The organism is Streptomyces sp. NPDC033229 (genome assembly GCF_055576875.1).
The window spans coordinates 72,218-183,331 of record NZ_JBVIQR010000010.1 but is presented as its reverse complement, the minus strand read 5'-3'; the positions used below and the strand labels follow the sequence as shown (position 1 = coordinate 183,331).

The window sequence follows — 111,114 nt, the reverse complement described above, 5'->3', positions numbered from 1 at the left end:
GCTTTTCTTGCCACCTGTGGGGAGAAAAACTGCGTGGGTGGGGCTGGGGGCATGGGGCGGGCGGAAAAAAGCAGCCCGTCCGGCGCTTGAGGACGCAGGCACGGCTAGCGCTTGCGCGCCACGCGCCCCTCGTCCCACACCGGCTCGGAGACCTCGCGCACGACCCCGTCCGCCCCGAAGACCAGGAAGCGGTCGAAGGAGCGGGCGAACCAGCGGTCGTGCGTGACGGAGAGCACGGTGCCGTCGTACGACTCCAGGCCCTCCTGGAGGGCCTCCGCGCTCTCCAGGTCGAGGTTGTCGGTCGGCTCGTCGAGGAGCAGGGCCGTGGTGCCGGACAGTTCCAGCAGCAGGATCTGGAAGCGGGCCTGCTGGCCGCCGGAGAGCCGCTCGAAGAGCTGGTCGCCCTGCTTCTCCAGCTCGTACCGGCGCAGCACGGACATCGCGGCGCCGCGGTCCTTGGCGTGCTCCGTCCACAGGATGTCGACCAGCGTGCGGCCGAGCAGCTCGGGGTGGGCGTGGGTCTGGGCGAAGTGGCCGGCCACGACGCGGGCGCCCAGCTTCCAGGTGCCGGTGTGCTGCACGTGCTCCCCGGCCAGCAGCCGCAGGAAGTGCGACTTGCCGGAGCCGTTGGAACCGAGGACCGCGACCCGCTCGCCGTAGAAGATCTCCAGGTCGAACGGCTTCATGAGGCCGGTCAGCTCCAGCTGCTCGCAGGTCACCGCGCGCACACCGGTGCGGCCGCCGCGCAGCCGCATCCGGATGTCCTGCTCGCGCGGCGGCTCCGGCGGGGGCCCCGCCTCCTCGAACTTCCGCAGCCGGGTCTGCGCGGCGGCGTAGCGGGAGGCCAGCTCATGGCTGATGGAGGCGGCCTGGCGAAGGCTGAGCACCAGCTTCTTCAGCTGCGCGTGCTTCTCGTCCCAGCGCCGACGCAGCTCCTCGAAGCGCGCGAAGCGCTCCTTGCGGGCCTCGTGGTACGTGCCGAATCCTCCGCCGTGCACCCATACGTCCGACCCGGCCGGGCCCGGCTCGACGCTGATGATCTTCTCGGCGGAGCGGGCCAGCAGCTCCCGGTCGTGGCTGACGAAGAGCACGGTCTTCTTCGTCTCGCGGAGCTTCTCCTCCAGCCAGCGCTTGCCGGGCACGTCCAGATAGTTGTCCGGCTCGTCCAGCAGCAGCACCTCGTCGGTGCCGCGCAGCAGCGACTCCAGCACCAGCCGCTTCTGCTCGCCGCCGGAGAGGGTGCGCACCTGGCGCCACTGCGCCTGGTCGTAGGGGACGCCGAGGGCGGCCATGGTGCACATGTCCCAGGTGGTCTCGGCCTCGTAGCCCCGCACCTCGGCCCAGTCGGAGAGGGCCTGGGCGTAGGCCATCTGCGCGGCCTCGTCGTCGCGCGTCATGATCGCGTGCTCGGCCTCGTCGACGGCCGCGGCGGCCTGCCGGATGCTCGGCCCGGCCACGGAGACCAGCAGGTCACGGACGGTCCGCTCGTCCCGCACGGACCCCACGAACTGCGGCATCACACCCAGTCCGCCGGTGACCGACACCGACCCGCCGTGCGGCTGCAGCTCGCCCGCGATCAGCCGCAGCAGCGTCGTCTTGCCCGCGCCGTTCGCCCCGACGAGGGCGACCGCCGCGCCTTCCCCGACCCGGAACGACACATCCCCGAGCAGCACCCTGCCGTCCGGAAGGTAGTACTCCAGATGTCCCGCTTCCACATGTCCCATGCCCGAATTCTCGCCGCTCCCGGGGCGGTGACCAACCGGTTTACGATGCACGCCATGAGCTTTGGGCAGGGAGGGCCGCAAGAGGCCCCCGGGGGATCTCAGCCGCCGACTCCTGGATGGGGTCCGCCGCCGCCGAACTTCACCCCGGAACCGCAAGGGCCACCGGGCGGGCAGCTGCCGCCGGGCGGGCAGATACCGGGCCCGTACGGCGCGCCGCCCCCGCTCGGTGACGCGTCGACGCCGGACTGGGCGGCGCTCGCCGCCACCACGGAGGCCCGCGGGCGGCGCCGCAAGTGGCTGCTGGTCGGCGGTGGCGTGCTGGCCGCCGGCGCGGTGGCCGGGATCGTGGCGACGGCCGTGGCGAGCTCCGGCAAGGGATCGGACAAGAAGCTGCCGTCCGCCGAGAAGCTCCCCAGCGCCGGTGCCTCGCCGGAGCCGTCCTTCTCCCCCGTGGCGCCGCCGCCCCCGCCCAACCCGCGGGAGTTCATCGCCAGCGCCGAGAAGGACAGGGCGCCGCTCACCACGAAGTCCCTCTTCCCGCACTCCAAGCCGTCGCTGAACAAGCGCACGTACAAGAAGGTGGCCACCGACACCACCAGCGACTGCGCCTCCGCCGCCCAGGGCGGGCTGGGCTCCGTGCTCAGCGACAACGGCTGCCGCAAGGTGCTGCGCGCCACCTACGTGCGGGACGGGGTCGCGGTCACCGTCGGCGTCGCCGTCTTCGACACCAAGGAAGCGGCCGACAAGGCGAAGTCGCAGTCCACCGGCAACATCGCCGCACTGCCCGACGACGACGGCCCGAGCTTCTGCAAGGGCACCGCCTGTCGGCTGACGGCCAACGCCGAGGGCCGCTACGCCTACTTCACCGTCGCCGGGTACACCAGCGGCAAGGCCGTCGACTCGGACGACACGAAGGCGCGCACCGCCGGGCGTGACGTGTCGGGCTACACCTTCCGGCGCATCATGGCCCGCGCCAACGCCCAGGCCGCGGCCTCGGTGAAGTCGCCGTCACCCAAGTCGTCCAAGACGGCCAAGGCCGAATCGGGCGACTCGAACAAGAGCGCCTGACGCCGGGCGCCGCGGCCGGCGGATCAGGTGCGGGCGCCGCGGGCCACGTCGTCCGCACCACCGCTGCGCGGCGGTGTCCTCAATCGCCGGACGGGCTGTCATCGGCTGAGCCCAGCCGTCCAGCCGGTCCGGCGGTTGAGGACGCAGCACAGCAGGCCCGTCCGACGTCGAGGACCGCACGCAGCCGGGGATCCGCCGGCCCTCGCGGGTCTATTCGACGCTGTCCCCCGCCTCGCCGCCCTCCGGCGCCACGAGGGTGGAGGGCGAGGGCGGCGCGGTGGGCACCCGCTCCGCGTTCGCCAGCTTCTCCACCTTCCCGACCTGCGCCTCCACCAGTTCCCGGGGGATCTCCACGCCCTCCGGGTCGGACAGGCTCGTCGCGAAGAACAGCGAGAGATTGCTGCCGGTCCGCACGACGGTGACGAGGCTGGGTGCCTTCTCCGCCGCGTTCGCCAGGCGGTAGGCGACCGCCTCGTCGCCCAGTGACGGCGGCGCCAGCGTCTGAACCGCCTTGAAGGTCTGCGCCTCGCCTTCGCCGGTCGTCATCCCGAAGCCGTCCGCGCAGGCCGTGGCAGCCCGGCGCAGCTGCTTGAGCGTGGCGGCGGCGCCGTCCCGGTCGTAGGCCGAGACGCGGATCGTGCCCAGCAGGCCGTCGAAGTGGTGGCCATCGCCCGCCTTGGCGAAGGTGTTGACCACCGAGGCGGCGGGGGCGGGCTGCGGCCTGGAGCCGAGGAGAGCCACCAGCGGCCGGCAGGGCGCGCTGTCCGTTCCGGGCCTGCCGTGCCCGGCCGTCCCTATCGACGCGCGCTCGATCTGGAAGCCGGGGACCTCCCTGGGCCCCAGCTCGGCGTGTTTGAGCTGATCGGCGCTGAGCACCCGCCCGGTGTCCCGCCGGTCCTTGGCCTCTTTGTCGTCGGCGCGGTCGGCCGCGCCGTCGGTGCACCCGGTCGTCAGGGCCAGCGCCGACAGGGCCGCCACCGCGGCCACGGAGGCCGCCACCTTCGCTTTCACATCACCCAGCCTCCCAGCGCCCGCCGGGCCCGCGACGACGCCACGCCCGGTGCTCGATTACCCGCCGCGAGACGGTCTCACGCACGGATGGCGCGGACGGACCGCGAAGCGGTGCGGGGCAGGGGCGCGGCGCGGCCGGACGCGCGGCGCCCCTGCGGGTTCAGTCCGTCGCCTTGGCGGTCTTCTCCACCTTGGCGACCTGCGCCTTCACCAGATTCGGGTCCATCGTGGCCTTGGCCGGGTCCATCATGTTCGCGGCGAAGATCATCGAAACGTTGGCCCCGCTGCGCACCACTGTGTAGAAGCTCGGCGCGCCGGAGGCCTTGTCCACCGCGCGGTAGGCGACTGCCTCGTCGCCCAGCTTCGGCGCGTCGAGGGACTCGACCGCGCTGAACGTCTGCTCGGTGCCCGCACCCGTGGTCATCCGGAAGCCGTCCTTACAGTCCTGGACGGCTTTGCCGAGGTTCGCGAGCGTTCTCTCGGCGCCGTCCCCCTCGTACGAGGACACTTCCAGCATGCCCATTGCGCCCATGGCCCCGGCCTTGGAGTCCTGCACGCCGAAGGTGCTGACGGCCCAGGCGGCGGGCGCCGGATCCGGGGAGGAGCCGAGGAGTGCCGCGAGCGGCTGGCACTCGGCCTGCTTGGCCTTGGGGGCCTTCGCGCTGGTGAACTCCTCCTTCGACATCCTGGTGACGGCGTATCCCTTGGCGTCGGCCGATTCCAGGACGGCCGACGCCACCCGTTCCTTGCCGAGTGCCTTGGCCCCCGAGCCGGGGCCCTTGGTGGTGGCGCGGTCGTCGCCCATGGTCCTGGCGGTCCTGTCGCCGCCGCCCCCGCCGTCGTCCGAACCGCCGCACGCGGTCGTCATTCCCAGCGCGGCCACCGCCGCGATCGCCCCCACCAGACGCACCACAGTCCGCATCACAGTTTCCCCAACCCTTTGCGTTCGCGGCGAAAAGCGCCGTATGTCCCCTATCTGCGCTTGCAGGTCCTTTACCTATACATCTACAGTTCGGTCACTCGTACTAACGGGCGTACTCATCGCGCACCGTACCGAGCGGTAGACCAGTTCCGCAGGGATCGCCAGGGAGAGGGGCCCGCGCGGCGCCCGGGGGGTGGCGCGCTTCCGTACGCTCATGAAGATCGCGTTTCTGATTCACAACGCCTACGGCATCGGCGGCACCATCCGCGCGACCGCCAATCTCGCCGGCGCGCTCGCCGCCCGCCACGACGTCGAGATCGTCTCGGTCTACCGCGGCGCCGACACGCCCCAGCTGCCCGTCAGCGGCAAGGTCAGGCTGACCTCGCTGATCGACATCCGCAAGGACGCGGCGGGCTGCGAGAGCGACAACGAGCTCCAGCAGGAGCCGAGCGCGCTGCTGCCGCACCCCGAGGGCTCGGTCAAGGCGTTCACCCGCCTCGCCGATCTGCGCGTCTCCCAGTACCTGGAAGCCACCGACGCGGATGTCGTGATCGCCACCCGGCCGGGGCTGCTGGTCTACCTCACCGAGTGCGCCACCGACCGGGGCTTCCTGCGCATCGGCCAGGAACACCTGATCCACGGCTCCCACGCGCCGAGCATCCGCGCCGCCCAGGACCGCGCCATTCCGCGGCTCGACGCGCACACCACCGTCTCCGAGGCCGACGCCGTCACCCACCGGGAGCACTTCCCGGACGCCCGCACGCACATCGTCGCGCTGCCCAACGGCGTGCCCGCCGGCGCGGTCGAGCCCTCCGAAAGCGACACCAAGCTGGTCGTCGCCGCCGGGCGGCTCATCCCCGTCAAGCGCTACAGCCTGCTCGTCGAGGCCTTCGCCAAGGTGGCCGCCGAGCGCCCCGACTGGACCCTGCGCATCTACGGCCGCGGCCCCGAGCGCGCCGCACTGCGCGCACAGATCGACGAGCTCGGCCTGAACGAGCACATCCAGCTCATGGGCCCCCACTCCCCCATCGAGACCGAGTGGGCCAAGGGCTCCATCGCCGCCGTCACCTCGGACTACGAATCGTTCGGCATGACGATCGTCGAGGCCATGCACTGCGGCGTCCCCGTCGTCGCCACCGACTGCCCGCACGGCCCCGGCGAGATCATCGACGACGGCACCGACGGCCTCCTCGTCCCCGTCGGCGACGCCGACGGCATCGCCAAGGGCCTCCTCAAACTCATCGAGGACGACGAACTGCGCCGCGCCATGGGCCGCGCCGCCCGCGAGTCCGCCCAGCGGTACGCGCCCGCGCGCATCGCCGAGCGGTTCGAGGAGATCGTCCGTACGCTCCGCCCCGAGCTGCTGCCCCAGGCGTCCGCACCCGCGGCCAAGGCGGCCGAGCCGGCCCCGGCCGCGACCCCGGCGAGCAGCCTGCGCCGCACCGCCGCCCGGCTCGTCCGCCCGCTGCGCCGCAAGCCCGCCCCCGCGGCCCCCGCCCCGGTCGTCGCGCCCACGCCCGCGCCGCTCAAGGCGCTGCGGCCCAAGGCGTCCGCCCGCGCCACCGCGGACGGTGGCCTCGCCGTGCGGCTGCCCCGCGCCGGGGTCACCGGCGAGTGGCTGACCCTCGTCGGCCGGCTGCGCGGCACCGACGGCACCGGGGCCGGTGAGCGCGTCGTGCTTCCGCTCGCCCACCCCGGCTACGGCAAGGGCCCGCTGACGGCCGTCCTCGACCGGGCCGGCACCCGGCTCGCCGAGGGACGCTGGGACTTCCACGTCGAGCGGGCCGACGACGGCAAGCGCGCCCGCGTCGCCGCCGCCCTCGTCGAAACGGCCCGGCTGCTGACCCTGCCGCTGACCGACGACGGCCAGGTCTCCGCCTGGGTCCCGTACACCACCGCCGCGGGCTCCCTGACCCTGCGCACCTGGCTGCGCCCGGCCCACGCCGAACTGGAGCGGATCGCCGTCGGCGAGGACTCCCTCACCGTGACGGCCCTCCTGTACGGCGACGCGGCCGTCCTCGACGCGCAGGCCACCACCCTGGTCGCCGTGTCGCCGGAGGACAGCGCGTACGACGTCGAGGTCCCGGTCACCGCCCTCGACGGCCGGCGGCTGCGCTGCACCCTGCCCTACGAGCGGCTGCTCACCCGGCGCGGCACCGCGCGGGACGTATGGCAGCTGCGGCTGCGCCCCGCCCCGGGCGCCCCGCTCGTGCCCGTCGGACGGCTCGTCGGCGACAGCGTGGACCGCAAGCGCACCGACGTCCACCCGGCCCGCACCCTCACCCACCCCGAGCGCGGCCCGGTCGCCGTTCGACCGTTGTTCGATCCCGAGAACGACCTCACCCTTGACGTACGGGATGTGACGCAAGCCACAATGTAGGCTGCGCAGGCAACCGATACCCCTCCCAACGGTCTTAACCGGCGGATCGGACCGCAGCTACCAAGCGATCCGATCAAGAGGGGACGACTCGGACACCCAGGCCAGGGGGAAGGACGGACGCGACGCCGCGACGCGTCGCGCACACACCGCCATGAAGATCTCTTTCCTTTTGCAGAACGCCTACGGCATCGGCGGCACCATCCGCTCCACGTTCAACGTCGCCGGCGCGCTCGCCGCCCGGCACGACGTGGAGATCGTGTCGATCCACAGAACCGGTGGCACGCCCAAGCTCCCCCTGCACGGCAAGGTCAAGCTCGTCCACCTCGTCGACACCCGGGCCGAGACCGGCGCCGACCGGGACAACCCGCTGCTCCAGCAGGACAGCGCGCACGTCCCGCCCGTCGAGGCCAAGGGCGCCCACTTCAGCGCCCTCACCGACAAGCGCGTCGCCGAGCACCTCGCCCGCACCGACGCCGACGTCGTGATCGCCACCCGGCCCGGCCTGGTGATGTACCTCGCCGAGTTCGGGCAGGACCGCTATCTGCGGATCGGCCAGGAGCACCGGATCTACGGCACCCACGAGCCGAACATCCGCGCCGCCCAGGACCGCGCCATCCCCCACCTCGACGCGCACACCGCCGTCTCCGAGGCCGACGCCACCACCCATCGCGAGCAGTTCCCGGGGATCAGGACCAAGCTGATCGCCCTGCCGAACGGCGTCCCGGCGTCCGAGGTCGAGCCCTCCGACGGCAGCGCCAAGCTGGTCGTCGCCGCGGGCCGCCTCATCCCCGTCAAGCGCTACGACCTGCTGGTCAAGGCCTGGGCCACCGTCGCCGCCGCCCACCCCGACTGGCGCCTGCGCATCTACGGCCGCGGCCCCCAGCAGGCCAAGCTGCGCGAGCAGATCGACACGCTCGGTCTGAACGAGCACATCACGCTCATGGGCGCCCACTCCCCCATCGAGACCGAGTGGGCCAAGGGCGCCATCGCCGCCGTCACCTCCCGCGAGGAGTCCTTCGGCATGACGATCGTCGAGGCGATGAACTGCGGCGTCCCCGTCGTCGCCACCGACTGCCCGCACGGCCCCGGCGAGATCATCAACGACGGCACCGACGGCCTCCTCGTCCCCGTCGGCGACGCCGACGGCATCGCCAAGGGCCTCCTCAAACTCATCGAGGACGACGAACTGCGCCGCGCCATGGGCCGCGCCGCCCGCGTCTCCGCCGAGCGCTACCACCCGGACTCCATCGCCCGGCAGTACGAGGAACTGATCGCGAGCCTGGGCGGCGACACCGCCACCACCCCGTCGGCCGCCACCTCCACGGACGAGACCGAGCCCGCGCCCGTACCGCTGGCGAAGATGCTGCGCCGCACCGCCGGAAAGATCATCCGACCGCTGCGCCGCACAGTGGCCAAGCCCGCCAAGCCCACGGTGAAGGCGGCCCTCAAGGAGATCGTCCGCAAGCCGCTGCGCTGCACCGCCTCCTGCCGCGTCGACGCCGACGGCAACATCCACGTCTCCGTCGACCGCAAGGGCCTGTCCGGCGACAACCTCTCCCTGACGGTCACCCGCCGCAAGGAGGGCAAGCCCGTCAGCGTCCCCCTCCGGCAGCCGACCACCGCCACCGGCCCCTGGACGGCCGTCCTCGACCGCCGCGAACTCCGCCTCGGAGAAGGCCGTTGGGATCTGCACGTCGTCCGGGGCGAGGACGGCGCACGCCGCCGGGTCGTCTCCCACCTCGCCGAAGGACGCGGCCTGGTGGAGCTGGAGCCGCTGCCCGGCACCCCGTTCACCTGGTGGATCCCCTACCCGACCGTCGACGGCTACCTCGCGCTGCGCGCCTGGCACCGCACCCGGCACGCGGAGGCCCGCTCGGTGCGCCAGAGCGGCGCAGCGCTGATGGTCGAAGGAACCCTGCACGGCGTCGAGTTCACCTCGGAGAGCAACCCGGTCGTCGTCGGCACCCCGCGCGTCGAGGGCGCCGAGCCGGTGACGGCGGAGGTGATCGTCGTGGACAAGGCGGCCTTCACCGTCGCCGTGCCCTACGAGCGGCTGCGCGCCGCCCGCGCGGTCGGCGAGAACACCGTCTGGGACCTGGCCCTGCGGCTGACCCCGGACGGCGAACCCATCAAGATCGCCCGGCTCGTCGGCGACATCGTCGACCGCAACAAGACCGACCTCTACCCGACGGTGGACGGCGTCCGCCCGTACTTCACGGTCAACAGCGACCTGGCGGTCAACTGCCCGGCGCCGGACGGGTCCTGACGCCGCCTCAGCGACATCGGCCGGACGGGCGCAGCAATTGAGCCCGTCCGGCGATTGAGGACCGGGGCCCGGGGCGGAGCCCCGAATCCCTAGCAGCAACCCCCACCAGGCAGCGTCCGCTTATTGCGCGCTTCCCGGTTACGCGCGGCAAGCGCGGAGTCGGCCGGATACCCGACCTCCTCCAGCGTCAACCCGTGCGGCCGCACCACATGCACCGCCGAATCCCGCACCCGCGCGGCCAGCACCTTGCCGGGCCACTCCACCGGCCGGTGCCCGTCGCCGACGAACAGCAGCGCGCCCACCAGCGAACGCACCATGTTGTGGCAGAAGGCGTCCGCGCGCACGGTCGCGGTGACGACACCGGACGCGTCACGCTCCCAACTCAGCTGCTGGAGCGTGCGGATGGTCGTCGCCCCCTCGCGCTTCCTGCAGTACGCGGCGAAGTCGTGCTCACCGAGCAGCGCCTGCGACGCGGCGTTCATCGCCTCGACGTCCAACGGCCAGTCGTGCCACAGGACATGACCGCGCAACAGCGGATCGACGCCACCGATGTGGTCGACCACCCGGTAGGCGTACCGCCGCCAGACCGCCGAGAACCGAGCGTTGAAACCGGCCGGTGCCTCCGCGACCTTCCACACCCGCACATCGTGCGGCAGTCGGCCGGCGAGCCGGCGCAGCAGCTTCTCCTCGTGCTCGGCCCACACCTCGACCGGCAGATCGACGTGCGCGACCTGGCCGCGCGCGTGCACGCCCGAGTCCGTGCGGCCGGCGACCGTCAGCTCATAGGTGCGGTCGGACCGGGTCACCGTCCGGAGCGCGTTCTCGATCTCGCCCTGCACCGTGCGCTGTCCCGCACGCTGCTTGGCCCAGCCGGAGAAGTCCTTGCCGTCGTACGACAGGTCCAGCCGCACCCGGACGAAACCGGGCTCCGCCTCGTCACTCACCAGAGTTCCTCTCAGAAATGCGGGACGGGCCCGCCCCCTGGCAAGAGGGAGCGGACCCGTCCGTACACACGCATCAAATGCGTCAGGCGTCCTTGGACTCCTCGGCCGGAGCCTCGGCAGCAGCCTCGGACTCCTTGACCGCACGCTTGGTGGCGGCCTCGGCCTCGGCGACGGTCGCCTTCTTGGCGATCTCGCCCTCGACGAGCTCGATCACGGCCATCGGGGCGTTGTCGCCACGACGGTTGCCGATCTTCGTGATACGGGTGTAACCACCCGGACGCTCGGCGAAGCGCGGGGCGATCTCGGTGAAGAGCACGTGGACGATGCTCTTGTCCGTGATCGTCTGCAGCACCTGGCGACGGTTGTGGATGTCGCCCTTCTTCGCCTTGGTGATCAGACGCTCGGCGACCGGACGAAGGCGACGGGCCTTGGCCTCGGTGGTGGTGATGCGGCCGTGCTCGAAGAGCGACTTGGCGAGGTTCGCCAGGAGCAGCTTCTCGTGCGCGGCGCTGCCGCCCAGACGGGCACCCTTTGCGGGACGCGGCATGGTGTTTCTCCTTGTTCTCTGCACCGGCCGTATCAGGTACCGATGTCAGGTCCGGTGGACGGTTGCCCACCAGAAGTCTTGGTGCGCCGGGGCAGGCGTACCTGCCCCGGCCGAATCAAGCCCGTCCGGCGATTGAGGACAAAGCCTCAGCCCGGACGGCGCGGGACTCAGTACTGCTCGGTCTCCACGAACCCGGCATCCGCGTCGTCGTCGGCGCCAAAGGCGTCGGCCGCAGCAGTCGGGTCGAATCCGGGCGGGCTGTCCTTGAGGGCCAGGCCCATGCCGGCCAGCTTCGCCTTGACCTCGTCGATCGACTTCGCACCGAAGTTGCGGATGTCGAGCAGGTCGGCCTCGGAGCGGGCGACGAGCTCACCCACGGAGTGGATGCCCTCGCGCTTGAGGCAGTTGTACGAGCGGACCGTGAGCTCGAGCTCCTCGATCGGCAGCGCCAGGTCGGCGGCAAGGGCGGCGTCCGTGGGGGACGGGCCCATGTCGATGCCCTCGGCGTCGATGTTGAGCTCGCGGGCCAGACCGAACAGCTCGACCAGGGTCTTACCGGCGGACGCCATGGCGTCACGCGGGCGCATGGCCTGCTTGGTCTCGACGTCGACGATCAGCTTGTCGAAGTCGGTGCGCTGCTCGACACGGGTCGCCTCGACCTTGTAGGTGACCTTGAGAACCGGCGAGTAGATGGAGTCGACCGGGATACGGCCGATCTCCTGGCCCACCTGCTTGTTCTGGACGGCGGAGACGTAGCCGCGACCGCGCTCGACGGTCAGCTCCATCTCCAGCTTGCCCTTGGCGTTCAGGGTCGCCAGGACCAGGTCGGGGTTGTGCACCTCGACGCCGGCCGGGGGGGCGATGTCAGCAGCGGTGACCAGGCCGGGGCCCTGCTTGCGCAGGTACATCACGACCGGCTCGTCGTGCTCCGAGGAGACGACCAGCTGCTTGATGTTGAGGATGAGGTCGGTGACGTCTTCCTTGACGCCCGGCACGGTGGTGAACTCGTGCAGGACACCGTCGATGCGGATGGACGTGACCGCCGCACCCGGGATCGAGGAGAGGAGCGTACGACGCAGGGAGTTGCCGAGGGTGTAGCCGAAGCCCGGCTCCAGCGGCTCGATCACGAACCGGGAGCGGAACTCGTCGACGACCTCTTCGGTCAGCGAGGGGCGCTGAGCGATCAGCATGAGATGTTGCCTTCCAGTCTTAGGCACCCACTATTTGATGCCTAGGTCCAAGGGTACGGGCGGCACGGCTCGAAGGAGCCGTACCGCCCGTGTGCCGTGTCAAGCGGCGCGAAGATGATCAGCGGGCCTCGCGGCCCGTTGGATCAGACGCGGCGACGCTTGGGCGGACGGCAGCCGTTGTGCGGGGTCGGGGTGACGTCCTGGATGGAGCCAACCTCGAGGCCGGTCGCCTGCAGCGAACGGATGGCGGTCTCACGACCGGAACCCGGACCCTTGACGAAGACGTCGACCTTGCGCATGCCGTGCTCCTGCGCGCGACGGGCAGCCGACTCGGCGGCCATCTGCGCGGCGAACGGAGTGGACTTGCGCGAGCCCTTGAAGCCGACGTGGCCGGCGGAGGCCCAGGAGATCACGTTGCCCGTGGGGTCCGTGATCGAGACGATCGTGTTGTTGAACGTGCTCTTGATGTGGGCGTGCCCGTGAGCGACGTTCTTCTTTTCCTTGCGGCGCACCTTCTTGGCTGCACCCTGACGGCCCTTAGGAGGCATGTCTTACTCCTGTGGAGTGGAGGTGATCGGTCCTACAGCGAAGACCGCTGATGAGCGTCCGCTGAGGACTACTTCTTGCCCGGCTTCTTCTTGCCGGCGATCGCGCGACGCGGGCCCTTGCGGGTACGAGCGTTCGTGCTGGTGCGCTGACCGTGGACGGGCAGGCCACGACGGTGGCGCAGACCCTGGTAGCAGCCGATCTCAACCTTGCGGCGGATGTCGGCCTGGATCTCGCGACGGAGGTCACCCTCGGTCTTGAGGTTCGCGTCCACGTACTCGCGGAGCTTGACCAGGTCCTCTTCGGCCAGGTCACGAACGCGGGTGTTGGGGTTGACGCCGGTCGCTTCCAGCGCCTTCTGCGACTGGGTGCGCCCGATGCCGAAGACGTAGGTGAGGGCGACCTCAACGCGCTTGTCGCGCGGAAGGTCAACGCCGGAAAGGCGTGCCATTGATTGGCTCCTGTGTGTCGGAGGTCTTCCGCAGCACCGTTCCCGTAAGAATTACGAGCCGGGTCCCCGGCCTCCGCCGGGGGTGTCGTCCCCTCGCGTGATCACGCGGGGGTCGGGTGTCTGCGTATGTACAAAAATTCGCTTGCGTCGCGCGAAGTACTGCGAGGTGCAGGTACTGCGTCAGCCCTGGCGCTGCTTGTGGCGCAGGTTGTCGCAGATGACCATGACCCGGCCGTGACGGCGGATCACCTTGCACTTGTCGCAGATCTTCTTGACGCTCGGCTTGACCTTCATGGGATGTGAGGTTCTCCGGGTCAGTGCCGTCACCCCACCCGAAGGGGGGCGTCGACAAGATCTACTTGTAGCGGTAGACGATCCGGCCACGCGTCAGGTCGTAGGGAGACAGCTCCACCACAACCCGGTCATCCGGGAGGATGCGGATGTAGTGCATCCGCATCTTGCCGCTGATGTGCGCGAGGACCTTGTGACCGTTCTGGAGCTCTACCTTGAACATCGCGTTCGGCAGAGACTCGATCACGGTGCCCTCGATCTCGATGGCACCTTGCTTCTTGGCCACGCTTCGCCTTTCGAATCGGCTACCTTGATCGACTCTCCTGAGCCCATACCTATACGGACGCAGGCATGGGGATACACGAGAGCCGACGCATCAGTCTACGTCAGGGCAACCGGAAAAGACTAATCCAGGTCCATTGCCCCGCCGCAAAGATCCTTAAGCTGGCTCAGGCGTCGCTCACCAGAGCGAGTACGCCCCCGCGGGACCGGCTTCACGCCGGCGGGACCGCTCCCCTGATGCCGCTCTCGCGGGATCGGCGCCGGGGGCGCCTCACAAGCTTCGAGCGGCCGCACCGGACTCCGTCCGGTGGGCCCGGCTCAGGCCAGCGGGTCGGGTGCCGCCACGACGCCGTACTCCGCGAGCTTCGCCTTGCCGCCGTCGACCGCCGTGAGGACCAGCGGGCCCTCCTCGGTGAGCGCGACCGAGTGCTCCCAGTGCGAGGACCAGGTGCCGTCGTTCGTCAGGACCGTCCAGTCGTCCTCGAGGACGTGCGTACGGGCCGTACCGAGGCTGACCATGGGCTCGATGGCGATGCAGAAGCCGGGGACCAGCTTCGGGCCCTTGCCGCGCTTGCGGGAGACGTAGTTCAGCAGGTGCGGGTCCATGTGCATCTCGCTGCCGATGCCGTGCCCGCCGTAGTCCTCGATGATCCCGTACTTCCCCGAGGCCGGGCGGGGCTGGCGGCGGATGTAGCCCTCGATGGCCCGGGAGATGTCCACCAGGCGGTTGCCGTTCTTCACGGCGGCGATGCCGGCCCACATGGACTCCTCGGTCACCCGGGAGAGCTCCAGCAGCTCCGGGGCGTGTCCGGTGCCCACGAAGGCCGTGAAGGCGGCGTCGCCGTGCCAGCCGTCGATGATGGCGCCGGCGTCGATGGAGATGATGTCGCCGTCCTTGAGGACGGTCCTGGAGTCCGGGATGCCGTGCACGACGACCTCGTTCACCGAGGTGCAGATCGTGGCGGGGAAGCCGCCGTAGCCCAGGAAGTTCGACTTCGCACCGTGCTCGGCGATCACCTTGCGGGCCACCTCGTCCAGGTCCTTGGTCGTGGCGCCGGGTACGGCGGCCTCCCGGGTGGCGGCGTGGATGGCGGCGACGACCAGCCCCGCCTCGCGCATCTTCGCGATCTGGTCCGGGGTCTTGATCTCGACCATGACGGCTGGCGCCTTTCTGAACGACGGATGGAACCTCGGCGGCCGCTGCCGCCACGCACCGCTGACGGTGGGCGCGGGGCCATCGTCAGGCTCCGCCCCGAGGGCGTGAGCGCGTCGGAGGAGGTCCGGCGGACCCGGGGCGTCCTCGGCCCTGCGCGGGGCGTGACCGCCCCATACACCATACGGCCGCGATGCCCGGGCGGGCATCGCGGCCGTAGGAGACTGCTGGTGTGACCGGCGGGGTCAGGCGCGGTCCAGCGCGGCCATGGCCCGCTGGGTGACCTCGGCGACCTTGCCGAGCGCCGAGATCGTCACCACGAGGCCCTGGGCCTTGTAGTAGTCGATGATCGGCTCGGTCTCGCTGTGGTAGACCTCAAGGCGCTTGCGGACGGTCTCTTCGCTGTCGTCCTCGCGCTGGTACAGCTCGCCGCCGCAGGCGTCGCAGACACCCTCGGTCTTCGGCGGGTTGTAGATCGCGTGGAAGACGTGGCTGCTCTCGTTGCGGCAGATCCGGCGACCGGCGATCCGCTTGACGACCTCGTCCTCCGGGACCTCCAGGTCCAGGACGGCGTCGAGCTTCAGTCCGTCGGCCTTCAGGATCCCGTCCAGCGCCTCGGCCTGGGCCAGGTTGCGCGGGAAGCCGTCCAGCAGGAAGCCGCCGGCGGCGTCGGCCTGGTCCATGCGGTCCTTGGCCATGCCGATGGTGACCTCGTCCGGCACGAGCTGGCCGGCGCGCATGTACTCCTGGGCCTTCTGCCCGAGGGGTGTGCCCTGGCTGATGTTCGCCCGGAAGAGGTCGCCCGTCGAGATGTGCGGGATCGCGAGGTTCTTGGCAAGGTACGCGGCCTGCGTTCCCTTGCCGGCGCCGGGCGGCCCGACGAGGACGATTCGCATCAGCGGAGGAACCCTTCGTAATTGCGCTGCTGAAGCTGGCTCTCGATCTGCTTCACAGTCTCCAGGCCAACACCGACGATGATCAGGATGCTGGTTCCACCGAACGGGAAGTTCTGGTCCGCGTTAAGTGTGACCAGAGCCACGGTCGGCACGAGGGCGATCAGGCCCAGGTAGAGAGAGCCGGGCCACGTGATGCGATTCAGCACGTAGCTCAGGTACTCCGCGGTGGGACGTCCCGCCCGGATACCCGGGATGAAGCCACCATACTTCTTCATATTGTCGGCAACTTCTTCGGGGTTGAAGGAGATGGCGACATAGAAGAACGCGAAGAAGACGATCAGCAGGAAGTACGTGGCCATGTAGATCGGGTGGTCACCCTTGACCAGGTTGGCCTGGACCCAGTTCGCCCAGCCCGCCTTGGAGTTGGTGAACTGCACCAGCAGGGCCGGGATGTAGAGCAGCGACGAGGCGAAGATGACCGGAATCACGCCCGCCTGGTTGACCTTGAGCGGAATGTAGGTGGACGTGCCGCCGTAGGAACGGCGGCCGATCATGCGCTTGGCGTACTGCACGGGGATCCTGCGCTGAGCCTGCTCGACGAAGACGACGAGGCCGACCATCGCCAGACCACACAGGATGACCAGGCCGAACTCCAGCCAGCCGCCCATCAGGTTGCCCTGCATCTTGATCGCCCAGAGGGCGCCCGGGAAGCCGGCGGCGATGGACGTGAACATCAGGATCGACATGCCGTTGCCGATGCCGCGGTCGGTGATGAGCTCACCGAGCCACATGATCAGCGCGGTGCCCGCGGTCATGGTGATGACCATGACGGCCGTGGCGAAGATCGACTTGTCCGGGACGATCTGGTTGCCGACGGTGCAGTTGCCGAAGAGCGCGCCATTGCTGGCGGTGGCCACCAGGCCGGTGCCCTGCAGGATCGCGAGGGCGACGGTCAGATAACGCGTGTACTGCGTGATCTTGGCCTGGCCGGTCTGGCCCTCCTTCTTGAGGGCTTCCAGACGCGGAATGACGACGGTGAGCAACTGCAGGATGATGCTCGCCGTGATGTACGGCATGATCCCGAGCGCGAAGATCGTGATTTGCAGCAGCGCGCCACCGCTGAACATGTTCACGAGGCCGAAGAGGCCCTGACCGCTCTTGGCCTGGTCCATGCACGTCTGAACGTTCTGGTAGTCGACGCCGGGAACGGGTACGTGCGCCCCGAGCCGGAAGAGCACCATGATGCCCAGCGTGAACAGCAGCTTCTTGCGCAGGTCGGGCGTCTTGAACGCCCGGGCGAACGCGGTGAGCACGGTGCCTCCTGCGCCCCTCACGCAGCCGCGCGAGAGGTGACGGTCTTGAGGATCGACGAATACATATCAGTCAAAATCCGCACGGACTCATGCCGCGCGGACTGTAACAGTTGCACGCCACCTTACCGGCGACCGTGCCCCCCTTGGAACGACCAACCGGGGATGCCCCTTTTGGGACATCCCCGGTTGTCAGATCAACGAGCTCAGACGAGCTCGGTGACGGTGCCGCCAGCGGCGACAATCTTCTCCTGGGCGGAGCCGGAGACGGCGTCAACCGTCACCTGCAGCGCCACGGAGATCTCGCCGGTGCCGAGCACCTTGACGAGCTGGTTCTTACGAACCGCGCCCTTCGCGACCAGATCGGCCACCGTGACCTCGCCACCCTGCGGGTAGAGCGCGGCCAGCTTGTCCAGGTTCACGACCTGGAACTCGACGCGGAACGGGTTCTTGAAGCCCTTGAGCTTCGGCAGACGCATGTGGAGGGGCATCTGCCCGCCCTCGAAGCGCTGCGGAACCTGGTAACGGGCCTTGGTGCCCTTGGTACCACGACCTGCGGTCTTACCCTTGGACGCCTCACCACGACCCACACGGGTCTTGGCGGTCTTGGCGCCCGGGGCGGGCCGGAGGTTGTGGACCTTCAGCGGGTTCTGCTCCGCCATGTCAGTCGACCTCCTCAACCGTCACGAGGTGGCGGACGGTCTGCACCATGCCGCGGATCTCGGGACGGTCCTCCTTGACAACCACGTCGTTCAGGCGCTTGAGCCCGAGCGAACGCAGCGTGTCGCGGTGGTTCTGCTTGCTACCGATGTAGGACTTAACCTGCGTGACCTTGAGGCGAGCCATTACGCACCCGCCCCGGCACGCGCCCGCAGCAGTGCGGCGGGGGCGACGTCTTCCAGCGGCAGGCCACGACGGGCCGCGATCTCCTCGGGGCGCTGAAGGCCCTGAAGCGCGGTCACCGTGGCGTGCACGATGTTGATCGGGTTCGAAGAACCGAGCGACTTCGACAGGATGTCGTGGACGCCGGCGCACTCGAGCACCGCACGCACCGGGCCACCGGCGATAACACCGGTACCGGGGGAAGCAGGCTTGAGCAGGACGACGCCCGCGGCCTTCTCGCCCTGGATGGGGTGCGGGATGGTGCCCTGGATGCGCGGGACCTTGAAGAAGTTCTTCTTGGCCTCTTCCACGCCCTTGGCGATGGCCGCGGGAACTTCCTTGGCCTTGCCGTATCCGACACCTACGGTGCCGTCACCGTCGCCCACCACGACCAGCGCGGTGAAGCTGAAGCGGCGACCACCCTTGACAACCTTGGCGACGCGGTTGATCGCGACAACGCGCTCAACGTACGCGGTCTTCTCGGCGGCAGCGCCACCGTCGCGACCCTTCCGGTCCCGCCGCTCGCCGCCACCGGCACCGCTTCCGCGGCGCTGGGGTCCAGCCATTGGATTTACCTCTCTCTGTTACGTCCGCTAGCTCCGGAACCGGGGCTTAGAACTTCAGCCCGGCTTCGCGGGCGGCGTCCGCCAGAGCGGCAATGCGCCCGGCGTACTGGTTGCCACCGCGGTCGAACACGACGGCCTCGACGCCGGCGGCCTTCGCACGCTCGGCGACAAGCGCGCCGACCTGCTTGGCCAGGGCGCTCTTGTCACCCTCGCCGCCACGGATGGACGAGTCCAGGGTCGACGCCGACGCGAGCGTGTGGCCCGCGATGTCGTCGATGACCTGGGCCACCATGTGGCGGTTCGAGCGCGTCACCACGAGGCGGGGACGCTCAGGCGTGCCGGAAATCCGCTTACGAACGCGGATGTGGCGACGCTTAATGGCGGCACGCTTGTAGGCGTCGCCCTTAGCGATCTTCACACCGTATGCCATGGCTTACTTACCAGCCTTTCCGACCTTGCGGCGGATGACCTCACCCGCATACTTCACGCCCTTGGCCTTGTAAGGGTCAGGCTTGCGAAGCTTGCGGATGTTGGCGGCGACCTCGCCGACCTTCTGCTTGTCGATGCCCTCGACGCTGAGCTTGGTCGGGGACTCCACCTTGAAGGTGATGCCCTCGGGGGCCTCGATCAGGATCGGGTGGCTGTAGCCCAGGGCGAACTCCAGGTTGGAGCCCTTCGCCTGGACGCGGTAACCGACACCGCTGATCTCAAGAGCCTTGCTGTAGCCCTGGGTCACGCCGGTGATCATGTTCGCCACCAGCGTGCGGGACAGGCCGTGCAGGGCCTTGTTCTGACGCTCGTCGTTCGGACGAGTGACGACAAGAGTGCCGTCCTCGGCCTTAGCGATCTCGATGGGCGCGGACACGGCGTGCGCGAGGGAACCCTTGGGGCCCTTCACATGCACCGTACGGCCATCGATGGTGACGTCCACACCAGCGGGAACCTGGATGGGCAGCCGTCCAATACGCGACATTGGCTTTTCCTCCGTTCCCGATTACCAGACGTAGGCGAGGACTTCCCCACCCACGCCCTTCTTGCTGGCCTGCTGGCCGGTCAGGAGACCGTGGGACGTGGAGATGATCGCCACGCCCAGGCCGCCGAGGACCTTCGGCAGGTTGGTGGACTTTGCGTAGACCCGCAGGCCCGGCTTCGAGATGCGCTTGATGCCGGCGATCGAGCGCTCGCGGTTCGGGCCGAACTTCAGCTCGAGGGTCAGGGACTTGCCGACCTCGGCGTCCTCGACCTTCCAGCCGGTGATGTAGCCCTCCTGCTGGAGGATCTCCGCGATGTGCGACTTGATCTTGCTGTGCGGCATCGACACGGAGTCGTGGTATGCCGAGTTAGCGTTTCGCAGACGCGTCAGCATGTCTGCGATCGGATCGGTCATGGTCATGTTTGGCCTTCGGCCTCTCTCGCCGTGGTTTCCTATCTGCGCCATCCCTCTCCCCGAGCAGAGTCGGGACGGGTGCGGCGCGGGGACCTACGGCGTAGTAAGACGGTCATGGGCGGCGGGCGCCCAACCCTTCTACTGTACGCGAGCGAAAACGCAACGCGACAAGATCAGGTCGGGCGACCGCCATCCAGGATGCTTACCGAGAGCCCTGGACACCCCAAGTGGGGTGTTACCAGGAGCTCTTGGTCACGCCCGGCAGCTCGCCACGGTGAGCCATCTCACGAAGGCACACGCGGCAGAGGCCGAACTTGCGGTAAACGGAGTGCGGGCGGCCGCAGCGCTGGCAGCGGGTGTACGCGCGCACACCGAACTTCGGCTTGCGGGCAGCCTTGGCAATAAGAGACTTCTTCGCCATCTCGCTTACGCCTCCTTGAAGGGGAAGCCGAGGTGACGAAGGAGGGCACGGCCCTCGTCGTCGTTGGTCGCCGTGGTGACCACGGTGATGTCCATACCCCGGACGCGGTCGATCTTGTCCTGGTCGATCTCGTGGAACATGACCTGCTCCGTGAGACCGAAGGTGTAGTTGCCCCGACCGTCGAACTGCTTCGGGGACAGACCACGGAAGTCGCGGATGCGCGGCAGCGCGAGCGACAGCGTACGGTCCAGGAACTCCCACATGCGGTCACCGCGGAGGGTGACGTGGCAGCCGATCGGCTGCCCCTCGCGCAGCTTGAACTGCGCGATCGACTTGCGGGCCTTGGTCACGGCCGGCTTCTGGCCCGTGATCGTGGTGAGGTCGCGAATCGCGCCGTCGATCAGCTTGGAGTCGCGGGCGGCGTCGCCCACACCCATGTTGACCACGATCTTGGTCAGGCCGGGGACCTGCATGACGTTCTCGTACGAGAACTCCTCACGGAGCTTCGCGGAGATCTCGTCGCGGTAGCGCTGCTTGAGACGCGGTGCGTTGGTGGTGGCAGTCATCAGATGTCCTCACCGGTGCGCTTGGCAACGCGGATCTTGTTGCCCTCGTCGTCGAAGCGGTAACCGACACGAGTGACGACCTTCTTGCCGTCCTTCTCCACGACGAGCTGAACGTTGCTCACGTGGATGGGGGCTTCGGTCGTCACGATGCCGCCGGTCTGCGAACCACGAGCGGTCTGGCCGGCCTTGGTGTGCTTCTTGACCCGGTTGACACCCTCGACGAGGACGCGGTTCTCGCGGGGCATGGCCACGATGACCTTGCCCTGCTTGCCCTTGTCCTTACCGGTGATGACCTGAACCAGGTCGCCCTTCTTGATCTTCATCGGTTACAGCACCTCCGGCGCGAGCGAGACGATCTTCATGAACTTCTTCTCGCGCAGCTCTCGGCCCACCGGGCCGAAGATACGGGTGCCGCGGGGGTCACCGTCGTTCTTGAGAACGACAGCGGCGTTCTCGTCGAAACGGATGTACGAGCCGTCGGGACGGCGGCGCTCCTTGACGGTGCGAACGATGACGGCCTTGACGACGTCACCCTTCTTCACGTTGCCACCGGGGATCGCATCCTTGACGGTGGCGACGATGACGTCACCGATGCCCGCGTAGCGGCGACCCGAGCCACCGAGAACACGGATGCAAAGGATCTCCTTGGCACCAGTGTTGTCGGCGACGCGAAGTCGCGACTCCTGCTGGATCACGTCTATCTCCTGATCGTCTGCCGGTTCCCGGCGGGGGCTTCAGTTGCCCGAAGCCCCACGCCGAGCCTGGCGGAACTTATCCGAGGGAAACCCCTCGGACGGTTTCTTTGGAATTCCCTTGCGGGAATTTCCTTACTTGGCCTTCTCGAGGATCTCGACGATGCGCCAGCGCTTGCTCGCCGACAGCGGACGCGTCTCCATGATGAGGACGCGGTCGCCGACACCGGCAGCGTTCTGCTCGTCGTGCGCCTTGAGCTTGTTCGTACGGCGGATGACCTTGCCGTACAGCGCGTGCTTGACGCGGTCTTCGACGGCGACGACGACGGTCTTGTCCATCTTGTCGCTGACGACGAGACCCTCACGGGTCTTGCGGAAGCCGCGCTCGTTCGTCTCAGTCACATTCTTCTCGCTCATCAGGCGCTCTCCACCGTCTCGATGCCCAGCTCGCGCTCGCGCATCAGGGTGTAGATCCGGGCGATGTCCTTACGGACGGACTTGAGCCGACCGTGGTTCTCGAGCTGCCCGGTCGCCGCCTGGAAGCGGAGGTTGAACAGCTCTTCCTTGGCCTCACGGAGCTTCGCGACGAGGTCCTCGTCGTTCAGCTCACGCAGCTCGGTCGCCTTGATACCAGCGGCCATCACGACTCACCTGCCTCGCGCCGAACAATCCGGCACTTCATCGGAAGCTTGTGAGCAGCGCGGGTGAGCGCCTCACGAGCAGTCTTCTCGTTCGGGTAGGACAGTTCGAACATCACCCGACCGGGCTTGACGTTCGCGATCCACCACTCCGGCGAACCCTTACCGGAACCCATGCGGGTCTCGGCAGGCTTCTTCGTCAGCGGACGGTCCGGGTAGATGTTGATCCACACCTTGCCGCCACGCTTGATGTGACGGGTCATGGCGATACGAGCGGACTCGATCTGGCGGTTGGTGACGTACGCCGGCGTGACGGCCTGGATGCCGTACTCGCCGAACGCCAGCTCCGTGCCGCCCTTGGCCATACCCGACCGCTTCGGGTGGTGCTGCTTGCGGTGCTTGACCCTGCGAGGGATCAGCATGTCGGTCAGGCCTCCGTTCCGGTGGTCTCTGCCGGAGCAGCGGCGGTCGCGTCGGCCTTGGGGGCCTCGGCGGCAGCGCTCTGCTGCGGCTTGCGGCCGCGGCCGCCACGCTCGCCGCCACGGCCACCACGGGCCGGACGGTCCTGGGCGCCACCACGCGACGGGCGGTTGCCCGCACGGGCGGCGGCGTTCTCGGCGCGGACCTCGGCGATGTTCTTGACGTCGCCCTTGTAGATCCAGACCTTCACGCCAATACGACCGAAGGTCGTCTTGGCCTCGAAGAAGCCGTAGTCCACGTTCGCGCGGAGCGTGTGCAGGGGCACACGGCCCTCGCGGTAGAACTCCGAGCGGGACATCTCGGCGCCGCCGAGACGGCCACCGCACTGGATCTTGATGCCCTTGGCGCCGGCCTTCATGGTCGACTGCATGCTCTTACGCATGGCGCGACGGAAGGAGACGCGGGAGGAGAGCTGCTCGGCGACGGCCTGGGCCACCAGCTGAGCGTCCACCTCGGGGTTCTTGACCTCGAGGATGTTCAGCTGGACCTGCTTGCCGGTCAGCTTCTCCAGCTCGCCGCGGATGCGGTCGGCCTCGGCGCCGCGGCGGCCGATGACGATGCCCGGACGAGCGGTGTGGATGTCGACGCGGACGCGGTCGCGGGTGCGCTCGATCTCAACCTTCGAGATACCGGCGCGCTCCATGCCCTTCGTCATCATGCGACGAATGGCAACGTCTTCCTTGACGTAGTCCTTGTACAGCTTGTCGGCGTACCAGCGCGACTTGAAGTCGGTGGTGATGCCGAGCCGGAACCCGTGCGGGTTTACCTTCTGGCCCATTACCGGGTTCCTTCCTTGCTGCTGACGACCACGGTGATGTGGCTGGTCCGCTTGCGGATCCGGTAGGCACGGCCCTGGGCACGCGGACGGAACCGCTTCAGGGTCGGGCCCTCGTCGACGTACGCCTCGCTGATGACCAGCGAGGAGGCGTCCGTGTGGTCGTAGTTGTGCGCGGCGTTGGCAATGGCGCTGTCAAGCACCTTGCCGACCGGCACGCTGGCGGCCTGCGGGGCGAAACGCAGGACCGCCTGAGCCTCCGTGGCATCCATGCCACGGATAAGGTCCACCACGCGGCGGGCCTTCATGGGCGTGACGCGGATGTACCGCGCCTGGGCCCTGGCTTCCATGGTTGTCCCTTCGGTGTCGTTCATAGTCTTCGCACCCCGCCTTAGCGGCGCTTCGACTTGCGGTCGTCCTTGACGTGGCCGCGGAAGGTGCGGGTCGGCGCAAACTCGCCGAGCTTGTGGCCGACCATGGACTCGGTGACGAACACCGGGACATGCGTCTTGCCGTTGTGCACCGCGAGCGTGTGGCCGAGCATGGCCGGCACGATCATGGAGCGACGGGACCAGGTCTTGATGACGTTGTGGGTACCTGCTTCGTTCTGTGCGTCCACCTTCTTGATGAGGTGGTCGTCGACGAAGGGCCCCTTCTTGAGACTACGCGGCATCTAAACCCGCTCCTAGCGCTTCTTGTTCGTCTTGCGGCGGCGGACGATGTACTTGTTGGACGCCTTCTTCGGCGAACGAGTACGACCCTCCTTCTGACCCCACGGCGAGACCGGGTGGCGACCACCGGAAGTCTTGCCTTCACCACCACCGTGCGGGTGGTCAACCGGGTTCATCGCGACACCGCGGACGGTCGGGCGAACGCCCTTCCAGCGCATACGGCCGGCCTTGCCCCAGTTGATGTTCGACTGCTCGGCGTTGCCGACCTCGCCAACCGTGGCGCGGCAGCGGACGTCGACCAGGCGGACCTCGCCGGACGGCATGCGCAGGTGGGCGTAAGCGCCCTCCTTCGCCAGCAGCTGCACGGACGAACCGGCGGAGCGGGCGAACTTGGCGCCACCACCGGGACGGAGCTCGATCGCGTGGATCGTGGTACCGACCGGGATGTTGCGCAGCGGGAGGTTGTTGCCCGGCTTGATGTCGGCGCCGGGGCCGTTCTCAATCCGGTCACCCTGGCTCAGCTTGGCCGGGGCGATGATGTAGCGCTTCTCGCCGTCTGCGTAGTGCAGGAGCGCGATGCGCGCGGTGCGGTTGGGGTCGTACTCGATGTGCGCGACCTTGGCCGGCACGCCGTCCTTGTCGTGACGACGGAAGTCGATCACTCGGTAGGCGCGCTTGTGGCCACCGCCCTGGTGGCGAACGGTCACACGACCGGCGTTGTTACGGCCGCCCTTGCTGTGCAGGGGGCGGACCAGCGACTTCTCCGGCGTGGACCGCGTGATCTCGACAAAGTCGGCGACGCTGGAGCCACGACGGCCCGGGGTCGTCGGCTTGTACTTGCGGATACCCATTTCTCAGTCCTCGTCCGATTCCGGACGACTCGGACTCCGTTAGGAGACCGGGCCGCCGAAGATGTCGATACGGTCGCCCTCGGCAAGGGTCACGATGGCGCGCTTGGTGTTGGCGCGCTTGCCGAAACCGGTGCGGGTGCGCTTGCGCTTGCCCTGGCGGTTGATCGTGTTGACCCCGGTGACCTTGACCGAGAAGACCGCCTCGACGGCCTGCTTGATCTGGGTCTTGTTGGCGCGCGGGTCGACGATGAACGTGTACTTGTTCTCGTCCAGCAGCGCGTAGCTCTTCTCGGAGACCACCGGCTTGACCAGGATGTCACGGGGGTCCGTGTAGGTCTTGCTGGTGATGACCGCTGCAGTCTGCTCGCTCATCAGGCGTCGCTCCCTTCGAGCTCAGCCTCGGAAGCGGTGGCCTTGGCGGCCGCGGCGGGGCCCGCCACGAAGCGCTCGAAGGCAGCCTGCGTGAAGACCACGTCGTCGGAGACGAGCACGTCGTACGTGTTCAGCTGGCCCGGCTCCAGGATGTGCACCTGGGGCAGGTTGCGGGCGGACAGCCACGCGGCCTCGTCGGCGCGGTCGACGACCAGGAGCAGGTTCTTGCGCTCCGAGATCTTGCCGAACAGCGTCTTGGCGGCCTTGGTGGAGACCTCGCCCTCGACCACGCCGGTGACGACGTGGATGCGGCTGTTGCGGGCCCGGTCGGTGAGGGCACCGCGCAGGGCGGCGGCCTTCATCTTCTTCGGGGTCCGCTGCGAGTAGTCACGCGGCACGGGACCGTGCACGACGCCACCACCGGCGAACTGCGGGGCGCGGGTCGAGCCCTGGCGCGCGCGGCCGGTGCCCTTCTGGCGGTAAGGCTTCTTGCCACCGCCGCGGACCTCGCCACGAGTCTTCGTCTTGTGCGTGCCCTGTCGGGCAGCGGCCAGCTGGGCGACGACGACCTGGTGGATCAGCGGAACGCTGACCTTCGCGTCGAAGATCTCCGTGGGGAGCTCGACGGTCCCGGCCTTGTCGCCTGCCGGCGAAAGGATGTCAATGGTGCTCATCGTTACCTCAGGCCCCCTTGGCCGCGGTACGGACCAGGACGAGGCCGCCGTTCGGACCAGGAACCGCGCCCTTGATGAGGAGCAGGCCCTTCTCCGCGTCAACGGCGTGGACGGTCAGGTTCTGGGTGGTGACCCGCTCGTTGCCCATACGGCCTGCCATGCGCAGACCCTTGAAGACACGGCCCGGGGTGGCGCAGCCACCGATGGAACCGGGGGAGCGGTGCTTGCGCTGGGTGCCGTGACCGGCGCCGAGGCCCTTGAAGTTGTGACGCTTCATGACACCGGCGAAGCCCTTGCCCTTGCTCTTGCCGGTGACGTCGACCTTGACGCCCGACTCGAACACGGCAGCGGTGATCTCCTGGCCGAGCGTGTACTCGCTGGCGTCAGCGGTACGCAGCTCCACCAGGTGGCGGCGCGGGGTGACGTCGGCCTTGGCGAAGTGACCCTTGAGGGGCTTGTTCACCTTGCGCGGGTCGATCTCGCCGAAGGCGATCTGGACCGACTCGTAGCCGTCGCTGTCGTTGGTGCGGACCTGGGTGACGACGCAGGGCCCGGCCTTGACGACGGTCACCGGGACAACCCGGTTGTTCTCGTCCCAGACCTGGGTCATGCCGAGCTTCTCGCCCAGGACGCCCTTAATGTTCTTAGCCATCTCGCGCGTCACCTCAGAGCTTGATCTCGATGTCGACGCCTGCCGGCAGGTCGAGGCGCATGAGCGAGTCAACCGTCTTCGGCGTGGGGTCGAGGATGTCGATGAGGCGCTTGTGCGTGCGCATCTCGAAGTGCTCGCGCGAGTCCTTGTACTTGTGCGGCGACTTGATGACGCAGTACACGTTCTTCTCAGTGGGCAGCGGCACCGGGCCCGCGACCGACGCACCAGTACGCGTCACCGTCTCGACGATCTTCTTCGCCGAGCTGTCGATGACCTCGTGGTCGTAGGCCTTGAGCCGGATGCGGATCTTCTGTCCCGCCATGGCTACTTCGTAGTCCTGTCTCTCGTAACGCTCTGGGACTCGGTGTGCTGCGCCTCTGCTGAAGCGCCACCCTTCTCCGACCCACGCGGTCGGGCGTGTCGCGCCCCTTCCAGTAAAATCTCCCGAAGGAAATTCCCTGATGAAGGGGGCTGTGGGGGAAGGGCACCCACCGAGCGCCTGGCCGGGGCCACGCTGACACTTCCCGGAAGATTCCCGTACTTCCACCCCGTGCCCCTACTGAAACAGCAGGAGCGTGCGGTGACGAGTACTGCGGGACTCGCTTCCAGTCCTCCCGGCGGGAGGCGCGCAGCATTGGCACTCAACCGAGCAACCTGAACAGTGTGCCATACGTGCGGGAAGGTGCGCCAATCGCAGCCGAAGAAGGTACCCCGACCGGCTCAGTTGTCAAACCACCCCGCCGACATACGGGACACTATGGGCCTTGAGTTTCCCGTCGCCCCGACTGCCTCGTCCGGGCTCGTCCGGCTCGTCCGTATCTTCCGGCACCGGCCGCTCGACCCGAATCTTGCCCAATCCGTTAACAGGCATTGTCGGGCCTTGGGCAACCGACGCGATTCCCTCGCCGTCCCCTAACACGCTGGGGCAGCCGGGGACCAGGCGCTGCACGACGGGACGGAGTCACGGACTTGAACATCTCACCGCGCTGGGCCATCTCCCGCAGGGCCGCGCTCGCCGGTGTGGCGGCCACCACACTGGTCACCGCGGTGGGCTGCAGCGGCGGCGACTCCGGGAAGACCAGGCCCGGCGGCGCGAAGCCCACCCGGGCCGTCGACCCCAGGGCAACACAATCGTTCGACGACGGCAAGCATGCCCTGCTCCTGCAGATCATGGCGCACCCCGACGACGACCTGTACTTCATGAACCCCGACGCGGAGAACATCGCCAGAGCCGGGGTTCCCGTCGTCTCCGTGTACGTGACGGCCGGCGAGGCGGTCGGGCGGAACTGGATCGAGGGGATGCCGAAGACCAAGCCGGACAAGGCCGCGTACGCCTCCGCCCGGCACCAGGGGCTGCGCCAGGCGTACGCCGAGATGATCGGCATGGACAAGTTCTCGCCCTGGAAGAAGTCCGTCATGGACCTCCCCGGGGGCGTGAAGGCCGAGACCAACGAGCTGGGCGACGGAAAGCACACCGTCCGGCTGATCTTCCTGAACATCGCCATGCAGTCCGCGAACAACGTGCGCATCCCGCATCTGTGGGAGGACCCGCGCGCCGCCATGCAGAGCCTGGTCTCCACCGGCTCGCCCTGCACCACGACCAGCACCTACCGGCACGACACGCTGGTGGACGCGCTGGCCGCGATCATGGACCGGTTCAAGCCGACGGTGATCCACACCCTGGACCCGGACCCCGACTACCAGGTCCACGACGCCACCCACCCCAAGGACAACGACTACGGGGCGTGCTCGGACCACCGCGACCACACGCCGACCGCGCTGTTCTCCTGGAAGGCCATGTCCCAGTGGACGGCCGACGCCACCAAGCGCGACGGCCGGGCCCCCCGGTTCACCACCACCGCCTTCCGCGGCTACTACAACCAGCGCTGGCCGCACAATCTGCCGCAGGACGTCGTGGACACCAAGCACCGCCTGGTCCAGGCGTACGGCGGGGACCCGTCCTGGGACTGCTCCAACGCCGCCGGCTGCGGTGACTACGGCCAGGGCGGCGACCGCCCGCTGAAGAACCGCAAGGGCTGGATCCGCTCCACCCACTACCGCTACCCCGGTGCGATGCCCGTGGCCGACACCGACCGGGCCGGGCGCCTGGAGGCATACGGCGTGCTGGGCACCCAGGCCGTGCGCTGGGTGGAGTCCGCCCCCGGCAGCGGCCGCTGGGGCGCGCCGCAGAACCTCGGCGGCGGCCCCCTCGCCCCCGCCCTGGCCTCGGTCAAGGACACCGCCGGCCGTCGGCTGCTGTTCGGCTTGCGCTTCTCCGCCCTCGACAGCCGGGCCAACACCCGCGAGATCGCCGTCCTGGAGCAGCGCGAGCCCGGCGGGGCCTTCAAGGCCTGGACGGGCCTCGGCAACCCCGAGCGCAAGCCCGACCGGGGCCGCCGCGTCGGCATGCCGGCCGCGATCGCCACCCCCGACGGACGGGTCCACCTCTTCGTCCGCAACGCCGGCAAGGGCCTCTCCAGCCGGGTCCGCGAGGCCGACGGCCGGTGGGGGAAGTGGCAGAGCCTGCACGGCCAGGAGATCCAGGACGGCCTGACCGTCGTGCTGGACCGGGACAAGCGTGTGCACGTCTTCGGCGCGGGCCGCGACACCGTGCACCACTGGGCTCAGGACGACCCGTCCGGGCCGGTCCGCCACCAGCCGCTCACGGGCCTGCCGCAGCCCGGTGACCAGCCCGCCGCGGCCGTCGGCCCCGACGGCGGGCTGAACGTCGTCTACCGCACCCCGGCGGCCCGGGAACCGGTGATCTACCGCTTCGTCCCCGGCGGCGGGGGCGGGCAGCAGGTCTCGGCCGTCGAGCAGGTCAGCGGCACCGGCCTGGAGAACTTCGCGGGCTACGGGCCGATCGTCGCGCAGTCCGTGGCCGCCCGCGGCAAGGACACCGTCATGGTGCTGGGCCGGGCCGTGAGCGGCGAGATACAGCTCCAGGACGCGGCGGACCCGGGCTCCGAGCCGCGGCGCCCGACGAGCGGCCTCGTCCCCGTGGGCACGCCCTCGCTGCTCACGGACGCGGGACAGCAGCTGTGCGCGGTGGCCCTCGGCCCGGACGCCACCCCCTGGGTCTGGCGCGCGGGCCCCGCCGCGGGCGCCTGACCACCACCTCCACACGGCCGCGCCCCGGGGGGTGACCTCCGGGGGCCGGTGGGGGTTCTCGTCCGTGTTCCCGCTGCCTGACGCGGCGGGCGGGCCCGGCCTGCCGGGCACACAGACGGGAGGTGTCCGGAGGTGACGATGTCGCTCGATCCGGTGGCCGTGGGTGCACGCGAGGAAACCGGGAAGGGTGACGGCGGGCGGGCCGATGGCGGGAAGCTCGTTTTCGCCTTCGCCGGGCAGGGGCACCAGTGGGCCGGCATGGGCCGGGTCCTGCTGCGCGCGGAGGCGGTGTTCCGGGCGGCCGTGGAGCGCTGTGACGCCGCGATCGCCCCGCACACCGGCTGGTCGGTCGTGGACCGGCTCACCCGCGACGACGCCGGACCCCTGCTGCGCCGCACCGACGTCCTCCAGCCCATGCTGTTCACCGTGCAGGTGGCGCTCGCCGCGCTCTGGCGGTCCTGGGGCGTGGTGCCCGACGCCGTGGTGGGCCAGAGCATGGGCGAGGTCGCCGCGGCCCACGTCGCGGGCGCCCTGACCTTGGCGGACGCCGCGACCGTCCAGTGCCGGCGCAGCGCGCTGCTCCAGCGGATCAGCGCCAGGGGCACGATGGCCGTGGTGGAGCTGCCCGCCGCGGCGGCCACGGCACTGATCGCGGACACCGGCGGGAAGGCCGTCGTCGCCGGGTACGGCAGCCCGACGACGACGGTCCTGGCCGGCGACCACGACTCCATCGACGCGGTCCTCGCCCGGCTGGAGGCCACCGACGTCCATGCCCGGCGGATCCCGGACACCGCGCCCTCCCACAGCCCCTACGTCGACGAGCTGCGTGACGACCTGCGGACGGCGCTGTCGGCCGTCCGGCCCCGCCGGGCGGCCGTCCCCATGTACTCCACGGTGACCCTCCGCAGGATCGAGGGCCCGGAGCTGACGGCCGCGTACTGGATCGACAACCTGCGCGAGCCGGTGCGGTTCGCCCCGGCGGTCCGGCAGCTGAGCTGCGCCGGGCACGGCGTCTTCCTGGAGATCAGCGCGCACCCCGTGCTGACCGAGCCGGTCCGGCAGTGTCTGGAGCACTCCGGCCACCGGGGCCTGGCCCTGCCTTCCATGCGCCGCAACGCGGAACTCGACGCGCTGCGCGCCTCGCGTGACGTGCTGCGCACCCTGGGACGCACGGGCCCCGCCCGCGCCCGTCGGCATGACCTCACGCCTTATCAGGCGGCGGTGCTGCCCGCGCTGTTTGCCGCCTGCGGCGACGAGCGCCCTGCGGGCGCGTCCTCAAACGCCGGACGGGCTGGTTTCGGCTGACCTCAGCCGATACAGCCCGCTGGGGGCACCCCCCAGCGGTAGCTGGGGGAGTTTGAGGGCACCGCCGCGCAGCGGTGGCGCCCCCTGGGGTCCGCCGGACAAGCCCTAGCCGTCGTGCGGCCTTCGCCGGAAGGCGTACGTGGGCAGGTCGAGATACCGCCGGAGGCACCCGTACAGCGCGTCCCAGTTCAGCGGCAGTCCCCGCACGTACGCCCGGGCGAGGGTCTCGGCGAGCGCGCGTGTCTGGGACGCGCCGTCCACGGGCCCGTTCGGGCCGACGTGCGGGCCGTACGGGCCGAGTTGCAGCACGTCGGACGCGGGCGGGGTGGCCTCGCCGGTCCGGCGGAGCCAGTATGCGGGCGAGGCCGGCTCCTCGTCGGGCACGACCCGGCCCGTGGCCGACAGCAGGGGGATCGTCGGCGCCCGGTAGGTCAGGCGCCCGGCCACCCGCTCGAACTCCTCCCGTGGCGTACCGGCCACCAGCCTCCCGTGCGCCACGGCCAGCGCGGCCGCGTCGGGCAGGTCGAGCACGCCCGCGGCATGGGCGGCGGCCACGGCGCCGACCGCGCTGCCGGTGAGCCGGTCCGGCCGCAGTCCCAGGTGTTCCAGCAGCCGGAACGTCGCGACCTGGACGGCGAAGAGCGCCGGGTGACCGTACTCGGGCTTTTCCAGCAGCACCGGCTCGTACCAGACGACGTCCCGCATCGGGCGTCCCAGGGAGACGCCCAGCAGCTCGGCCGTCGCGTCGAACGCCTCGGCGTACGTGCCGAAGGCTCGGTAGAGGCCCCGGCCGAACACGGGCCTGCGGCCGTCGTGTGCGGCGAAGCGCATGGTCAGCGGGGTGGGAGCGGTCGCCTCCCCGCGTACGAGGGCGGCGCTGTGTTCGTCGTCGGCCAAGGCGGTGAGCGCGTCGAGGAGTTCCGCGCGGCCCTCGGTGACGAGGGCCGCGCGATGGGCGAAGGCCGTGCGAGTCGTGGCCAGGGCGTGGGCGACCGTCGCCGGGGCGAGGCCGGGGCGTTCCCTCAGGTGCGCCCGGAGCCTGCGGGCCTGGGCGCGCAGCGCGTCGGGCGACTTGGCCGACACCACACAGACGGTCGCCGCCATCCCGGGGCGCCCGCCGGGGGTGAGGGTGGCGGGAGCGGCATCGGCCGGGGGCTCGTCGAGGACCACGTGGGCGTGCGTCCCGTCCGCGCCGGACGCGGAAACGCGTGTGCCCTGCCGCAAGGCCCGCACCGCCGCGATCAGCCCGGCCAGGCCGGGGTCGCGGGGTGAATGCGCTTCGGCCGGCGCGCCCCGGCCGGCCGCGCTGTCCGTCACGAGGGCCAGTACGGGGTGGCCGTGGCGGCGGGCGTCGGAGAGACGTTGCAGGACGAGCACCGCGCAGCCCGCGTCGGTGATCTCGGCCGCCAGAGCGAGCCCGCTCTCGCGGCGGCGCAGGGACTGGACCGCCAGGTGCGGCACCGTCAGGGCGGGTGCGTCCGTCGTGTCGAGGGTGACCGCCGGGCCCTGGAAGCCGTAGGCGGTGGAGACCTGGCCCGCGGTGGTGCCGGGGGCACGGTGGGTGCGGCCGACGAAGACGCTCGCGTGGTCGCCCGCGTGGTCGCCCGCGTTCGACCAGTCCGCCGGGAGGATTCCCGCGGACTCGAACGCCTCCCAGGCGGTCTCCGCCAGGCGACCGGCGGCCGGGCCCTCGAAGAACTCCGGGTCGCAGGCGGGCGTGTCGGCCGTCGCCACCGCCACGATCGCGACGGGGTCCTCGGAAGGGGCGGGGGCCGGGGTCGGGGTCCGGTCCGGTTCGGGGAGGAGGGAGAGCAGGTGGCGGCTCAGTTCCTGGGGTGTCGGGTGGTCGAAGACCAGCGTCGCGGGCAGCCGCAGGCCGGTGTCGGTGGCGAGGCGGTTGCGCAGTTCGACCGAGTTGAGCGAGCCGACGCCCAGTTCCTGGAAGGTACGCGCGACCTCGACCGCATCGGGCGAGGCGAAGCCGAGGACCGTGGCCGTGCGGTCGCGGACGAGGTCCAGGACCGCCCGTTCACGCTCGCCGCCGCCGGACAGTGCGGCCGGCCGGTCCGCCCGTGCGGGACCGTCGTCAGCCCTTGCGGGCGGCTTGACCAGCCCGCGCAGCAGGGGCGGCACGTCGTGCGCGGCGAGGGCGCGGAGGGGGCCGAGGTCCAGCCGTACGGGCACGAGCGCGGCGTCTTTGGCCGCCTGCGCGGTGTCGAACAGCGCGAGCCCGTCCTCCGTGGCCAGCGGCAGGAACCCGGTACGGGCCATCCGGTCGCGGGCGCCCCTGTCCAGGCCGCCGGTCATGCCGCTGCTCTCCTCCCACAGCCCCCAGGCGAGGGCGGAGGCGGCGAGCCCCTGGGCGTGCCGGTGGCGGGCCAGGGCGTCGAGGAAGGCGTTCGCGGCCGCGTAGCCGGCCTGGGCGGGCCCGCCCAGCACGCCGGACACGGAGGAGAACAGCACGAAGGCGGACAGCTCGATGCCGAGTTCGCGCGTCAGCTCGTGCAGGTGCACGGCGGCGTCGACCTTCGGCCGCAGGACGCGGTCGAGCCGGGCCGGGGTGAGCGAGGCGAACACGCCGTCGTCGAGGACCCCGGCCGCGTGCACGACCCCGGTCAGCGGGTGCGCCTCGGGCACCCCCGCGAGGAGCTCCCGCAACGCGGCCCGGTCGGCGACGTCACAGGCGACGACCGACACGTCCGCGCCGAGCCGGGTCAGTTCCTCCACCAGATCCGTGACGCCGGGCGCGCCCGGCCCCCGGCGCCCGGCCAGGAGAAGGTGTCGCACGCCGTGCGCACGGACGAGATGCCGGGCGACGAGCCCCCCGAGGGTGCCGGTGCCGCCGGTGATCAGCACGGTGCCGGCAGCCACGCCGGGCCCTTCCGGCCGATCCGACCGCGCGGCGCCGGCCTCATCGGGCAGCGCGCCCGCGCCACCCGGGGCCCGGGCGGCAGCCGCGTGTTGGACAACGGCGACGCCTGGCCGAGCCGCACCCGCCCCGTCCGCCGTGGTGGATCCGGTGACGGGCCTCGTGCCGGAGGGTGTGGCGTTCACCCGCACCAGGCGCGGTACCCGCAGCACGCCGTCGGCCGTCAGGGACAGTTGAGGCTCGTCGGACGCCAGGGCCGCCGGGAGGCCGGTCAAGGGGGCTGCCGTGTCCGGGAGGTCCAGGAGGACGAAGCGGTCGGGGTGTTCGGACTGGGCGGAGCGGATCAGGCCCCAGAGGGCAGCGTGTGCCGGGTCGCCGGGCGGTTCGGCGCCCGCCGCGCCTCGGGTGACCAGCACGAGCCTCGACCGCGCGAAGCGGTCGTCGGCCAGCCAGCCCTGGGCCAGGGACAGGGCCCGGTGCGCCGCTGTGCGGGCGGTGGCCGCGAGGTCCTCGTCGGGGCGGGGGAAGAAGGGGACGAGCACCGGCCCGGGCGGTGGCCCGGCGGTCAGTGAGGCGAGGTCGTCGTGGACCCGTGCCCGTAGACCGCCCGCTTCCAACACCTCGGCCAGCGCCGGGCCGTCCGGGCCGAGGACGGCCCACGGAACACTCCGCGCCGCCACCGGTTCCGCCGGAAGCGGGACCGGGAGAGGGACCGGCGATGGCGTCCAGTCGACACGGAAAAGTGGAGTCTCCCGCCCCCCGGCGGTGCCCGTGGTGAGGGCTCCTTCCGGTAGGGGGCGTACGACGAGGGAGTCCACCGTCGCCACCGGCCCGCCGACCGCGTCGTGGAGGTACAGGCGCACCCCGCCCGCCCCGGACGTCAGCCGGACCCGCAGGGCACCCGCACCCGAGGTGTGCAGGGTGATGCCGCGCCAGGCGAAGGGCAGCCGGGGCCTCCCCCCGGCCTCGTCGCCCGTTCCGGGCAGGCCCAGGGCCAGCGGGTGCAGCGCGGCGTCGAGCAGAGCCGGGTGCAGGCGGTACGCGGTGGCGTCCGGTTCCGTGCCGGACGGCAGGGCGACCTCCGCGAGCAGGTCGGCGCCGTGCCGCCACACGGCCCGTACGCCGCGGAACACCGGCCCGTACTCCAGGCCGGCCGCGGACATGGCGGCGTAGACGTCCTCGGGGCGCAGGGCCTCCGCGCCCCGCGGCGGCCACTCCCCCACCGCGGGCGGGGCCGTCGGGACGCCGACGGCGAGCATTCCGGTGGCGTGCCGGACCCAGCCACCCGGATCGCCCGCGTCCTCCGCCTGGGAGTGCACGGCCAGCGGGCGGCGGCCGTCCGCGTCGGGTTCGCCGACCGTCACCTGGAGCCGCACCCCGCCGCCGGTGGGGAGGGCCAGCGGGGTCCGGAGCGTCAGTTCCTCCAGGACGTCGCAGCCCGCCTCGCCCCCGGCCCGGAGGGCCAGTTCGGCGAAGGCCGTGCCGGGCAGCAGGACCGTGCCGTCCACGGTGTGGTCGGCGAGCCAGGGGTGGGTGCGCGGCGAGACGCTGCCGGTCAGCAGTAGCCCGCCGGTCTCGGCGAGCGTGACGGCCGCGCCCAGCAGGGGGTGGGCGGCGTCGGTGCCGGGGGCCGGATGCGTGGCCCAGTACCGCTCGCGCTGGAAGGCGTACGTGGGCAGTTCCACCGTCCGCGCGCCCGTACCGGCGAAGGCGGCGGACCGGTCCGGGGCCGGGCCGCCATCGACGTGCGCCCGCGCGAGCGCGGTCAGGGGGGTGTCCGGCACGGCCGTGCCGATGACGGCCCCGGCGCCTGCCGCCCCCGTTGCCAATGCGTCCAGCCCGGCCAGCAGTTCCTCGCGGCCGGACCCCAGCACCACCGCCCGGTACTCGAAGACGGAACGGGTCGTCGCCAGCGCGTACGCCACATCGAGCGGGCGCAGCGCGGGGCGGTCCCGGGCCCAGGCGCGCAGCCGGGCGGCCTGGTCGCGGAGGGCCTCGCGGGTACGGGCGGAGAGGACCCAGGGCAGGGGTCCGGGCCGGATGTCCGACGCCGGTTCCCCCTCCGGCTCCTCTTCCGCCTCCTCTTCCGCCTCTTCGAGGATCACGTGGGCGTTCGTGCCGCTCAGCCCGAACGCCGAGACGGCGGCCCGCCGCACCTGAGAGGCCGTGCCCGGCCACGGCACGGGTTCCGTCAGCAGCCGTACGTCGCCCGCCGACCAGTCGACGTGCGGGGTGGGCTCGTCGACGTGCAGGGTGCGCGGCAGCAGCCCGTTGCGCAGGGCCATGACTGTCTTGATGACGCCCGCGACCCCGGCGGCCGCCTGGCTGTGGCCGAGGTTCGACTTGACCGACCCGAGCCACAACGGCCGCCCCGGCGCCCGGCCTTGTCCGTAGGTCGCCAGCAGGGCCTGTGCCTCGATCGGGTCACCGAGCCGGGTGCCGGTGCCGTGCGCCTCGACCGCGTCGACCCGGTCGGCCGACAGGCCCGCGTCGGCCAGCGCGTCGCGGATGACGCGCTGCTGGGACGGGCCGCTGGGCGCGGTCAGACCGTTGCTCGCGCCGTCCTGGTTGACCGCGCTGCCGCGGACGACCGCGAGGACCCGGTGGCCGTTGCGGCGCGCGTCAAAGAGCCGCTCGACGAGGAGCACCCCGACGCCCTCGGCCCAGCCCGTGCCGTCGGCCGCGGCCGCGAAGGGCTTGCAGCGCCCGTCCGCCGCGAGCCCCCGCTGCCTGCCGAACGCGACGAACGTGTCCGGCGTCGCCATGACCGTGACCCCGCCCGCCAGCGCGAGCGCGCACTCGCCGCGGCGCAGCGCCTGCACGGCCAGGTGCAGCGCCACCAGCGACGACGAGCACGCCGTGTCCACGGTGAGGGCCGGGCCCGCAAGGCCCAGGGCGTACGAGACCCGGCCGGAGACGACGCTGCCGGCCGCGCCGGCGCCGGGGTAGTCGTGGTACATCACGCCCGCGTAGACGCCGGTGCGGCTGCCGCGCAGGGTGTGCGGGTCGATGCCCGCGCGTTCGACGGCCTCCCAGGCGGTCTCCAGGAAGAGCCGCTGCTGCGGGTCGGTGGCGCGGGCCTCGCGCGGCGACATGGCGAAGAACCCGGCGTCGAACCCGGCCGCGTCGTGCAGGAACCCGCCCTCGCGGGTGGGGATGACGCCCTCGCTCCCGGGGCCCGGGCCGCTCCCGGCTTCCGGTCCGTACAGCGCGTCGATGTCCCAGCCCCGGTCCTCGGGGAAGCCGGTGACGGCGTCGGTGCCGGTGGCGACGAGCCGCCAGAGGTCGTCGGGCGTGGCGACGCCTCCGGGGTAGCGGCACGCCATGCCGACGATGGCGATGGGCTCCCGGCCGGGCTCGGCGGTCTCCCAGCCCGACTCGGCGGCGTCCGGCACCGTTGCCCCGCTCCCGAGCTCGCCGCACAAGTACTCCACCAGCGCGTCGGGGGTGGGGTGGTCGAAGGTCAGCGTGGCCGAAAGGCGCGGGCAGTCGCCGCCCAGTGCGCCCTCCAGCCGGTTGCGGAACTCCACCGAGGTGAGCGAGTCGAAGCCCAGCTCGACGAACGGCCGGTCCGACGCGACCGCACCGGTGTCCGCGTAGCCGAGCACGCCGGCGACCTGGGCCCGCACGCACCGCGTCAGCCGCTCGCGGAGCCCGGACCCGGGCAGGGACGTGAGGGGGGCGGGGGCGGGCTCCCGGACCAGGCCGCGCAGCAGCGGCGGCACGGGCCCCTCGCTCGCGGACGGGTCGAAGGCGACCGGCACGAGGTGCGCCCGGCCGGACGCGACCGCCGCGTCGAGGAGCCGCAGGCCGTCGCGGGCCGAGAGCGCGGTGACGCCCGTACGGCCGAGGCGACGGCGACCGGCTCCGTCGAGCGCGCCGCCCATGCCGGCCGCCGTGCCGTCGGCGCTTTCCCACAGCCCCCAGGAAAGCGAGAGCCCGGCCAGGCCCCGGGCGCGGCGGTGGTGGGCCAGCGCGTCCAGGAAGGTGTTGGCGGCGGCGTAGTTGGCCTGCCCCGGGCCGCCGATGACGCCCGCGACGGAGGAGAACAGCACGAAGGCGGACAGGTCCAGGTGGCGGGTCAGCTCGTGCAGGTTCCACGCCGCGTCCGTCTTCGGCCGCAGCACGGCGTCCAGACGGGCGGGGGTCAGCTCGCCCAGCACACCGTCGTCGAGCACACCGGCGGCGTGCACGACGGCGGTCAACGGGCGCCCGGCCGGGACGCGGGCGAGGGCACCGGCCAGCGCCTCCCGGTCGGCGACGTCGCACGCCACGGTGGTGACATGCGCGCCGAATTCGGCCAGCTCGGCCGTGAGCGCCCCGGCCCCGGGCGCCCGCGATCCACGACGGCTGAGCAACAGCAGGTCGCGTACGCCGTGTTCGGCCACCAGATGCCGGGCGACGAGCCCGCCGAGCGCGCCGGACGCGCCGGTGACCAGCACGGTGCCGGGTCCGGCCCAGCCGGTGTTCGAAGCCTTCACCCCGCCGACGGCGAACGCGTCGACGGAACCCGACCCCGGGCGCCCGGCGGGTGCCACACCCGCCACGGCGCCGCCGACAGCGACGGGCACCCCAGCCGTGAGGGCCCCACGCCCGGCCATCAACGCGCCCTCCGGGACCGGCCCGGGGCCACCCGCGACCGCCCCGGCGGCCGTCACGTCCCCCGCGACCGGGCGCGGCGCGCCGGGGAAGCCGCCCGCGACCGACGGGACAGCGCTGCCGGCCACGGCCGACCCGTCCGGCGCGAGGACTTCGCGCCCGACCGACGGCGCACCCCCCGGGCCGAGCCCGGAGACACCCGCACCCGGCCTCGGGGGCTTCACGTCCGCCACGCCGGTCACGGCGTTGCCGAGCGCGGCCCGGTGCGGCGTGCCCGGCGACGGGTGGTGGCTCGCCTCGGGCCCGGTGACGGCCGCTCCCGGCCCCGGGTGCAAGGCACCATCCGCGACGCCCCACTCCCCCACCGCCGTCCCGTCCGAGGCCCAATGGGCCAAACGCGGCACGTGGACGACGCCCGCGCGCACGGCCAGTTGGGGTTCGTCCGAGGTGAGGGCGGAGAGCAGGGCGCAGGCGGTGGCCGTGGTCATGTCGCCCTCCACGTCCGCGAGGGCTAAGCGGTGCGGGTGCTCCGACTGGGCCGAGCGCAGCAGGCCCCAGACCGCCGCGTGCCCCAGGTCGTCCACCCGGTCCCCCTTGGTGACCGCCATCGCGCCCCGGGTCAGGAACACCAGCCGGGACGCCGCGAAGCGGTCGTCGGCCGTCCATGCCCGGGCGAGCGCCAGTGCCCATCGCACCGCCGCGCGGGCCGCTTCCCCGCCGGGCGTCGTCGTCGCGGCGCACGGGACGAACACCAGCTCCGGGACCGTCCCCGAAGCCGCGAGCGCGGCCGGATCGGTGGCGGTCACGACGCGCACGCCCGCCGCCGACAGCGCGGCGGCCACTGGCGGGGAATCGCCGAGGACCGCACAGCGCCGCACGGCCGTACCGGCGGCAGCGGCGGGCAGTTCCACCCAGTCGACCTGGAACAGCGAGCCGCCGCCCACGAACGCGCCCGCGCTCGCGGACAGCGGGCGCAGGGCCAGGGACGCGACGGTGACCACGGGCGCGCCCGTGACGTCCGTCGCCTCCAGGGACACGGCATCGGTCCCCGCCGGGGACACCCGTACCCGCAACCCCAAGGCGCCGGGAGCCGCCCGCAGCCGAACCCCGCTCCACGCGAACGGAACGTACGGCGTGCCGGGCGTCGTGAGGAAGTCCCCGAAGGCGATCGCGTGCAGCGCGGCGTCCAACAGCGCCGGGTGCACCCCGAATCCCCCGCTCCTGCCGACGTCCGCGAGACCGGGCAACGCGACCTCGGCGTACACGTCCCGGCCCTGCCGCCACACGGCCCGCAGGCCCTGGAACGACGGGCCGTAGCCCAGCCCCGCCCGGGCCAGCCGCTCGTACGTCCCCGCGACCGGCACCGCCCGGGCTCCGGCGGGTGGCCATACCGCGTGGCCGGGGGAAGGCCGTGCGGCGGCCGGTTCCCGCTCGGCGGCGGCGAGCACACCGGTGGCGTGCCGCGTCCACGGCGCACCTTCCGGGGCGCCCTCCGGCCGCGAGTGGACGGCGATGGCCCGTCGGCCCGTGACGTCGGCGGTGTCCACCGAAACACGCAGGGCGGCGGCCGCGTGCGGCCCGGGCAGGGCGAGGGGAGCGGACAGGGTCAGTTCCTCGACCACAGGCACACCCGTGCGGTGGGCGATGTGCGAGGTGAGGTCCACGAAGGCGGTACCGGGCAGCAGCACCGAACCGCCGATCACGTGATCGGCGAGCCACGGGTGGTCTGCCAGAGACAGCCGTGACGTGAAGAGGTGCCCTTCGGGCAGTTCGACGGCCGTCCCGAGCAGAGGGTGCTCCTCGGCGGGCGCCCTGGTGAGGGGGACGGCGGCGGCAGCCGTCACGGCGGGCATCCGCCCGGACAGCCGGGTGGCCAGCGAGGCCGGTGTCGCCCCGCCGTCAAGGAAGGAGCGGAGGAAAGAGGGAGATGGCTCGGCCCCCAGCTCCTTCGCCGCCCGCCGCGCGAACGCGGCCATGGCCGGGTAGTCCATGCCCAGTTCGGCGAACGTCTCGGTCCCGGTCACCCCTGCGGCGCCCACGCCGAGCAGCTCCCGCAGGACGCCCGTCAGCCGCGCATCGAGCGCGTCCGAGCACTTCTCCGCGGAACGGACCCGCTGCGACGTGAGCCCGTGCAGCCACATCCGCCGCACACCGTCCGCGTCGTAGAAATCCAGATCGCAGGGATCGAGGCCGTCGGGATCCGGACCACGGAAAGGCAACCGCACATGCACTCGGCTGTCCGCGTCGACGGGCTCACGGGCGCGGAAGGACTCGATGCGGATCGGGACGTACGGCCCGCGCTCCTCCCAAGCCGCCTCCCCGGACCGACGGCGGGTGACGTGGTCGGCGAACCACGCGGGCAGCATCGTGGCGGAGTCCAGGCAGGCCGGGTGCAGGGGGAAGCAGCCGAGGTACTCCCGGGCGGACGGGCCGATCGACAGCTCCGCGAGCAGTTCGTCGCGGGCTACGTGCAGCGTGCCGAGGCCCCGCATGAACGGGCCGTGCACGAGCCCGGCGCCGCGCGCCACCCGGTACGGCTCCGCCATGTCGACCGTGTGAGTGGCGCGGGCGCGCAGCGCGGCAAGGTCGACGGTGTGCCGGGGGAAGGGCTCGACCGCGTACAGCTCGGCCTCCAGCACGGTGGCGGCCTCACCCTGGCCACCGGCGCGCGGAAGCGGCACCCCGCGTACGACGATCCGGTGGCGGCCCACGTCGGCGGTGAAGGTGAACTCCAGCCCGGTGTCGAACTCCTCGCTCGCCGCCACCGCCCGCCGGAACAGCACCCGCCGCAGTTCGACTGCCTCGGTGTCCACACCACGGGAGCGCAGGATCCGGTGGATCAGGTCGAGGAACGTCACCCCGGGCAGGACGCTCGTGCCGTGCGCCTTGTGGTCCCGCATCACCGGGTCGGTGTGGCGGACCAGCACGGTGCACTTCAGCCCGTCCAGGGCATCCGTGGTGTTACTCAAGGCGCGACCACGGCCACGCGTACGCGGCCCGTAGCTCACCACCCAGACCCAGCCGCTTCAAAAGAACATCCTCGGCGGGCAGGGCGAGCACCTGCGACTCCGGCCCCGCCAGGGTGCGCAGGACGGTGTCCCAGCCTTCGCGCGGCGAGATGGAACGGAAGCCCTGACGGGTCAGCCACTCGCGATAGCCCTCGCCCGCGACGGCGCCGACCGTGCCCCAGTAGCCCCAATTGATGCTGCGCACGGGGAACGGCAGCCGCTGGTCCAGGGCGTGCGCGTAGGCGTCCTGGAACGTCGATCCGGCGGCGTAACCGGCCAGTCCGGGGTCACCGAGGAAGGACTGCGCGGAGGAGAAGAACAGCAGGAAGTCCAACGGTTCGGCGCGGAAGACGGAGGCGAGCGCGACGCTGACCCCGGTCTTCGCGGCGAGGCCGGCGCGCAGCGCGCTGTCGTCGAGGTGACGGACCAGGCCGGCGGTGTGGTCCAGCGCCGAGTGGAACACGCCGCGCACGGGCCCGAACCGCTCGTGGATCCGGGCGAGCCCGGCCCGTAGGCCGTCCTCGTCCGAGGCGTCGGCCCGTACGTACAGCAGCCGGGAGCCGTCGGGGTCGGCGTCGGTGATCCGGCGGCGCCGGTCCTCGTCCAGCGGGGAGCGGCCGATCAGGGCTACCCGCGCGCCGTGGTCGCCGGCCAGGAAGCGGGCCATCTCCAGGCCGATGCCGCCCGCGCCGCCGACGACGGCGTATGTGCCGCCGGTGCGGATCGCGGTGGCGTCGGCGGGCGGGAGGGTGACCGGGCGCAGCGCCTGCCGGTAGCGGACGCCGTCGCGGTGGGCGACGCGGACGCCGCGTTCGGCCGGTTCGGCGGTGACGAGGGCGGCGAGTTCGTGCCGGAGGGGGCTGCCGGGTCCGGGGAGGCGGCCGTCGAGGCCGAGGTCGACGACGGGGACGTTCCAGTGCCGGTGCTCGTTCTCCAGCACCCGGGCCATGCCGGCCAGGGCCGCCGCGTACGGGTTCGCGACCCGGCCGCCCGCGACCGGCCAGGCGTCGTTGGTGACGATCTTCCAGTCGGTCCGCCGCGTGGCGGCCGTGGGGATCACGAGGTGCTTGGCGCAGCGGAACAGTGCCCGTACACCGCTCTCCTCGGCCCGGTCCAGCTCCGCCGGGCCGTCCTCGGCGGCGTCGAGCAGCCCGCCGAGGAAGTAGACGGTGCGCGGTCTCGGGAGCGTGTCGCGCAGGGCGGCCGGCACCTCGGGGGCGGTGGCGTCGAGCTCCCAGCGGCCGGGGGCCGACTGCCGGGTGACCGTGCCCAGTTCGACGTGGACGACGTCGTCGGCGCGGTGCCGCCCGGCGAGCGCGTCCGCCAGGGGGCGCCCGGTGGCGGTGTGCAGGATCAGCACCGGGCCCGCCGGGGTGGCGTCTTCCGTGGCTGTCAGGGGCGCGGGCCGCCAGGTGGCGGTGTACGTGAACTCGGCAAGGCACGAAGCGGCCTCCGGCAGCCCGGCACCATCACCGAGTAACTCCCGCCGCGACAGGGCGAGTTCGCCGCACGACCGGCGCTTGGATATCCCGCCCACAGCCGGTTGCGCCGACGCGGGGCGCGCACTCCTGGAACCCACGATTTCCCCCTTGAAATCCTGTTCACCACGTCCGTGGGGGAACACGACACGCCGAGCCTCCCCCGGTTGCATTCGACCAGAGAACGCACCCAGCAAAACCCCTGATTCCGGCGCCCGCAGGCCTCTCCGGCCCCGGAGGAAGGCGTCGTCACGCTCGTTCGGGGGCCGGGCCGCGAGGGCACGTCGCTCGTTGGGATGGAAGGGAAAGGGGAGGAGTCAGGCGTTGCCGCGCGGCAGGAGCACGTCCGCGATCACGTCGATGACCTCGGGCCGGTTCGACTCGATGAAGAAGTGCCCGCCCGGGCAGACCCGCATCCCGAACTCGCCGGTGGTGTGCGCCTCCCAGGCCCCGGCCTCCTCGATCGTGGTCTCCGGGTCGCGGTCGCCGACCAGCACGGTCAGCGGGCAGCCGACGGCCGCGCCGGGCTCGCCCCGGTAGGAGCCCGCCACCCGGTAGTCGGCCCGCACCACCGGCAGCAGCATCCGCATCAGCGCGGCGTCCGCCAGGACGGCCGCGTCCGTGCCGCCGAGCCGCTTCAGTTCCGCCACGATCGCCTCGTCCGTGGGCGGCTCGGCGCCGGGGGCCTCACGGTGCCTGGAGGGGGCCCGGCGGCCGGAGACGAAGAGGGCGACGGGGGCCCGGCCGCGAGCCTCCAGGCGGCGCGCCACCTCGAACGCGATCGCACCCCCCATGCTGTGCCCGAACAGCGCCACCGGCCGGTCGGGCCGGGCCGCGAGCGCGTCCGTCACCGCGTCCGCCAGCTCGGCGACGGTGCGGCCCGGCGCCTCCCAGCGGCGGTCCTGCCGGCCGGGGTACTGCACGGCCAGCACCTCGACCGAGGGGGAGAGCGCCTCCGAGAAGGCGAAGTACGCGCTCGCCGACCCGCCCGCGTGCGGGAAGCACACGAGAGACACGGCGCTGTGGGCCGTGCTGTCCGGCGTGGGACGGAAACGCCGGATCCACAGCTCGTCGTCCTCGCTCCGGATGGCCAAGGCGTCAGTCCAATCCCGCAGCCGGTCGGCCCCGGCCCACGTCGGCGCCACCTTGCCAGAGCCCCGAGCCCCGATACAAAAGCAAAGCCCGGACGCGAAAAAGGCGGGCCCCGCACATCGAAATGATGTGCGGGGCCCGCCCAGATCCTTCGGCAACAATCGGCCCGGAGGCCGGGTTGTTACTTGTTGATCTTGACGACCTGGCCGGCGCCGACGGTGCGGCCACCCTCACGGATGGTGAAGCGCAGGCCCTCCTCCATCGCGACAGGCTGGATCAGGTTGACGGTCATCTCGGCGTTGTCGCCGGGCATGACCATCTCCGTGCCCTCCTTGAGGGTCACAACACCGGTCACGTCAGTCGTACGGAAGTAGAACTGCGGACGGTAGTTGTTGAAGAACGGGGTGTGACGGCCACCCTCGTCCTTCGACAGGATGTACGCCGTGGCCTCGAACTCGGTGTGCGGCGTGACCGTACCGGGCTTGATGATGCACTGGCCGCGCTCGACGTCCTCGCGCTTGATGCCACGGAGGAGCAGACCGACGTTCTCACCGGCCTGGCCCTCGTCGAGCAGCTTGCGGAACATCTCGATACCGGTGACCGTGGTGGTGGTCTTCTCGGTCTTGATGCCGATGATGTCGACGGTCTCGTTGACCTTGAGGACACCGCGCTCGATACGACCGGTGACGACGGTGCCACGACCGGTGATCGTGAAGACGTCCTCGATCGGCATCAGGAACGGCTTGTCGACGTCACGCTCGGGCTGCGGGATGTTCTCGTCCACGGCCTTCATGAGGCCGAGGAGCTTCTCGCCCCACTCCTTGTCGCCCTCGAGCGCCTTGAGAGCCGAGACCTGGACGACGGGGCAGTTGTCGCCGTCGAACTCGTACTCGGAGAGGAGCTCACGGACCTCGAGCTCGACGAGCTCCATGATCTCCTCGTCGTCCACCATGTCGGCCTTGTTCAGGGCGACAACGATGTACGGAACGCCGGACTGGCGGGCCAGGAGCACGTGCTCCTTGGTCTGCGGCATCGGACCGTCGGTCGCGGCGACCACGAGGATCGCGCCGTCCATCTGGGCGGCACCGGTGATCATGTTCTTGATGTAGTCCGCGTGACCCGGGCAGTCGACGTGGGCGTAGTGACGCGACTCGGTCTGGTACTCAACGTGAGCGATCGAGATCGTGATACCGCGCTGACGCTCTTCCGGCGCCTTGTCGATCTCGTCGAACGGCGTGAAGGGGTTCAGGTCCGGGTACGCGTCGTGCAGCACCTTGGTGATCGCCGCGGTAAGAGTCGTCTTACCGTGGTCGACGTGACCGATGGTGCCGATGTTGACGTGCGGCTTAGTCCGCTCGAACTTCGCCTTCGCCACTGTTCCTCCTACGGAGTGGTTCTGTACGCCTTACTTCAACGGCGCCAGGTGATCTTTGCTGGGGTGCCGTCCGCCGGGGCATCCGCCGCGTTCCTCGCGGATTGCTGCGGTATGCCCCGACAGTCGGTGTAAAGCCTAAAGCGTGGGCTTCGCGTGCGAAGACGCGGAGTTACTCGCCCTTGGCCTTCGCGATGATCTCCTCGGCGACGTTCCGCGGAACCTCGGCGTAGGAGTCGAACTGCATCGAGTAGCTTGCGCGACCCGAGGTCTTGCTGCGGAGGTCTCCGACGTAGCCGAACATCTCCGACAGCGGAACCAGGCCCTTGACGAGCTTGGCGCCGTGACGGTCCTCCATGGCCTGGATCTGGCCACGGCGGGAGTTGATGTCACCGATGACGTCACCCATGTAGTCCTCGGGGGTGGTGACCTCGACCGACATCATCGGCTCGAGAAGAGCCGGGGACGCCTTGCGAGCACCCTCCTTGAACGCCATGGAACCGGCGATCTTGAAGGCGAGTTCGGACGAGTCGACGTCGTGGTAGGCACCGTCGAGCAGCGTCACCTTGACACCGGTCAGCGGGTAGCCGGCCAGCACGCCGAACTCCATGGCCTCCTGGCAACCCGCGTCCACGGACGGGATGTACTCCCGCGGGATACGGCCACCGGTGACCTTGTTCTCGAACTCGTAGCCGTCGCCCTCGAGGGGCTCGATGGCCATCTGCACCTTCGCGAACTGGCCGGAACCACCAGTCTGCTTCTTGTGCGTGTAGTCGATACGCTCGACGGCCTTGCGGATCGTCTCGCGGTACGCGACCTGCGGCTTGCCGACGTTCGCCTCGACGCGGAACTCACGGCGCATACGGTCGACCAGCACGTCGAGGTGCAGCTCGCCCATACCCGCGATGATGGTCTGGCCCGTCTCCTCGTCCGTGTGGACCTGGAAGGACGGGTCCTCCTCGGCGAGACGCTGGATGGCGACACCCAGCTTCTCCTGGTCGCCCTTGGACTTCGGCTCGATGGCGACCTGGATCACCGGGGCCGGGAAGTCCATGGACTCGAGGATGACCGGCTTGCCCGCGTCACAGAGGGTCTCACCGGTGGTGGTCTGCTTCAGACCCATGACGGCGACGATGTCACCGGCACCCACCGACTCGATCTCCTCACGCTTGTTCGCGTGCATGCGGTAGATCTTGCCGATGCGCTCCTTCTTGCCCTTCACGGAGTTCTGCACCTGGGTGCCGGTCTCCATGCGGCCCGAGTAAACCCGGACGAAGGTGAGCTTGCCGAGGTGCGGGTCGCTCATGATCTTGAAGGCAAGACCGGCGAACGGCTCGTCGTCGGAAGGCTTGCGCTTCACGACCTCGTCGGGGTTGTTGACGGCGTGGCCCTCAACAGCCTCGATGTCGAGCGGCGACGGCAGGTAGCGCACGACCGCGTCGAGCAGGGGCTGGACGCCCTTGTTCTTGAACGCGGTGCCACAGAACACCGGGGTGACGGTGACGGAGTCGGCGCTGCCACGCGAGGCCAGCGTGATGCGGCGGATGGCCGCCATCAGCTGCTCCTCGGTGGGCTCCTGGCCCTCGAGGAAGAGCTCCATCATGGCGTCGTCGTGCTCGGCGACACCCTCGAGGAGCTTGCCGCGCCATTCCTCGGCGGCCTCGGTGTGCGTGGCCGGGATGTCGACGACGTCGTACATCTCGCCCTTGGCGGCCTCGGCGGACCAGACCAGAGCCTTCATCTGGACGAGGTCGACCACGCCCTTGAAGTCGGCTTCGGCACCGATCGGCAGCTGCATGACCAGCGGCACCGCACCGAGGCGGTCGACGATCATGTCGACGCAGCGGTGGAACTCGGCGCCGGTGCGGTCGAGCTTGTTGACGAAGCAGATACGCGGCACGCCGTAGCGGTCCGCCTGACGCCAAACGGTCTCGGACTGCGGCTCAACACCGGCGACGCCGTCGAACACCGTCACGGCACCGTCGAGGACGCGCAGCGAACGCTCCACCTCGACGGTGAAGTCGACGTGGCCCGGCGTGTCGATGATGTTGATCGTGTGGTCGACGTCGTTCAGCGGCCAGTGGCAGGTCGTCGCGGCAGACGTGATCGTGATGCCGCGCTCCTGCTCCTGCTCCATCCAGTCCATCGTGGCAGCGCCGTCGTGGACTTCACCGATCTTGTACGAGACACCGGTGTAGAACAGGATCCGCTCGGTGGTGGTCGTCTTGCCCGCGTCGATGTGGGCCATGATCCCGATGTTGCGGACCTTGGCCAGGTCAAGCGAAGTGGTGGCCATATGGCTCAGTCTTCTCTCGGTCTCGATGTGGGTAGCGACTACCAGCGGTAGTGCGCGAAGGCCTTGTTGGACTCGGCCATCTTGTGCGTGTCCTCACGCTTCTTGACCGAAGCGCCGAGACCGTTGGAGGCGTCCAGGAGCTCGTTCATGAGGCGCTCGGTCATGGTCTTCTCGCGACGGGCGCGGGAGTAACCGACGAGCCAGCGCAGCGCCAGGGTGGAGGCGCGGCCCGGGCGGACCTCGACCGGCACCTGGTAGGTGGCGCCACCGACACGGCGGGACTTGACCTCGAGGGCCGGCTTCACGTTCTCAAGCGCGCGCTTGAGGGTGATGACCGGGTCGTTGCCGGTCTTCTCGCGCAGGCCTTCCATGGCGCCGTACACAATGCGCTCGGCGGTGGAACGCTTGCCGTTCAACAGGATCTTGTTGATCAGCGAGGTGACAAGAGGAGAGCTGTAGACCGGGTCGATGATGACCGGGCGCTTCGGGGCGGGGCCCTTACGAGGCATTCTTACTTCTCCTTCTTGGCGCCGTAGCGGCTGCGAGCCTGCTTGCGGTTCTTGACGCCCTGGGTGTCGAGCGAGCCACGGATGATCTTGTAGCGAACGCCCGGCAGGTCCTTCACACGACCGCCACGCACGAGCACGATGGAGTGCTCCTGGAGGTTGTGGCCCTCACCCGGAATGTAAGCGGTGACCTCGATGCCGCTGGTCAGACGCACACGCGCGACCTTACGGAGCGCCGAGTTCGGCTTCTTCGGGGTGGTCGTGAACACGCGCGTGCAGACGCCGCGACGCTGGGGCGAACCCTCGAGTGCGGGCGTCTTGTTCTTCTCGACCTTGTCCTGCCGGCCCTTTCGGACCAGCTGCTGGATCGTAGGCACCGTTTCTCCGGTTTCTGTGTGCCGATCACGATAAAACTAACCTGGAACTTCGCCGACCCACGCGGTCGGGTGTGTCGAAGGCTGCAGACCCCCGCCGCCCGGCGGGATGGTGCAGATTTCGGCGTCTCTGACCGCTAACGGTCTGGGCCCCTCGTACGGTCAAAAGGCACGCACGAGAGCCCAGGGACACCCCAGGCACAAGGTCAGAGCGTACCTACCGCATGGGCTGCGGTCAAAACAAATGCACACGCGGAGGACACCCTGATGTGCGGCGTATGTCGCCGATCAGGGAGCCCGCGCGGCTCCGGTCCTCCGCACCTCACCGTACCGCTGCCGCCCAGGCGCCCCAAGGGTCCCGGCCGACTCCCGGCCGCCCGCAACCGGACGCCCCGGGTCCGCTCCGGGGCCGCGCGACGCCCGGACGGCGGTCCGGGGACCGCGTCGGCCGGGCGGGCACGCGACACGACTCACAGCGGTGCGCGCCGGGCGGCGTCGGCGCCCACGGGTGACGGCGGGGGTGACGCCAGTGGGGTGATGTGATGCGCGGCTACGCGGGTGACGCCACGGGTGACACACGGGGATGGTCACGCGAGGCGGCGCCACACGGCGGGGCGAATCACCCTGAATCAGCCAATCGTGACAAACGACTACGCCCAACGGCTGACGCGGCCGAGCCGGGCCGACGCGGTCGACGTGGCCAGCGTGGGCAACGTGGCCAGCGTGGCCGACGTGGCCAGCATGGCCGACATGACCGATCCGGCTGGCGCGGCCGACGGGGTGGCCGATCCGACTGACCCGGCCGACGCAGCCAAGGCGACCGACGCGGCCGACGCGGCTGACCGGGTTCGACGCTCAGCGACAACACTCAGCGACGACGCTCAGCGGCCGGCGGAAACGCCCCGCTGAACGCCACCGCGTGCGTCGGCCGGGCGGACCCCGCCCACCGCGATGATCATTTCGGTCATCTCGACGAACTGTCGCCGGTGACTGTCGGGGATGCCGAGCAGGTCGGCCGCCTCGGCGGGCGTCACCCGTCCGGCGCCGGGGCCCGAGACCGCCGCGCCGCTCCGGCCGGCGCCGGGCAGCGGCAGGTCGTCCGCCGTCACCCTGCCGGACTCGATCAGCATGTCGCGCAGCCCCACGCCGAGCACGCGCGCCAGCGCGCGCATCGTCTCCAGGTCCGGCAGGCTCTGCCGCTGCAGCAGCCGCGTCACCGCGGCCCGGTGCACGCCGGCGTCCTCCGCCAGCCGGGACCTGCCGCCGCCCCGCGGGCTGTCGATGTCGTATCCGCGCTCACGCATCAGACCCTCGACCCAGCTCGCGAAACGCTCCATATCCGAGCCTTTTTCGCCCATAACACGCTCTCCCTCCGCAACAACAGACCCTACCGTCCGATCGCGCGCGCAATAACCAGAATGCGGTGCGAGCGCGCAACCCGCTACCCCGCAGTGCACTTTTCTGGCCAGTTGACTAGTAAATGCCCCTCCGAAGCCGTGGCAAGCAGCACACCCTGATCGTTTGTTGCGCTCTCGCACGCAAGCTCGGTAACGTTGATTGCGTAACCGCAACAAGGGTCACAGGGGCCTCCGCAACCCCTCCATGCCCTGAGGGGGACCACCTGCCATGCCCGCATCCGCGCTCGTCCACACGACCTTCCACGGGGACGCCTACCCCGCCGCCGCCCGCCCGACCGACTGGCGCACCCACGCCGCCTGCGCCGGCCTCCCGGACGAGACGGTCTTCGCCCGCCGCCCCAAACCCGCCCTCCCTGCCCTGCGCGCCTGCGCCATCTGCCCCGTACGCCGCCGTTGCCTGGAGACCGTCGCCCCGGCGGAGAGCTGGTTCGACGGGGTGAGCGGGGGGCGCCTGTGGCGCAACGGCAGAGAAGTGAGGATCCCGGCGGACCTGGACCCGGACCTGGCCCCGGAGCCGGACCTCGCCGTCGACCACCCGGACTACCCGTAGGAGCAGCCATGCCCGACAGCCCAGACCGCTCCGCCCGCGCCGCCGCCCTGCCCGACCGCGCATCCCTGCCCGACCAGCCTCGTCAGCCCAACCGGCCCACCCAGCCCAATCCGCCCACCCAGCCGAATCGACCCGACCGGCCCAATCGATCCGACCGGCCCGATCCGGCGGGGGTATGGCTGGGCATCCTGCTCCGGCAGTTCCCCGAGCTGGGCCAGGAGCTCGCCCCCAGCCGCACCTCCGGCCCCTCCCTCACCGGTGGTGGCGGCCGCGGCGGGAGGCCGACGGCCCCCGGCGCCCCCATCCGCCTGTTCATCTCGGACACCATCCGCGACATCACCGACGGAGTGGTGGAGCTGGAGGAAGCGGTCTGCGAGAAGCTGCGCGTCCCGCGCCCGCAGCGCGGCACGGTGGAACAGCGACTGACCCGGCTGCTGGGCCTGCTGGACCGCGTCTCGGCCCAGCCGGTCCTCGCCGAACACGTGCGGGGCGAGGCCCGCCGCATGGCCCGCCGCTGCTCCCTGGCCCTGGGCGACGCCGAGACCCCGGTCCGCGTCAGCGGCCGCTGCCTGCACTGCGACTCCGTCTCGCTGCGCGTCTTCCCGCACCGCGAGACGGTCCTGTGCGTCAACCCGGGCTGCCGCTGCGCCGACCCGGCCTGCACCTGCCGCACGGACACCCGCCACCGGCACTCCTGGGTCCGCGCGGAGTGGCGACAGCTCGCGGAGGCGACGGACGGCGACCTGGCGGAGCTGACAGCCGCCCAGGACAGCGCCGAGGACGAGGACACGAACACGGAGGGTTCCCGATGACGACAGCACCCATGTACGTACCGGCGTCCGCTCTGGTGACGACGGCGATGGCGGCGGAAGAGGCGGCGGTGGTGCCGGACACCATCCGCAAGTGGGTCCAGCTCCAACACCTGACCCCGGCGGGCCGCCGGGGCCGCACGCACCTGTTCCGCCTGGAGGACGTCTTCGCGGCGGAGCGCGCGACGCGCAGGGCGCACGAGCGCCGCGCGCGGGCGTGATCCCTGTCCCCTATATACGCAGGGCCTCTATATAAAAGGAGCGCCCCGCAGCCACGAAGGCTGCGGGGCGCTCCTTACGTACTCCGTTACGTACTCCGGGCCGGCCCCTAACGGACCCGGGGCGGCGAAGAATCGTTCCCGCTGGAGCTGCCACCGGAGTTCCCACCGGAGGAGCCGCCCCCGCTCATAGAGCCCCACGAGGCCATCCGCACCACCTGAGCACCTGCCGAGGCGTCCTCCCCCACCGCCTCGATGGCCTCCTGCCACCCACTGACAAACCCACTGAGCTCAGCGGCGTCGACGGCCCTGTCCGCCACCTTGCCGACGACGGCGGCCAGCGCCTGGGCGACCTCGTCGGTGAAGACTCCGGCGGACCCGGATTCGGCGGCCACCTCCACGGTGGCGGCCACGACCTCCGCGAGCCGCTCGCTGTGGACACTCACCGCGTGATTCCTCCGCACCCCACGACCGACTCGCTCATGCCACCCCCAGGTGCTATTGGCCGACTCATATGCCCCTCCGTGACGCCTCCTGTGCATCTGTCGTGAGATACCCGGGAGTGTGCGCGATCGCCCATTAATCTAACCCGGCGGTCTGACACTCCGTCTCGTCAGGGGGACAGTCCGCGACATCGCCCGCGCGACTTCTCTCGGACGTGACATCGATTTCGCTGCGTGCGGGGCAACGCGGAGGACAGGGGCTGCGTGCTAGGAACGCAGGCATGACCCATACATCGGCTGCTCCCCCTGCCGGACCCGGCTATGCGGATGGGCGCTATCGCATCGTGATCGGCGTCCACCTTGTGCTGCAACGTGGTGATCGAGTGCTGTTGGGCCTGCGGTCCGGCACGGGCTGGCGCGATGGCCACTTCCACGTTCCCGCAGGCCATCTCGAGGCGGGGGAGACAGCCACGGCGTGCGCAGTGCGCGAAGCCCGGGAAGAACTTGGCCTCGCGTTGCGTGAGGAGGACCTGGAGCTGGTGCATACGGTCCATCACTGGACGGGCGTCGATGATCCCCGCATCCAGCTCTTCTTCCGCGTCAGGTCCTGGAAGGGGGAGCCGGAGAACGCCGAGCCGCATCTGTGTGCCCGGCTCGACTGGTTCCCATTGGGGGACCTCCCTGAGCCGATGGTGGACTACACCGCGAATGCCCTGTCTCTCTACCCGCAAGGGATCGCGTTCTCCTGTGTCGGCTGGCCGAAGCAGTCCCGCGCGTGACTCGACCGTCAGGTGGATGGCCCGTCGAGCAGATGATGGTTGATGGCTCGCACGCGCTCGGCGAACTCAGGCAGCTCGGTGACCGAGACGCCTGCCGCCCGAAGGGTCTCAGCGCCGTCGCAGTCGACAAATAGCAGCGGCTCCCGCAAGCCGAAGACGACCGCGGGGATGCCCGCGCGAAGAATGAGCTGCGTACACGTGGCAGGCCGGGATGCCCGCTTGCTACAGGGTTCCAGTGAGCTGTACACCGTGGCGGTGGCCAGCCGCGGATCGTCCGTGGGGAGCTTGCGCAGGGCGGCTTCCTCGGCGTGCTCGCGGGGGTCGCTCTCCCGCGAGTAGCCGGTTGCCAGCACCGTTCCCTCGGCGCCGACGATGATGGCGCCGACGGAGAAGGCCGTCTCTGCGGGCGGGCAGTGACGCGAGAGGTCAATGGCCTCGCGCATCCATTGACGGTGGTCGAGGCCGGACGGGTCAGTCATGCTCCCCAGTGTCCAGCAGGTAGCGCACCAGCACACAGTCGCCGATCTGCCGCACCTCGGCCAGCCGCATGCGATTGCCGACGCCGTTGGGGAAGCTGCCGTGGTTGACGAACCGGGGCGCCGCCGCGTCACCGACGAAGAACGGCGCGATGACAAGGTGGATCTCGTCGGCCAGGCCCGCGGCGAGGAACTGGGTATGGATGGTGCCGCCGCCTTCGACCATCAGCCGCCGTACGCCCCTGCGGCCGAGATCGGTAAGTACCCGGCGCAGGTCGATCGGGTCTCCCCCGTCGACCACCGTACCGACACCGTGGAGGCGGTCGGCTGTCTTGCCCAGGTTGGGGCTGGCGCAGTACACCAGCTTCTCGACGTCACCGGAGGTAAAGAACCTACTGCCTGGGTCCAGGTCGCCGGAGCCGCTGAGCGTGACTTTGACGGGACTTTCGGCTAGCCCCTGTGTGGTGCGTTCGCCGCGACGGGCCTGGGAGCGAACCAGGAGGCGGGGGTTGTCCTGACGGATGGTGTTGGCGCCGACGAGGATTGCGTCGCAGCCGGCGCGGACCTCGTCCACTCGGTCGAAGTCCGCGTCGTTGGACAGCAGCAGCCGCTCTTCGGTGGAGTCGTCGATGTAGCCGTCGACGGAGGTGGCACAGGACAGGAGCACGTAGGGCAGGTCAGTCATGGGGCGGCTCCGGGGTCAAGGGTCAGGACGATTTCGATGAAGCGAACGTACTCTTCCGCACTCGAACACGTTTCGAGCACGCTGAGTTGGTCATGGCTGATCCATGGACGCAGGCCAAGGTTCCGGATTGCTTGGTCATGGAAGCGTTGAGCAGTCCCGCCGGTCACAGGGATGGTGAGGACAGGGATATCCAGCGAGCCGGCAAGGTCGATCTCGTGTTGGGTGCCATCGCCACCTCCTGCCACGATCACGTAGTCCACCCCGCGTACGACGTTCATGCGTCCGAAGAGGCATGCGGTGCGCAGGAAGTCCGGTGGCCGGTAGTGGTCGGCGATGTAGGTCATGACTTCGATCCCGACACCGACAGGTCCGTGGCTGACGGGGAGGCGGCGCGCCAGTACGAGTCGGGCCAGTTCACGGACGGTGCTATCAATGGCCGCCTGGTCGCAGTCGGGAGTCCGGCTGCCGCAGATCGCCAGCCGCCTCAGTGCTGTGAAAGGGGTGACTTCGTCGACCAGCGCAGCCGACGCTGCCGACCCGGTGCGCAAGGTACCCATCAACAGGTCGGCGGGGGCAAGCCCCAGGAGCACCCGGGCGTGGTCAGGCATGCTGAGGCCATCGGCGATACGAGTGAGGACGTCGATATCGGAGACCTTGCCTTGGCGGGCCCCGCGCACCCAGTTGGAGATATCAGCGCGGTCATGCTCGGTGAGCAGCGCCAGTTGTGTCTGTGTGCAGTCCGGGAACGCGCCCAGGTAAGCCTGGAACAGTCGGCCGATGTCGCGACGGGCAAGGTGGGTCTGCACATCGTCCCGGCTCCAGAACGCCCCCTGGACAGATGATGGATGGAAGACCTTGCGTCTAGGCATGCCGGCTACCCCCGGCGCCAGGATAGACGCCGGAAACACCAAGTGCCGCCCCGCACACCCACGGTAGGCGTGGAACCGTCCCACGGACCCGCTCCGCGCATCGCGTCGATTTCCCGCATCCCGTGCGCTCCTGACACTGGCCTTTCCGACCGCATCAGACCGGGAGGCGCAGTGATCAAGGAAGTCGCGGGAATCAGCCGCATCGACATGCTCTACCTGCAGCTGCTGTACAGCTGCAACTTCAACTGCGCGCACTGCTTCCACGGGGAGCGGTTGCGCTGGCGCGACGCGTACACCCTTGCCCAGGCAGAGAGCCTGATCGAGCTCATGCAGCGGGAGTACCGGCTCCAGGCCGTCACACTGCTCGGCGGTGAGCCGTTCCTCTACACCCGGCTGAGGGACCTGATTCAGCACGTCCGCCATACGCTCGGCCTACGCGTGGAGATCTGCACCAACGGTTACCGGATCGATCGGCGGCTCGCGGACTGCGCGGACGGCATCGATCTGCTGCGCGTCTCTCTCGAAGGACTCGAACCCGCAAACGATCGCATCCGCCGACCGGGCAGCTTCGCCGCCGCTATCCGGGCCCTGGACGAAGCGCGGCGCCTCAGCGTGCCGACCGGCGTGACGATGACCGTCACGAACGAGAATGTTGAGGATGTGCTGGCGTTGGCCCGCCTCCTCCAGGACCACGGTGTACGACAGCTCAAACTGCACTGCCTGCGTCTTGTCGGCAATGCCGCCGACCGCCCGGACCTTCAGGTCGCCGACCCGGCCGCCTACACCCGCATGCACCAAGAGCTGGCTCAGGCCGACCTCGACATCGTGGTCACGGCCGACGACGACCTCGCTGAACATCCGGTGGCAGGGTGCGTGCCGGGTGGGCGCGGACACCGTATCGACCGTATCGAGACCGACCCCCGCGGGGCGCTGACCATGTCATGCAAGGCCGTCGGCAAGGACGCGCATGCCTTCTGGTACGACAAGGAACGCGGCAGCATCATCCACCGACCGAGCGGCCACGACGAGCTCGTCCACCCAGTCGGTGATGTGGTGTACAGCGATGTGTGACCAGCCCCTGCTCATCGCACTGGAGGGGCTGCGCGGAGTGGGTAAATCCACCGTCGCTCCCTTACTCGCCAAGGCCTGCGACGCGACCCTCGTCCCCACCGTCCCCGACGCCTACCGGGCAATACGTCGACACGTGGACGCGACGCAGAACGCTGAAGCCCGCATGTGCCTCTACCTGTCCGCGCTCTTCAACGCAGTCGAACAGATCCAGCGGCTGCTCGAAAAGGGGACGCCCGTGGTGGTCGAGAGCTACTTCGCACGCTGCCTGACGACCCACTCCGGCGTGGGTTCACGACTGAACGTCGTACTACCGCCCGACCTCCCCTCTCCGAGCACCTACCGACTGAAGTGCACCGAAGCGGAACGCCAGCGCCGCATCGCCATGCGAGCCAAGCCCACCACGCACTGGGACGCACTTGCCGAGAGCCACACCCACGCGATTGACCGCGCCTATGACCGCTTCCCGATGCACCGCGTCGACACCACCCAACGGTCCCCCGAGCAGGTGGTGAAAGCGATACTTCGCCACGAAAGGCAGGCATCCCTTCATGCAGAGCCAAAGCCTGTGGGAACACACCCTCACCTTCTTCCCCCAGTTCGCCAAGGCCCTGGCTGAGCAGACCCCCTCCGCCGTGGTCGCTGTAGTGGGCGCATCCGACGGAAAGTTCGTCCTGCCCCTCGCTGCCGCCGGGCACCAAGTCATCGCCATCGAACGTGACCCCGTCGCCCTGAACGGAGGCGACATCGAACTGGCGGACGGCACCACAGCACACAGCCTAGGGCTGATCACCCGGCTCAAGAACGAACGTCTACGGGAGCGAGTCGTGGTGGTCGAGAGCGACTTCCTCGAAGGCGATTACCTCAGTGCAAGCTGTGACGCGGTGTGGACCAGCTGCTCCTGGCACTACAGCGCCAACCACCGCCGGCCCCTGGCCGACTTCATCGGCCGCATGCAGCACCTGATCCGCGAGGGCGGCCTGTTCGGTGCAGAGTTCATGATGCCCGTCACCGAACGCCATCACAGCATCGAGCACTACACCTCACCTGAACAACTGGCCCGCTACTTCGGCGCCCCCTGGCAGACGCTCCTGGCACTCCGTACGAGCGAATTCACCGAGCGCCCGCACATCGGCCAGCCCTACGATCACCAGCACCGTATGGGCCTCCTCCTCTCCGTCCTACCCGTCCCCACCACCGACTGAAAGGAATCGAAGCCGTGAAGAACGAGTACGAAGCCACCTTCCTCGCCGTCGACACCGACGCTCTCCGGAAACAGCTCACCGGGCTGGGGGCAACCCAGGCGATGCCCCGCACGCTCCTCACGCGCCTGATCTTCGAAAAAGACACCATGGACGGCAACCAATGGCTGCGCTTGCGCGATGAGGGCCACCGCACCACGCTCACACTCAAGCAGGTCACCGATGCCAGCAGCATCGACGGCACCACCGAGATCGAGATCGCGGTCTCCGATCTGGCCGCGACTGCAGAGCTTCTGCGCGCCCTCGGCCTGCGGCAAGTCCGATACCAGCAGAACTACCGAGAAGAGTGGCACCTCGGGGATATCGCCTACGACTTCGACACCTGGCCGGGTCTCCCCACCTTCCTGGAGATCGAAGGACCCGAGGAGCAGGCCGTCCGTGCCGCCGTTGCCGCCTTGGGCCTCGACTATGCGAAGGCCCGTTTCGGCAGCGTCGACGAGATCTACAAGAGCGAGGTCGGTCGCGACATCCTCGCCGAACCGACTCTTCTCTTCGATCAGTCGGCCGACGAACACTGAAGCCGGCACCCCTGCCTACCCCCTCTGGAACGTGAGATCGTTTCATTGCGTGCAGGGGGCACGCAGAGGAGTGGTGGGGGCGGTATGTGGGGACGGCGACGCACGAGAAGCCACGCGGATGCGGAACGGCACCTCGCGGATCGGATGCGGGCAGCGAGCGAAGCCCAGCTGAGGCTGCAGCAAGGATTTGAACGATTCGACGAGGTGCGAGCGGAGGTCGAGTCCGTTCTTGGTCACGGGGACGGGCTGCCCGCGAAGGCCGTACGGGCACAGTTGAAGGAAGCCGGGGAGCTGTGGAGCTGGTTCCACGAGAGCACGGCGCTCTACGAGCGGATGCGCAGCCTCTGGAGCGACCTGGACAGCGGTGCGGACCTCGAAGCCGTAACAGCGGCTTCGGAGTATTTCTCGGAGCACTGCGACCACTGCGCGTCTCATGTCGCCGAGCTGGACGGCGCCATCAATAGCTTTTTGGAGCTGCGGAGCAAGTTGGTGGAGCTACGAGAGAAGGTAGCTCCAATCCGTGAACGCGCACACACGTCCCTGACCGCAGCCAGAAACGAACTGGAACTCGCCGTTTCCGTCCCGGGAGGGTTTGCACTGACAGCGCGGCTCAACGCGGTCAGTGATCGCCTGAGCGATCTGGACGCGGGCATCGTGGAGCCGGACCCCAACCGCAAGGTCACCGACTGGTACCGCGACGTGGAGAGGGAGATCGCGGAAATCCGCGACGCGGTGCCGCGGTCGGAGTACTGAGCGCGTGTTCGGCAAGGGGGATCGGCAAGTGGCTGGGGGCCACTGTCACAGCGGTGGTGGTCGCTTTGGTGAGCTGGGGCGTGGCCGGGGTCATCGACCTCGGCTGCGGACCGTCACGCCGAGGCGGGTGCGGTGTTCCCAAAGGAGGCGGAGGCTACTTCGCCGTGATGATGATCAGCCCATGGGTCTTCGCCGTCGTCGGGCAAGAAGGTCATCCGCACCGATGACTGGCGGCCGTCGCTGGGGCTCTCGGCAGGCGCCCTGGCAGGCGTCGTCATCACGCTGTCGACGGGCATGACCACGGGGTTCTGGGTGGAGGTGCTGATTCTGCTGGCGCTAGGCGCCGGAATCCCAGTACTGCTGTGGGCAAAAGGGACGGGCGGCGCTGATAGCGCACGGAACAGGTGCGGATTGAAGCCTGCTTCGAGCCGGGCTGAGGACGGCTCGCGCTCGTTTGGGGCTCATGGCGGGGATCGGAAGCGTGGTGGGGAGAGAGCATGTGGGGACGGAAACGCCCGAAGCAGACGTACGACGAAATGCTCACCGAGGGGCGGACGACCTTCGCCGACTTGATCCGTATGGCGGAGGAGTCACACGAAGCAGTGGGCCAAACCTTCGGCATCCTCGACGGCATGCAGCGCGGGATCGAGGAACTGCTGGGCAGGGGTGACGGTTTGCCGACGAAGTCGGTACGAGCACAGCTCGTCGAGCACGAACAGCTGTGGGACGAATTCCTTGAGGAAACATCCGCATACGAGGCGCAGCGCCGCCCCTGGCTCGACGGCGGTATCGAAACCGCGGAGTTCGCGGCGATGTCCCCGTCCCTGGAGTACTTCGCGGAATACATCAACACAAACGTGCCCGTCATGGAGCGGCTGAACGAGCTGATCGGCGACCTCGGAGACCTCCAGGTCTCGCTGGTGGAGCTGAGCGCGAAAATCGCCCCCGTCCGTGAGCGAGTCCATGCGGCCATGGCGGCGGCCGCCACCGAGATCGCGTGGGCGGGCCCGGCGGCCCAGGGCAAGTTCGCACTGGAGGTGCGGCTCAACACGGCCGCCGACCGCCTACGAGAGCTGGACGCCGGCCTCGTGGAGATCGACCCCGACTGCTCGATCGTCGACTGGTACCGCCAGGTGGAGGCGGAGATCGCGGATATTCGTGACGCGATCCTGCGGCTGACTTTCTGACTGTTTTCGCCCTTATGATCACGCTTATGGCGCGGATACCGAGTGGTGTGGTGTTACGAGGACGGGGCGTCGAGTTCCGATTGGCACATGGCACGGTGACGGTCGTACGCGGCCGTACGACGTGGACGGCGCCTCTGGAAGCGATCGGTGAAGTCGTGCGCGACGGTGCCACGGTGCGGATCCAACCGGCCGGCGGCGGGGCGGGTGATGCTGTCACCCTGACCACCCGGAACTCCGTGGCGGCAGACGCGTTCGTACGGTCTCTCCGGACTGCCCTGGTCGATGTGCCGCAGGTGCCCAATGGGCTGCCCCTGGTGACCACCCAAGTGCGGCGCCACCCTTGGTTACGGTGGCTGGACCGGCCGGGCTTGCTCAAATACCTCCTCCTGGCAGCTGCCTACCTCACCTTCGCCGCCGCCGCGTTGTACCGGGCAGCGCAGGAAGAGGTCGTGCCACCGGTGCACATGGTGCTCTGGCTCGGTCCTATCGGAGCCTCGCTGGTCGCCAAGTCATGGCGAGACGTATTTCGCGATGCGGCGATTCTGCGAAGCAGGGGCATCACCGTCCCCGGGCGCATCATGAGATACGACTGGGTCAGCTCGGAGGAGGAGTACCGCCCGATCTATGAGTTCCAGACCGTGGAAGGCCGCATGGTCGTGGCCCCTTCCTCGGTTCTGGTGGCCCGGTACCTCAAGTCACCACATTTGGATGTGACATACGACCCGGAAGCGCCGCACCGAGCCCGGGGCGTGGGCCGAGCCGGCGGCACCGTGCGGGGTGTACTCATGGCCTTTTTCGGCACGCTCATGGCCTTGTCGTTGGCGGTACCGGCGTTCCTGGTGCTCATGCCGCTGCTGCCGGGGTGAGTGCGTTCCCTGTCAGCGAGCCATTCCACCGAACCGCGAGTCCCAAGGCAAGGAGTCGGTCTCGCTGTAGATGCTCTTGCCGGGTGGCTGCTGGGGAAAGCTTCGCGGCAGGGCGGCGAGCCACTGTCACGCCCCACCGGGCCGTTGCCCCCACCACACCGGACGCCGCGCCGTCCGCGACACCATCCGAGCCGCCCCACGGTCCGCCCGACGGGCACCCCCGACCGACGTGACAACCTGAGGCAGCCCCGGAGGACGCAGCGCCCCGTACTCCGTGAACCGCACCACCCCGCACGCCTCGCAGCGAGCCTCACCACCCACGCGCCTCCACCCCGCACCGTGCCCGCACTCCCGCGAGAGGACCGCCACCGTCACTGCCCCTCCTCCAGCAGGTGAGACGTCCGCCGATGCCGACGCAGCGCGACCAGGGCATCCCCGGCCTCCACCTCGTCCTCCCCGGCCGCCGCCTCCCGCCACGCAGCCGTCAACTCCGCACACTCCCCGCAGCCGAGCAACGGCCGGGGCCCCGTCGGCCAGAGACCCGCCGCCGCCCGCTCCTCCCGCGTCGCCAACCGCAGCACGGAGCAAGGCACCTCCCACTCCAGACCACCCCCCGGGCGCCGCACCTGCACCCGCCGACCAGCGTTCCCGATCACCTGCGCGATCCGGTTCTCCCGCGTATCCATCACGAACGCACCGTTCCTGTACGTCATCGCATCGCACCTCCTCGATGACCGTGCTGCTATTCGCGAATAGCAATAAGTAATTCCCCTGACGGCACCCACCTCTGGCTGGTCGCATACCGTGTGAAGAGGCAGGGCGGGAAGCTCGACGGCCGGAGGGCAGACATCGTGAGCAACAGCGGGTGGATCAGCAGCTCGATGCCGTATCTGACGCCGCGCGGCACCGGCGGAGGCGATGCCTGGAGGGCCGAAGCCGCAGCTCAGGGTCGACGCGGAAGCCAGCGCATCATTCACGCCGGGGAGGTGGCGGCACCACCGGATGTCGCCGAGCTGCTCGGACTGCCCGACGGGGATTCCGTCGTCGTGCGCCGCCGGGTCATGTTTCTCGACGACCGGCCGAACGAGCTGACGGACACCTACTACCCGGCCGACATCGCCCGCGGCACTCGTCTCGCCAAGACGGCCAAGATTCCCGGCGGAGCAATCACCCTGCTCGCCGAACTCGGGTACGCGGGTGCGACGGTCCGCGAGGACGTGATCGCCGGGATGCCGAGCGACGAAGAGCGGGAACTGCTCCAGACAGCGAGGGACGAACCGGTTCTGCGTTTGACGCGGCTCACGCTCGACAGCCAGCGGCGGCCGTTTCAGGTCGACATGATGACCATGCCCGCACATCGCCAGCGACTGCGTTACGAGATCACGATCGGATGACCGTGCCCAAGACCGAGGCGGACTCGTTGGACCGCCGCTCCCTGCACGAGCGGATCGCCGCTGATCTGCGCGACGAGATCATGAGCGGCGACTTGCCTCCTGGCGCCAATCTGCCGTCCACCACGCAGCTCAAAGCCAGGTTCGACGCCTCCAACGCAACGGTGCAGAAGGCTCTTCAGCTCCTCAAGGACGAACACCTGGTCATCGGCCGGCCCGGGGCAGCCGTCACCGTACGCGAGCATCGGCAACGAACCATGCGCCCTGCGGCGTACATGGCCCCGTCGAAGGCCGGTGAGCCGTACCGCTGGCTCACCGAGGCGTCGAAACAAGGGGGCCAGGCACGCAGCAAACTCATCGAAGTGGCAGAGGTCGCGCCTGCTGCGGACGTCTCTGCGGCCCTGCAACTTCCGGAGGGAGGCATGGCGCTGCTGCGTTGCCAACTGCTCCTGATCAACGATGAACCGGTGGAGTTGGTGAAGTCCTACTACCCTCTGGAGATCGTCCGTGGCACCGCTATGACGGAGCGACGAAAGATCAAGGGCGGTACACCGACACTCCTGAACGACCTGGGCTTTCCACCCCGGCTCAGCGTGGACAAGGTCTCGGCCCGCGTCCCCACTCAGGAGCAGTACAACGCGCTCCGACTGCCCAGCGACCTGCCGGTTCTCCGGACGCTCCGCGTGGTCTACAGCGACGACGAGCGGCCCATCGAGGCCACCGTCATGGTCAAAGCCGGCCATCTCTACGAGATGCAGTACGAATTCATGCCGGAATGACGGCGCCCTCCCAGCCGCCCCCACTCAGGTCTCGCCGCCCCGGCGGCGAGACCACCGAGCCATGAACGCAGCTCACTGCGACTTCAGGTGGTCGATCACCTCGGTGAACTTCTGCGTCGGCGAGAAGTCCACGAGCTCGCAGTCCTCAAGCGCCTCCGGCGCATGACCGGCCGCCCAGTAGAAGGCCTGGCCCGCCTCGTAGATCTCCTCCCCATGCTTCGTCTTCAGCTTCAGACGGCCCTTGAACATGTAGCCCCAGTGGGGGCACTGGCAGAGGTCGTCCGGCAGACCCTTCAGGGCCGGTGCCATGTCCGTTCCCTTGGGGAACCGGATGAACGCGGCGCCCATGTCGCCGCCTAGATCCTTCAGACGCAGTTCCACGCCGTCGCCTTCAAAGCTGACAGGCGCGTCTTCGCGTGTTGTCGACGTCATCGCTCCTCCCTTCCCGGCCCCGGAGGGGCCCGAGAAGCCTTCCTTCTTCCAGTCTGGTCCTGACGGCGGGACCACGCGAGATCTGGGCCGCACCGCCGACGGCCCGGTCCTTGGGGGTTTGCAGGGTTATGGCCCGCCGGAGAAGACATCGAAACGGCTTTATCGCAGGTCAGGCCTGTGCAGACCGGAATCCGGTCTGCATAATCGCTGCCATTCGACGGAGGGACGAAGGTGACGGCACAGCGCTGCCCTGACTGCGGTACGGAGCGGGACGCGGACGGCGGCCCCGGCTGCGGGTGCGCGCTGCGCGCTGGCGCGGACGCCGTGACCGGGGGCTTCGATCCGTTGCGGATCAGGCCGTACGTCGCCCAGTCGGAGGCCGGGCCGAACGGGGACGGCCCTCGCACGGCACCCATCGCCACGGCCGTGGGCGTCACAACGGACCACGGGGCCGGCGCCACCCCGGAGGACCTGGGCCTGTTCGCCCACCCCGCCCCCGGCGAGAACGGTCCGCAGCGCGTCGACAGCCCGCGCGGACGCCGACGGAACCGGAAGCACCCCCTGGCCGCCGTGGCCGGGGCGGCGGTGGCGGTGGTCGCCGTCTGCGGCGGTCTGCTCGCCGTCAGCCTGTTCGCTGGCGACGGCGACCGAGCCCGCCCCGACGACCTCGCGGGCGGCCCCACGGCGACCGCTCCGACCGGGGGCGCGACCGGCGGCCCGGCGCCGTCGGGCTCGGCCGCCACGGCGAACGCGAAGGCATCGGCGTCCGCGTCACCGTCAGCGGGCAAGAGTGCCGACACGAGGGCGAGCGCGTCACCCTCGGCCTCGGCCTCGGCCTCGGGAGCCCACCCCGCCTCGGCACGGTCGCCCGTTCACGCCGACGCCTCAAGCAGCGTCTCGACACCGCCGGGTGCCACGACCCGCACCGCCCCACCGTCGGGCAACACGGCGGCCACGCTGAAGCAGGGCATGCGGGGCCCGGAAGTCCTGGAGATGCAGCAGCGGTTGAACGAGGAGGGCGGCCGGCCCCTGGCTTCGGATGTCGTCCGGGAGGACGGCCACTACAGCGGCGAGGACGGCCACGCCGTGGCGGACTTCCAGCGGGACAACGACGTCGAGGGTGACCCTTCGGGTGTCTACGGCCCGAACACGCGCCGGGCGCTGGAAGCGATGACCAGCGAGCCGTAGCCGTACCCGGCGGGACCCCTGATTGCGAGCTCGAAACTTCTAGTTGCGCGCCCGCGCGATCTCGTTCACAATAAGTGCAGCGGCGGAGCTGCGCCCACAACAGGGCGGCGGCTACCGCCGCTTCGCGTTGGGCGGCCGGTACGTACGGGCCGCGAGGGCAGCCCGCTCTCCCTACCGAACCCGCTCGCCGCCGCGCCGTGCCGCACGCGCCGGGCGCCCAACGCACACGCCGTCCGCTCTCGCGGTCGGCGTCGGGAGCGTCTCTCGAAAGGAGACCGCATGTGAATGAGGCACTGCTCTCGTTCCCCAATGTGGAACGCCTCATCGTCGACAACCTGAAGTACCGGCCCGAACTGGCCGGGGTGGTGGTCGACAACCGTCCGCCCAACGACTTCGACGGTACGCAGAAGGTGGTGCTGGTCTCCCGGACCGGCGGCGCCTGGGTCGACGATCTCCATCTCGACCAGCCTCTCGTCGAGTTGGAGGTCTACGGACCGGACAAGACGACGGCACACACCGTGTCGCTGTCCGTCCGCGCCGCGCTACTCCAGCTCCGCGGCGTCGTCTACGGCACCGCGGTCGTCACCGACGTCGTCGAGACCGAGGCCGTGCGCTGGCTGCCGGACTACAACCGGCCCGCCGGCAATCGCTACCTCACCACGGTGCGGTTCTCGCTCCGCCCGGCCTGACCGGACCAAGCACCCGCACCTTCCCACAGGCCCTGCCTCAGACCGGCGGGGCCTTTGTCGTACCCCGCACCACCTCACACATCACTCTCATCAAGGAGAACCCCATGCCCGGTATGAACCCGAGCGAGATCCGCGTTGCCGGCACCGGCCGCATCCTCGTCGCCAAGGTCGGCACGTCCGCTCCGGCCGACACCGACACTCCCTGGAGCGACGCCTGGCACGACCTCGGTTACACCAGCACCGACGGTGTGAAGTTCGGCCGCAAGGGCAAGACCGCCAACATCGACACCTGGCAGTCGCTGACCCCGGCCCGCACGATCTACACCGAGCGTGAGCTGACCCTGAAGTTCGGCATGCTCCAGCTCAACGAGGACACGCTGCCGTTCTTCTTCGGTGGCGGCAAGGTCTCCGAGACCGCGCCGAACTCGAAGATCTACAAGTACGAGATCCAGAGCGACCAGGGCGAGGACGAGCGCGCCCTCGGTCTTGAGTTCACCGACGGTACCGACGTCCGTTACCGCTTCGTCGTGCCGCGCGGCCTGGTCACCGTCAGCGATGACATGGACCTCAACCGCAAGGGCGCGGTGAAGCTGGGTGTCACCTTCACGGCAATGGCCAGCAGCTACGGCGCGCCGCTGGCGACTTGGCTGATGAAGGACTCGGCGTACTCGGCGGTGTAAGGCCGAAGCCGGCCCCCTTCACCGGGCCATCTCCATTGGGCGCCGCCCCGGACTCCATCGAGCCCGGGGCGGCCCCGACTTTCAACCCTTCTTCTCTCCCAAGGAGCAGCATCATGTCCGGATTCGACGTCAACGCGGCCCGCGCCCAGCGCATGGAGGCCCACGGCAAGTCGTGGTCGTTCCAGCTCGACGGCGACATCTTCGAACTCCCCACCGAGATCGGCCACCGCACGGCGCGCTCTCTGCGCGACCTCGACGACAACGACGTCGACGGGCTGTTGGGGCTGCTGCTGGGTGAGAAGCAGTTCAAGCTCTTCCTGGAGCACGACGTCACGATGCAGGACATCGCCGCGATCCTGGAGGCGTACGGCAAGGAGACCGGGCTCGGCCTGGGGGAAGACTGAGCCTCGACGCGTTCGTAGAAGAACACGCCGAGGCTCTCGAAGCCGATCTGCTGCGGCATTACGGCGTGGACTTGCTGGACTGGCACCGGGGGTCGCTGTCGACGCGACGGCTCTCGGTGCTGGTCAAGCACATGCCACGTGATAGCGCCGTGAATCGTGATTTGCACGGGGAAGCCGTGGAGTGGGATGCCTCGACGCATTTGCTTGCGGCGGCGGTTGATCACCTGGCGGTGGCCAACTGGATCACTGCCACGATCAACAGTGGCGAGGACTCCGATCCCATGGAATACCCGGATCCCGTACCGAGGCCAAACCTTGCAAACTCGGACCCGGAAACGGATCCACTCCGCGGCGAAGAAGACCTTGACTCTGACACGCTGCCAACACCAGCCGATCTGGCACGATTCTTCGCTTGAGAAAGAGATTGACGGGGCTCAGCGCCCTGCCCCTCGCTTTCCTTTTGTCAAGAGATTACCCACCTGATGAGGACGTACAAGATGGGCAGCACGCCGATCACTCCAGCAAGTATTTCACCCCTCAAATGCTCGAAGCGGGGGTGATGGGCGGCGAGAAAGACCTGGTGCGGCCTCTTCGGGTCATAGGAAATCAAAACCGTGGACCCCACCTCGGCGACTACACCCTTGGCGCGCAGTAGGACCCTTCGGTCCTCGCCAGCTACCGGGCTTCGACTCAGCAGGTGCCGCACCACACCCCCGGGCTCATCGTTCAGTGCCTGACAATCAGCGGGGACCGTCACCCTTCTGCGGTAAGCGAGGGTGTCGGCGAAAGCCAACACCGCCCCGAACAATAGCCACGCGCATCCGAACGCAAATATCAACCAGACGGCAGCCGACAGGGGACCTTCGAGTGCTTCAGCTCTCACTTGCGGTTTTCCTTGCCTCGCGAACAGCAGAAATCGGGCATATGTTCGCCAACACTAGAGCCTGGCCTGACCACCCGTCAACCCGATCTGCACCCGCATGACTTCAGAATGACGAAAGGAGTGAACGCTCCAGTCATGACAACACCAACGATCGAGGAACGACTCAGCAAAGTCGAAAGCGATCTGGCGAAGAAGACAGACAAGCCAGCCGACATAAAGAATGAAGCGCCATCCGTAAACTGGACCGACTGGAAAGTAAACTGGAGCAAGTGGGTCGAGATAATCGTCGTTACCAAGATAACGGCAATATTCACGCTCGGCCTCCCCAAGCTCTTCAGCATCGACACCGCGATCGAGAAACAGTTCAAGCTCGAACGTAATAAATGGGGCTTTCTCTGGAAAAAGCCCGAAAATCCTCTGGATGCACAGGTTCTCCGCCTGGACGCGCTGGAACCCGAGGTGCGCAGAAACACCACAAACATACGTCTACTGCAGGGTGCCGACCGAAATATTCACCTACGCATCGACGGAATCGAAAGGCGTCGGACCGAAACCCGCAACCAAGTGAGTACCGGCGACCGGGCGCAACGGCGTCCGGCACCCGTCGGCGGAAATGAGGCTGCCCGAATCCGCGACCTCGAACTGCGTGTCACGAACCTGGTACGCGCACTGGGTTAACCAGTTAACCCACCGGGTCGCCCGGATGACCAACTGAATGGGGTAGAACATGTCCCTCGTGCAATCCCTCGGCAGAGCCTCCGGCGCTGCCCGAGGCTTCAAAACCAGCCTCGAAGGCGCCGGCCGCTCCGCCGGCACCCTCGGTAAGCAAGCCGGCACCGCCAACACCAACGTCGGCAAAATCAAGAACTCCGCCAAGCAGTCCACCCGTGAGCTCAAGGGCATGAAGACCGCCGCCGACCAGGCGGCCAAGTCGGTTGCCAAGGTCGGCAAGGAAGCCGGCAAGGGCGGGCAGTCCATGGGCAAGTTCCAGGGCGGGCTCAAGAAGGCCGACGGTGGGTTCAAGGGGCTCAACAAGTCCATGAAGGGCAACGTCATCGGGATGTTGCTCGAACTCTTCGCGCCGCTCATCGAGAAGGTCGTCACCATGGCGTCCAAATCGAAGGCGATGCAGAAGGTCATGAAGGTGGCGTTCGACGTCATCGGCAAGGTCGTGTCGACCGTCATGAAGGCCATCGGGCCCATCATGAGGGCCACCGGCAAGATCATCTCCAGTGTGTGGACCGGCATCAAGGCCGCGATCCTGCCTATTGCCCTGTGGATCGGCTCCGCCGTCCCGGGTGCGTTCAACACCGTCAAGGACGCGCTCTCCAGCGCCTGGGGCGGGCTGTCCCGCTTCGCGGGTGGTGTCTTCGACGGGATCATGTCCGCGGTGAAGGCACCGCTCAACGGGGTGATCAGCCTGATCAACAGCGCCATCGGCGCGCTGAACGGGATCAAGGTCTCCATCCCCGGCTGGGTGCCCCTCGTCGGCGGGAAGACGTTCGGGGTCAGCATTCCGCGGATCCCGATGCTCGCCGAGGGCGGCATCGTCGCACCGCGCAGTGGTGGCGTGCCCGCGATCGTCGCGGAGGCCGGGGAGTCCGAGGCCGTCATGCCGCTGTCGAAGCTCGACCGGCTGCTGACACGCACCGCCGTGCAGTCCCGCCTCGCGTCCGCAGGCGCACTGGGCGAGGCAAGCGGCAACGGCTTCCACATCGAGAACTACTACGCCACGTCGTCCAGCGATCCCAAGGACACCGCCATGGCGTTGATGTTCCTCGCCAAGGCCCGCGGATGAGACGTCTGATGTCCCCCACGCCTGAGGGGAGGGAAACCCACCATGGCGGCAGCGATGGCAATCGCCCGCGCCCCGCGCAACCCACTCGCCAACTCCGCCGGAGCCTTCCGTAACTTCGGCTCCGCGCTCAGCCAGGCCACCCGCGCGATCCGTACCAGCCAGACCGGCATCCGCAACGCCTCCCGCGCCGCCGATCGCATCAAGTCCTCCACCGGCCAGGCCGGCAAGGACGTCAAGCAGTTCGGCACCGGGGCCACCGCCGCCGGGCGGGCCGCCACCGCGCTCGGCAAGCAGGCGGGAACCACCAACACCGGCATCCTCAAGTCGAAGACCGGCGCCCAGCAGTCCACGCGGCTGCTGAAGAACATCAAGCGGCAGTCGGACGGCGCCACGAAGTCCATCGCCCTTCAAGGCAAGGGCGCGGGCGTCATCGGGCGCATCACGGGTGTCCTCGGCGGCAAGCTGAACATCGCCGGCAAGGTCATGACGGCGGTCAACCTCGTCATGAAGACCAATCCCTTCGTGCTCGTCGCCACGCTGCTCGCCCCGTTCGCCGTCCAGATGGTCGAGTTCGCGATGGAGTCGGAGCTGGGGCAGCAGCTCATGGAGACGGTCTTCGACACCGTCGGCGAACTGATCAACACGGCGCTGACCGTGATCGTCCCGGTCGTCACCGCCTATGTCACGGTGATCAAGGGCGTCTGGGACGCCGTCGGCAATGTCATCAAGCCCGTCGTCAAGTGGGTCACCAAGTCGGTCCCGGACGGGTTCCACAAGGTCAACTCCGCGATGGAGAAAGCCCTGCACGGCATGGGGGACTTCCTCCAGACCGGATTCCAGATGGTCGTCGGCGTCGTCAAGGGGCCCCTCAACGGGCTCATCGCCTTCGCCAACTGGGTGATCGACGGCCTCAACAGCCTCAGCTTCAGCCTCTTCGGCAAGAAGTTCGGGGTGCATCTGTCGAAGATCCCGATGCTCGCCCAGGGCGGCGTGGTCACCCCCCGCGACGGCGGTGTGCCCGTGATCCTCGCCGAGGCCGGCGAGGCCGAGGCCGTTCTTCCGCTGTCGGCGCTCGACCGGCTGCTCGCGCGCACCGCCGAAGCCGCCCGCTCGGTCCCCGGCGGCCGCCCGGCACCCCGGCGCATCGAGAACTACCACGAGCCCGAGAACCGCGGCTCCTACGGCATCGCCGAGGATCTGCTGTTCCTGGCGCACACGACGTAGCGCACACGACGTAAACGAGAAGGTGAGGGCCACCCACCCATGCCCCCGACACAAATGAACACGGCCACCGCACCCCCCGGCTCACTGATCACCCGTGATGGGCAGATCCAGTGGGCCGGACTGCTTTTCGGCCCCGGCACCGACTACGAGATCGCCGACAGCGGGCTCACCGGCTGGGCCGATCTGCCCGGCCTCGACAGCGGCGACGTCCTGCGCCCCGACCAGCACGGCGCCTGGCCCGGCTCCCAGTGGTCCCAGGCCCGTACCATCACCGCGCCCATCTGGCTGCTGCCCGACCAGCTGTCCCGGGCGGCCGCCGTCGCCCAGCAGTTCCGGGCCGCCACCGCCGTGCACGCCGGCGAGCAGTGGCTGGCCGTACGACTGCACGGCGAGACCCTCGCCTGCCGGGCCCGGGTGAGCCAGCGGGCCATCCCCCAGGACCGGATGTTCGTCACGCGCGGCGCGGCGAAGGCCACCGTGCAGTGGGTCTGCGCCGATCCGCGCCGCTTCGCCGTCGACGAGCAGACCGAACGCACCGGGCTGCCCACGCCCGAGCGCGGCCTCAGCTGGGACCAGGAGCGGGGCCTGAAGTGGCCGCTGAACTGGGGAGACATCACCTCCACCGGCATCGTCACCGCGGTCAACGGCGGTGACGCCCCGGCGAACCCCGTGATCGAGTTCCGCGGTCCGGTGCGCCGCCCGTCCCTGACCCGGCTCAGTGACGGTCTGCGGATCGAGTACGACATCAGGCTGGCCGCCTCCGACGTGCTGACGATCGACACCAACGCGGGCACGGTCACGCTCAACGAATCCGCCTCCCGCATCCACACCGCCACCCCGGGGTCGACGCCCGAGCAGCTCTTCCAACTGGAGCCCGGGGCAACGGCGTTGGCGTTCCGCGCCGCGCCCGGGGTGGTCGACCCCGCTGCCTCGGTGACCGTCACCTGGCGCAACGCGCACTGGTAAGAGCCCGCCGCCTTCCCATCACCCCGCACACCACCTGGAGAACGGTATGAACATCCGCAGTGCTTGGCTGCTCAACTCCACCGACGCCGACGGCGGCCAGACACGGGTCGACACCCGGCTCGCCCCGCTCGGCACCATGACCCCCAACGGCGTCCTGTCCTCCCGCGACGGGGTGATCCCCGGTTCGACCGGCGGCACCGAGGCCATCTCCGGCCTGCGTGTCTTCGGTGACACCGCGGGCATGAGCGCCAAGGTGGCCCCGGGCCGCGCGATCGTGCAGAGCACCGAGGTCGCCGGCGCCTACCCCGTCTTCAGCGCCGAGCACACCAGCATCACCTTCGCGGACGGCGACCCGGGCTATCCCCGCGTCGACCTCGTGGTGCTGCGCGTGTACGACGCCCAGCAGGACGCCTCCAACCAGACCGCCGCGGTCGTCGAGATCGTCCAGGGCGTACCGGCGGCCAACCCCGTCGCACCCAAGACACCGCTCGGTTCGCTGGCGCTGGCCGAGGTGACGGTTCCGAAGGCCGCCTCGTCCGGGACCGGCGGCATCAACTGGGCCACCGCCGTGAAGGACCGCCGCCGGGCGACCGTCGCGGTCGGCGGCATCATCCCGCTCGGCTGGGGCCTGGGCTTCGACGGTGCCTACCCCGGTCAGTACCGCGACACCGGTGCGGGACTGGAGCGCTGGGACGGCCAGAAGTGGACGCCCTACCCGCAGCGCCCGTCCTGGCAGGACTACACGCCGATCTGGAAGGCGACGCAGGGCCCGCAGGTGAGCCTCGGCAACGGCACCGTGATCGGCCGGTACATCCAGGACGGCCCCATCGTCCACTTCCGCGCCGAACTCACCATCGGCACCACCACCACGTGGGGCGGCGCCGGCAGCAACGGCAACTGGTACCTCAGCCTCCCGGTCCGTCCGGTCGCCAAGCCGGTCCACACGGTCAACTTCCGGGCCCGTATCGGTGGCGAGTCCAACGGCTACTTCCACGGCGGCGCCGAGATCAGCGCCTCGTACGAGGAGAAGGGCATCGCCCGCAACTGGTCCGCCGTCCAGGCCTCCGGCAAGCCCACCGGTTTCTGGGTCGACGGTGACGACCCGATGCCGCCCGTCGCCAAGAACTGGTACGAGGTGTACGGCACCTACGAGGCCGCCGTATGACGCGGACGACGCCGACGGCGGACGTGACGTACCGCGCCCTCTTCTGCGATCTGCGCACCGACCGGGTGATCGACTCCCTGCCCCTGACCGAGGTCGAGTTCGACGACTTCATCGGCAAGCCGGGGCAACTGCGCGCCACGGTCCCGCTCCCCGACACGGCCCTCGCACAGCGGGCCCGCACCGCGCTCCAGCCCGGCCGCACCGCGGTCTGGCTGGAGCGCGGCTCCGACATCTGGTGGGGCGGCATCCTGTGGACGTGCACCCCGGCGGGGGACGAGCGGGGCCGACTGGACGTCCAGATCCAGGCCGGTACCTTCGACTCCTACCTCGACCACCGCATCCTGGGCCGGGACCGGAACTTCTCGACCGTCGACCAGTTCGAGATCGCCCGTGCCCTCGTCCGGCACGTGCAGTCACAGCCGGGCGGCGACATCGGCATCACCTACGGGGACGACTTCTCCGGCGTGGTGTGGAACCGCCGTTACGCGTACACGGACCTGGCCCGGGTGCGGGAGCTGATCGACCAACTGGCCGCCATGCAGGACGGGTTCGAGTGGCGCATCCAGTGCTACCGCGACCCCGAGACGGGCGCGCGGGTCAAGAAGCTCCAGCTCGGCCACCCGAAGATCACGACCGGTGACGCGGACATCGTCCTCGACCGGCCCGGCCAGGTCCTCACCTACAGCCTGCCGGCCGACTCGACCGTGCAGGCCAACGTCTGGGTCGCCCGGGGTGAGACCGCCAACCGCAACCAGGCCTCCGACTCGCTCCCGGAGATGTCCGCACCGGCCGTCGCGACCGAGGACCTCGACGCGGGCTGGCCGCGCCTGGAGAACTCCTCGGACCACAGCGGAGTGTCCGACAAGGCGGTCCTGGACAGCGCGGCGCGGGCCGAACTGGCCCGAGCCCGCAGGCCGCAGGTCATCCCCGAGGTGACCATCCGCGTGGACGGCCGGATCACCCCCGCGCTCATCGGCGCGTCCGTCCGGCTGCGCATCCGCGACGGCTGGCACGTGGACGGCCCGGACCTGCGCTACCGCGTCGTCGGCCTGACCGTCACGCCGCCCGCGCGCGGCAAGAGCGAGACCGCGAAGCTCTATCTGGAAGAGGCATAGATGGCCGCGATCCCCACCGATCTCCTCGACCGCATCCGCTCCCTGGAGCGGCAGGTACGGGCACTCATGGGCAGCGCGAACACCCGCCCCGCCATGGACCGGGTCAGCGGCGGCAACGTCGTCATCAGCGACGGCGGCCAGCTGGCCGTCCGCAACCGCGACGAACAGAAGGGCGCCGAACTCCTCTACATCGGCCAGGTCTCCCCCGCCCGGCCCGACGGGGAGCAGCAGGGCTTCTTCGTCCGCCGCGACGACGGCTCGAAGGCACTGACCGTGCACGCCGAGGCCCCCGACCTCCAGCCGAGCCAGTCGGTGAAGGTCTTCGACCGCAAGGGCAACGCCCTCTTCGCCGACGACACCACGGGGGAAGGGCTCGCCCGGCCCTACATCCCGTATCCGATGCCGACGCCGGAGAACACCGGCCGCTGGGAGTCCACCGCCTCCACCGAGTGGACGACGCTCTACAGCGGCGAAGCCATCGCCCAGCACCCCAACCTCTACTGCCTGATCGCCGCCACGGCGGGCGGCGAGGTCCGGCTGCTGGCCAACGACGTCCAGCTCGGTCCGGCCGGGCCGGGGCCGCTGGAGTTCACCGCGCCCGTCGGGGTGCCGTTCGACAGCCGCGTGACCTTCAAGGTCCAGGCCCGTGCGACCACGGCCGGGAGCACCGTCGCGTGCAGCCCGCGCGCGCTGTACGGCGTCCAGTCCTGACCGCCTCCTCAACACATCAGGAGCCACCCACGTGTTGCCCAACAACATTCCCACGGTGACCGTCACCGCCCGTTACCTCACCCCGGACGGTCTCGCCCTCACCGGCAGCGTCATCTTCCAGACGCCCACCCTGCTGACGCACACCGGCAGCGACGTCATCCTCGGCGGCCCGATCGTCGCCCCGCTGGACGCGGACGGCCGGATCAAGGCCGTCCTGCCCGCCACGGACGCGCCGGGCATGAACCCGGTCAAGTGGCAGTACACCGTCACCGAGCAGCTGTCCGGGCTGCCGGTGAACCGCACGTACAACATCGTGCTCCCGGCCGCCCAGCCGACCGTCGACCTCGCCGACATCGCCCCGGTCAACCCCGAGGCCCCCGAGTACGTCGCCGTCCCGGGCCCGCCCGGCCCGGCCGGCGCCCCGGGCCCGGCGGGCCCGGCGGGGGCGCCGGGCCTCGTCCGGTCCGTCAACGGCAAGAGCACGGCCGACATCACCCTCGCGGCCGCCGACGTCAAGGCCGTCCCGGCCGAGTCGGTCGGTGCGGCGAACGGCGTGGCGGGCCTGGACGCGACCGGCAAGGTCCCGGCCGCCCAGCTGCCGCCGGGCGCGGTCGCGCCGGTGTCGTCCGTCAACGGCAAGAAGGGCGCGGTCGCCCTGACCGCCGCCGACGTGGGCGCGCTCGACCAGGCGGCGGCCGACCTGCGGTACGCCAAGCCCGCGGACTTCCCCGTCCAGTCCGTCAACGGCTCGACGGGCAAGGTCGTGCTGACCGCCGGTGACGTGGGCGCCGTCCCGGCGGACACGGCGATGCTGCTGAGCGGTTCCCAGACCATCGACGGCACGAAGACCTTTTTGACGCCCCCGATGGCGCTGGGCGCGCCGACCAACAACGGTCATCTGGTCCGCAAGGACTACGTGGACCTGGTGTCCAGTCCCGGCACCTGGGGTCCGACGGACCTCGGGTTCAAGGCCTGGACGTTCGACCCGGCCTCGTCGTCGATGTCGACGTCCACCGACAAGAACCAGGCACCGCAGTACTGCTCCACCGGAAACGTGTACCTGATGGGGGTCGTCTTCCACACCCCCACGGACATCAGCAAGCTGGCGTTCTTCTGCCACGGCTATGTGGGCAACACCCTCAGCGCCGCGTCGTACGCGGGCCTGTACAACGCCGCCGGCAACCGGGTGGCCGTGACCCCGTCCCTGAAGGACATCTTCCCGGCGGTGCACGAGGGCGCCACGGTCGCCTTCCCCCTCACCGCGTCGTACGTCGCGCAGCCCGGAAAGTACTGGGTCGCCTTCGTCTTCAACGGGCCGGCCATCAAGACCGACGGGCCGGGCTTCGCCGTCGGGTCCAACTTCGGCCTCCGCCCGTCCTGCGCTGCCCGCATGCCGGGCGAGTTCGTCCGGCACGGCCGCCTCCCGGCGACCGGCCAGACCTCGCTGCCCGCCTCCTTCACCCCGTCGTCCGTCATCGACGACGCCAACGCCATCTGGGCCGCGGTCGCCTAGGCCGTGAGCCGTTCTTTGCCGCCTGCGGCGGCGAGCGCCCTTCGGGCGCGTCCTCAAGCGCCGGACGGGCTTGATTCGGCTGAGCTCAGCCGATGACAGCCCGTCCGGCGTTTGAGGACACCGCCGCGCAGCGGTGGTGCGTACGACACGGCCCCGCAGCGGCCGCGGGGCGGGCCCTGGGCTTGTCCGGCGGAGTTCCGCCTGCGGGCGCGTCTCCCGTCTTCACATGGCCCGGATTCAGCCCGTCCGGCGTTTGAGGACACCACACAGCAGCATCCCCCCTACCCACACTGGAGCGAAGCACATGGCTACTCCCCTCTCCGCCGACCAGTTCGTCGCCGCCCTCCGCGCCGAGGGTGTGAACGTCGTCGAGGTCGGCGACTGGCGTGAGCACAACCGCAACCACAAGGGCGCCTGGGGCCCGGTCAACGGTGTGATCATTCATCACACCGTCACCAGCGGCACCCAGGAGAGCGTCGATATCTGCTACGACGGGTACGACGAGCTGCCCGGCCCGCTCTGCCACGGCGTCATCGACAAGGCCGGCACCGTCCACCTCGTCGGCAACGGCCGCGCCAACCACGCCGGCAGCGGGGACAGCGACGTGCTGAGCGCCGTTGTCGCCGAGTCCGCCCTGCCCCGGCCCACCTCGATGGACGCCGACGGCAACGCGCGTTTCTACGGTTTCGAGTGCGTCAACCTCGGTGACGGCGACGACCCCTGGCCGGCCGCCCAGCTCGACGCCATCGAGCGGGTGTCCGCCGCCCTCTGCCGCGCGCACGGCTGGGGCTCCGGGTCCGTCATCGGGCACAAGGAGTGGACCAACACCAAGATCGACCCGGTCGGATTCTCCATGGACGGCATGCGCGGAAAGATCGCGGGCCGCCTCGGCTCCGCCCCGGCGAAGCCGACCACGCCGACGACACCGCCCAAAGGGGACGGCTCCGGCACCCAGCCGTACACCGTCCAGCCCGGCGACACCCTCACCCGCATCGCCGAGTCCCACGCCACGGACGTCTCCCGCCTCGTGACGCTCAACAGCCTCAAGGACCCGAACGTCCTGCACCCCGGCCAGAAGCTGAAGGTCCCCGCGGCGGGCAACGACTACGAGCCCTTCCCCGGCGCCGACTTCTTCAAGGGCGAGCCCGACTCCCCCCTCGTCACCGCCATGGGCCGCCGTCTCGTCGCCGAGGGCTGCTCCGCGTACGGCGAGGGCCCCGGTCCCCGGTGGACCGACGCCGACCGGAACTCCTACGCGAAGTGGCAGCGCAAGCTCGGCTTCAGCGGATCCGACGCCGACGGCTGGCCGGGCCGGAACTCCTGGGACGCGCTCAAGGTCCCGCGCTCTTCCTGATCACCCAGTCACCACCCGGAAACCCGGAACACCTGAAAACCCGGAAAGGCCGTCCCTTGTCCGACGCCACCAAGCGGACCCTCCGCACCGTTCTCCAGACCGCCGTCGGCCTCGCGGTCGTCCTGCCCGCGATCGTCGACGCCTCCGGCGTCCCCGCGACCCTCCCTTGGGTCGCCGGGGCGCTGGCCGCCGCGGGCGGCCTCGCCCGCGTCATGGCGCTGCCGGCCGTTCAGGCCCTGCTCCCCGCCTGGCTCCGCACCGAGGGCACGCCCCCGAACGGCGACGCCGCCCTGCGCGCCCTCGCCGCCGAGGACGACCGGGGCCGCGCATGAACGACACCGGCACGGAAGCATCCGGCACCACCGCCACCGTCGCCCTGGAGCTGGAACGGCTCCGCGGCACGATGGAGGCCGGGTTCGCCCGGGTCGACGGCGCCCTCGCACTGCTCGTCCAGCGCAGTGACCAGACCGACAGACAGCTCGCCGACCACGAGTCCCGGCTCTACGCCCTGGAGCGGGCCCGCTGGCCGCTGGCCAGCATCGCCGCGCTCACGGCCCTCGCCGGGCTGGTGCTCTCAGCGTGGGGCATCACCGCACGCTGAGGGTGACGAAAACGCCGCAGGGCGGCCACCTCTTCCGAGGTGACCGCCCTGCGAGCGTGTTGTACAGACCTACTGGTTGTACGGACCGTAGTCGTAGTCCTCCAGCGGCACGGCCTGACCCGAACCCGTCCCGAAGGGCGAGTAGTCGATGTCGTCGTAGCCGACGGCCGAGTACATCGCGGCCTTGGCTTCCTCGGTCGGCTCCACCCGGATGTTGCGGTAGCGGGACAGACCCGTACCGGCCGGGATGAGCTTACCGATGATGACGTTCTCCTTGAGGCCGATCAGGGAGTCCGACTTGGCGTTGATCGCCGCGTCGGTCAGCACCCGGGTCGTCTCCTGGAAGGACGCCGCCGACAGCCAGGACTCGGTGGCGAGCGAGGCCTTGGTGATACCCATCAGCTGCGGACGGCCGGAGGCGGGGTGACCGCCCTCGGTGACCACACGACGGTTCTCACCCTCGAAGCGCGTGCGCTCCACGAGCTCGCCCGGCAGCAGCTCCGCGTCGCCGGACTCGATGATCGTCACGCGGCGCAGCATCTGCCGGATGATGATCTCGATGTGCTTGTCGTGGATCGACACGCCCTGCGAGTTGTAGACCTTCTGGACTTCGCCGACCAGGTGGACCTGGACCGCGCGCTGGCCGAGGATGCGCAGGACGTCGTGCGGGTTGGTGGCACCCACGGTGAGCTTCTGGCCCACCTCGACGTGCTCGCCCTCGCTGACCAGCAGACGGGCACGCTTCGAGATCGGGAACGCCGTCTCGTCGCTGCCGTCGTCCGGGGTGACGACGATCTTCTTGGTCTTCTCGGTCTCCTCGATACGGATGCGGCCGGCCGCCTCCGAGATCGGGGCGACACCCTTGGGCGTACGGGCTTCGAAGAGCTCGACGACACGGGGCAGACCCTGGGTGATGTCGTCACCGGCCACACCACCGGTGTGGAAGGTACGCATCGTCAGCTGGGTACCGGGCTCACCGATCGACTGGGCCGCGATGATACCGACGGCCTCACCGATGTCGACGAGCTTGCCGGTCGCCAGCGAGCGGCCGTAGCAGAAGGCACAGGTGCCGACCGCGGACTCGCAGGTCAGGACCGAGCGGGTCTTGACCGTCTCCACGCCGTGCGCGACGAGCTGCTCGATGAGCACGTCACCGAGGTCGACGTTGGCAGGCGCGATGACCTTGCCGTCGACGACGACGTCCTCGGCGAGCATACGGGCGTACACGCTGGTCTCGACGTCGTCCGTCTTGCGCAGGACACCGTCGGCGCCCTTGGTCGCGATCGCCAGCTTGAGGCCGCGCTCGGTGCCGCAGTCCTCCTCGCGGATGATCACGTCCTGCGAGACGTCCACCAGACGACGGGTCAGGTAACCCGAGTCGGCGGTACGGAGCGCGGTGTCCGCGAGACCCTTACGGGCACCGTGGGTGGAGATGAAGTACTCCAGCACGGAGAGACCCTCACGGAACGACGCCTTAATGGGTCGCGGGATGGTCTCGTTCTTCGCGTTCGACACCAGACCACGCATACCGGCGATCTGTCGCATCTGCATCATGTTTCCTCGGGCACCCGAGTCAACCATCATGAAGATGGGGTTCGTCTTGGGGAAGTTCGCGTTCATCGCCTCGGCAACCTCGTTGGTCGCCTTGGTCCAGATCGCGATGAGCTCCTGCGTGCGCTCGTCCTTGGTGATCAGACCGCGCTCGTACTGCTTCTGGACCTTCTCGTCCTGGGCCTCGTAGCCCTTGACGATGGCCTTCTTGGCCTCCGGGACGACGATGTCCGTGACGGCGACGGTGACGCCGGAACGGGTCGCCCAGTGGAAGCCCGCGGCCTTCAGGTTGTCGAGCGTCGCCGCCACGATGACCTTGGGGTAGCGCTCGGCCAGGTCGTTGACGATCTCGGAGAGCTGCTTCTTGCCCACCGAGTAGTCGACGAACGGGTAGTCCTCGGGCAGCAGTTCGTTGAAGAGCGCGCGGCCCAGGGTGGTGCGCAGGCGGAAGGTGTCCCCCTGCTGCCACTCCGGCTCACCCTCCTCGGCGACCGGCGGGGTCCAGCCACGCGGCGGGACGGTGCCGATCGGGAAGCGGATGTCGACCTTCGCCTGGAGCGAGAGCTCCCGGGCGTCGAAGGCCATGATCGCCTCGGCGACCGAGCCGAAGGACCGGCCCTCGCCGATGACCTTGCGCTCTTCCTCGTCGGTGGTGAGGAAGAACAGGCCCAGCACCATGTCCTGGGTCGGCATGGTGACCGGACGGCCGTCGGCCGGCTTGAGGATGTTGTTCGAGGACAGCATCAGGATGCGGGCCTCGGCCTGCGCCTCCGCGGAGAGCGGCAGGTGCACGGCCATCTGGTCACCGTCGAAGTCCGCGTTGAACGCGGTGCAGACGAGCGGGTGGATCTGGATGGCCTTGCCCTCGACCAGCTGCGGCTCGAAGGCCTGGATGCCGAGGCGGTGCAGCGTGGGCGCACGGTTCAGCAGCACCGGGTGCTCGGCGATGACCTCTTCGAGCACGTCGTAGACGACCGTGCGGCCGCGCTCGACCATGCGCTTCGCCGACTTGATGTTCTGCGCGTGGTTCAGGTCGACCAGGCGCTTCATCACGAACGGCTTGAAGAGCTCCAGCGCCATGGCCTTGGGCAGACCACACTGGTGCAGCTTCAGCTGCGGACCGACGACGATGACGGAACGCGCGGAGTAGTCCACACGCTTACCGAGCAGGTTCTGACGGAAACGACCCTGCTTGCCCTTGAGCATGTCGCTCAGGGACTTCAGCGGGCGGTTACCCGGACCGGTGACCGGACGGCCACGACGGCCGTTGTCGAACAGCGCGTCGACGGCCTCCTGCAGCATCCGCTTCTCGTTGTTCACGATGATCTCGGGGGCACCGAGGTCAAGGAGACGCTTGAGGCGGTTGTTGCGGTTGATCACACGGCGGTACAGGTCGTTCAGGTCGGAGGTCGCGAAGCGGCCACCGTCCAGCTGCACCATCGGACGCAGGTCCGGCGGGATCACGGGGATGCAGTCGAGCACCATGCCGCTGGGGCTGTTGCGGGTCTGCAGGAAGGCGGAGACGACCTTGAGGCGCTTGAGCGCACGGGTCTTCTTCTGGCCCTTGCCGGTCCGGATGATCTCGCGGAGGCGCTCGGCCTCCTCGTCGAGGTCGAAGGACTCCAGGCGCTTCTGCAGCGCGGCGGCGCCCATCGCACCCATGAAGTAGGTGCCGAAGCGGTCGCGCAGCTCGCGGTAGAGCAGCTCGTCGCCCTCGAGGTCCTGGACCTTGAGGTTCTTGAAGCGGCTCCACACCTCGTCGAGGCGGTCGATCTCGCGCTGCGCGCGGTCGCGCAGCTGCTTCATCTCACGCTCGGCGCCCTCGCGCACCTTGCGGCGCACGTCGGCCTTGGCACCCTCGGCCTCGAGCTCGGCCAGGTCGGACTCGAGCTTCTTGGCGCGGGCCTCGAGGTCGGCGTCACGACGCTGCTCGATCTGCTGACGCTCGACGGAGACGTGGGCCTCCAGCGAGGGCAGGTCGCGCGTGCGGCGCTCCTCGTCCACCCACGTGATCATGTAGGCGGCGAAGTAGATGACCTTCTCGAGGTCCTTCGGGGCGAGGTCGAGCAGGTAGCCCAGCCGCGACGGAACGCCCTTGAAGTACCAGATGTGGGTGACGGGAGCGGCAAGCTCGATGTGGCCCATCCGCTCACGACGCACCTTGGCGCGAGTGACCTCGACGCCGCAGCGCTCACAGATGATGCCCTTGAAGCGGACACGCTTGTACTTGCCGCAGTAGCACTCCCAGTCCCGGGTCGGACCGAAGATCTTCTCGCAGAAGAGTCCGTCCTTTTCGGGCTTCAGGGTGCGGTAGTTGATGGTCTCCGGCTTCTTGACCTCGCCGTGGGACCAGGTTCGGATGTCGTCCGCGGTCGCCAGGCCGATCCGCAGCTCGTCGAAGAAGTTGACGTCGAGCACTGTTCGTCAATCCCTCTTTCAGGGTTTGTGCCCCCTCGCGCCAGCGAGTTAGTGGGCTCTACATCATGGTCTGGGGGTCCGGGGACGGCCGGGGCTCTGCTAGAGAGCCCCGACCAGACCCGTCAGACCTCTTCGACGCTGCTCGGCTCGCGCCGGGACAGGTCGATACCGAGCTCTTCCGCAGCGCGGAAGACGTCCTCGTCCGTGTCGCGCATCTCGATGGACATGCCGTCCGAGGACAGCACCTCCACATTGAGGCACAGGGACTGCATTTCCTTGATGAGCACCTTGAAGGACTCGGGAATGCCGGGCTCGGGGATGTTCTCGCCCTTGACGATGGCCTCGTAGACCTTCACGCGGCCGGTGACGTCGTCGGACTTGATGGTCAGCAGCTCCTGGAGGGCGTACGCGGCGCCGTATGCCTCCAGCGCCCACACCTCCATCTCACCGAAGCGCTGGCCACCGAACTGAGCCTTACCACCCAGCGGCTGCTGGGTGATCATCGAGTACGGACCGGTCGAACGGGCGTGCAGCTTGTCGTCGACCAGGTGGTGCAGCTTGAGGATGTACATGTACCCGACCGAGATCGGGTCCGGGAACGGCTCGCCGGAGCGGCCGTCGAACATCCGGGCCTTGCCCGAGGGCAGGACCAGACGGTCACCGTCACGGTTGGGGATCGTGGACTCGAAGAGACCGGCGATCTCGTCCTCGCGGGCGCCGTCGAAGACCGGGGTCGCGACGTTGGTGCCGGCGGCGACATCGTCGGCGCCGATCGCCTGCAGACGCTTCATCCAGTCCTCGTCGCCCTCGACCTTCCAGCCGCGGCTGGCGAGCCAGCCGAGGTGGATCTCGAGGACCTGTCCCGGGTTCATTCGGGACGGGACACCGAGCGGGTTGAGGATGATGTCGACCGGGGTGCCGTCCTCGAGGAACGGCATGTCCTCGACCGGCAGGATCTTCGAGATGACGCCCTTGTTGCCGTGACGGCCGGCGAGCTTGTCACCATCGGTGATCTTGCGCTTCTGCGCCACGTAGACGCGGACCAGCTGGTTCACGCCCGGGGGCAGCTCGTCGCCCTCTTCGCGGTCGAAGACGCGGACGCCGATGACCTTGCCGATCTCGCCGTGCGGGACCTTCAGCGAGGTGTCACGGACCTCACGGGCCTTCTCACCGAAGATCGCGCGGAGCAGGCGCTCCTCCGGGGTCAGCTCGGTCTCACCCTTGGGCGTGACCTTGCCGACCAGGATGTCGCCGGCGACGACCTCGGCACCGATGCGGATGATGCCGCGCTCGTCGAGGTCGGCGAGGACCTCCTCGGAGACGTTCGGGATGTCCCGGGTGATCTCCTCGGGGCCCAGCTTGGTGTCACGGGCGTCGACCTCGTGCTCCTCGATGTGGATCGAGGAGAGGACGTCGTCCTGCACGAGGCGCTGCGACAGGATGATCGCGTCCTCGTAGTTGTGGCCTTCCCACGGCATGAACGCCACGAGGAGGTTCTTGCCGAGCGCCATCTCGCCCTCGTCCGTGGACGGACCGTCGGCGAGCACCTGGCCGGTGATCACGCGGGCGCCCTCGTCCACGACGACCTTCTGGTTGAAGGACGTGCCCTGGTTCGAGCGGGAGAACTTCGCGACCCGGTACGTGTTGTACGTGCCGTCGTCGTTGGCGACGGTGACGTAGTCCGCGGAGACCTCCTGGACCACACCGTCCTTCTCGGCCTTGATGACGTCACCGGCGTCGACCGCACAGCGGTACTCCATGCCGGTGCCGACCAGCGGGGCCTCCGCCTTGATCAGCGGAACGGCCTGGCGCATCATGTTCGATCCCATGAGCGCGCGGTTGGCGTCGTCGTGCTCGAGGAACGGGATCATGGCGGTCGCGACCGACACCATCTGGCGCGGGGAGACGTCCATGTAGTCGATGTCCGTGCCGGGCACGTAGTCGATTTCGCCGCCACGACGGCGGACCAGGACGCGGTCCTCGGCGTAGGTGTTCTCGTCCGTCAGCGGGGCGTTCGCCTGCGCGATGACGAAGCGGTCCTCTTCGTCGGCGGTGAGGAAGTCCACCTGGTCGGTGACGACACCGTCGACGACCTTGCGGTACGGGGTCTCGACGAAACCGAACGCGTTGACGCGGCCGTAGGAGGCGAGCGAGCCGATCAGACCGATGTTCGGGCCTTCGGGGGTCTCGATCGGGCACATGCGGCCGTAGTGCGACGGGTGCACGTCTCGGACCTCGAAGCCGGCCCGCTCACGGGACAGACCACCGGGGCCCAGCGCGGACAGACGACGCTTGTGGGTCAGGCCCGACAGCGGGTTCGTCTGGTCCATGAACTGCGACAGCTGGCTGGTGCCGAAGAACTCCTTGATGGAGGCGACGACCGGCCGGATGTTGATCAGGGTCTGCGGCGTGATCGCCTCGACGTCCTGGGTGGTCATCCGCTCGCGGACGACGCGCTCCATACGAGCCAGACCCGTGCGGACCTGGTTCTGGATGAGCTCGCCGACGTTACGCAGACGACGGTTGCCGAAGTGGTCGATGTCGTCGGTCTCGACGACGATCGTGGTGCCGTTCTGGCCCACGGTCTCCGTCTCGCCGGCGTGCAGCTTCACCAGGTACTTGATCGTCGCGATGATGTCGTCGACGGTCAGCACACCGGCATCGAGCGGCTGGTCCGCACCGAGCTTCTTGTTGGCCTTGTAGCGGCCGACCTTCGCGAGGTCGTAGCGCTTGGGGTTGAAGTAGAGGTTCTCGAGCAGCGTCTGCGCGGCCTCACGGGTCGGCGGCTCGCCCGGACGCAGCTTGCGGTAGATGTCGAGCAGCGCGTCGTCCTGGCCCTGGGTGTGGTCCTTCTCCAGGGTGGCGCGCATCGACTCGTACTCGCCGAACTCCTCGAGGATCTGCTCGGTCGTCCAACCGAGAGCCTTCAGGAGAACGGTCACGGACTGCTTGCGCTTGCGGTCGATGCGGACACCGACCAGGTCGCGCTTGTCGACCTCGAGCTCCAGCCAGGCACCGCGGGAGGGGATCACCCGGGCGGAGAAGATGTCCTTGTCGGACGTCTTGTCGATGGAGGAGTCGAAGTAGACACCCGGCGAGCGGACCAGCTGCGACACGACGACACGCTCGGTGCCGTTGATGCAGAAGGTGCCCTTGTTGGTCATGAGCGGGAAGTCGCCCATGAAGACCGTCTGAGACTTGATCTCACCGGTCTCGTTGTTGGTGAACTCCGCGGTGACGAAGAGCGGGGCCGCGTACGTGAAGTCGCGCTCCTTGCACTCGTCGATGGAGTTCTTCGGCGGCTCGAAACGGTGGTCGCGGAAGGTCAGCGACATCGACCCGGAGAAGTCCTCGATCGGGGAGATCTCTTCGAAGATCTCCTCCAGACCGGACTTGGTGGGGACGTCTTGACCACTGTCCAGCGCAGCCTCGACGCGAGCCTTCCAGGCGGCGTTGCCGAGCAGCCAGTCGAAGCTCTCGGTCTGCAGCGCAAGGAGGTTCGGAACCTCGAGGGGCTCCTTGATCTTCGCAAAAGAGATGCGCAGCGGGGCGGTGCTGGCGCCGTTGTTCGTATTGGCAGTCGAGGCGTTGCGCGAGGCGGCCAAGAGGGGGTCCTTCCGAGGGCTCGGACTCACTACGCGCGTACCGGTCCCGCTCCGTGCATACGAGAGAAATCCCAGCTCAGTGGGTTTCCATCAGCAGTGCTCGACAGCGGGCATGCCCCTGGTGACGGGCAGGGAGCAGCTAACAGGCAGCGCAAAGGGTCAGTGTAGCCACTTGGCCCACTGATGTCCAGAGCGGATTTCCGGAGACCGGTGCGATACCAATCTCTCCCTCCGGGATCCTGTTGTTCCTCGCGTCTGGCACATCGCCTGACGCAAGGCTTCCCTCTTCGTCTTCGATCCATGCCTCGGCCTTTGGATCGATGTGACGCGCGTCCTGAGAATTGCGCGCGACGTGCCGTTCGTCAAGGCCCCTCGGCACCGGGCGGCCCCGTGGAAGCCCGTCAGCAGCCCCCGCGACCCCTCTGAGCGGCCACCTGTGGACCGCACGACGGGGACAACGAAGATCACCATACTCGTCCCCGGGCGGAGGGCAAGGCACCTGCCGGGGGAACGCCCAAGGGCGACCACCCGCATGGGTGATCGCCCTTGAGTTCGCGCTATCGGAACGTGTCCGACGGCACAGGAGAGTCAGCAGACTCCGAAGGTCACTTGACCTCGACGGAGGCGCCGGCGCCCTTGAGGGCCTCGGCGGCCTTCTCCGCGGCGTCCTTGGCGACCTTCTCGAGGACCGGCTTCGGGGTGCCGTCGACGAGGTCCTTGGCCTCCTTCAGGCCCAGGGAGGTCAGCTCACGCACGACCTTGATGACCTGGATCTTCTTGTCACCGGCGGCGGTGAGGATGACGTCGAACTCGTCCTGCTCCTCGACGGCCTCGGCGGCGCCACCAGCGGCACCACCGGCGGCGGCAACGGCGACCGGGGCAGCGGCGGTGACGTCGAACTTCTCCTCGAACGCCTTCACGAACTCGGAGAGCTCGATGAGGGTCATGCCCTCGAACTGCGCGAGCAGGTCGTCCTGGCTGAGCTTCGCCATGATTGGCGGTCCTTCCACTAATTCGGCTGGTGCCGGATGTACATTTCGGCGGGCGTACTACGGGCCCGCTGCGACCGTGACGGACGCGAGGTCACACGCTTGCGCGTGATTACTCGGCAGCCTCGGCCTCGACGGGAGCCGGCGTACCGGCACCGCCCTGCTCGACCTTCGCGCGAAGCGCCTCCGCAGTGCGGACGAACTTCGACGGCAGGGCCTGGAAGAGCGCGGCAGCCTGGGACTGCTTGCCCTTCATGGCACCCGCCAGCTTGGCGAGCAGAACCTCGCGGGACTCGAGGTCCGCAAGCTTCTTGATCTCATCGGCGGACAGTGCCTTACCGTCAAGGACACCGCCCTTGATGATCAGGTTCGGGTTCTCCTTGGCGAAGTCACGAAGACCCTTCGCCGACTCCACCGGGTCACCGGTGATGAAGGCAACCGCCGTCGGACCAGTGAAGTGGTCGTCGAGCGTGGTGATCCCGGCCTCGTTGGCCGCAATCTTGGTCAGCGTGTTCTTCACCACGGCGTACTGGGCGTTCTCACCGAGCGAACGGCGCAGCTCCTTGAGCTGTGCCACGGTGAGACCGCGGTACTCGGTCAGCACGGCGGCGTTCGAGCTGCGGAACTGGTCCGTCAGCTCGGCAACCGCGGCAGACTTGTCGGGCCTCGCCATGAGCCTCGGCCTCCTTCCGGGTGATTCGGACCGCATAGACACGCGAAGGGACCTGGGCAAAACGAAACGCCCCGGCGCAGGCGCTCGGGGCGTGTACTCGACCGTCCGGACCAGGGGTCCTCACGGGAGTTCATCCTCAAATCACCTGCGCAGGTCGCCCGCAGCTAGCGGATCCTTCGGCCACCACACCTTCTTGCGAAGGCACAGCAACGACCAGCGGTCTTTGGCTTCTGGCTCAAGGTACGTGAAGGGGGCGCCCCGAAGCAAATCGCCTCCCGCGGGGTGGTTTGAGCGCTGCTCGGCGGGGGTGTGACGGCCTCCCGCCGCAGGTGCTCCCTTTCGGGCGGCCGACTGCCGCGAGGCGCTCGGAAGGCCCGCCAGGCGCCCGTGCGGGCATACGAAAAGGCCGGGCCCCGCACCCTCGAAGGGGTGCGGGGCCCGGCCCGATAACGATCGCTCGCAATCGCTCGCTACAAGACCGCGTCTATCAGACGGTCTCGTCCTCCACGAGGAGGTTGCGGGTGCGGTTGGAGTCCAGCGGGATGCCGGGGCCCATCGTCGTGGTGAGGGTCGCCTTCTTGATGTAGCGGCCCTTGGCGGCGGACGGCTTCAGACGAAGGATCTCGTCCAGCGCCGCGGCGTAGTTCTCGACCAGCTTCGTCTCGTCGAAGGAGACCTTGCCGATGATGAAGTGCAGGTTCGAGTGCTTGTCGACGCGGAACTCGATCTTGCCGCCCTTGATGTCCGTGACAGCCTTCGCCACGTCCGGGGTGACCGTGCCGGTCTTCGGGTTCGGCATCAGACCACGCGGACCGAGCACGCGGCCGAGGCGGCCGACCTTGCCCATGAGGTCCGGGGTGGCGACGACGGCGTCGAAGTCCAGACGGCCCTTCGCAACCTCGTCGATCAGTTCGTCGGAGCCGACGATGTCGGCGCCGGCGGCTTCCGCGGCCGCAGCACGGTCACCGGTCGCGAAGACCAGGACCCGGGCGGTCTTACCGGTGCCGTGCGGAAGGTTCACGGTGCCACGGACCATCTGGTCGGCCTTGCGCGGGTCAACGCCCAGACGCATGGCGACCTCGACGGTGCCGTCGAACTTGGTGGCGGAGGTGTCCTTCGCGAGACGGACGGCCTCGAGGGGGGCGTACAGGCGCTCCGCCTCGACCTTGGCGTCCGCAGCGCGGAGAGTCTTGCTGCGCTTCACTGCTTCTCCTCAGTGTTATGGAGTCGTGGTGCGGACCAGCGCTGGTCCTTCCACGGGTACTGCGGGGGGTGGAGGCTGATCAGCCCTCGCGTCTTCGCTCGGGCTTCCTCACTCACTCGCTACGCGGTCGACCTCGCTGCGCTCGGCCGGCCACTACGCGAACTCGCTCGTCAGCCCTCGACCGTGATGCCCATGGAACGGGCGGTGCCGGCGATGATCTTCTCGGCGGCGTCCAGGTCGTTGGCGTTCAGGTCGGGCATCTTCGTGGTGGCGATGTCACGAACCTGGTCGCGGGTGATCTTGGCGACCTTCTTGACGTGCGGCTCGCCGGAGCCCTTCTCCACGCCCGCGGCCTTGAGGATCAGCTTCGCGGCCGGCGGGGTCTTCGTCACGAAGGTGAAGGAGCGGTCTTCGTAGACCGTGATCTCCACCGGCACGACCATGCCACGCTGCGACTCGGTCGCGGCGTTGTAGGCCTTGCAGAACTCCATGATGTTGACGCCGTGCTGGCCCAGCGCGGGGCCGACCGGCGGGGCCGGGTTCGCGGCACCGGCGCTGATCTGGAGCTTGATAAGCCCCGTGATCTTCTTCTTCTTGGGAGGCATTGCTCTCTCCGGGTCCTAGTGAGAGTTTTTTTGCCTGCGCACAGAGCGCGCAGGCATACCGCACCACGATAACGGGTAACATGCTGCGGCCAAAAACCGAGCAGGTCAGACGGGCTGCAAGCAGCCCGTCTGACCTGTTCGGAGGCTTGTGTCCCGGAAGAAACTAGTTCTTCTGGATCTGGTCGAAGCTGAGCTCGACCGGGGTCTCGCGACCGAAGATCTCGACGAGGCCCTTGACCTTCTTCGAGTCGGCGTTGATCTCGTTGATCGTCGCCTGCAGCGTCGCGAACGGGCCGTCGGTGACGGTGACCGAGTCGCCCACCTCGAAGTCCAGCACCTGGACCTCGACCTTGCGGGACGGAGCGGGCTTGCCCTCGGCCTCGGCGGCCTCGCGGGCGGCCTTCTCCTCGGCCTCCGGGGCGAGCATCTTGACGATCTCGTCCAGGGTCAGCGGGTACGGGTCGTAGGCGTTGCCCACGAAGCCGGTGACGCCGGGGGTGTTGCGGACGACGCCCCAGGACTCGTTCGTCAGGTCCATGCGCACCAGGACGTAGCCCGGGAGCTTGTTCTGGCGGACGGTCTTGCGCTCGCCGTTCTTGATCTGCGCGACCTCTTCCTGCGGCACCTCGGCCTGGAAGATGAAGTCCTCGACGTTGAGCGAGACGGCGCGCTGCTCGAGGTTGGTCTTCACGCGGTTCTCGTAACCCGCGTAGGTGTGGATGACGTACCACTCGCCCGGCAGACCGCGGAGCTCCTCGCGGAGAGCGGTGACCGGGTCGACGGGGGCCTGCTCCTCGGCGGGCTCCTCGGTCTCTTCCTCGGCCTCGTCCTCGTCGGCCTCGGCGGCGGCCTCGTCCTCGTCGGAGAGCTCGGCGTTCTCGTCCTCGACGTGGATGGCGTCCTGCTCGGCCGGCTCACCGGCGGCGGCGTCCTCGGCGTCGAGCTCGTCGACGCCGTCGGCGTTCTCGACGATCTGAAGCTCGGTGTCGTCGCCGACCTCGTCCGAGGCAGCCGGCGCGTCCACGTCGGCCGTTGCCGCCTCGACGGGCTCGACGGCGTCGTTCAGGTTCGGGTCAGACACGTGGCTGCTTCTTCCTGGCTTCAAGGGGTGGAACGTGCGAAGGGGCGGCTCTCCTGAGAGCAGCCGCCCTACGCGCGGGTTCAGCCGAAGACGTACTTGACGGCGTTCTCGAACCCATAGTCAATCACGGTCACCAGACCGATGACGATGAGGACAAAGACGATCACCACGGTGGTGTACGTCGAGAGCTGGCTCCTGGTGGGCCAGACGACCTTGCGGAGTTCCGCGACTACCTGGCGGTAAAAGAGCGCGAGGCGCCCGATGGGGCCCTTCTTCCCGCGCTTCCCGCCGCGGCGGCCCTTCTTGGCGGCCACCTCGTCCTCGGGACGACCGCTCTCAGGCGTCGCGGTGGAGCCAAGGGCTTCCGTCACTACGTCCTCACCTGAATCCGGGTCGTGGCCGTGCCGCGCCCGGTTGAGCCGCACGGCGGTGCATTTCAGTACGTACGCATGCACGCACCCTGGTGACGATGCGTGTAGCAGGGCCGAAGGGACTTGAACCCCCAACCGCTGGTTTTGGAGACCAGTGCTCTACCAATTGAGCTACGACCCTTTGTGGTTCCCCCAACGTACCGCATCCACTCGGGTGCACGGTGTGTGCGGAGTGGAGTCGCCTGTGAGGGGCCAACGACGCATGAGTGTACGTGCTTCGGAGCCCAGCGTCGAACAGCCGGGGTGCGAGGCGCCTGGATGGAGCCGTGGGAGGGACGTGGAAGGGGGGTGTCGTCCGTCGCCGGGGCCGTCCGTGAGCCGTCGGTGAGCCGTCCGTGAAACCCGTGCGCCTGGTTCGTTCCGGGTCTGGGACGATGCCCTCATGAGCGCTGCCACTCCTCCCGCACAGTCCCCCACCGACCGTCGGGTGTCGGCCCGCATCGGGTCGATCTCCGAGTCCGCGACCCTCGCCGTGGACGCCAAGGCGAAGGCCCTCAAGGCCGCCGGGCGTCCGGTGATCGGCTTCGGCGCGGGCGAGCCCGACTTCCCCACGCCCGACTACATCGTCGAGGCCGCCGTGGAGGCCTGCCGCAACCCGAAGTTCCACCGCTACACCCCGGCCGGCGGGCTCCCCGAGCTCAAGGCCGCGATCGCCGCGAAGACGCTGCGCGACTCGGGCTACGAGATCGACGCCTCCCAGGTGCTCGTCACCAACGGCGGCAAGCAGGCCATCTACGAGGCCTTCGCCGCGATCCTCGACCCGGGCGACGAGGTCATCGTCCCGGCCCCGTACTGGACCACCTACCCCGAGTCGATCCGCCTCGCGGGCGGTGTCCCCGTGGACGTCGTCGCGGACGAGACGACCGGCTACCGCGTCTCGGTCGAGCAGCTCGAGGCGGCCCGTACGCCGAACACGAAGGTGCTGCTCTTCGTCTCCCCGTCGAACCCGACCGGCGCGGTCTACACCCGGGCGCAGGTCGAGGAGATCGGCCGCTGGGCCGCCGAGCACGGCCTGTGGGTGCTGACCGACGAGATCTACGAGCACCTGGTCTACGGCGACGCCGAGTTCTGCTCGCTGCCCGTCGTGGTGCCGGAGCTGCGCGACAAGTGCGTCGTGGTCAACGGCGTCGCGAAGACGTACGCGATGACCGGCTGGCGCGTGGGGTGGATCGTCGGCCCGAAGGACGTCGTGAAGGCCGCCACGAACCTCCAGTCGCACGCCACGTCCAACGTCTCCAACGTGGCGCAGATGGCCGCCCTGGCCGCCGTCTCGGGCGATCTGACGGCCGTCGAGGAGATGAAGGTCTCCTTCGACCGCCGCCGCCGCACGATCGTCCGGATGCTCAACGAGATCGACGGCGTGCTGTGCCCCGAGCCGGAGGGCGCGTTCTACGCCTACCCGTCCGTGAAGGCGCTGCTCGGCAAGGAGATCCGCGGCAAGCGGCCCGCCACGTCCGTGGAGCTGGCCGCCCTGATCCTCGACGAGGCCGAGGTCGCGGTCGTCCCCGGCGAGGCCTTCGGGACGCCGGGCTACCTGCGCCTTTCGTACGCCCTGGGCGACGAGGACCTGATCGAGGGCGTCTCGCGGATCCAGAAGCTGCTCGCGGAGGCGAAGGCGTAACGCCTCGCGGCTGTGCGTGAGTGAACGCGGGTCTCCGGTTGCGGCCGGGGGCCCGCGTTCTGCTGTGGGCCCTGGCCTTCGGCTTTACATTCGCCTCAGCCCTCGTTCAGGTATTTCCCCTACCGCTTGTCACACGTATACGGCAAGATCCTGGGATGCGGCAGTCTTCCGGGGAGCAGCCCCCGTACCCCAGCGAATCCGTCCGTGACGTCCGTTTGCTGCCGAAGGCCCATCTGCATCTGCACTTCACGGGCTCGATGCGCCCCTCGACCTTGATCGAGCTGGCGGACAAGTACGGCGTGCACCTGCCCGAGGCCCTGAGCGGCGGCGAGCCGCCCCGGCTGCGCGCGACCGACGAGCGCGGCTGGTTCCGCTTCCAGCGGCTGTACGACATCGCCCGGTCCTGTCTGCGCACCCCCGACGACATCCGGCGCCTGGTGCGCGAGGCCGCCGAGGAGGACGTCCGCGACGGCTCGCGCTGGCTGGAGATCCAGGTCGACCCCACCTCGTACGCGCCGCGGCTGGGCGGGCTGATCCCCGCGCTGGAGATCATCCTGGACGCGGTGGACAGCGCTTCGCGCGAGACCGGGCTGGGCATGCGGGTGCTCGTCGCCGCGAACCGCATGAAGCACCCACTGGACGCCCGCACCCTGGCCCGCCTCGCGGTGCGCTACGCCGACCGCGGCGTGGTCGGCTTCGGGCTCTCCAACGACGAGCGGCGCGGCCTCGCCCGCGACTTCGACCGGGCCTTCGAGATCGCCCGCGAGGGCGGTCTGCTGGCCGCCCCGCACGGCGGCGAGCTGTCGGGGCCCGCCAGCGTGCGCGACTGCCTGGACGACCTGCACGCGGGCCGCGTGGGCCACGGCGTCCGCGCCGCGGAGGACCCGCGCCTGCTGCGCAAGCTCGCCGAGCGCGGCGTGACGTGCGAGGTCTGCCCCTCGTCGAACGTGGCCCTGGGCGTCTACGAGAAGCCGGGGGACGTGCCCCTGCGGACCCTGTTCGAGGCGGGCGTGCCGATAGCGCTGGGCGCGGACGACCCGCTGCTCTTCGGCTCCCGCCTGGCCGCCCAGTACGAGCTGGTCCGCGAGCACCACGGCTTCACGGACGCGGAGCTGGCGGAGCTGGCGAGGCAGTCGGTACGGGGGTCGGCTGCGCCGACGGATGTCCGGGAGAAGCTGCTCGCGGACATCGACCATTGGTTGGAGACCTAGGCCGAGTCAGGTGCACCCCCGCTGCGCGGTGGTGTCCTCAATCGCCGGACGGGCTGGATTCGGCTGAGCCCAGCCGAATCCAGCCCGTCGGAAAGAGTCCCTACAGACTGACGCCCACCGTCACCGGCTCGTTCACCAGCGTCACCCCGAACGCCGCGAACACCCCGTCCCGGACCTCCCGCGCGAGCGCGAGCAGGTCTTCCGTCGTGGCCCCGCCCCGGTTCGTCAGCGCGAGCGTGTGCTTCGTCGAGATCCGGGCCGGGCCGGCCCCGTACCCCTTCGTGAAGCCCGCCTTGTCGATGAGCCACGCCGCCGACGTCTTGGTGAACCCGTCGCCCGCCGGGTAGGCGGGCGGCGTGACGTCCGGCCCGAGTCGCTCCGCGGCGCGGGCGAGGAAGGCGGCGTACTCGGCCCCGGTGAGTATCGGGTTGGTGAAGAAGGACCCGGCGGACCAGGTGTCGTGGTCCTCGGCGTCGAGGACCATGCCCTTGCCCGCGCGCAGCTTCAGCACCGTCTCGCGGGCCGTGGCGGCGGGCACGCGCTCGCCGGCCTCGACGCCGAGGGTCCGGGCGGTCTCGGGGTACTTCAGGGGCGCGGACAGCCCGCCCGCGTCCTCCAGCTCGAAGCGGACGCGCAGCACGACGTGGCGCGTGGGGTCCTGCTTGAAGCGGCTGTGGCGGTAGGAGAAGCCGCAGTCGGCGTTGGGGATGGTGACGACCTCGTCGGCACGGCGGTCGTAGGCGACGACCTCGGTGATGGTCGCCGAGACCTCCTGCCCGTACGCGCCGACGTTCTGGATCGGGGTGGCACCGGCGGAGCCCGGCACGCCGGCCATGCACTCGATGCCGGCCAGACCGGCCTCGACGGTGCGGGCCACGGCGTCGGACCAGTTCTCACCGGCGGCCAGCTCGAGGCGGGTGCCGTCGAGGCGGAAGCCGGTGGTGGCGATGCGCAGGGCGGTGCCCTCGAAGCCCTTGTCGGAAATGACCAGGTTGCTGCCGCCGCCGATGATCAGCAGCGGGGTGCCGCTCGCGTCGGCCTCGCGGACGACCGCGATGACCTCGTCGTCGGTGGTGGCCGTGACAAGGCGGGTCGCGGGGCCGCCGAGACGGAAGGTGGTCAGGGGGGCGAGGGGGGCGTCGTGGAGTTCCTGCACGAGCACAAGAGTACGGGGGCGCTGCGCTGGGCTTGCGGGGTATGGGCCTCGGTGCGGGCCGGTGGGTCCGGGCCGGGCGCCGGGGCCTCCGGGGGCATCCCCCCTGCGACCCCGTCACCCTCCGTAGCGGGTATGCGTAAGGGGCACCCGCCATTGCGGGTGCCCCTTACGCCTCGTATTCAGGCGAGGCGGACCGTGGCGCGGGACATGCCCAGCACCTTCTGGCCGTCGCTCTTGGCCACGAGGTCGACGCGGACCGTGCGGGCCTCGTCGTCCTTGGCCGCGACCTTGGCGCTGACCTCGATGACCGCGCCCTGGTCGTCGTTCGGCACCACGACCGGCTTGGTGAAGCGCACGCCGTACTCGACCACGGAGGCCGGGTCACCGGCCCAGTCGGTCACCACACGGATCGCCTCGGCCATGGTGAACATGCCGTGCGCGATGACGTCCGGCAGTCCGACCTCCTTGGCGAACTTCTCGTTCCAGTGGATCGGGTTGAAGTCGCCGGAGGCGCCCGCGTACTGCACGAGCGTGGCGCGCGTCACCGGGAAGGACTGGGCGGGCAGCTCGGTGCCGACCGCTACCTCGTCGTAGGAAATCCGGGCGGCCATCACGCCTCCTCGGCGGCGCGGGCCACCAGCATCGTGTGCGCGGTCACCACGTGCTCGCCACTCTCGTCGTGGACCTCGCCACGCACCGACAGCACGTCGTTGCCCGCCAGGGACTTGATCGACTCGATCGTGGAGGTGACCGACAGCCGGTCACCGGCGCGGACGGGGCGGGTGTAGGCGAACTTCTGGTCGCCGTGCACCACGCGGTCGTAGTCCAGGCCCAGCTGCGGGTCCTGGATGACCTGCCCGGCCGCCTTGAATGTGATCGCAAACACGAAAGTCGGCGGGGCGATCACGTCCGAATGACCGAGCGCCTTGGCGGCCTCGGGGTCGCGGTACACCGGATTGGCATCGCCGACGGCCTCGGCGAATTCGCGGATCTTCTCCCGGCCGACCTCATACGGGTCGGTGGCCGGATAGGTCCGTCCGACGAAGGACTGGTCGAGCGCCATCGGCTCGGCACCTCCAGAGTGGACTGGGTGGGGATACGCCGTGAGGCCGCCCCCAAGAAATGGGGACGGCCTCACGAACGAGCCTGAGTGTTATCGCGTTTCGCGGTGCGCGGTGTGCGCCTTGCAACGCGGGCAGTGCTTCTTCATCTCCAGTCGGTCCGGGTCGTTACGCCGGTTCTTCTTGGTGATGTAGTTCCGCTCCTTGCACTCCACGCAGGCCAGCGTGATCTTCGGGCGGACGTCGGTGGCAGCCACGTGAGTGCTCCTTGACGGAATGGACGGATGAACGCATAAAAGAGTAGCCGATCGGAGGACCGACCCCACAATCGGCTACTGTGTGTAGCGGTGACCGGACTTGAACCGGTGACACAGCGATTATGAGCCGCTTGCTCTACCGACTGAGCTACACCGCTTTGATGCGAGAGAGATCCTCGCCCTCACAGGCGAGGAACCTCACACACCAGAGCCCCAATACGGAATCGAACCGTAGACCTTCTCCTTACCATGGAGACGCTCTGCCGACTGAGCTATTGGGGCGAGCGAGGAAGACATTACACGGTCTGCGGCCGAAGGTGAAATCCGTATCGGACCGCCGTACGCAGGGCCTTCTCGCGGCTCTCGCCGGGCCCCTCCCCGAGGGCCTCAGGGGCCACACCGGTACGACTATTGGCCGCCTCCGCGAAGCCGCCCCACCTGCGCCCTAGGCTCGGATCAGCTGCGTGATCATGCCTCGCCACCGGCCCGGAGGAGCGCCATGCCCGACAGCCAGCCGCAGCCGCCGAGGAAGCCCGACGGCGACGCCGTCGGCCCGCCCCCGCACGGCGGGGGCGCCTTGGTGCTCTGCGGCGCCCGGCTCGCCGACGGCCGCACCGTGGACGTACGGCTCAGCAACGGCCGCATCGAGGCCGTCGGAACGGCCGGCAGCCTCGTGCCCGGTCCCCGCGTCGACCTCGGCGGCTATCTACTGCTGCCCGCCCCCGCCGAGCCCCACGCGCACTGCGACAGCGCGCTGACCGCCGACATCGGCGGCCCCGTCTCGTACGCCGTCGAGGACGTGCAGCGGCGCACCACGGAGGCCGCGCTGCTGCAACTCGGCCACGGCGCGACCGCGCTGCGCTCCCACGTCCGGATCGGCGACGTCCAGGGGCTGCGGTCGCTGGAAGCGGTGCTCCAGGCGCGCCGGGCGCTGCGGGGCCTCACCGACCTGACCGCCGTCGCGGTGCCCCGGCTGCTGACCGGCGCCGCCGGGGCCGACGGGCTGGCCATGCTGCGGGACGCCGTGAAGATGGGCGCGTCCGTCGTCGGCGGCTGCCCCGACCTCGACCCCGATCCGACGGGCTACGCCGAGGCCGTCCTGGACATCGCCGCCGAGCACGGCTGCGCCGTCGACCTGCACACGGACGGTGACGATCCGGCGCGGCTCGCCCGGCTGGCCGCCATGGCCGGGGGGCTGCGGCCCGGCGTCACCCTCGGCCCGTGCAGCGGCCTGGCCCGGCTCCCCCGCGAGTCGGCGACGCGGGCGGCCGAGCAGCTCGCGGCGGCGGGTGTGACGGTGGTCTGTCTGCCGCAGGGCGACTGCTGCGCGTCGGCGGGGCCGCAGCGGGGCCGGGTCTCGACGTGCGCGCCGGTGCGGCTGCTGCGGGCGGCGGGTGTCGAGGTGGCGGCGGGCAGCGGTGCGCTGCGGGACGCGGCCAACCCGGTGGGGCGGGGTGACCCCATCGAGGCCGCGTTCCTGCTGGCCTCGCGCGGCGAGCTGCGTCCCGAGGAGGCGTACGCGGCCGTGAGCGAACGGGCGCGGGCGGCGATGGGGCTGCCGGAGGTGCGGGTGGAGGCGGGCTTCCCCGCGGAGCTGCTGGCCGTGCGGGGCGGCGGGGTCGCGGGGATGCTCTCGCTCGCGTACAGCCGCCTGGTGGTCCACGAGGGGCGGGTGGTGGCCCGTACGAGCGCGGTGCGGGAGTTCCGGGACTCCCGGGCGATGGTGGCCCTGGACCTGCCCCGGCAGTCCTCACGGGGCGGCGGCGAGCCGGGCTGACCGGTCGCCCCGGGGGAAGTGGCCGATCTTGTCCGTGCGTCCGATGGCGGCCCGGTGCGTACGGCGTACGGTCGGAGGCATGCGCATTGTCATCGCTGGTGGACATGGTCAGATCGCGCTACGGCTGGAGCGTTTGCTCGCCGGGCGCGGTGACGAGGTAGCGGGTGTGATCCGCAAGCCGGGACAGGCGGGCGCGCTCCTGGCGGCGGGTGCCGAACCGGTCGTGTGCGATCTGGAGTCGGCGACGGTCGAGGAGCTCGTGCGGCATCTGGAGGGCGCGGACGCCGCCGTCTTCGCGGCCGGCGCGGGGCCGGGCAGCGGCATCGAACGCAAGGACACCGTGGACCGGGCGGCGGCCGCCCTCTTCGCCGACGCGGCGGAGGCGGCCGGGGTCCGCCGCTACGTGATCGTCTCGTCCATGGGCGCCGACCGCGAGCCGCCCGAGGACACCGACCCGGTCTTCGCGGCCTACCTGCGGGCGAAGGGCGCGGCGGACGACGACGTACGGTCCCGGGCCGGGCTGGACTGGACCGTCCTGCGCCCGGGCCGGCTCACCGACGACCCCGGCACGGGCCGGGTGACGCTGGCGGAGTCGACGGGCCGGGGCGAGGTGACCCGCGACGACGTGGCGGCGGTGCTGGCCGCGCTCCTCGCCGAGCCGGGCACGGCGGGCCGCACGCTGGAGCTGATCGGCGGCGACACCCCGGTGGAGCAGGCGGTCAAGACGGTCGCGGCGGGGTAGCCGGCCGGCTGCCGCCGATTCGCTTCCGCCGGCAAACGAAAGAGACCCCCGACCAGAAGGTCGGGGGTCTCGTTCCGTGGCGGCGCCAGGGTTCGAACCTGGGTAGGCTGAGCCGGCAGATTTACAGTCTGCTCCCTTTGGCCACTCGGGCACACCGCCAAGGGTTGCTGCCTGGATTCCCACCTCGCGGCGGTTGTCCGTGGCAACGACGTAAACCATACCCGATGACCAGGGGTGGTCCGCCACTCGATTCGCGGCCCCTCGATCGGGCCCCGGGTGGCTAGGCTGGCAGCGGCCCTCCGGGGCCGTACCCCTGATGGATCTACGCACGAGGAGCCAACTCAATATGGCCGACTCCAGTTTCGACATCGTCTCGAAGGTCGAGCGGCAGGAGGTCGACAACGCCCTCAACCAGGCCGCCAAGGAGATCTCGCAGCGCTACGACTTCAAGGGCGTCGGCGCTTCGATCGCCTGGTCCGGCGAGAAGATCGAGATGCGCGCCAACGCCGAGGAGCGGGTCAAGGCGGTTCTCGACATCTTCGAGACCAAGCTGGTCAAGCGCGGTATCTCGCTGAAGTCGCTGGACGCGGGCGAGCCGCAGGCCTCCGGCAAGGAGTACAAGATCTTCGCCTCGATCGAGGAGGGGATCTCGCAGGAGAACGCGAAGAAGGTCGCCAAGATCATCCGCGACGAGGGCCCGAAGGGCGTCAAGGCGCAGGTCCAGGGCGACGAGCTGCGCGTCAGCTCCAAGAGCCGTGACGACCTCCAGGCCGTCCAGGCACTCCTCAAGGGCAAGGACCTGGACTTCGCGATCCAGTTCGTGAACTACCGGTAATCGCACGGGTAGTTCAGACCGCTCTGACCGCGAGCCCCGGCCTGCGGGGACGCCGTTCGTCGGGGAGGGCACAGCGAGGGGCGTCGTCGGGTCCATCCCGACGACCGCCCTGGTGGTGCCCTCCCCCGCGCGACCGAGTTCGAGACCGCCACGGTGCACGCGGCGGGCGAGGACATGCGCGACCTCGCGACCGAGGTCCGCGCCTTTCTCGCGAGCACCTTCTGACGCCTGTGGCATCGACGGACTTGACCTCAAGCAATGTTGAGCTTTTAGCGTTCCCGGTGAACGGCCGATCCGCCCGACGGCCGCCGCCCAGATTCCCGGGAGCGCTCAGCCATGACCGTCACCGCCGCAGAGTTCGCCGCCCTCGAAGCGCGGGTCGGCCTGCTGGCCGACCGCGCCGACATCACCGGCCTCATCGACCGCTACCTGCTGAGCCTCGACACGGTGCCCGCCGGGGGCGGCCGTTTCGACGACGTCTGGGCGCGGGGCCTGTTCACCGAGGACATCCGGATCACGACCCCGATCGGCGGCCACGAGGGGATAGCGGGCCTGGCCGAGTCCGAGCAGGCGACGTTCGCGAAGTTCGAACGGACCCAGCACGTCGGTACGAACTACATGATCGCCCTCGACGGCGACCGCGCCACGGTGCGCTGGAACGCCCTCATGACCCATGTCCACCTGGCGGCGACCCAGCAGGCGCGAGGCACGGAGCCGGGCGGCCACTTCGACGTGGGCGGCACGTTCACGGGCGAGGTGGTGCGGACGGGTCAGGGGTGGCGCTTCCGCCTCCTGACCGTCCAGGCGGTGTGGACGACGGGCCAGGGCCCGCTGGTTCTGACGCCGAAGGCGGAGGCGACCATGCGGGCCCTGGCGGCGGCGTAGGTACCGGTTGATGCGTCAGCGCGTCGCGAACGGCCGGTCCGTGGAAACGATTTCACGGCCGAGCGGCATCAACGAGATGGGAATCAGCTTGAAGTTGGCGATGCCCAGCGGGATGCCGATGATCGTGACGCACAGGGCGATGCCCGTGATGATGTGACCGAGCGCCAGCCACCATCCGGCGAAGACGAACCAGATCACGTTGCCGATCAACGAACCCGCGCCGGCGTCACGCCGTTCCACCGTCGTGCGACCGAAGGGCCACAGGGCGAAGGCAGCGATGCGGAATGACGCGATGCCCCACGGGATGGTAATGATCAAGACGCAGCAGATCAGGCCCGCGAGGACATAGGCGAGTGCCATCCAGAGGCCACAGAGAACCAGCCAGATGACATTCAGAACAAACTTCATATTCAACAGCCTTCCACGCATTTGGCTCGCTGGCGAGTGAGACGCACGGACACCCAGCGACGGTTGCGTGTGATCGCCAGTACAGCCCCCTCGAAGCGACTCATGCCCGTAGGCGACACGCACCATTCGGGCTGACGCGCCCCAGGGGGCGGCGTGGCGGGAGCTCCCTGCTCCTGCCGCCCCAGGGCACCTACGGCACCAGGACGATGCGTCCCCGCATGCCACTCTCTGCCAGCCGCGCGTGCGCCTTGGCCGCCTCCGCCAGCGGGTGCGTCTCGGCGACGCGCAAGGTCAGCGCGCCCTCGTCGACGAGCGCGGCCAGTTGGGCGAGACGCGCCCCGTCCGGGCTCACCTCGACGGCCGCGGTGCGGACGGACCTCGTGGACGCGGGCTGGGCGCCGGGGATGACACCCGCGTACGCGCCGCCATTGCGCACAAGAGCGAGTGCCGCCTCGCCGAGCACCGCCGCGTCCAGCACGCCGTCGAACCCCGAGAGCGTCGCCGTCTGCGAGCGCGGTACGAAGTGATCCGCGCCGAGAGAACGTACGAGGTCCTCGTCGTCCGCGCCCGCGAGGGCCGTGACGATCAGGCCCTGCCGGTGGGCAAGTTGAATGGCGAAGCCGCCGACCGCTCCGGCCGCCCCGGTGATCAGCAGCGTCTGCCCCGCCGAGAGGGCGAGCAGCTCAAGGCCCTGTGCGGCGGTGAGCGCGTTGAGCGGCAGGGTCGCGGCGTGGACGGAGTCGGCGGAGCGCGGCGCCGCGGCCACCGCGGACGCGTCGAGTACGGCATGGTCGGCGTGGGTGCCGAGCTCCTTGGCGGGCCCGTAGGCGAGCCCCACGACCTCGTCACCCACGGCGAAGCCGGCTCCGGGGCCGACCGCGTCGACGGTCCCGGCGACATCCCAGCCGAGACCGAGCCGGCGTCCCTCACCGCCGAACACACCGGAGCGCACGGCCCCGTCGACGGGGTTGAGCGTGGCCGCCGCCACCTTGATCCTCACCTGACCGGCGCCGGGCACCGGGAGGGCGGCCTCGATGATCTCGACCTGCTCGGGACCGCCGAAGGACGTGACTACCGCAGCGCGCATGGAACTGCCTCTCTTTCAGGGGGGTTTGGTCGGGTCGGCATCACTTCCCTCCCCGTTGCGACGAACCTAGAGGCTGGTACTTTCTTTTGGTAAGTACGCACTTCGGAGTGCGTAGGGGACCTGGAGGTGAGCCATGGCAACCAGAACTGCGGCCCAGCGTCGCGATGAGGCACGTGAGGCGTACGACGCCTTCATGCAGGGGTGCCCGACCAACCAGCTGCTCGCCCGCATCAGCGACAAGTGGGTCAGCCTGATCGTCAGCGCACTGGGCGAGCAGGGCCCCATGCGCTACAGCGACCTCGGCCGCAAGATTCCGGGCGTCAGCCAGAAGATGCTCACCCAGACCCTGCGCTCACTGGAACGCGACGGCCTCGTGGCACGCACCGTGACACCGTCCGTGCCGGTGCGCGTCGACTACGAGCTCACCGCCCTGGGGCGGAATCTGTGCTGCCTGCTGACCGCCGTGAAGGAGTGGGCAGAGAACCACTTCGACGAGGTCGACGAGGCACGCACCCGTTACGACGCGGCGGCCTGAACGTATCCGCTCATCCGCTGACGTCTCACCGGCCGCCCACCACTGGTGAAGCGACGTCGGGCGTGCACGCTGTCGCGACCGCCAGGCTGTCCTCGTAGACGTGGTAGCGGGTGATGAGGCCGTTCTCGACCGTCAGGCGGACCGCGAAGGGCGAGCGGAAGTACTTGCCGGTGGCCCGTACCGTGCCGGCCAGGCAGCCCGTCAGGATCGCCTCCGTGCCGTCCACGACGAGGGGGTCGATGATGTGGCCGGTCGGCGCCGGGATCACGCAGGCGGCCAGGTCGCGGAAGTGGGCTGCCACGTCCGCGCGCGTCGAGCGCGGGTGGATCCACGGGGCGGCCGGGTTGTCGGCGACGAGCCAGTCGACCCTCTCGGCGAAGAGGGCCGCGATGTGTTCGGGGCCGCCGGTCGCGGTGCGGGTCAGGAACTCCTGCGCGGTCGCACGGGTGATGTCACGGGTGTCGCCGGTGGCTGTCATGGAGGTCGTCTCTCGTCGAAGGCCTGGTCCTGGTCCTGCGGACGGGACGATCCTGCGACAGGCGCCACGCGGCGTCGATTACCCCGAAGGTAAGCACTACCCCCCGTGGCCCGCCATCCGCTCCAGGCGGCTGATGCGCTCCGCCATCGGCGGGTGGGTGGAGAACAGCTTGGACATGCCCCCGTCCGCGCGGAACGGGTTCGCGATCATCATGTGGCTCGCGGTCTCCAGGCGGGGCTCGGGCGGCAGGGGCAGCCGCTTCGTTCCGGCGTCGAGTTTGCGGAGGGCGTCGGCGAGGGCGAGGGGGTCGCCGGTGAGGCGGGCGCCGGAGGCGTCGGCCTCGTATTCGCGGGAACGGCTGACGGCGAGCTGGATGACGGACGCGGCGATCGGACCCAACACCATGATCATGACCATGCCGATGAGGCCGGGGCCCTCGTCGTCGTCCGAGCGGCCGAAGGGGATCAGCCAGGCGAAGTTGACCAGGAGCATCACGACCGAGGCGAGCGCGCCCGCCACCGAGGAGATGAGGATGTCGCGGTTGTAGACGTGGCTGAGCTCGTGGCCGATGACGCCGCGCAGCTCGCGCTCGTCGAGGAGGCGCAGGATGCCGTCGGTGCAGCAGACGGCGGCGTTGCGCGGGTTGCGGCCGGTGGCGAAGGCGTTGGGGGCCTCGGTCGGGGAGATGTAGAGGCGGGGCATCGGCTGGCGGGCGGCGGTGGAGAGCTCGCGGACCATGCGGTAGAGCTGCGGGGCCTCGAACTCGCTGACCGGCCGGGCGCGCATCGCGCGCAGGGCGAGCTTGTCGCTGTTCCAGTAGGCGTAGGCGTTGGTGCCGAGCGCCACGAGGACGGCGACGATCAGGCCCGTACGTCCGAAGATGCTGCCGATGACGATGATGAGGGCGGACAGCCCTCCGAGGAGTACGGCGGTCTTCAACCCGTTGTGCCGGCGGTGCACGGTACGCCCTCCAAATGGTGCGGCAGGGGAACCCTTTGCTCGGTGCTGCCACCTTGCGCTTCCACGTTCCAGTGGAACCTTCCGAACTGGTCAACGCCAGATGAAGGTGGCTGGTTCCCTTGTGCACACCGGCCGTACGCCGGGTGGCGCGCCGAACCGCCCGTAGGCCGTACGGGTGACCGTGCGGGCATCTACGGGCGGTTCGGGAGTCGCGTTACAGCAGGGCGCCGGAGGCGAAGCGCAGGACGAGCTGCGGGGCGCCGGAGAGGGCGATGCCGAGGACGGCGGCGAGGGCGATCGCCGTGGCCAGGGGGGCCGGGACACGCAGACGCTGATGTCCGCCGGTCGAGGCGGCCGCCGCCTCGTCCGGCGAGGCGACCTCGTCCGGCGCGCGGAAGAGGACCGCCGTCCACTGGAGGTAGTAGTAGAGCGCGATCACGACGTTGATCGCCATGACGACCGCCAGCCAGCCCAGGCCCGCGTCGACCGCGGCCGAGAAGACGGTGACCTTGGCGAACAGCCCGATGATCCCCGGCGGCAGTCCGGCCAGGCAGAGCAGGAAGAAGCCCATGGCCAGGGCGGCGAGCGGACGGCGGGCGTAGAGGCCCCGGTAGTCCGCGACGCGGTTCGCGGGGCTCGTACGGGCGACGAGCACGGCCACGGCGAAGGCACCGAGGTTCACGACGGCGTACATCAGGGCGTACGCGACGGTGGAGCCGATGGCGTGGGCGGGGTCGTCGGTGTACGCGGCGGCCGCGATCGGCACCAGGAGGTAGCCCGCCTGGCCGACGGAGGACCAGGCCAGCAGGCGTACGGCGCTCTGGGCGCGGTCCGCGCGCTGACGCAGCGCGGCGGCGTTGCCCACGGTCATGGTGAGGGCGGCGAGGACGGCGAGGGCCGGGCCCCAGATGTCGGAGTAGGAGGGGAAGCCGACGACGGTCACGAGGATGAGCCCGGTGAAGCCGACGGCCTTGCCGATGACCGACAGGTAGGCGGCGATGGGCAGCGGGGCGCCCACGTAGGTGTCGGGCACCCAGAAGTGGAAGGGCACGGCCGCGGTCTTGAAGGCGAAGCCGACGAGGGTGAGGGCCACGCCCGCCTGGGCGAGGGTCTCCAGGCGCGGGTCGACGTCGGTGAGGGCCTCGGCGACCTCGGTGAGGTGCAGGGTGCCGGTGGCCGCGTAGACGAAGCTGACGCCGAGCAGCATGACGGCGGTCGCGGTGACCGAGGAGAGGAAGAACTTGAGCGCCGCCTCCGAGGAGCGGCGGTCGCCGCGGCGCAGCCCGACGAGGGCGAAGGCGGGCAGCGAGGCGACTTCAAGAGCCACGACGAGGGTCGCGAGGTCCCGGGAGGCGGGCAGCAGGGCGGCGCCGGCGGCGGAGGACAGCAGCAGGAACCAGTACTCGCCGGAGGGGAGTTTGAAGTCGGTGAGCGTACTGACGGACAGAAGCGCCGTCAGCAGAGCGCCGCCGAGCACCAGGAACTGGATGACTAGCGTGAAGTGGTCCGCCGTGTAGCTGCACGCGCGCGTGCCGGTGCTCAGGCAGAACGTGGAGCGGTCACCGTCGTGCAGGGGTAGCAGGGAGAGCCCGGCCAGCAGCAGTCCGCCGATCGCGATCCCGCCGAGGAGGGGCTTGCGCTCCTCGGGGAGGAAGAGGTCGGCGACCAGGATGACGAGCGCCACCACGGCGGTGACGGTGGGCGGGGCGATGGCGAGCCAGTCGACGGACTGGACCAGGGAGCCCATCAGTTGCCTCCTCCAAGGAGCTGCTGAACGGCCGGGTCGGTGAGGCCGAGGAGGGCCGCGGGCCAGAGTCCGGCGAGGACGGTGAGGGCGACGAGCGGGGTCCAGGCGGCGAACTCGTACGACCGGACGTCGGGGAGCGACGTCGGTGCCGGTGCGGGGCCGCCGAAGTGGCCGACGCCGTGGCCACCGGTGTGGCCACTGCCTTCGCCGTCGCCTCCCATGCAGACCCGGCGCACGACGATCAGCATGTACGCGGCGGTCAGCAGGGTGCCGAAGCCGGCGATGGCCATGAAGGTGAGGTAGGCGGGGCGGCTGAGCCCCTCGGCGGGCTCGAAGGAGCCGAACATCGCGAGCATCTCGCCCCAGAACCCGGCGAGGCCGGGCAGGCCGAGCGAGGCGACGGCGCCGAAGGCGAGGAGCCCGCCGAGGCGGGGTGCCTTGCCGTAGAGCGCGGCGCCGCTCGCGCCGGAGAGCCGGTCGAGGTCGCTGGTGCCGTAGCGGTCCTTGACGGCGCCGACGAGGAAGAACAGCAGGCCGGTGATGAGGCCGTGGGCGATGTTGGCGAACAGCGCGCCGTTCACACCGGTGGGGGTGAGGGTGGCGATGCCGAGGAGCACGAAGCCCATGTGGCCGACGGAGGAGTAGGCGATCAGGCGCTTGAGGTCGCCGCCGGCGCCGCTGCGGGCGAGGGCGAGGCAGACCAGGGAACCGTAGATGATGCCGACGACCGCGAAGGCGGCGAGGTAGGGCGCGAAGGTGTGCACGCCGTCGGGGGCGATGGGCAGCAGGATACGGACGAACCCGTACGTGCCCATCTTCAGCAGGACGCCCGCGAGGAGGACCGAGCCGACGGTCGGGGCGGCGGTGTGGGCGTCGGGGAGCCAGCTGTGCAGGGGCCACATGGGGGCCTTGACGGCGAGGCCGACGCCGATGGCGAGCACCGCGACGAGCTGGGTCGTGTGGCTGAGCCCGGAGCCGTTGTCAGTGGCGAGTGCCACCATGTCGAACGTGCCGCCCTTGATGCCGATGAGGAGGAGGCCGAGCAGCATCACGACGGAGCCGAGCAGGGTGTAGAGGATGAACCGCCAGGCCGCGCGCTCGCGGCCGTCACCGCCCCAGCGGGCGATGAGGAAGTACATCGGGATGAGCACCATCTCGAAGGCGAGGAAGAACAGCATCAGGTCGAGGACGGCGAAGGACGCGAGGGTGCCGGACTCGAGCACGAGGATCAGTGCGACGAATGCCTTCGGTGACGGGCCGTCGGGCATTTTGAAGTAGCTGTAGAGCGCGCTGAGGAAGGTCAGCAGCGCGGTCAGTACGAGGAGGGGGAGCGAGACGCCGTCCACGCCGAGGTGGATCCGGATGCCGAGGGCCGGGATCCAGCTGATGTCGGTGGTCGCCTGCATCCTGGCGGGGTCGTCGTGGTCGAAGCCGGCGGCCAGGGCGACGGACAGCGCGAGCACGGCGCCCGTGACGGTGACGCCGTGCCGGAGCACGGCCTGGTCGGGGCTCCTGCCCTTGAGGCCGGGAGGGGCCGGGAGCAGGGCGGCGACGGCTCCGAGGAGGGGGAGGACGACGATCGCAGCGAGGAGGATCTGCATGACGGTATGACTCACGGTCAGGCTCCGGTGGCTACGAGAACGGCGGCGACGGCCAGGACGACGGAGCCGGCGAGCAGGGCGCCGAGATAGGTCTGCACATTGCCGGTCTGGGCCCGGCGGACGGCCCGTCCCAGCAGGCCGGGGGCCGCGCCCGCGCCGCGTACGTAGGTGTCGACGACCTCGCGGTCGAGGAAGTGCGCGAGGCGGGCGCCCGCGCGCACGGGCCGGACGAACAGGGCGCTGTACGCGGCGTCGAGGTGGAAGCCGACGGCGGCGTGGCGGTGCAGGGGGCCGAGGAGGAGCCGGCCGGGGTCGGCCGGGTCCTGGGCGGAGGCGATGTTGCCGTAGGCGGCCGTGTGGCTGGCGACGGCCTCCTCCTCGGAGACCGCGGGGGCGGCGTCCGGGTCGGCGGCGACGGCGCCCATGGGCGTGCCGGCGGCGAGCACGGCGGTCCGCCGCCAGGCCGCCCAGACGGCGAGCACGCCGACGAGGGCGCAGCCGGTGCCGAGGACGGAGGTGGTGAGGGTCGGGGTGAGGGAGTGCCCGTCGAACCAGTCGGGGAGCTTCCAGGCGGCGAGGCCGAGCCCGAGGGCGGGGACGAACAGGACCCAGAGGGTGGCGTTCATGACGGCGGGCTGCTTGCCGTGGTCGGCGGCCTCGGTGCCGCGGCCGTGGAAGGCCAGCAGCCACAGCCGGGTGGCGTAACCCGCGGTGAGGAGGGCGGTGAGCAGTCCGGCGACGAGGACGATCCAGCCCACCGTGCCGGGGATGCCGTTCGCTTCTCCGGTGGCGGCGTGCTCGGCCGCGCCGAGGACGGCTTCCTTGGAGAAGAAGCCGCTGAACGGGGGGATCGCGGCGAGGGCGAGGAGGGCGACGGTCATCGTCCAGTAGGCGTCGGGGATGCGCTTGGCGAGGTGGCCCATGCGTGCCATCGCGGCCAGCGAGTTGGTGCCGGCGGCGTGGATGATCACGCCTGCCCCGAGGAAGAGGAGTGCCTTGAACGCGCCGTGGGTGATCAGGTGGAAGACGGCGGCACCGCGGTCGCCGACGGCGAGGGCACCGGTCATGTAGCCGAGCTGGCCGACGGTGGAGTAGGCGAGGACGCGTTTGATGTCGTCCTGGGCGAGGGCGGCGAGCGCCGAGCCGATCATGGTGATCGCGGCCATCGCGGCGAGCACGACCAGCGCCGCGGTGGAGGCGGCGAAGACGGGCAGGAGCCGGGCGATGAAGTAGACGCCGGCGGCGACCATGGTCGCGGCGTGGATCAGCGCGGAGACGGGCGTGGGGCCGGCCATCGCGTCGGGCAGCCAGGTGTGCAGGGGGAACTGCGCGGACTTGCCCGCGACTCCGGCGAGGAGCAGCAGCGCGACGAGGGTCGGGTGGTCGAGCCCGTCGCCGGAGACGGCGGCGGTCAGGATGCCGTTGATGCGGAACGTTCCGGCGTCGGCGGCCAGCGCGAGGATGCCGATCAGGAAGGGGACGTCGCCGAGCTTGGTGACCAGGAAGGCCTTGAGGGAGGCGGCGCGGGCGGCCTCGGTCTCCCAGTAGTGGCCGACGAGGAAGTACGAGCAGACGCCCATGATCTCCCAGCCGACCAGCAGCACCATCAGGTCGCCGGAGTAGACGACGAGCAGCATCGCGGCGGTGAAGAGGGAGACGAGGGCCGCGTAGGAGGGGTAGCGGGGGTCGTCGCGCAGGTAGGCGGTCGAGTAGAGCTGCACGCAGGACGCGACGACGCCGACAAGGACCGCGACGAGCACGGCGAAGCCGTCGAGGTGCAGGGCGAGGTCGATGGGCACGGACCCGGTCGGGGTGAGCCGGGTGGCGGCGTCGATGTCCTCGCCGCCGCCCTGCTGCCAGGCGACGACGACGGCGAGCACGGCCGCGGCGAGGGTCGGCAGGACGGCCAGCGGTCGTACGAAGCCGGGGGCGCGGCGGCCGAGCAGGATGCCGGCGACGGCACCGAGGAAGGGCAGCAGCGGGACGAGGACGGCGGTGGTCGTGGTCGTCACGCGACGGCCTCTGCCTTCTTGTCGGGGCCGTTCGGCCGGTCGCCGTCGGCTCGGGCCGGGTCCACGGGGGTGTCCGTGTCGGCCGCGTAGCGCTCGGCGTCCTCGCCCTCGTTGAGGTCGCGGAGCCGGTCGACGTCGGCGGTGCCGCGGTTGCGGTACACGAGCAGCACGATCGCGAGGCCGATGCCGATCTCGGCGGCGGCGATGGCGATGGTGAAGAGGGTGAGCGCCTGCCCGGCGTGGAGCGTGTCGCGCAGCCACACGTCGAAGGCGACGAGGTTGAGGTTGACGGCGTTGAGCATCAGCTCGACGGCCATCAGGACGAGGATCGCGTTGCGCCGGGCGAGCACCCCGTACAGGCCGACGGCGAAGAGGAGGGCGGCGAGGACGGCGGGGTAGACGAGGTGCATCAGCGCTTGCCCCCCTTGCCGGCCTTGCCGGGCTGCTTGTCCGTGCCGCCGTCGATGTCGCGGCGGGAGAGCACGATCGCGCCGACGAGGGCGGCGAGCAGCAGGACGGACAGTGCCTCGAAGGGCAGCACCCAGTACCGGAAGAGGCTCTCGCCGGAGACCTTGGTGGAGCCCTGCACGGCGCCGTCGAGATCGATCCAGGTGGCGCGGAAGGCGTCCACGACCACCCAGACCAGCGCGGCGGCCGCGGCGAGGGCGACCGCGAGGGCGGCCCAGCGATTGCCGGAGTCCGCGTCCGGGGAGCGGCCGATGGGGGCCTTGGTGAGCATCAGCCCGAAGAGGAGGAGGACGACGACGGAGCCGACGTAGATCAGCACCTGCACCCAGGCGATGAACTCCGCCGTCAGCAGCAGGTACTCCACGGCGAGCCCGCCGAGCGCCGCCACCAGCCACAGGGCGGCGTGCACCAGCTGCTTGGTGGTGACGGTGACGACGGCGGCCCCGAGGGTCACGATGCCGACCAGCACGAAGAGGATCTCGACGCCGGTCGGGGAGAGGAAGCCGTGGGCGTTCGCGGCGAGCGCGGTGACGTCGGCGGTGCCGGTCATGCCTCGTCCTCCAGCTTCTTCTCCGCCTCGGCGGCTTGTTGCGCGGCCAGCTTCTCGGCCGTCTTCCGGGCCGCCGCGAGCTCCTTCGGCTCCTCGGCCGCCGGGTCGAGCGCGGGCGGCTCCGGCACGGTCCACATCCATTCGCGGAGCTTGTCGCGCTCATGGGTCAGTTCGTGGATGTCGGTCTCGGCGTACTCGAACTCCGGCGACCAGAACAGCGCGTCGAAGGGGCACACCTCGATGCAGATACCGCAGTACATGCAGAGCGAGAAGTCGATCGCGAAGCGGTCGAGCACGTTGCGGCTGCGTTCCCGCCCGCCCGGCGCGGCCGGGGGCACGGTCTCCTTGTGGGAGTCGATGTAGATGCACCAGTCGGGGCACTCACGGGCGCACAGCATGCAGACCGTGCAGTTCTCCTCGAACAGGCCGATCACACCGCGGGTGCGGGGCGGCAGCTCGGGCTGTACGTCCGGGTACTGGTCGGTGATCGAACGCCGCGTCATCGTGCGGAGGGTGACGGCGAGGCCCTTGGCAAGGCCGGAACCGGGGATCGCCACTACTGGATCACCACCTTGATCACGCCGGTCAGCGCGATCTGCGCGAGAGCGAGCGGAATGAGTACGGTCCAGGCCAGCTTCTGCAGCTGGTCCTCGCGGAGCCGGGGATAGCTGACCCGTAGCCAGATGACGACGAAGGCGAGCAGCGCCGTCTTGAGCAGGGTCCACAGGGGGCCGAGGCCGTCGGCCCCGAAGGGCCCGTGCCAGCCGCCGAGGAACAGGACGGTCGTCAGCGCGCAGAGCACGACGATGCCCACGAACTCCGCGAACAGGAAGAGCGCGAAACGCAGGCCGGTGTACTCGGTGTACGCACCGAAGATGATCTCGGAGTCGGCGACCGGCATGTCGAACGGGGGCCGCTGGAGTTCGGCGAGCCCGGCGGTGAAGAAGACGACGCCGCCGACGATCTGCCAGGGCACCCACCACCAGTGGAAGGCCTCCAGGATGCCGGGCAGCGACAGCGTCCCGGCCGCCATCGCGACGGAGGCCGCGGCGAGCAGCATCGGCAGCTCGTACGCCATCAGCTGCGCGGCGGTCCGCAGACCGCCGAGCAGGGAGAACTTGTTGGCCGACGCCCAGCCGGCCATCAGCGAGCCCAGCACGCCGATGCCCAGGACGGCGAGGACGAAGAAGATTCCCGCGTCGATGAACTCACCAACGGCGTTGCCCGGCCCGATCGGGATCACGACCAGCACGAGCAGGTAGGGCAGCAGGGCGACGGCAGGCGCGAGCTGGAAGATCCGCCGGTCCGCGCCCGCGGGCACGATGTCTTCCTTCTGCGCGAACTTCACGGCGTCCGCCATGAGCTGCGCCCACCCGTGGAACCCACCCGCGTACATCGGCCCGAGCCGGCCCTGCATATGGGCCATCACCTTGTGCTCGGTCTGCCCGAGGACGAGCGGCAGCACGAGGAAGGCGACGAACACGGCCGCCAGGCGGACGGCCACGTCGAGGATGTTGTCGCTCATGCGGGGTCGCCTCCTGCCGGGTTGTCGTCTCGGGTGCCGTCGTCGCGGGTGGCGCGGTCGCGGATGTCGCGGTCGCGGTTGCCCTTCGGCGGGTCGGCTGCGCCGGGCTCGGCCTTGGGAGCCGCAGGCTCGGCCGCAGGCTCGGCCGCAGGCTCGGCCGCAGGCTCGGCCGCAGGCTCGGCCGCAGGCTCGGCCGCAGGCTCGGCCGCAGGCTCGGCCGCAGGCTCGG

At 69.8% G+C, this 111,114-nt stretch carries 115 protein-coding genes and 4 tRNA genes; 42 read left to right on the top strand and 77 right to left on the bottom strand.

Features of this window, described 5'->3' with window-relative positions:
- Window positions 1-104: 104 nt before the first annotated feature.
- On the bottom strand, window positions 105-1,724 hold the full coding sequence (locus tag ACZ53N_RS12365; RefSeq protein ID WP_469140798.1) for an ABC-F family ATP-binding cassette domain-containing protein: 1,620 nt from the start codon (window positions 1,722-1,724) through the stop codon (window positions 105-107).
- Window positions 1,725-1,778: 54 nt separating this feature from the next.
- Here ACZ53N_RS12365 and ACZ53N_RS12360 point away from each other — a divergent pair, with 54 nt between their 5' ends.
- Complete coding sequence (locus tag ACZ53N_RS12360; protein WP_469140797.1) at window positions 1,779-2,792, top strand: hypothetical protein; 1,014 nt, start codon at window positions 1,779-1,781, stop codon at window positions 2,790-2,792.
- A gap of 210 nt (window positions 2,793-3,002) precedes the next feature.
- On the opposite strand, the gene ACZ53N_RS12355 is transcribed toward ACZ53N_RS12360, so the two are convergent.
- Window positions 3,003-3,803, bottom strand: a complete 801-nt coding sequence (locus ACZ53N_RS12355) for a hypothetical protein (RefSeq protein WP_469140796.1) — start codon at window positions 3,801-3,803, stop codon at window positions 3,003-3,005.
- A 160-nt stretch (window positions 3,804-3,963) separates the two neighbouring features.
- Window positions 3,964-4,725, bottom strand: coding sequence for a hypothetical protein (locus tag ACZ53N_RS12350; protein WP_469140795.1), 762 nt, complete (start codon window positions 4,723-4,725; stop codon window positions 3,964-3,966).
- A 214-nt stretch (window positions 4,726-4,939) separates the two neighbouring features.
- On the opposite strand from ACZ53N_RS12350, the gene ACZ53N_RS12345 reads away from it, so the two are divergent.
- Both ACZ53N_RS12345 and ACZ53N_RS12340 read left to right on the top strand, forming a co-directional pair.
- Window positions 4,940-7,105, top strand: a complete 2,166-nt coding sequence (locus ACZ53N_RS12345; RefSeq protein ID WP_469140794.1) for a glycosyltransferase family 4 protein — start codon at window positions 4,940-4,942, stop codon at window positions 7,103-7,105.
- 151 nt (window positions 7,106-7,256) lie between these two features.
- Complete coding sequence (locus ACZ53N_RS12340) at window positions 7,257-9,371, top strand: glycosyltransferase family 4 protein (RefSeq protein ID WP_469140793.1); 2,115 nt, start codon at window positions 7,257-7,259, stop codon at window positions 9,369-9,371.
- Between the two features lie 89 nt (window positions 9,372-9,460).
- On the opposite strand, the gene truA is transcribed toward ACZ53N_RS12340, so the two are convergent.
- From truA to rpsJ, 31 genes are all read right to left on the bottom strand, one after another.
- Complete coding sequence (gene truA, locus ACZ53N_RS12335) at window positions 9,461-10,315, bottom strand: tRNA pseudouridine(38-40) synthase TruA (RefSeq protein WP_469140792.1); 855 nt, start codon at window positions 10,313-10,315, stop codon at window positions 9,461-9,463.
- An 82-nt stretch (window positions 10,316-10,397) separates the two neighbouring features.
- Window positions 10,398-10,862: a 50S ribosomal protein L17 gene (rplQ, locus tag ACZ53N_RS12330; protein ID WP_130878998.1), complete on the bottom strand. Its 465-nt coding sequence runs from the start codon at window positions 10,860-10,862 to the stop codon at window positions 10,398-10,400.
- A gap of 167 nt (window positions 10,863-11,029) precedes the next feature.
- Window positions 11,030-12,052 carry a DNA-directed RNA polymerase subunit alpha gene (locus tag ACZ53N_RS12325; RefSeq protein WP_004946635.1) on the bottom strand — a complete coding sequence of 341 codons (1,023 nt, stop codon included), beginning with the start codon at window positions 12,050-12,052 and terminating at the stop codon, window positions 11,030-11,032.
- A 143-nt stretch (window positions 12,053-12,195) separates the two neighbouring features.
- Window positions 12,196-12,600: a 30S ribosomal protein S11 gene (gene rpsK / locus ACZ53N_RS12320; RefSeq protein ID WP_003948617.1), complete on the bottom strand. Its 405-nt coding sequence runs from the start codon at window positions 12,598-12,600 to the stop codon at window positions 12,196-12,198.
- Window positions 12,601-12,668: 68 nt separating this feature from the next.
- Window positions 12,669-13,049 (bottom strand): 30S ribosomal protein S13, encoded by a 381-nt coding sequence (gene rpsM / locus ACZ53N_RS12315; RefSeq protein ID WP_130878997.1) that lies wholly within the window; start codon window positions 13,047-13,049, stop codon window positions 12,669-12,671.
- Window positions 13,050-13,229: 180 nt separating this feature from the next.
- Window positions 13,230-13,343, bottom strand: a complete 114-nt coding sequence (gene rpmJ / locus ACZ53N_RS12310) for a 50S ribosomal protein L36 (RefSeq protein ID WP_003956441.1) — start codon at window positions 13,341-13,343, stop codon at window positions 13,230-13,232.
- 61 nt (window positions 13,344-13,404) lie between these two features.
- Complete coding sequence (infA, locus tag ACZ53N_RS12305) at window positions 13,405-13,626, bottom strand: translation initiation factor IF-1 (RefSeq protein ID WP_003956442.1); 222 nt, start codon at window positions 13,624-13,626, stop codon at window positions 13,405-13,407.
- Between the two features lie 314 nt (window positions 13,627-13,940).
- The gene (gene map / locus ACZ53N_RS12300; protein WP_469140791.1) at window positions 13,941-14,777 is read right to left on the bottom strand and encodes a type I methionyl aminopeptidase; all 837 of its coding nucleotides are present in this window, start codon (window positions 14,775-14,777) and stop codon (window positions 13,941-13,943) included.
- Between the two features lie 243 nt (window positions 14,778-15,020).
- Window positions 15,021-15,671 (bottom strand): adenylate kinase, encoded by a 651-nt coding sequence (locus tag ACZ53N_RS12295; RefSeq protein ID WP_469140790.1) that lies wholly within the window; start codon window positions 15,669-15,671, stop codon window positions 15,021-15,023.
- Window positions 15,671-16,984, bottom strand: a complete 1,314-nt coding sequence (secY, locus tag ACZ53N_RS12290; RefSeq protein WP_130878994.1) for a preprotein translocase subunit SecY — start codon at window positions 16,982-16,984, stop codon at window positions 15,671-15,673. Before secY ends, ACZ53N_RS12295 begins: the two co-directional genes overlap by 1 nt.
- A gap of 203 nt (window positions 16,985-17,187) precedes the next feature.
- Window positions 17,188-17,643 (bottom strand): 50S ribosomal protein L15, encoded by a 456-nt coding sequence (gene rplO, locus ACZ53N_RS12285; protein ID WP_130878993.1) that lies wholly within the window; start codon window positions 17,641-17,643, stop codon window positions 17,188-17,190.
- Between the two features lies 1 nt (window position 17,644).
- Complete coding sequence (gene rpmD / locus ACZ53N_RS12280) at window positions 17,645-17,827, bottom strand: 50S ribosomal protein L30 (protein ID WP_087927574.1); 183 nt, start codon at window positions 17,825-17,827, stop codon at window positions 17,645-17,647.
- On the bottom strand, window positions 17,827-18,429 hold the full coding sequence (rpsE, locus tag ACZ53N_RS12275) for a 30S ribosomal protein S5 (protein ID WP_116212431.1): 603 nt from the start codon (window positions 18,427-18,429) through the stop codon (window positions 17,827-17,829). The genes rpmD and rpsE overlap by 1 nt, the downstream gene beginning before the upstream one ends.
- Before the next feature lie 46 nt (window positions 18,430-18,475).
- The gene (gene rplR, locus ACZ53N_RS12270) at window positions 18,476-18,859 is read right to left on the bottom strand and encodes a 50S ribosomal protein L18 (protein WP_130878992.1); all 384 of its coding nucleotides are present in this window, start codon (window positions 18,857-18,859) and stop codon (window positions 18,476-18,478) included.
- A 3-nt stretch (window positions 18,860-18,862) separates the two neighbouring features.
- Window positions 18,863-19,402 carry a 50S ribosomal protein L6 gene (gene rplF, locus ACZ53N_RS12265; RefSeq protein ID WP_130878991.1) on the bottom strand — a complete coding sequence of 180 codons (540 nt, stop codon included), beginning with the start codon at window positions 19,400-19,402 and terminating at the stop codon, window positions 18,863-18,865.
- A 21-nt stretch (window positions 19,403-19,423) separates the two neighbouring features.
- Window positions 19,424-19,822, bottom strand: a complete 399-nt coding sequence (gene rpsH, locus ACZ53N_RS12260) for a 30S ribosomal protein S8 (RefSeq protein WP_087927570.1) — start codon at window positions 19,820-19,822, stop codon at window positions 19,424-19,426.
- 229 nt (window positions 19,823-20,051) lie between these two features.
- On the bottom strand, window positions 20,052-20,237 hold the full coding sequence (locus ACZ53N_RS12255; RefSeq protein WP_030368403.1) for a type Z 30S ribosomal protein S14: 186 nt from the start codon (window positions 20,235-20,237) through the stop codon (window positions 20,052-20,054).
- A gap of 5 nt (window positions 20,238-20,242) precedes the next feature.
- Window positions 20,243-20,803, bottom strand: coding sequence for a 50S ribosomal protein L5 (gene rplE / locus ACZ53N_RS12250; RefSeq protein ID WP_130878990.1), 561 nt, complete (start codon window positions 20,801-20,803; stop codon window positions 20,243-20,245).
- Window positions 20,803-21,126, bottom strand: coding sequence for a 50S ribosomal protein L24 (rplX, locus tag ACZ53N_RS12245; protein WP_130878989.1), 324 nt, complete (start codon window positions 21,124-21,126; stop codon window positions 20,803-20,805). Before rplX ends, rplE begins: the two co-directional genes overlap by 1 nt.
- Window positions 21,127-21,129: 3 nt before the next feature.
- Window positions 21,130-21,498 carry a 50S ribosomal protein L14 gene (gene rplN / locus ACZ53N_RS12240; RefSeq protein ID WP_099199421.1) on the bottom strand — a complete coding sequence of 123 codons (369 nt, stop codon included), beginning with the start codon at window positions 21,496-21,498 and terminating at the stop codon, window positions 21,130-21,132.
- 132 nt (window positions 21,499-21,630) lie between these two features.
- Entirely contained in the window at window positions 21,631-21,912 is a 282-nt protein-coding gene (rpsQ, locus tag ACZ53N_RS12235) for a 30S ribosomal protein S17 (RefSeq protein ID WP_030026328.1), read from the bottom strand.
- A complete protein-coding gene (gene rpmC, locus ACZ53N_RS12230; RefSeq protein ID WP_030368408.1) occupies window positions 21,912-22,136 on the bottom strand; it encodes a 50S ribosomal protein L29 in 225 nt (74 codons plus the stop codon). Before rpmC ends, rpsQ begins: the two co-directional genes overlap by 1 nt.
- On the bottom strand, window positions 22,136-22,555 hold the full coding sequence (gene rplP, locus ACZ53N_RS12225) for a 50S ribosomal protein L16 (protein WP_130878988.1): 420 nt from the start codon (window positions 22,553-22,555) through the stop codon (window positions 22,136-22,138). The genes rpmC and rplP overlap by 1 nt, the downstream gene beginning before the upstream one ends.
- A gap of 5 nt (window positions 22,556-22,560) precedes the next feature.
- Window positions 22,561-23,391, bottom strand: a complete 831-nt coding sequence (gene rpsC, locus ACZ53N_RS12220) for a 30S ribosomal protein S3 (RefSeq protein ID WP_130878987.1) — start codon at window positions 23,389-23,391, stop codon at window positions 22,561-22,563.
- Entirely contained in the window at window positions 23,391-23,738 is a 348-nt protein-coding gene (gene rplV / locus ACZ53N_RS12215; RefSeq protein WP_004571827.1) for a 50S ribosomal protein L22, read from the bottom strand. The genes rpsC and rplV overlap by 1 nt, the downstream gene beginning before the upstream one ends.
- A gap of 41 nt (window positions 23,739-23,779) precedes the next feature.
- Complete coding sequence (gene rpsS, locus ACZ53N_RS12210; protein ID WP_030890751.1) at window positions 23,780-24,061, bottom strand: 30S ribosomal protein S19; 282 nt, start codon at window positions 24,059-24,061, stop codon at window positions 23,780-23,782.
- A gap of 12 nt (window positions 24,062-24,073) precedes the next feature.
- On the bottom strand, window positions 24,074-24,910 hold the full coding sequence (gene rplB / locus ACZ53N_RS12205) for a 50S ribosomal protein L2 (protein WP_184733898.1): 837 nt from the start codon (window positions 24,908-24,910) through the stop codon (window positions 24,074-24,076).
- Between the two features lie 39 nt (window positions 24,911-24,949).
- Entirely contained in the window at window positions 24,950-25,282 is a 333-nt protein-coding gene (rplW, locus tag ACZ53N_RS12200) for a 50S ribosomal protein L23 (protein ID WP_130878985.1), read from the bottom strand.
- Window positions 25,282-25,956 (bottom strand): 50S ribosomal protein L4, encoded by a 675-nt coding sequence (gene rplD / locus ACZ53N_RS12195; protein WP_130878984.1) that lies wholly within the window; start codon window positions 25,954-25,956, stop codon window positions 25,282-25,284. Before rplD ends, rplW begins: the two co-directional genes overlap by 1 nt.
- A 7-nt stretch (window positions 25,957-25,963) precedes the next feature.
- Window positions 25,964-26,608 carry a 50S ribosomal protein L3 gene (gene rplC / locus ACZ53N_RS12190; RefSeq protein ID WP_086567349.1) on the bottom strand — a complete coding sequence of 215 codons (645 nt, stop codon included), beginning with the start codon at window positions 26,606-26,608 and terminating at the stop codon, window positions 25,964-25,966.
- A gap of 13 nt (window positions 26,609-26,621) precedes the next feature.
- Window positions 26,622-26,930, bottom strand: a complete 309-nt coding sequence (gene rpsJ / locus ACZ53N_RS12185) for a 30S ribosomal protein S10 (protein ID WP_003948644.1) — start codon at window positions 26,928-26,930, stop codon at window positions 26,622-26,624.
- A gap of 647 nt (window positions 26,931-27,577) precedes the next feature.
- Between rpsJ and ACZ53N_RS12180 the strand changes: the two genes are divergently transcribed.
- Window positions 27,578-29,719: a PIG-L family deacetylase gene (locus tag ACZ53N_RS12180; RefSeq protein WP_469140789.1), complete on the top strand. Its 2,142-nt coding sequence runs from the start codon at window positions 27,578-27,580 to the stop codon at window positions 29,717-29,719.
- Between the two features lie 138 nt (window positions 29,720-29,857).
- Window positions 29,858-31,024: an acyltransferase domain-containing protein gene (locus tag ACZ53N_RS12175; RefSeq protein WP_469140810.1), complete on the top strand. Its 1,167-nt coding sequence runs from the start codon at window positions 29,858-29,860 to the stop codon at window positions 31,022-31,024.
- A 105-nt stretch (window positions 31,025-31,129) separates the two neighbouring features.
- Here ACZ53N_RS12175 and ACZ53N_RS12170 read toward each other — a convergent pair whose 3' ends face one another.
- The 7 genes from ACZ53N_RS12170 to rpsL form a co-directional block, all read right to left on the bottom strand.
- Window positions 31,130-41,461 (bottom strand): SDR family NAD(P)-dependent oxidoreductase, encoded by a 10,332-nt coding sequence (locus ACZ53N_RS12170; protein WP_469140788.1) that lies wholly within the window; start codon window positions 41,459-41,461, stop codon window positions 31,130-31,132.
- Window positions 41,454-43,079 carry an SDR family NAD(P)-dependent oxidoreductase gene (locus ACZ53N_RS12165; protein ID WP_469140787.1) on the bottom strand — a complete coding sequence of 542 codons (1,626 nt, stop codon included), beginning with the start codon at window positions 43,077-43,079 and terminating at the stop codon, window positions 41,454-41,456. Before ACZ53N_RS12165 ends, ACZ53N_RS12170 begins: the two co-directional genes overlap by 8 nt.
- A gap of 216 nt (window positions 43,080-43,295) precedes the next feature.
- Window positions 43,296-44,066: a thioesterase II family protein gene (locus tag ACZ53N_RS12160; protein ID WP_469140809.1), complete on the bottom strand. Its 771-nt coding sequence runs from the start codon at window positions 44,064-44,066 to the stop codon at window positions 43,296-43,298.
- 185 nt (window positions 44,067-44,251) lie between these two features.
- The gene (gene tuf, locus ACZ53N_RS12155; protein ID WP_130878980.1) at window positions 44,252-45,445 is read right to left on the bottom strand and encodes an elongation factor Tu; all 1,194 of its coding nucleotides are present in this window, start codon (window positions 45,443-45,445) and stop codon (window positions 44,252-44,254) included.
- A 169-nt stretch (window positions 45,446-45,614) separates the two neighbouring features.
- Window positions 45,615-47,738: an elongation factor G gene (fusA, locus tag ACZ53N_RS12150; protein WP_130878979.1), complete on the bottom strand. Its 2,124-nt coding sequence runs from the start codon at window positions 47,736-47,738 to the stop codon at window positions 45,615-45,617.
- A 38-nt stretch (window positions 47,739-47,776) separates the two neighbouring features.
- A complete protein-coding gene (gene rpsG, locus ACZ53N_RS12145) occupies window positions 47,777-48,247 on the bottom strand; it encodes a 30S ribosomal protein S7 (RefSeq protein ID WP_130878978.1) in 471 nt (156 codons plus the stop codon).
- Between the two features lie 2 nt (window positions 48,248-48,249).
- Entirely contained in the window at window positions 48,250-48,621 is a 372-nt protein-coding gene (rpsL, locus tag ACZ53N_RS12140; protein WP_003948652.1) for a 30S ribosomal protein S12, read from the bottom strand.
- Window positions 48,622-49,257: 636 nt separating this feature from the next.
- On the opposite strand from rpsL, the gene ACZ53N_RS12135 reads away from it, so the two are divergent.
- Window positions 49,258-49,527 carry a hypothetical protein gene (locus ACZ53N_RS12135; protein WP_469140786.1) on the top strand — a complete coding sequence of 90 codons (270 nt, stop codon included), beginning with the start codon at window positions 49,258-49,260 and terminating at the stop codon, window positions 49,525-49,527.
- On the opposite strand, the gene ACZ53N_RS12130 is transcribed toward ACZ53N_RS12135, so the two are convergent.
- On the bottom strand, window positions 49,500-49,955 hold the full coding sequence (locus ACZ53N_RS12130) for a helix-turn-helix domain-containing protein (RefSeq protein WP_469140785.1): 456 nt from the start codon (window positions 49,953-49,955) through the stop codon (window positions 49,500-49,502). The two genes, ACZ53N_RS12135 and ACZ53N_RS12130, sit on opposite strands and share 28 nt — an antisense overlap.
- A 289-nt stretch (window positions 49,956-50,244) precedes the next feature.
- Here ACZ53N_RS12130 and ACZ53N_RS12125 point away from each other — a divergent pair, with 289 nt between their 5' ends.
- From ACZ53N_RS12125 to ACZ53N_RS12115, 3 genes are read left to right on the top strand one after another with little or no spacing between them, the layout of a single operon-like run.
- Window positions 50,245-50,586 carry a WhiB family transcriptional regulator gene (locus tag ACZ53N_RS12125; protein ID WP_469140784.1) on the top strand — a complete coding sequence of 114 codons (342 nt, stop codon included), beginning with the start codon at window positions 50,245-50,247 and terminating at the stop codon, window positions 50,584-50,586.
- 8 nt (window positions 50,587-50,594) lie between these two features.
- Entirely contained in the window at window positions 50,595-51,398 is an 804-nt protein-coding gene (locus ACZ53N_RS12120; protein WP_469140783.1) for a hypothetical protein, read from the top strand.
- The gene (locus tag ACZ53N_RS12115) at window positions 51,395-51,616 is read left to right on the top strand and encodes a hypothetical protein (RefSeq protein WP_469140782.1); all 222 of its coding nucleotides are present in this window, start codon (window positions 51,395-51,397) and stop codon (window positions 51,614-51,616) included. Before ACZ53N_RS12120 ends, ACZ53N_RS12115 begins: the two co-directional genes overlap by 4 nt.
- Before the next feature lie 107 nt (window positions 51,617-51,723).
- Here the strand turns inward: ACZ53N_RS12115 and ACZ53N_RS12110 are convergent, their stop codons facing one another.
- Complete coding sequence (locus ACZ53N_RS12110) at window positions 51,724-52,059, bottom strand: hypothetical protein (protein WP_469140781.1); 336 nt, start codon at window positions 52,057-52,059, stop codon at window positions 51,724-51,726.
- 278 nt (window positions 52,060-52,337) lie between these two features.
- Here ACZ53N_RS12110 and ACZ53N_RS12105 point away from each other — a divergent pair, with 278 nt between their 5' ends.
- A complete protein-coding gene (locus ACZ53N_RS12105; protein WP_469140780.1) occupies window positions 52,338-52,835 on the top strand; it encodes an NUDIX hydrolase in 498 nt (165 codons plus the stop codon).
- Between the two features lie 8 nt (window positions 52,836-52,843).
- Here the strand turns inward: ACZ53N_RS12105 and ACZ53N_RS12100 are convergent, their stop codons facing one another.
- From ACZ53N_RS12100 to ACZ53N_RS12090, 3 genes are read right to left on the bottom strand one after another with little or no spacing between them, the layout of a single operon-like run.
- Window positions 52,844-53,314 carry a deaminase gene (locus tag ACZ53N_RS12100; protein ID WP_469140779.1) on the bottom strand — a complete coding sequence of 157 codons (471 nt, stop codon included), beginning with the start codon at window positions 53,312-53,314 and terminating at the stop codon, window positions 52,844-52,846.
- A complete protein-coding gene (locus tag ACZ53N_RS12095; RefSeq protein WP_469140778.1) occupies window positions 53,307-53,996 on the bottom strand; it encodes a RibD family protein in 690 nt (229 codons plus the stop codon). Before ACZ53N_RS12095 ends, ACZ53N_RS12100 begins: the two co-directional genes overlap by 8 nt.
- The gene (locus ACZ53N_RS12090) at window positions 53,993-54,865 is read right to left on the bottom strand and encodes a hypothetical protein (RefSeq protein ID WP_469140777.1); all 873 of its coding nucleotides are present in this window, start codon (window positions 54,863-54,865) and stop codon (window positions 53,993-53,995) included. The genes ACZ53N_RS12095 and ACZ53N_RS12090 overlap by 4 nt, the downstream gene beginning before the upstream one ends.
- A gap of 171 nt (window positions 54,866-55,036) precedes the next feature.
- Between ACZ53N_RS12090 and ACZ53N_RS12085 the strand changes: the two genes are divergently transcribed.
- The 7 genes from ACZ53N_RS12085 (at window position 55,037) to ACZ53N_RS12055 (ending at window position 60,519) form a co-directional block, all read left to right on the top strand.
- Window positions 55,037-55,936, top strand: a complete 900-nt coding sequence (locus tag ACZ53N_RS12085) for a radical SAM protein (protein ID WP_469140776.1) — start codon at window positions 55,037-55,039, stop codon at window positions 55,934-55,936.
- 133 nt (window positions 55,937-56,069) lie between these two features.
- Complete coding sequence (locus ACZ53N_RS12080; protein WP_469140775.1) at window positions 56,070-56,552, top strand: hypothetical protein; 483 nt, start codon at window positions 56,070-56,072, stop codon at window positions 56,550-56,552.
- Window positions 56,485-57,138, top strand: a complete 654-nt coding sequence (locus tag ACZ53N_RS12075; protein WP_469140774.1) for a class I SAM-dependent methyltransferase — start codon at window positions 56,485-56,487, stop codon at window positions 57,136-57,138. The genes ACZ53N_RS12080 and ACZ53N_RS12075 overlap by 68 nt, the downstream gene beginning before the upstream one ends.
- Before the next feature lie 14 nt (window positions 57,139-57,152).
- Complete coding sequence (locus tag ACZ53N_RS12070) at window positions 57,153-57,713, top strand: class IV adenylate cyclase (protein WP_469140773.1); 561 nt, start codon at window positions 57,153-57,155, stop codon at window positions 57,711-57,713.
- A 204-nt stretch (window positions 57,714-57,917) separates the two neighbouring features.
- Window positions 57,918-58,466 carry a hypothetical protein gene (locus tag ACZ53N_RS12065; RefSeq protein ID WP_469140772.1) on the top strand — a complete coding sequence of 183 codons (549 nt, stop codon included), beginning with the start codon at window positions 57,918-57,920 and terminating at the stop codon, window positions 58,464-58,466.
- Window positions 58,467-58,963: 497 nt separating this feature from the next.
- Window positions 58,964-59,653: a hypothetical protein gene (locus tag ACZ53N_RS12060; RefSeq protein WP_469140771.1), complete on the top strand. Its 690-nt coding sequence runs from the start codon at window positions 58,964-58,966 to the stop codon at window positions 59,651-59,653.
- 26 nt (window positions 59,654-59,679) lie between these two features.
- A complete protein-coding gene (locus tag ACZ53N_RS12055) occupies window positions 59,680-60,519 on the top strand; it encodes a DUF3592 domain-containing protein (protein ID WP_469140770.1) in 840 nt (279 codons plus the stop codon).
- A 126-nt stretch (window positions 60,520-60,645) separates the two neighbouring features.
- Here the strand turns inward: ACZ53N_RS12055 and ACZ53N_RS12050 are convergent, their stop codons facing one another.
- Both ACZ53N_RS12050 and ACZ53N_RS12045 read right to left on the bottom strand, forming a co-directional pair.
- Window positions 60,646-60,888 carry a DUF6255 family natural product biosynthesis protein gene (locus tag ACZ53N_RS12050; protein WP_469140808.1) on the bottom strand — a complete coding sequence of 81 codons (243 nt, stop codon included), beginning with the start codon at window positions 60,886-60,888 and terminating at the stop codon, window positions 60,646-60,648.
- A gap of 2 nt (window positions 60,889-60,890) precedes the next feature.
- A complete protein-coding gene (locus tag ACZ53N_RS12045; protein ID WP_469140769.1) occupies window positions 60,891-61,232 on the bottom strand; it encodes a hypothetical protein in 342 nt (113 codons plus the stop codon).
- A gap of 138 nt (window positions 61,233-61,370) precedes the next feature.
- On the opposite strand from ACZ53N_RS12045, the gene ACZ53N_RS12040 reads away from it, so the two are divergent.
- Entirely contained in the window at window positions 61,371-61,913 is a 543-nt protein-coding gene (locus tag ACZ53N_RS12040) for a GntR family transcriptional regulator (protein ID WP_469140768.1), read from the top strand.
- Window positions 61,910-62,689, top strand: coding sequence for a GntR family transcriptional regulator (locus tag ACZ53N_RS12035; RefSeq protein WP_469140767.1), 780 nt, complete (start codon window positions 61,910-61,912; stop codon window positions 62,687-62,689). The genes ACZ53N_RS12040 and ACZ53N_RS12035 overlap by 4 nt, the downstream gene beginning before the upstream one ends.
- Window positions 62,690-62,761: 72 nt before the next feature.
- Here the strand turns inward: ACZ53N_RS12035 and ACZ53N_RS12030 are convergent, their stop codons facing one another.
- Window positions 62,762-63,121: a cupin domain-containing protein gene (locus ACZ53N_RS12030; RefSeq protein ID WP_469140766.1), complete on the bottom strand. Its 360-nt coding sequence runs from the start codon at window positions 63,119-63,121 to the stop codon at window positions 62,762-62,764.
- A 231-nt stretch (window positions 63,122-63,352) separates the two neighbouring features.
- Here ACZ53N_RS12030 and ACZ53N_RS12025 point away from each other — a divergent pair, with 231 nt between their 5' ends.
- From ACZ53N_RS12025 to ACZ53N_RS11950, 16 genes are all read left to right on the top strand, one after another.
- The gene (locus ACZ53N_RS12025) at window positions 63,353-64,309 is read left to right on the top strand and encodes a peptidoglycan-binding domain-containing protein (RefSeq protein WP_469140765.1); all 957 of its coding nucleotides are present in this window, start codon (window positions 63,353-63,355) and stop codon (window positions 64,307-64,309) included.
- A gap of 281 nt (window positions 64,310-64,590) precedes the next feature.
- On the top strand, window positions 64,591-64,998 hold the full coding sequence (locus ACZ53N_RS12020; RefSeq protein WP_469140764.1) for a hypothetical protein: 408 nt from the start codon (window positions 64,591-64,593) through the stop codon (window positions 64,996-64,998).
- 104 nt (window positions 64,999-65,102) lie between these two features.
- Entirely contained in the window at window positions 65,103-65,678 is a 576-nt protein-coding gene (locus tag ACZ53N_RS12015) for a phage tail tube protein (protein WP_469140763.1), read from the top strand.
- 113 nt (window positions 65,679-65,791) lie between these two features.
- Window positions 65,792-66,082, top strand: coding sequence for a hypothetical protein (locus tag ACZ53N_RS12010; protein WP_469140762.1), 291 nt, complete (start codon window positions 65,792-65,794; stop codon window positions 66,080-66,082).
- A 65-nt stretch (window positions 66,083-66,147) separates the two neighbouring features.
- Entirely contained in the window at window positions 66,148-66,498 is a 351-nt protein-coding gene (locus ACZ53N_RS12005; RefSeq protein WP_469140761.1) for a hypothetical protein, read from the top strand.
- A gap of 602 nt (window positions 66,499-67,100) precedes the next feature.
- Complete coding sequence (locus ACZ53N_RS12000) at window positions 67,101-67,643, top strand: hypothetical protein (RefSeq protein ID WP_356449021.1); 543 nt, start codon at window positions 67,101-67,103, stop codon at window positions 67,641-67,643.
- A gap of 49 nt (window positions 67,644-67,692) precedes the next feature.
- Window positions 67,693-68,763, top strand: coding sequence for a phage tail protein (locus tag ACZ53N_RS11995; protein WP_469140760.1), 1,071 nt, complete (start codon window positions 67,693-67,695; stop codon window positions 68,761-68,763).
- 42 nt (window positions 68,764-68,805) lie between these two features.
- A complete protein-coding gene (locus ACZ53N_RS11990; RefSeq protein WP_469140759.1) occupies window positions 68,806-69,987 on the top strand; it encodes a hypothetical protein in 1,182 nt (393 codons plus the stop codon).
- A gap of 39 nt (window positions 69,988-70,026) precedes the next feature.
- Window positions 70,027-70,953: a phage distal tail protein gene (locus ACZ53N_RS11985; RefSeq protein WP_469140758.1), complete on the top strand. Its 927-nt coding sequence runs from the start codon at window positions 70,027-70,029 to the stop codon at window positions 70,951-70,953.
- Window positions 70,954-70,999: 46 nt separating this feature from the next.
- Window positions 71,000-72,118, top strand: a complete 1,119-nt coding sequence (locus ACZ53N_RS11980; RefSeq protein WP_469140757.1) for a hypothetical protein — start codon at window positions 71,000-71,002, stop codon at window positions 72,116-72,118.
- Entirely contained in the window at window positions 72,115-73,233 is a 1,119-nt protein-coding gene (locus ACZ53N_RS11975) for a hypothetical protein (RefSeq protein ID WP_469140756.1), read from the top strand. Before ACZ53N_RS11980 ends, ACZ53N_RS11975 begins: the two co-directional genes overlap by 4 nt.
- The gene (locus ACZ53N_RS11970) at window positions 73,234-73,944 is read left to right on the top strand and encodes a hypothetical protein (RefSeq protein ID WP_469140755.1); all 711 of its coding nucleotides are present in this window, start codon (window positions 73,234-73,236) and stop codon (window positions 73,942-73,944) included.
- Between the two features lie 31 nt (window positions 73,945-73,975).
- Window positions 73,976-75,457 carry a phage tail protein gene (locus ACZ53N_RS11965; protein WP_469140754.1) on the top strand — a complete coding sequence of 494 codons (1,482 nt, stop codon included), beginning with the start codon at window positions 73,976-73,978 and terminating at the stop codon, window positions 75,455-75,457.
- 304 nt (window positions 75,458-75,761) lie between these two features.
- A complete protein-coding gene (locus ACZ53N_RS11960) occupies window positions 75,762-76,811 on the top strand; it encodes a peptidoglycan-binding protein (RefSeq protein WP_469140753.1) in 1,050 nt (349 codons plus the stop codon).
- Window positions 76,812-76,867: 56 nt separating this feature from the next.
- Entirely contained in the window at window positions 76,868-77,143 is a 276-nt protein-coding gene (locus ACZ53N_RS11955) for a hypothetical protein (RefSeq protein WP_184733876.1), read from the top strand.
- Window positions 77,140-77,412: a hypothetical protein gene (locus ACZ53N_RS11950; RefSeq protein WP_469140752.1), complete on the top strand. Its 273-nt coding sequence runs from the start codon at window positions 77,140-77,142 to the stop codon at window positions 77,410-77,412. Before ACZ53N_RS11955 ends, ACZ53N_RS11950 begins: the two co-directional genes overlap by 4 nt.
- Before the next feature lie 69 nt (window positions 77,413-77,481).
- Here the strand turns inward: ACZ53N_RS11950 and ACZ53N_RS11945 are convergent, their stop codons facing one another.
- From ACZ53N_RS11945 to ACZ53N_RS11905, 9 genes are all read right to left on the bottom strand, one after another.
- Complete coding sequence (locus ACZ53N_RS11945; protein ID WP_130878955.1) at window positions 77,482-81,381, bottom strand: DNA-directed RNA polymerase subunit beta'; 3,900 nt, start codon at window positions 81,379-81,381, stop codon at window positions 77,482-77,484.
- A 122-nt stretch (window positions 81,382-81,503) separates the two neighbouring features.
- On the bottom strand, window positions 81,504-84,986 hold the full coding sequence (gene rpoB / locus ACZ53N_RS11940) for a DNA-directed RNA polymerase subunit beta (protein WP_130878954.1): 3,483 nt from the start codon (window positions 84,984-84,986) through the stop codon (window positions 81,504-81,506).
- Between the two features lie 605 nt (window positions 84,987-85,591).
- The gene (gene rplL, locus ACZ53N_RS11935; RefSeq protein ID WP_469140751.1) at window positions 85,592-85,978 is read right to left on the bottom strand and encodes a 50S ribosomal protein L7/L12; all 387 of its coding nucleotides are present in this window, start codon (window positions 85,976-85,978) and stop codon (window positions 85,592-85,594) included.
- Window positions 85,979-86,087: 109 nt separating this feature from the next.
- Window positions 86,088-86,648, bottom strand: a complete 561-nt coding sequence (gene rplJ / locus ACZ53N_RS11930; protein ID WP_130878952.1) for a 50S ribosomal protein L10 — start codon at window positions 86,646-86,648, stop codon at window positions 86,088-86,090.
- Window positions 86,649-87,135: 487 nt separating this feature from the next.
- On the bottom strand, window positions 87,136-87,852 hold the full coding sequence (rplA, locus tag ACZ53N_RS11925) for a 50S ribosomal protein L1 (RefSeq protein ID WP_469140750.1): 717 nt from the start codon (window positions 87,850-87,852) through the stop codon (window positions 87,136-87,138).
- Window positions 87,853-88,022: 170 nt separating this feature from the next.
- Window positions 88,023-88,457, bottom strand: coding sequence for a 50S ribosomal protein L11 (gene rplK / locus ACZ53N_RS11920; RefSeq protein ID WP_130878950.1), 435 nt, complete (start codon window positions 88,455-88,457; stop codon window positions 88,023-88,025).
- A gap of 163 nt (window positions 88,458-88,620) precedes the next feature.
- Window positions 88,621-89,538, bottom strand: coding sequence for a transcription termination/antitermination protein NusG (nusG, locus tag ACZ53N_RS11915; protein ID WP_469140749.1), 918 nt, complete (start codon window positions 89,536-89,538; stop codon window positions 88,621-88,623).
- A gap of 80 nt (window positions 89,539-89,618) precedes the next feature.
- Entirely contained in the window at window positions 89,619-89,909 is a 291-nt protein-coding gene (secE, locus tag ACZ53N_RS11910; protein WP_130879202.1) for a preprotein translocase subunit SecE, read from the bottom strand.
- A 108-nt stretch (window positions 89,910-90,017) separates the two neighbouring features.
- A tRNA-Trp gene (locus tag ACZ53N_RS11905) sits at window positions 90,018-90,090 on the bottom strand.
- Between the two features lie 261 nt (window positions 90,091-90,351).
- Between ACZ53N_RS11905 and ACZ53N_RS11900 the strand changes: the two genes are divergently transcribed.
- Window positions 90,352-91,590 (top strand): pyridoxal phosphate-dependent aminotransferase, encoded by a 1,239-nt coding sequence (locus ACZ53N_RS11900; RefSeq protein WP_469140748.1) that lies wholly within the window; start codon window positions 90,352-90,354, stop codon window positions 91,588-91,590.
- A gap of 155 nt (window positions 91,591-91,745) precedes the next feature.
- Entirely contained in the window at window positions 91,746-92,801 is a 1,056-nt protein-coding gene (locus ACZ53N_RS11895) for an adenosine deaminase (protein ID WP_469140747.1), read from the top strand.
- A gap of 100 nt (window positions 92,802-92,901) precedes the next feature.
- Here the strand turns inward: ACZ53N_RS11895 and ACZ53N_RS11890 are convergent, their stop codons facing one another.
- From ACZ53N_RS11890 to ACZ53N_RS11865, 6 genes are all read right to left on the bottom strand, one after another.
- On the bottom strand, window positions 92,902-93,957 hold the full coding sequence (locus ACZ53N_RS11890) for a UDP-N-acetylmuramate dehydrogenase (RefSeq protein WP_469140746.1): 1,056 nt from the start codon (window positions 93,955-93,957) through the stop codon (window positions 92,902-92,904).
- Between the two features lie 179 nt (window positions 93,958-94,136).
- Complete coding sequence (locus tag ACZ53N_RS11885) at window positions 94,137-94,568, bottom strand: MaoC family dehydratase (protein ID WP_469140745.1); 432 nt, start codon at window positions 94,566-94,568, stop codon at window positions 94,137-94,139.
- Window positions 94,568-95,020 carry a MaoC family dehydratase N-terminal domain-containing protein gene (locus tag ACZ53N_RS11880; RefSeq protein WP_130878944.1) on the bottom strand — a complete coding sequence of 151 codons (453 nt, stop codon included), beginning with the start codon at window positions 95,018-95,020 and terminating at the stop codon, window positions 94,568-94,570. The genes ACZ53N_RS11885 and ACZ53N_RS11880 overlap by 1 nt, the downstream gene beginning before the upstream one ends.
- Before the next feature lie 90 nt (window positions 95,021-95,110).
- Window positions 95,111-95,275, bottom strand: coding sequence for a 50S ribosomal protein L33 (gene rpmG, locus ACZ53N_RS11875; protein WP_087927546.1), 165 nt, complete (start codon window positions 95,273-95,275; stop codon window positions 95,111-95,113).
- An 85-nt stretch (window positions 95,276-95,360) separates the two neighbouring features.
- Window positions 95,361-95,433 (bottom strand) — tRNA-Met (locus ACZ53N_RS11870).
- Window positions 95,434-95,484: 51 nt separating this feature from the next.
- Window positions 95,485-95,557 (bottom strand) — tRNA-Thr (locus ACZ53N_RS11865).
- Window positions 95,558-95,774: 217 nt separating this feature from the next.
- Between ACZ53N_RS11865 and ACZ53N_RS11860 the strand changes: the two genes are divergently transcribed.
- On the top strand, window positions 95,775-97,052 hold the full coding sequence (locus tag ACZ53N_RS11860; RefSeq protein WP_469140744.1) for an amidohydrolase family protein: 1,278 nt from the start codon (window positions 95,775-95,777) through the stop codon (window positions 97,050-97,052).
- Window positions 97,053-97,131: 79 nt separating this feature from the next.
- Entirely contained in the window at window positions 97,132-97,794 is a 663-nt protein-coding gene (locus ACZ53N_RS11855; protein WP_469140743.1) for an NAD(P)H-binding protein, read from the top strand.
- 77 nt (window positions 97,795-97,871) lie between these two features.
- Here ACZ53N_RS11855 and ACZ53N_RS11850 read toward each other — a convergent pair.
- Window positions 97,872-97,953 (bottom strand) — tRNA-Tyr (locus tag ACZ53N_RS11850).
- A gap of 187 nt (window positions 97,954-98,140) precedes the next feature.
- Here ACZ53N_RS11850 and ACZ53N_RS11845 point away from each other — a divergent pair.
- Together ACZ53N_RS11845 and ACZ53N_RS11840 are read left to right on the top strand one after the other, a co-directional pair.
- Window positions 98,141-98,629, top strand: a complete 489-nt coding sequence (locus ACZ53N_RS11845) for a YajQ family cyclic di-GMP-binding protein (RefSeq protein ID WP_030368439.1) — start codon at window positions 98,141-98,143, stop codon at window positions 98,627-98,629.
- Between the two features lie 336 nt (window positions 98,630-98,965).
- Window positions 98,966-99,514: a nuclear transport factor 2 family protein gene (locus ACZ53N_RS11840; RefSeq protein ID WP_469140742.1), complete on the top strand. Its 549-nt coding sequence runs from the start codon at window positions 98,966-98,968 to the stop codon at window positions 99,512-99,514.
- 15 nt (window positions 99,515-99,529) lie between these two features.
- Here the strand turns inward: ACZ53N_RS11840 and ACZ53N_RS11835 are convergent, their stop codons facing one another.
- Together ACZ53N_RS11835 and ACZ53N_RS11830 are read right to left on the bottom strand one after the other, a co-directional pair.
- Window positions 99,530-99,922 (bottom strand): YccF domain-containing protein, encoded by a 393-nt coding sequence (locus tag ACZ53N_RS11835; protein ID WP_469140741.1) that lies wholly within the window; start codon window positions 99,920-99,922, stop codon window positions 99,530-99,532.
- A gap of 190 nt (window positions 99,923-100,112) precedes the next feature.
- On the bottom strand, window positions 100,113-101,009 hold the full coding sequence (locus ACZ53N_RS11830; RefSeq protein ID WP_469140740.1) for an NADP-dependent oxidoreductase: 897 nt from the start codon (window positions 101,007-101,009) through the stop codon (window positions 100,113-100,115).
- A gap of 133 nt (window positions 101,010-101,142) precedes the next feature.
- Here ACZ53N_RS11830 and ACZ53N_RS11825 point away from each other — a divergent pair, with 133 nt between their 5' ends.
- Window positions 101,143-101,544, top strand: coding sequence for a winged helix-turn-helix transcriptional regulator (locus ACZ53N_RS11825; RefSeq protein WP_469140739.1), 402 nt, complete (start codon window positions 101,143-101,145; stop codon window positions 101,542-101,544).
- Between the two features lie 25 nt (window positions 101,545-101,569).
- Here ACZ53N_RS11825 and ACZ53N_RS11820 read toward each other — a convergent pair whose 3' ends face one another.
- From ACZ53N_RS11820 to ACZ53N_RS11775, 10 genes are all read right to left on the bottom strand, one after another.
- Window positions 101,570-102,022, bottom strand: coding sequence for a nuclear transport factor 2 family protein (locus ACZ53N_RS11820; protein ID WP_469140738.1), 453 nt, complete (start codon window positions 102,020-102,022; stop codon window positions 101,570-101,572).
- A 96-nt stretch (window positions 102,023-102,118) separates the two neighbouring features.
- A complete protein-coding gene (gene htpX / locus ACZ53N_RS11815) occupies window positions 102,119-102,982 on the bottom strand; it encodes a zinc metalloprotease HtpX (protein ID WP_469140737.1) in 864 nt (287 codons plus the stop codon).
- Between the two features lie 214 nt (window positions 102,983-103,196).
- Window positions 103,197-104,729, bottom strand: coding sequence for an NADH-quinone oxidoreductase subunit N (locus ACZ53N_RS11810; RefSeq protein ID WP_469140736.1), 1,533 nt, complete (start codon window positions 104,727-104,729; stop codon window positions 103,197-103,199).
- On the bottom strand, window positions 104,729-106,330 hold the full coding sequence (locus tag ACZ53N_RS11805; protein WP_469140807.1) for a complex I subunit 4 family protein: 1,602 nt from the start codon (window positions 106,328-106,330) through the stop codon (window positions 104,729-104,731). Before ACZ53N_RS11805 ends, ACZ53N_RS11810 begins: the two co-directional genes overlap by 1 nt.
- A 17-nt stretch (window positions 106,331-106,347) precedes the next feature.
- Window positions 106,348-108,342, bottom strand: coding sequence for an NADH-quinone oxidoreductase subunit 5 family protein (locus tag ACZ53N_RS11800; RefSeq protein WP_469140735.1), 1,995 nt, complete (start codon window positions 108,340-108,342; stop codon window positions 106,348-106,350).
- Window positions 108,339-108,752 (bottom strand): NADH-quinone oxidoreductase subunit NuoK, encoded by a 414-nt coding sequence (gene nuoK, locus ACZ53N_RS11795; RefSeq protein WP_366683839.1) that lies wholly within the window; start codon window positions 108,750-108,752, stop codon window positions 108,339-108,341. Before nuoK ends, ACZ53N_RS11800 begins: the two co-directional genes overlap by 4 nt.
- Entirely contained in the window at window positions 108,752-109,360 is a 609-nt protein-coding gene (locus ACZ53N_RS11790; RefSeq protein ID WP_469140734.1) for an NADH-quinone oxidoreductase subunit J family protein, read from the bottom strand. The genes nuoK and ACZ53N_RS11790 overlap by 1 nt, the downstream gene beginning before the upstream one ends.
- Window positions 109,357-109,863: a 4Fe-4S binding protein gene (locus ACZ53N_RS11785; protein WP_469140806.1), complete on the bottom strand. Its 507-nt coding sequence runs from the start codon at window positions 109,861-109,863 to the stop codon at window positions 109,357-109,359. The genes ACZ53N_RS11790 and ACZ53N_RS11785 overlap by 4 nt, the downstream gene beginning before the upstream one ends.
- A gap of 53 nt (window positions 109,864-109,916) precedes the next feature.
- Window positions 109,917-110,885 (bottom strand): complex I subunit 1/NuoH family protein, encoded by a 969-nt coding sequence (locus tag ACZ53N_RS11780; protein WP_469140733.1) that lies wholly within the window; start codon window positions 110,883-110,885, stop codon window positions 109,917-109,919.
- Window positions 110,882-111,114, bottom strand: a 233-nt coding sequence (locus ACZ53N_RS11775; RefSeq protein ID WP_469140732.1) for a hypothetical protein, incomplete at its 5' end; no start/stop codon positions are given. The genes ACZ53N_RS11780 and ACZ53N_RS11775, both read right to left, overlap by 4 nt.

Bases quoted from the DNA above. Each gene is read 5' to 3' on its own strand.
- ACZ53N_RS12365 (WP_469140798.1), bottom strand. From the start codon at position 1,724: ATGGGACATGTGGAAGCGGGACATCTGGAGTACTACCTTCCGGACGGC.
- ACZ53N_RS12360 (WP_469140797.1), top strand. From the start codon at position 1,779: ATGAGCTTTGGGCAGGGAGGGCCGCAAGAGGCCCCCGGGGGATCTCAG.
- ACZ53N_RS12350 (WP_469140795.1), bottom strand. From the start codon at position 4,725: ATGCGGACTGTGGTGCGTCTGGTGGGGGCGATCGCGGCGGTGGCCGCG.
- ACZ53N_RS12345 (WP_469140794.1), top strand. From the start codon at position 4,940: ATGAAGATCGCGTTTCTGATTCACAACGCCTACGGCATCGGCGGCACC.
- ACZ53N_RS12340 (WP_469140793.1), top strand. From the start codon at position 7,257: ATGAAGATCTCTTTCCTTTTGCAGAACGCCTACGGCATCGGCGGCACC.
- rplQ (WP_130878998.1), bottom strand. From the start codon at position 10,862: ATGCCGCGTCCCGCAAAGGGTGCCCGTCTGGGCGGCAGCGCCGCGCAC.
- ACZ53N_RS12325 (WP_004946635.1), bottom strand. From the start codon at position 12,052: ATGCTGATCGCTCAGCGCCCCTCGCTGACCGAAGAGGTCGTCGACGAG.
- rpsK (WP_003948617.1), bottom strand. From the start codon at position 12,600: ATGCCTCCTAAGGGCCGTCAGGGTGCAGCCAAGAAGGTGCGCCGCAAG.
- rpsM (WP_130878997.1), bottom strand. From the start codon at position 13,049: ATGGCACGCCTTTCCGGCGTTGACCTTCCGCGCGACAAGCGCGTTGAG.
- rpmJ (WP_003956441.1), bottom strand. From the start codon at position 13,343: ATGAAGGTCAAGCCGAGCGTCAAGAAGATCTGCGACAAGTGCAAGGTG.
- map (WP_469140791.1), bottom strand. From the start codon at position 14,777: ATGGTCGAGATCAAGACCCCGGACCAGATCGCGAAGATGCGCGAGGCG.
- ACZ53N_RS12295 (WP_469140790.1), bottom strand. From the start codon at position 15,671: ATGCGAATCGTCCTCGTCGGGCCGCCCGGCGCCGGCAAGGGAACGCAG.
- rplO (WP_130878993.1), bottom strand. From the start codon at position 17,643: ATGGCGGAGCAGAACCCGCTGAAGGTCCACAACCTCCGGCCCGCCCCG.
- rpmD (WP_087927574.1), bottom strand. From the start codon at position 17,827: ATGGCTCGCCTCAAGGTCACGCAGGTTAAGTCCTACATCGGTAGCAAG.
- rpsE (WP_116212431.1), bottom strand. From the start codon at position 18,429: ATGGCTGGACCCCAGCGCCGCGGAAGCGGTGCCGGTGGCGGCGAGCGG.
- rplR (WP_130878992.1), bottom strand. From the start codon at position 18,859: ATGGCATACGGTGTGAAGATCGCTAAGGGCGACGCCTACAAGCGTGCC.
- rplF (WP_130878991.1), bottom strand. From the start codon at position 19,402: ATGTCGCGTATTGGACGGCTGCCCATCCAGGTTCCCGCTGGTGTGGAC.
- rpsH (WP_087927570.1), bottom strand. From the start codon at position 19,822: ATGACCATGACCGATCCGATCGCAGACATGCTGACGCGTCTGCGAAAC.
- ACZ53N_RS12255 (WP_030368403.1), bottom strand. From the start codon at position 20,237: ATGGCGAAGAAGTCTCTTATTGCCAAGGCTGCCCGCAAGCCGAAGTTC.
- rplE (WP_130878990.1), bottom strand. From the start codon at position 20,803: ATGACTGCCACCACCAACGCACCGCGTCTCAAGCAGCGCTACCGCGAC.
- rplX (WP_130878989.1), bottom strand. From the start codon at position 21,126: ATGAAGATCAAGAAGGGCGACCTGGTTCAGGTCATCACCGGTAAGGAC.
- rpsQ (WP_030026328.1), bottom strand. From the start codon at position 21,912: ATGAGCGAGAAGAATGTGACTGAGACGAACGAGCGCGGCTTCCGCAAG.
- rpmC (WP_030368408.1), bottom strand. From the start codon at position 22,136: ATGGCCGCTGGTATCAAGGCGACCGAGCTGCGTGAGCTGAACGACGAG.
- rplP (WP_130878988.1), bottom strand. From the start codon at position 22,555: ATGCTGATCCCTCGCAGGGTCAAGCACCGCAAGCAGCACCACCCGAAG.
- rpsC (WP_130878987.1), bottom strand. From the start codon at position 23,391: ATGGGCCAGAAGGTAAACCCGCACGGGTTCCGGCTCGGCATCACCACC.
- rplV (WP_004571827.1), bottom strand. From the start codon at position 23,738: ATGGAAGCCAGGGCCCAGGCGCGGTACATCCGCGTCACGCCCATGAAG.
- rpsS (WP_030890751.1), bottom strand. From the start codon at position 24,061: ATGCCGCGTAGTCTCAAGAAGGGGCCCTTCGTCGACGACCACCTCATC.
- rplB (WP_184733898.1), bottom strand. From the start codon at position 24,910: ATGGGTATCCGCAAGTACAAGCCGACGACCCCGGGCCGTCGTGGCTCC.
- rplW (WP_130878985.1), bottom strand. From the start codon at position 25,282: ATGAGCGAGCAGACTGCAGCGGTCATCACCAGCAAGACCTACACGGAC.
- rplD (WP_130878984.1), bottom strand. From the start codon at position 25,956: ATGAGCACCATTGACATCCTTTCGCCGGCAGGCGACAAGGCCGGGACC.
- rplC (WP_086567349.1), bottom strand. From the start codon at position 26,608: ATGGCTAAGAACATTAAGGGCGTCCTGGGCGAGAAGCTCGGCATGACC.
- rpsJ (WP_003948644.1), bottom strand. From the start codon at position 26,930: ATGGCGGGACAGAAGATCCGCATCCGGCTCAAGGCCTACGACCACGAG.
- ACZ53N_RS12175 (WP_469140810.1), top strand. From the start codon at position 29,858: ATGTCGCTCGATCCGGTGGCCGTGGGTGCACGCGAGGAAACCGGGAAG.
- fusA (WP_130878979.1), bottom strand. From the start codon at position 47,738: ATGGCCACCACTTCGCTTGACCTGGCCAAGGTCCGCAACATCGGGATC.
- rpsG (WP_130878978.1), bottom strand. From the start codon at position 48,247: ATGCCTCGTAAGGGCCCCGCCCCGAAGCGCCCGGTCATCATCGACCCG.
- ACZ53N_RS12130 (WP_469140785.1), bottom strand. From the start codon at position 49,955: ATGGAGCGTTTCGCGAGCTGGGTCGAGGGTCTGATGCGTGAGCGCGGA.
- ACZ53N_RS12125 (WP_469140784.1), top strand. From the start codon at position 50,245: ATGCCCGCATCCGCGCTCGTCCACACGACCTTCCACGGGGACGCCTAC.
- ACZ53N_RS12120 (WP_469140783.1), top strand. From the start codon at position 50,595: ATGCCCGACAGCCCAGACCGCTCCGCCCGCGCCGCCGCCCTGCCCGAC.
- ACZ53N_RS12115 (WP_469140782.1), top strand. From the start codon at position 51,395: ATGACGACAGCACCCATGTACGTACCGGCGTCCGCTCTGGTGACGACG.
- ACZ53N_RS12105 (WP_469140780.1), top strand. From the start codon at position 52,338: ATGACCCATACATCGGCTGCTCCCCCTGCCGGACCCGGCTATGCGGAT.
- ACZ53N_RS12100 (WP_469140779.1), bottom strand. From the start codon at position 53,314: ATGACTGACCCGTCCGGCCTCGACCACCGTCAATGGATGCGCGAGGCC.
- ACZ53N_RS12095 (WP_469140778.1), bottom strand. From the start codon at position 53,996: ATGACTGACCTGCCCTACGTGCTCCTGTCCTGTGCCACCTCCGTCGAC.
- ACZ53N_RS12090 (WP_469140777.1), bottom strand. From the start codon at position 54,865: ATGCCTAGACGCAAGGTCTTCCATCCATCATCTGTCCAGGGGGCGTTC.
- ACZ53N_RS12075 (WP_469140774.1), top strand. From the start codon at position 56,485: ATGCAGAGCCAAAGCCTGTGGGAACACACCCTCACCTTCTTCCCCCAG.
- ACZ53N_RS12060 (WP_469140771.1), top strand. From the start codon at position 58,964: ATGTGGGGACGGAAACGCCCGAAGCAGACGTACGACGAAATGCTCACC.
- ACZ53N_RS12055 (WP_469140770.1), top strand. From the start codon at position 59,680: ATGGCGCGGATACCGAGTGGTGTGGTGTTACGAGGACGGGGCGTCGAG.
- ACZ53N_RS12045 (WP_469140769.1), bottom strand. From the start codon at position 61,232: ATGACGTACAGGAACGGTGCGTTCGTGATGGATACGCGGGAGAACCGG.
- ACZ53N_RS12035 (WP_469140767.1), top strand. From the start codon at position 61,910: ATGACCGTGCCCAAGACCGAGGCGGACTCGTTGGACCGCCGCTCCCTG.
- ACZ53N_RS12030 (WP_469140766.1), bottom strand. From the start codon at position 63,121: ATGACGTCGACAACACGCGAAGACGCGCCTGTCAGCTTTGAAGGCGAC.
- ACZ53N_RS12015 (WP_469140763.1), top strand. From the start codon at position 65,103: ATGCCCGGTATGAACCCGAGCGAGATCCGCGTTGCCGGCACCGGCCGC.
- ACZ53N_RS12010 (WP_469140762.1), top strand. From the start codon at position 65,792: ATGTCCGGATTCGACGTCAACGCGGCCCGCGCCCAGCGCATGGAGGCC.
- ACZ53N_RS12000 (WP_356449021.1), top strand. From the start codon at position 67,101: ATGACAACACCAACGATCGAGGAACGACTCAGCAAAGTCGAAAGCGAT.
- ACZ53N_RS11995 (WP_469140760.1), top strand. From the start codon at position 67,693: ATGTCCCTCGTGCAATCCCTCGGCAGAGCCTCCGGCGCTGCCCGAGGC.
- ACZ53N_RS11990 (WP_469140759.1), top strand. From the start codon at position 68,806: ATGGCGGCAGCGATGGCAATCGCCCGCGCCCCGCGCAACCCACTCGCC.
- ACZ53N_RS11985 (WP_469140758.1), top strand. From the start codon at position 70,027: ATGCCCCCGACACAAATGAACACGGCCACCGCACCCCCCGGCTCACTG.
- ACZ53N_RS11980 (WP_469140757.1), top strand. From the start codon at position 71,000: ATGAACATCCGCAGTGCTTGGCTGCTCAACTCCACCGACGCCGACGGC.
- ACZ53N_RS11975 (WP_469140756.1), top strand. From the start codon at position 72,115: ATGACGCGGACGACGCCGACGGCGGACGTGACGTACCGCGCCCTCTTC.
- ACZ53N_RS11970 (WP_469140755.1), top strand. From the start codon at position 73,234: ATGGCCGCGATCCCCACCGATCTCCTCGACCGCATCCGCTCCCTGGAG.
- ACZ53N_RS11960 (WP_469140753.1), top strand. From the start codon at position 75,762: ATGGCTACTCCCCTCTCCGCCGACCAGTTCGTCGCCGCCCTCCGCGCC.
- ACZ53N_RS11950 (WP_469140752.1), top strand. From the start codon at position 77,140: ATGAACGACACCGGCACGGAAGCATCCGGCACCACCGCCACCGTCGCC.
- rplL (WP_469140751.1), bottom strand. From the start codon at position 85,978: ATGGCGAAGCTCAGCCAGGACGACCTGCTCGCGCAGTTCGAGGGCATG.
- rplJ (WP_130878952.1), bottom strand. From the start codon at position 86,648: ATGGCGAGGCCCGACAAGTCTGCCGCGGTTGCCGAGCTGACGGACCAG.
- rplK (WP_130878950.1), bottom strand. From the start codon at position 88,457: ATGCCTCCCAAGAAGAAGAAGATCACGGGGCTTATCAAGCTCCAGATC.
- ACZ53N_RS11900 (WP_469140748.1), top strand. From the start codon at position 90,352: ATGAGCGCTGCCACTCCTCCCGCACAGTCCCCCACCGACCGTCGGGTG.
- ACZ53N_RS11895 (WP_469140747.1), top strand. From the start codon at position 91,746: ATGCGGCAGTCTTCCGGGGAGCAGCCCCCGTACCCCAGCGAATCCGTC.
- ACZ53N_RS11885 (WP_469140745.1), bottom strand. From the start codon at position 94,568: ATGGCCGCCCGGATTTCCTACGACGAGGTAGCGGTCGGCACCGAGCTG.
- ACZ53N_RS11880 (WP_130878944.1), bottom strand. From the start codon at position 95,020: ATGGCGCTCGACCAGTCCTTCGTCGGACGGACCTATCCGGCCACCGAC.
- ACZ53N_RS11860 (WP_469140744.1), top strand. From the start codon at position 95,775: ATGCCCGACAGCCAGCCGCAGCCGCCGAGGAAGCCCGACGGCGACGCC.
- ACZ53N_RS11855 (WP_469140743.1), top strand. From the start codon at position 97,132: ATGCGCATTGTCATCGCTGGTGGACATGGTCAGATCGCGCTACGGCTG.
- ACZ53N_RS11845 (WP_030368439.1), top strand. From the start codon at position 98,141: ATGGCCGACTCCAGTTTCGACATCGTCTCGAAGGTCGAGCGGCAGGAG.
- ACZ53N_RS11840 (WP_469140742.1), top strand. From the start codon at position 98,966: ATGACCGTCACCGCCGCAGAGTTCGCCGCCCTCGAAGCGCGGGTCGGC.
- ACZ53N_RS11835 (WP_469140741.1), bottom strand. From the start codon at position 99,922: ATGAAGTTTGTTCTGAATGTCATCTGGCTGGTTCTCTGTGGCCTCTGG.
- ACZ53N_RS11830 (WP_469140740.1), bottom strand. From the start codon at position 101,009: ATGCGCGCTGCGGTAGTCACGTCCTTCGGCGGTCCCGAGCAGGTCGAG.
- ACZ53N_RS11825 (WP_469140739.1), top strand. From the start codon at position 101,143: ATGGCAACCAGAACTGCGGCCCAGCGTCGCGATGAGGCACGTGAGGCG.
- ACZ53N_RS11820 (WP_469140738.1), bottom strand. From the start codon at position 102,022: ATGACAGCCACCGGCGACACCCGTGACATCACCCGTGCGACCGCGCAG.
- ACZ53N_RS11810 (WP_469140736.1), bottom strand. From the start codon at position 104,729: ATGGGCTCCCTGGTCCAGTCCGTCGACTGGCTCGCCATCGCCCCGCCC.
- ACZ53N_RS11805 (WP_469140807.1), bottom strand. From the start codon at position 106,330: ATGCAGATCCTCCTCGCTGCGATCGTCGTCCTCCCCCTCCTCGGAGCC.
- nuoK (WP_366683839.1), bottom strand. From the start codon at position 108,752: ATGCACCTCGTCTACCCCGCCGTCCTCGCCGCCCTCCTCTTCGCCGTC.
- ACZ53N_RS11790 (WP_469140734.1), bottom strand. From the start codon at position 109,360: ATGACCGGCACCGCCGACGTCACCGCGCTCGCCGCGAACGCCCACGGC.
- ACZ53N_RS11785 (WP_469140806.1), bottom strand. From the start codon at position 109,863: ATGACGCGGCGTTCGATCACCGACCAGTACCCGGACGTACAGCCCGAG.
- ACZ53N_RS11780 (WP_469140733.1), bottom strand. From the start codon at position 110,885: ATGAGCGACAACATCCTCGACGTGGCCGTCCGCCTGGCGGCCGTGTTC.